Source organism: Acetobacteroides hydrogenigenes, assembly GCF_004340205.1.
GTDB classification, from domain to species: domain Bacteria; phylum Bacteroidota; class Bacteroidia; order Bacteroidales; family ZOR0009; genus Acetobacteroides; species Acetobacteroides hydrogenigenes.
The window spans coordinates 114646-207270 of record NZ_SLWB01000007.1; the positions used below are offsets into that span (position 1 = coordinate 114646).

Annotated in this window: 74 protein-coding genes; 50 read left to right on the plus strand and 24 right to left on the minus strand. The window is 45.8% G+C overall.

Going from position 1 to position 92625, the window contains the following annotated elements; genetic code table 11:
• The first annotated feature begins 33 nt into the window (after nucleotides 1–33).
• The 3 genes from CLV25_RS08855 to CLV25_RS08865 all read left to right on the plus strand — a co-directional run bounded on the left by CLV25_RS08855 (nucleotide 34) and on the right by CLV25_RS08865 (nucleotide 2106).
• Nucleotides 34–384, plus strand: a complete 351-nt coding sequence (locus CLV25_RS08855) for a DUF2200 domain-containing protein (RefSeq protein WP_131839287.1) — start codon at nucleotides 34–36, stop codon at nucleotides 382–384.
• Between the two features lie 57 nt (nucleotides 385–441).
• Nucleotides 442–1197 (plus strand): subclass B1 metallo-beta-lactamase, encoded by a 756-nt coding sequence (bla, locus tag CLV25_RS08860; RefSeq protein WP_131839288.1) that lies wholly within the window; start codon nucleotides 442–444, stop codon nucleotides 1195–1197.
• Between the two features lie 477 nt (nucleotides 1198–1674).
• On the plus strand, nucleotides 1675–2106 hold the full coding sequence (locus CLV25_RS08865) for an acyl-CoA thioesterase (RefSeq protein ID WP_165877041.1): 432 nt from the start codon (nucleotides 1675–1677) through the stop codon (nucleotides 2104–2106).
• Between the two features lie 54 nt (nucleotides 2107–2160).
• Here CLV25_RS08865 and CLV25_RS08870 read toward each other — a convergent pair whose 3' ends face one another.
• From CLV25_RS08870 to CLV25_RS08895, 6 genes are all read right to left on the minus strand, one after another.
• Entirely contained in the window at nucleotides 2161–3642 is a 1482-nt protein-coding gene (locus CLV25_RS08870; protein ID WP_131839290.1) for a B12-binding domain-containing radical SAM protein, read from the minus strand.
• Nucleotides 3643–3792: 150 nt separating this feature from the next.
• Entirely contained in the window at nucleotides 3793–4407 is a 615-nt protein-coding gene (locus CLV25_RS08875; RefSeq protein WP_165877042.1) for a DUF2459 domain-containing protein, read from the minus strand.
• Nucleotides 4408–4419: 12 nt separating this feature from the next.
• Nucleotides 4420–6069, minus strand: coding sequence for an MFS transporter (locus tag CLV25_RS08880; RefSeq protein ID WP_131839292.1), 1650 nt, complete (start codon nucleotides 6067–6069; stop codon nucleotides 4420–4422).
• A 48-nt stretch (nucleotides 6070–6117) separates the two neighbouring features.
• The gene (locus CLV25_RS08885) at nucleotides 6118–6804 is read right to left on the minus strand and encodes a hypothetical protein (RefSeq protein WP_165877043.1); all 687 of its coding nucleotides are present in this window, start codon (nucleotides 6802–6804) and stop codon (nucleotides 6118–6120) included.
• Nucleotides 6805–6835: 31 nt separating this feature from the next.
• On the minus strand, nucleotides 6836–7645 hold the full coding sequence (locus CLV25_RS08890; RefSeq protein WP_207895612.1) for a protein-L-isoaspartate(D-aspartate) O-methyltransferase: 810 nt from the start codon (nucleotides 7643–7645) through the stop codon (nucleotides 6836–6838).
• 148 nt (nucleotides 7646–7793) lie between these two features.
• Nucleotides 7794–9287 carry an IMP dehydrogenase gene (locus CLV25_RS08895; protein ID WP_131839294.1) on the minus strand — a complete coding sequence of 498 codons (1494 nt, stop codon included), beginning with the start codon at nucleotides 9285–9287 and terminating at the stop codon, nucleotides 7794–7796.
• Between the two features lie 302 nt (nucleotides 9288–9589).
• On the opposite strand from CLV25_RS08895, the gene CLV25_RS08900 reads away from it, so the two are divergent.
• The 8 genes from CLV25_RS08900 to CLV25_RS08935 all read left to right on the plus strand — a co-directional run bounded on the left by CLV25_RS08900 (nucleotide 9590) and on the right by CLV25_RS08935 (nucleotide 23995).
• Nucleotides 9590–10996, plus strand: a complete 1407-nt coding sequence (locus CLV25_RS08900) for a calcineurin-like phosphoesterase C-terminal domain-containing protein (RefSeq protein ID WP_165877044.1) — start codon at nucleotides 9590–9592, stop codon at nucleotides 10994–10996.
• A 220-nt stretch (nucleotides 10997–11216) separates the two neighbouring features.
• A complete protein-coding gene (locus CLV25_RS08905; RefSeq protein WP_243649613.1) occupies nucleotides 11217–11789 on the plus strand; it encodes an RNA polymerase sigma factor in 573 nt (190 codons plus the stop codon).
• Nucleotides 11790–11891: 102 nt separating this feature from the next.
• On the plus strand, nucleotides 11892–12881 hold the full coding sequence (locus CLV25_RS08910) for a FecR family protein (RefSeq protein WP_131839296.1): 990 nt from the start codon (nucleotides 11892–11894) through the stop codon (nucleotides 12879–12881).
• Between the two features lie 116 nt (nucleotides 12882–12997).
• The gene (locus CLV25_RS08915) at nucleotides 12998–16273 is read left to right on the plus strand and encodes a TonB-dependent receptor (RefSeq protein WP_165877045.1); all 3276 of its coding nucleotides are present in this window, start codon (nucleotides 12998–13000) and stop codon (nucleotides 16271–16273) included.
• Between the two features lie 20 nt (nucleotides 16274–16293).
• Nucleotides 16294–17850, plus strand: a complete 1557-nt coding sequence (locus tag CLV25_RS08920; RefSeq protein WP_131839298.1) for a RagB/SusD family nutrient uptake outer membrane protein — start codon at nucleotides 16294–16296, stop codon at nucleotides 17848–17850.
• A 72-nt stretch (nucleotides 17851–17922) separates the two neighbouring features.
• The gene (locus CLV25_RS08925) at nucleotides 17923–19608 is read left to right on the plus strand and encodes an alpha-amylase family glycosyl hydrolase (RefSeq protein ID WP_131839299.1); all 1686 of its coding nucleotides are present in this window, start codon (nucleotides 17923–17925) and stop codon (nucleotides 19606–19608) included.
• Between the two features lie 265 nt (nucleotides 19609–19873).
• Nucleotides 19874–21931, plus strand: a complete 2058-nt coding sequence (locus CLV25_RS08930) for a glycosyl hydrolase family 95 catalytic domain-containing protein (protein WP_243649614.1) — start codon at nucleotides 19874–19876, stop codon at nucleotides 21929–21931.
• Between the two features lie 429 nt (nucleotides 21932–22360).
• Complete coding sequence (locus tag CLV25_RS08935; protein ID WP_131839300.1) at nucleotides 22361–23995, plus strand: sodium/sugar symporter; 1635 nt, start codon at nucleotides 22361–22363, stop codon at nucleotides 23993–23995.
• Between the two features lie 108 nt (nucleotides 23996–24103).
• Here CLV25_RS08935 and CLV25_RS08940 read toward each other — a convergent pair whose 3' ends face one another.
• The gene (locus CLV25_RS08940; RefSeq protein ID WP_131839301.1) at nucleotides 24104–25984 is read right to left on the minus strand and encodes a DUF4139 domain-containing protein; all 1881 of its coding nucleotides are present in this window, start codon (nucleotides 25982–25984) and stop codon (nucleotides 24104–24106) included.
• A 253-nt stretch (nucleotides 25985–26237) separates the two neighbouring features.
• Between CLV25_RS08940 and CLV25_RS08945 the strand changes: the two genes are divergently transcribed.
• Both CLV25_RS08945 and CLV25_RS08950 read left to right on the plus strand, forming a co-directional pair.
• The gene (locus tag CLV25_RS08945) at nucleotides 26238–26609 is read left to right on the plus strand and encodes a BlaI/MecI/CopY family transcriptional regulator (RefSeq protein ID WP_131839302.1); all 372 of its coding nucleotides are present in this window, start codon (nucleotides 26238–26240) and stop codon (nucleotides 26607–26609) included.
• A complete protein-coding gene (locus CLV25_RS08950; RefSeq protein WP_131839303.1) occupies nucleotides 26606–28078 on the plus strand; it encodes a M56 family metallopeptidase in 1473 nt (490 codons plus the stop codon). The genes CLV25_RS08945 and CLV25_RS08950 overlap by 4 nt, the downstream gene beginning before the upstream one ends.
• A 222-nt stretch (nucleotides 28079–28300) precedes the next feature.
• Here the strand turns inward: CLV25_RS08950 and CLV25_RS08955 are convergent, their stop codons facing one another.
• Nucleotides 28301–29008, minus strand: coding sequence for a hypothetical protein (locus CLV25_RS08955; RefSeq protein ID WP_131839304.1), 708 nt, complete (start codon nucleotides 29006–29008; stop codon nucleotides 28301–28303).
• Nucleotides 29009–29929: 921 nt separating this feature from the next.
• Here CLV25_RS08955 and hsdR point away from each other — a divergent pair.
• The 7 genes from hsdR to CLV25_RS08990 all read left to right on the plus strand — a co-directional run bounded on the left by hsdR (nucleotide 29930) and on the right by CLV25_RS08990 (nucleotide 39879).
• A complete protein-coding gene (hsdR, locus tag CLV25_RS08960; RefSeq protein WP_207895616.1) occupies nucleotides 29930–32326 on the plus strand; it encodes an EcoAI/FtnUII family type I restriction enzme subunit R in 2397 nt (798 codons plus the stop codon).
• Nucleotides 32326–33762, plus strand: a complete 1437-nt coding sequence (locus tag CLV25_RS08965) for a class I SAM-dependent DNA methyltransferase (protein WP_131839306.1) — start codon at nucleotides 32326–32328, stop codon at nucleotides 33760–33762. The genes hsdR and CLV25_RS08965 overlap by 1 nt, the downstream gene beginning before the upstream one ends.
• Nucleotides 33759–35039 carry a restriction endonuclease subunit S gene (locus CLV25_RS08970; protein WP_131839307.1) on the plus strand — a complete coding sequence of 427 codons (1281 nt, stop codon included), beginning with the start codon at nucleotides 33759–33761 and terminating at the stop codon, nucleotides 35037–35039. The genes CLV25_RS08965 and CLV25_RS08970 overlap by 4 nt, the downstream gene beginning before the upstream one ends.
• Before the next feature lie 65 nt (nucleotides 35040–35104).
• The gene (locus tag CLV25_RS08975; protein WP_243649615.1) at nucleotides 35105–37129 is read left to right on the plus strand and encodes an McrB family protein; all 2025 of its coding nucleotides are present in this window, start codon (nucleotides 35105–35107) and stop codon (nucleotides 37127–37129) included.
• Nucleotides 37129–38358, plus strand: a complete 1230-nt coding sequence (locus CLV25_RS08980) for an McrC family protein (RefSeq protein ID WP_131839309.1) — start codon at nucleotides 37129–37131, stop codon at nucleotides 38356–38358. Before CLV25_RS08975 ends, CLV25_RS08980 begins: the two co-directional genes overlap by 1 nt.
• A gap of 66 nt (nucleotides 38359–38424) precedes the next feature.
• Nucleotides 38425–39297, plus strand: coding sequence for an ImmA/IrrE family metallo-endopeptidase (locus CLV25_RS08985; protein WP_131839310.1), 873 nt, complete (start codon nucleotides 38425–38427; stop codon nucleotides 39295–39297).
• A gap of 42 nt (nucleotides 39298–39339) precedes the next feature.
• Entirely contained in the window at nucleotides 39340–39879 is a 540-nt protein-coding gene (locus tag CLV25_RS08990; RefSeq protein ID WP_131839311.1) for a hypothetical protein, read from the plus strand.
• A gap of 59 nt (nucleotides 39880–39938) precedes the next feature.
• Here CLV25_RS08990 and CLV25_RS08995 read toward each other — a convergent pair whose 3' ends face one another.
• Nucleotides 39939–41558 carry an RluA family pseudouridine synthase gene (locus tag CLV25_RS08995; RefSeq protein WP_131839312.1) on the minus strand — a complete coding sequence of 540 codons (1620 nt, stop codon included), beginning with the start codon at nucleotides 41556–41558 and terminating at the stop codon, nucleotides 39939–39941.
• Between the two features lie 1158 nt (nucleotides 41559–42716).
• Here CLV25_RS08995 and CLV25_RS09000 point away from each other — a divergent pair.
• The gene (locus CLV25_RS09000; protein WP_131839313.1) at nucleotides 42717–42992 is read left to right on the plus strand and encodes a helix-hairpin-helix domain-containing protein; all 276 of its coding nucleotides are present in this window, start codon (nucleotides 42717–42719) and stop codon (nucleotides 42990–42992) included.
• A 59-nt stretch (nucleotides 42993–43051) separates the two neighbouring features.
• On the opposite strand, the gene CLV25_RS09005 is transcribed toward CLV25_RS09000, so the two are convergent.
• From CLV25_RS09005 to CLV25_RS09015, 3 genes are all read right to left on the minus strand, one after another.
• Nucleotides 43052–44119, minus strand: a complete 1068-nt coding sequence (locus tag CLV25_RS09005) for a permease (protein WP_131839314.1) — start codon at nucleotides 44117–44119, stop codon at nucleotides 43052–43054.
• 83 nt (nucleotides 44120–44202) lie between these two features.
• The gene (gene sigZ, locus CLV25_RS09010; RefSeq protein ID WP_131839315.1) at nucleotides 44203–44799 is read right to left on the minus strand and encodes an RNA polymerase sigma factor SigZ; all 597 of its coding nucleotides are present in this window, start codon (nucleotides 44797–44799) and stop codon (nucleotides 44203–44205) included.
• Between the two features lie 105 nt (nucleotides 44800–44904).
• On the minus strand, nucleotides 44905–45390 hold the full coding sequence (locus tag CLV25_RS09015) for a hydrolase (RefSeq protein ID WP_131839316.1): 486 nt from the start codon (nucleotides 45388–45390) through the stop codon (nucleotides 44905–44907).
• 243 nt (nucleotides 45391–45633) lie between these two features.
• Here CLV25_RS09015 and CLV25_RS09020 point away from each other — a divergent pair, with 243 nt between their 5' ends.
• Nucleotides 45634–46704 (plus strand): sialidase family protein, encoded by a 1071-nt coding sequence (locus CLV25_RS09020; RefSeq protein WP_207895614.1) that lies wholly within the window; start codon nucleotides 45634–45636, stop codon nucleotides 46702–46704.
• Between the two features lie 214 nt (nucleotides 46705–46918).
• On the opposite strand, the gene CLV25_RS09025 is transcribed toward CLV25_RS09020, so the two are convergent.
• Nucleotides 46919–48754 (minus strand): sodium-dependent transporter, encoded by a 1836-nt coding sequence (locus tag CLV25_RS09025; protein WP_131839318.1) that lies wholly within the window; start codon nucleotides 48752–48754, stop codon nucleotides 46919–46921.
• A 459-nt stretch (nucleotides 48755–49213) separates the two neighbouring features.
• Here CLV25_RS09025 and CLV25_RS09030 point away from each other — a divergent pair, with 459 nt between their 5' ends.
• The 13 genes from CLV25_RS09030 (at nucleotide 49214) to CLV25_RS09090 (ending at nucleotide 66316) form a co-directional block, all read left to right on the plus strand.
• Nucleotides 49214–49927, plus strand: coding sequence for an FKBP-type peptidyl-prolyl cis-trans isomerase (locus CLV25_RS09030; RefSeq protein ID WP_165877046.1), 714 nt, complete (start codon nucleotides 49214–49216; stop codon nucleotides 49925–49927).
• Nucleotides 49928–50115: 188 nt separating this feature from the next.
• Nucleotides 50116–50943, plus strand: a complete 828-nt coding sequence (locus tag CLV25_RS09035) for an FKBP-type peptidyl-prolyl cis-trans isomerase (RefSeq protein WP_243649616.1) — start codon at nucleotides 50116–50118, stop codon at nucleotides 50941–50943.
• A gap of 120 nt (nucleotides 50944–51063) precedes the next feature.
• Complete coding sequence (locus CLV25_RS09040) at nucleotides 51064–51501, plus strand: peptidylprolyl isomerase (protein ID WP_131839320.1); 438 nt, start codon at nucleotides 51064–51066, stop codon at nucleotides 51499–51501.
• Between the two features lie 6 nt (nucleotides 51502–51507).
• On the plus strand, nucleotides 51508–51870 hold the full coding sequence (locus tag CLV25_RS09045; RefSeq protein WP_131839321.1) for a DUF3127 domain-containing protein: 363 nt from the start codon (nucleotides 51508–51510) through the stop codon (nucleotides 51868–51870).
• Between the two features lie 430 nt (nucleotides 51871–52300).
• A complete protein-coding gene (locus tag CLV25_RS09050) occupies nucleotides 52301–53239 on the plus strand; it encodes a TIGR01777 family oxidoreductase (protein ID WP_131839322.1) in 939 nt (312 codons plus the stop codon).
• A 142-nt stretch (nucleotides 53240–53381) separates the two neighbouring features.
• Nucleotides 53382–55439, plus strand: a complete 2058-nt coding sequence (locus tag CLV25_RS09055; protein WP_131839323.1) for an acetate--CoA ligase family protein — start codon at nucleotides 53382–53384, stop codon at nucleotides 55437–55439.
• Between the two features lie 130 nt (nucleotides 55440–55569).
• Nucleotides 55570–57879, plus strand: a complete 2310-nt coding sequence (locus tag CLV25_RS09060) for a GAF domain-containing protein (RefSeq protein WP_131839324.1) — start codon at nucleotides 55570–55572, stop codon at nucleotides 57877–57879.
• A 366-nt stretch (nucleotides 57880–58245) separates the two neighbouring features.
• Nucleotides 58246–59193: an NAD(P)H-dependent flavin oxidoreductase gene (locus CLV25_RS09065; protein WP_131839325.1), complete on the plus strand. Its 948-nt coding sequence runs from the start codon at nucleotides 58246–58248 to the stop codon at nucleotides 59191–59193.
• A gap of 4 nt (nucleotides 59194–59197) precedes the next feature.
• Nucleotides 59198–60436: a M16 family metallopeptidase gene (locus tag CLV25_RS09070; RefSeq protein ID WP_131839326.1), complete on the plus strand. Its 1239-nt coding sequence runs from the start codon at nucleotides 59198–59200 to the stop codon at nucleotides 60434–60436.
• Between the two features lie 6 nt (nucleotides 60437–60442).
• A complete protein-coding gene (locus CLV25_RS09075) occupies nucleotides 60443–61720 on the plus strand; it encodes a M16 family metallopeptidase (RefSeq protein WP_131839327.1) in 1278 nt (425 codons plus the stop codon).
• A gap of 165 nt (nucleotides 61721–61885) precedes the next feature.
• On the plus strand, nucleotides 61886–64174 hold the full coding sequence (locus CLV25_RS09080; RefSeq protein WP_243649617.1) for a RelA/SpoT family protein: 2289 nt from the start codon (nucleotides 61886–61888) through the stop codon (nucleotides 64172–64174).
• Between the two features lie 139 nt (nucleotides 64175–64313).
• Entirely contained in the window at nucleotides 64314–64778 is a 465-nt protein-coding gene (locus CLV25_RS09085) for a Fur family transcriptional regulator (protein WP_131839328.1), read from the plus strand.
• 272 nt (nucleotides 64779–65050) lie between these two features.
• Nucleotides 65051–66316: an adenylosuccinate synthase gene (locus CLV25_RS09090; protein ID WP_131839329.1), complete on the plus strand. Its 1266-nt coding sequence runs from the start codon at nucleotides 65051–65053 to the stop codon at nucleotides 66314–66316.
• Nucleotides 66317–66471: 155 nt separating this feature from the next.
• Here the strand turns inward: CLV25_RS09090 and CLV25_RS09095 are convergent, their stop codons facing one another.
• Both CLV25_RS09095 and CLV25_RS09100 read right to left on the minus strand, forming a co-directional pair.
• Nucleotides 66472–67872 (minus strand): MFS transporter, encoded by a 1401-nt coding sequence (locus CLV25_RS09095; RefSeq protein ID WP_131839330.1) that lies wholly within the window; start codon nucleotides 67870–67872, stop codon nucleotides 66472–66474.
• 95 nt (nucleotides 67873–67967) lie between these two features.
• The gene (locus CLV25_RS09100) at nucleotides 67968–69869 is read right to left on the minus strand and encodes a RecQ family ATP-dependent DNA helicase (RefSeq protein WP_131839331.1); all 1902 of its coding nucleotides are present in this window, start codon (nucleotides 69867–69869) and stop codon (nucleotides 67968–67970) included.
• 469 nt (nucleotides 69870–70338) lie between these two features.
• On the opposite strand from CLV25_RS09100, the gene guaB reads away from it, so the two are divergent.
• The 4 genes from guaB (at nucleotide 70339) to CLV25_RS09120 (ending at nucleotide 76103) form a co-directional block, all read left to right on the plus strand.
• Nucleotides 70339–71805 carry an IMP dehydrogenase gene (gene guaB / locus CLV25_RS09105; protein ID WP_131839332.1) on the plus strand — a complete coding sequence of 489 codons (1467 nt, stop codon included), beginning with the start codon at nucleotides 70339–70341 and terminating at the stop codon, nucleotides 71803–71805.
• 442 nt (nucleotides 71806–72247) lie between these two features.
• Nucleotides 72248–73105 (plus strand): hypothetical protein, encoded by an 858-nt coding sequence (locus CLV25_RS09110; RefSeq protein ID WP_131839333.1) that lies wholly within the window; start codon nucleotides 72248–72250, stop codon nucleotides 73103–73105.
• Nucleotides 73106–73112: 7 nt separating this feature from the next.
• Entirely contained in the window at nucleotides 73113–74486 is a 1374-nt protein-coding gene (locus CLV25_RS09115) for a peptidylprolyl isomerase (protein ID WP_131839334.1), read from the plus strand.
• Between the two features lie 6 nt (nucleotides 74487–74492).
• The gene (locus CLV25_RS09120; RefSeq protein WP_131839335.1) at nucleotides 74493–76103 is read left to right on the plus strand and encodes an OstA-like protein; all 1611 of its coding nucleotides are present in this window, start codon (nucleotides 74493–74495) and stop codon (nucleotides 76101–76103) included.
• Between the two features lie 25 nt (nucleotides 76104–76128).
• On the opposite strand, the gene CLV25_RS09125 is transcribed toward CLV25_RS09120, so the two are convergent.
• The 4 genes from CLV25_RS09125 to CLV25_RS09140 all read right to left on the minus strand — a co-directional run bounded on the left by CLV25_RS09125 (nucleotide 76129) and on the right by CLV25_RS09140 (nucleotide 78525).
• Nucleotides 76129–76350 carry a DUF2795 domain-containing protein gene (locus CLV25_RS09125; RefSeq protein WP_131839336.1) on the minus strand — a complete coding sequence of 74 codons (222 nt, stop codon included), beginning with the start codon at nucleotides 76348–76350 and terminating at the stop codon, nucleotides 76129–76131.
• 80 nt (nucleotides 76351–76430) lie between these two features.
• Entirely contained in the window at nucleotides 76431–76982 is a 552-nt protein-coding gene (locus tag CLV25_RS09130) for a cob(I)yrinic acid a,c-diamide adenosyltransferase (protein ID WP_131839337.1), read from the minus strand.
• A gap of 1 nt (nucleotide 76983) precedes the next feature.
• Nucleotides 76984–77712 (minus strand): ABC transporter ATP-binding protein, encoded by a 729-nt coding sequence (locus tag CLV25_RS09135; protein WP_131839338.1) that lies wholly within the window; start codon nucleotides 77710–77712, stop codon nucleotides 76984–76986.
• A gap of 39 nt (nucleotides 77713–77751) precedes the next feature.
• Entirely contained in the window at nucleotides 77752–78525 is a 774-nt protein-coding gene (locus CLV25_RS09140; protein WP_165877047.1) for an O-methyltransferase, read from the minus strand.
• Between the two features lie 74 nt (nucleotides 78526–78599).
• Here CLV25_RS09140 and recG point away from each other — a divergent pair, with 74 nt between their 5' ends.
• The 9 genes from recG to rsxA all read left to right on the plus strand — a co-directional run bounded on the left by recG (nucleotide 78600) and on the right by rsxA (nucleotide 87624).
• Entirely contained in the window at nucleotides 78600–80711 is a 2112-nt protein-coding gene (gene recG, locus CLV25_RS09145; protein ID WP_131839340.1) for an ATP-dependent DNA helicase RecG, read from the plus strand.
• A 502-nt stretch (nucleotides 80712–81213) separates the two neighbouring features.
• Complete coding sequence (locus CLV25_RS09155) at nucleotides 81214–82074, plus strand: DUF3108 domain-containing protein (RefSeq protein WP_131839342.1); 861 nt, start codon at nucleotides 81214–81216, stop codon at nucleotides 82072–82074.
• A gap of 136 nt (nucleotides 82075–82210) precedes the next feature.
• The gene (locus CLV25_RS09160; protein WP_131839343.1) at nucleotides 82211–82633 is read left to right on the plus strand and encodes a SoxR reducing system RseC family protein; all 423 of its coding nucleotides are present in this window, start codon (nucleotides 82211–82213) and stop codon (nucleotides 82631–82633) included.
• A gap of 21 nt (nucleotides 82634–82654) precedes the next feature.
• Nucleotides 82655–83515 (plus strand): Fe-S cluster domain-containing protein, encoded by an 861-nt coding sequence (locus CLV25_RS09165; RefSeq protein WP_131839344.1) that lies wholly within the window; start codon nucleotides 82655–82657, stop codon nucleotides 83513–83515.
• A 31-nt stretch (nucleotides 83516–83546) separates the two neighbouring features.
• The gene (gene rsxC, locus CLV25_RS09170; RefSeq protein WP_131839345.1) at nucleotides 83547–84878 is read left to right on the plus strand and encodes an electron transport complex subunit RsxC; all 1332 of its coding nucleotides are present in this window, start codon (nucleotides 83547–83549) and stop codon (nucleotides 84876–84878) included.
• Nucleotides 84879–84901: 23 nt separating this feature from the next.
• A complete protein-coding gene (locus CLV25_RS09175) occupies nucleotides 84902–85900 on the plus strand; it encodes an RnfABCDGE type electron transport complex subunit D (protein ID WP_131839346.1) in 999 nt (332 codons plus the stop codon).
• The gene (locus CLV25_RS09180) at nucleotides 85893–86468 is read left to right on the plus strand and encodes an RnfABCDGE type electron transport complex subunit G (RefSeq protein WP_131839347.1); all 576 of its coding nucleotides are present in this window, start codon (nucleotides 85893–85895) and stop codon (nucleotides 86466–86468) included. The genes CLV25_RS09175 and CLV25_RS09180 overlap by 8 nt, the downstream gene beginning before the upstream one ends.
• Nucleotides 86465–87049: an electron transport complex subunit RsxE gene (rsxE, locus tag CLV25_RS09185; protein WP_131839348.1), complete on the plus strand. Its 585-nt coding sequence runs from the start codon at nucleotides 86465–86467 to the stop codon at nucleotides 87047–87049. The genes CLV25_RS09180 and rsxE overlap by 4 nt, the downstream gene beginning before the upstream one ends.
• Before the next feature lie 2 nt (nucleotides 87050–87051).
• The gene (gene rsxA / locus CLV25_RS09190) at nucleotides 87052–87624 is read left to right on the plus strand and encodes an electron transport complex subunit RsxA (protein WP_131839349.1); all 573 of its coding nucleotides are present in this window, start codon (nucleotides 87052–87054) and stop codon (nucleotides 87622–87624) included.
• A gap of 134 nt (nucleotides 87625–87758) precedes the next feature.
• On the opposite strand, the gene CLV25_RS09195 is transcribed toward rsxA, so the two are convergent.
• From CLV25_RS09195 to CLV25_RS09215, 5 genes are all read right to left on the minus strand, one after another.
• On the minus strand, nucleotides 87759–88337 hold the full coding sequence (locus tag CLV25_RS09195) for an indolepyruvate oxidoreductase subunit beta (protein WP_131839350.1): 579 nt from the start codon (nucleotides 88335–88337) through the stop codon (nucleotides 87759–87761).
• Between the two features lie 47 nt (nucleotides 88338–88384).
• The gene (locus CLV25_RS09200; protein WP_131839351.1) at nucleotides 88385–89992 is read right to left on the minus strand and encodes a thiamine pyrophosphate-dependent enzyme; all 1608 of its coding nucleotides are present in this window, start codon (nucleotides 89990–89992) and stop codon (nucleotides 88385–88387) included.
• Between the two features lie 113 nt (nucleotides 89993–90105).
• Nucleotides 90106–90519, minus strand: a complete 414-nt coding sequence (locus CLV25_RS09205) for a secondary thiamine-phosphate synthase enzyme YjbQ (protein ID WP_131839352.1) — start codon at nucleotides 90517–90519, stop codon at nucleotides 90106–90108.
• A gap of 2 nt (nucleotides 90520–90521) precedes the next feature.
• Nucleotides 90522–90944: an arsenate reductase/protein-tyrosine-phosphatase family protein gene (locus tag CLV25_RS09210; protein ID WP_131839353.1), complete on the minus strand. Its 423-nt coding sequence runs from the start codon at nucleotides 90942–90944 to the stop codon at nucleotides 90522–90524.
• 218 nt (nucleotides 90945–91162) lie between these two features.
• Complete coding sequence (locus tag CLV25_RS09215) at nucleotides 91163–91390, minus strand: hypothetical protein (RefSeq protein WP_131839354.1); 228 nt, start codon at nucleotides 91388–91390, stop codon at nucleotides 91163–91165.
• A gap of 242 nt (nucleotides 91391–91632) precedes the next feature.
• Between CLV25_RS09215 and CLV25_RS09220 the strand changes: the two genes are divergently transcribed.
• Together CLV25_RS09220 and CLV25_RS09225 are read left to right on the plus strand one after the other, a co-directional pair.
• The gene (locus CLV25_RS09220; RefSeq protein ID WP_131839355.1) at nucleotides 91633–92184 is read left to right on the plus strand and encodes a hemerythrin domain-containing protein; all 552 of its coding nucleotides are present in this window, start codon (nucleotides 91633–91635) and stop codon (nucleotides 92182–92184) included.
• A 33-nt stretch (nucleotides 92185–92217) separates the two neighbouring features.
• Nucleotides 92218–92409: a ferredoxin gene (locus tag CLV25_RS09225; RefSeq protein ID WP_131839356.1), complete on the plus strand. Its 192-nt coding sequence runs from the start codon at nucleotides 92218–92220 to the stop codon at nucleotides 92407–92409.
• Nucleotides 92410–92625 lie beyond the last annotated feature (216 nt).

Here is a 92625-nt window from a genome sequence, read left to right on the forward strand (position 1 = left end):
CGAACTAGTTAATAATAAATAGTCCCAGCAAAAATGGAAAAAGTAAGAATATTTGCAACTCCTTTTTCGAGTATCTATCCATTGTATATACAAAAAGCAGAGAAAAAGGGGCGCACCAAAGAAGAAGTAGATACCGTTATCTTTTGGTTAACCGGATATACTGCGCAAGCGTTGCAAGAGCAAGTGGACAAGAACGTTGATTTTGAGACTTTTTTTGCCGAAGCACCTCAAATTAATCTCAATGTTTCGAAAATTACAGGAGTAATCTGTGGGTATCGTGTGGAGGAGATCGACGACAAACTGATGCAAAAGATTCGCTATTTAGACAAGCTGGTTGATGAGCTGGCAAAAGGAAAGGCAATGGAGAAGATATTAAGGGAGTAGGGGAGAAATCCGATCTGGATAAAGATTGTTGCTGATAAACCTATATAAGCTTTGCAGATGAAAAGCATACTATTTTTTCTTATGGCTTGCCTAATTCATCTTAGTGGATTATCGCAGACTGTCATTAAGAGAGTTCATGTTTCGAAGGATATCGAGCTGGTTAAGCTTTCGGATAATGCCTATGTGCATATATCTTATGCCGATATGGGGCGCTTTGGGCGTGTTGCCTCTAACGGTATGGTGCTTGCAAGCGGGAGAGAGGCCTTTCTCTTTGACACGCCTACAACCGATGCGGCTACAAAAGAGTTGGTGTCGTACTTAAAGGATTCGTTGAAACTACGTGTGGTTGGATTTGTGCCTAACCATTGGCATTCCGACTGTATGGGAGGTTTGAACTGTATAAAGACTAGTGGTATAGAGTCGTATGCATGCCAAATGACTATCGATATCGCAAAGGCTCAGGATTTGCCTGTTCCTGCACATGGCTTTAGGGATTCTCTATTGCTAAATTTTGGAGGAAAGCCTATTTGTTGCTACTACCTTGGGGCTGCTCACTCGTTAGACAATATTGTTGTTTGGATGCCAACGGAGCAAATTCTTTTTGCCGGCTGTATGGTAAAAGGCATAAGCAATATCAATTTGGGGAATACCGAGGATGGCGATGTAACGTCTTACCCTATAACGATTAGGAGGGTGATGGATAAATTCCCGAATGCAAAGCTTGTTGTTCCAGGTCATGGAGCATGGGGAGGTATTGAACTACTAAAGCATACCTACGAACTTGCCAATAGTGGTCGTGCCTCAAAACGTTGATGCAGCATGACGAATTTGGGTTGGAGCTTCTTGTTCGATCTCTGTTCATTAGAGTCTCCATCCTATAGCAGTCAAGCAAAGCTGCAATATGTTACGAAATCGCTAATTGAAAGAAAGAGATAGCTATTAAGCATTAGCCTTGATTGAAGTTGCTTATACCTTGCCAAAAAAGGGATAGGCTGCTACTATTATACATTTCTACTATTGAAATTAGCCTTAATTTGACGGCTATGAGCAGGAGCCTTTGCCAAACAAGAATAACCATAATAATTTCTACTTTAGGTAATATTGGGCTAGAATAGTGTTCTCTCGGCGTAGAATTATTATTTCTATCGTAGTTTAAGGTGAAACTATCCAGGTTTCTGCATATTTGACATCAATGTTTATGCCGTGGAATGGTAATTGGCATAACGAACTTTAAATTGAAAAGCGATAAATGTAACTAGTGCTATATTAGCTGTTCAAATGAGCAACTTAATGGAAAGTAACGCATCTTTTAGAAGTATAATACCAATTCAGGTAAGGTTTAGCGATGTTGATATGCTGGGGCATGTCTCGAATACCGTTTACCAAAATTACTACGATGCCGGAAAGGTGCACTACTTCGACGAGGTACTGCCCGAGATCGACTTCGTTACAATAGGACTAGTTGGGGCATCAATCAAAATAGACTACTTAAAGCCTATTTACATGCGAACAAAAATTCTTGTTGAAACGCATGTTACACACGTAGGGAATAAGAGTCTTACCATGGGGCATCAACTGGTAGAGGAGGAAACCGGCGAGGTGCTATCGACCTGTTCGGTTGTTTTGGTGTGCTACAACATTAAAGATAAGATTAGCATGCCAATACCCGAAAGCTGGAAGCTGAAAATTGCCGCCTACGACAAGGATGCTACTATTAAGTAGAGGTTGACATCCTGAAGGTCTCTGTAGCACCAAGTCGCAGCTATTCCATGTCCATCAGTTTATGCCGTATACCTTACGGTAGTGGTAGCCATAAACGACAAAGGTCATGGCATCGGTAAACAGTTTAGGACGTCGGGCAAGGGTCCAGAATAAGAATTTCCAGAACTCAGTTCGACCCTTTGTCATAATCCCGATGATGAATATCGACTTTGCAAAAGCCGCTAGGTTTGCCAGCTTAAGTTTCTCCTTTCGAAGATTTGTATGTTTGAAGCCCAGCAGGTACTGCCGAACTCTTTTGTAGTAGGGCTTTGCCGAGTAGATGCTTGTTACAATTGTTCGGTATCCCTCGATAAGTTCGTTGTAGCTCATCTTGGGGATAAAGTTGGTGGTAAAGTCGGTGTTGTTACCCGGGCGCTCGTTGATGAGCCTGTTTTCAGATAGAAGCCTATTGTACAGCTTCGTGTTCTTGGGGGCTGTCAGTAGCCCCACCATTGCAGATACTATTCCGCTCTTCTGAATAAAGTCGATCTGTCGTTGAAATATGGATGGGGTATCGCTATCGAATCCAACGATAAATCCTGCAGAGACTTCGATTCCTGCCTTTTGTATTTTCGCTACGCATTGAAGCAGGTCCCTGTTATTATTCTGGATTTTGTTGCAATCCTTCAACGCTTTCTCTTCGGGTGTTTCAATGCCGATGAAGGTATAGGTGAATCCTGTCTCGCGCATAAGCGACAGCAGTTCATCGTCGTCGGCAAGGTTAATTGATACTTGAATGCTAAAGGTAAACGGATAGCCATGCTGCTGCATCCACGCTTTCATTGCAGGAAGCAGGTTATGCTTGACCTCGTGCTTGTTTCCGATGAAGTTATCATCTACAATAAGCACAAAGCCACGCCAGTCTAGCCGGTACAGCTGATCGAGTTCGGCGATAACCTGGTAGGTAGGCTTCATCCTAACCTTATGGCCCAGTAGCGAAGTTATCTCGCAGAAGTCGCAGGCAAACGGGCATCCTCGCGATACCTGAATGCTCATGGTTATATAGTCCTTCATCGATAGCAGCTGGTAGTCGGGGATCGGCGTTTCGGCCATGTTGGCATATTCGCTGGTGCTGTAAACCTTCTTTGGTGATAATCCTTCCTGAATGTCTTTTAGGAAAAGAGGGAGCGTTAACTCTGCCTCATTAAGGATGAAATGATCTACTTGAGGATAGCTCGTGTAATCCTGAGTAAATAACGGTCCACCTGCAATAATCTTCGTTTGGTGCTTTATACACTCGTTAATCACCTTCGCTACGGAATCTTTTTGTGTAATCATGGCACTGACGAAAACGTAGTTGGCCCAGCGGATATCCTCTGAATCGAGCGGCGTAACGTTCATGTCCACCAGCTTCCTATTCCATTCGGCGGGGAGCATTGCCGATACGGTAAGCAATCCCAGTGGAGGAAATGCAGCCTTCTTGGAGATAAAGCGGAGCGCATGCTTTAGGCTCCAGTAGGTGTCTGGATATTTTGGGTAAATCATTAAAATGTTCATAATCCTTAATATGAGTGTTGTAGCAGTGTAAATGTACAACCCGATTGATTTTCGGGTAAAGGGGGTGTCAACTAATATGTGGTAATTATTGGTAATTAGTGGAGGTCGGCATGGTTGCATTACAGATATTATCTTACACAGCCTATTCTTCTAAACGGCCTCGGGCTTTTCACTATATGGTTCAAGTGCTTTAAACAGCTGCTTTGCCACAACTATTCCGAACACGGGTACGTCTAATCCTGCTTTTTTGAATGCCCTTGCCACCCACGTATTGCAGGTGTTCATTAGGTGGTAGCTTCCTTTGGCATTATAGAACTTGTAACCATAGCTGCTGTTAACTTCCTTTGGTGTACCATCGGAACTGCAAACGTACGTTTTGTGGAATACGGTACAAAGCCTATCCATTTGTTTACGGCTTAGACGTATCTTTAAGGTAGGGCAGCCTTTTAGATAGATGCTCGGATGTTGCGTATAACCCTCGATCCGCATCACCGAGGGATTAGGTATGGCAATTGCCTTTAGCGCAAGTAGCGGGTTGTAGTCGGGCGATTGGTAAAACCTTCTATCTCCCCACCCAACATCCACCCAGGCATGCTTCTTAAACTCGGCACACTCGGGCCAAGCACCGAGGTTAACGTCAGCCGTCCTAAGAGATATTCCCGTATGGTACTCCTGCTGAATAACGAATACATCAACCGAATCCGACAGACCGCTTACTTTTTGGCTGCTTATAAGGTAGAGTAGCAATCCTATGGTAAGGTTCATTACGATCATGGCTTATTTCCTCCAAAGCGCTACGGCAACCAGCGAAAGCGTATACGCTCCGGCAGCAACCATCATGACTACTTGAAATCCGGCATGGAGGGCAACTCCCGTAGCCATTACGGTACTTACCACCGAGGCGCAGCTGTTGACACCCCAAGCCCATGGCACCAGCTGCCGGTTGTGCTCTGATAGTAGTTTAATGCCTAGTGGAAAAGCCATCCCCATTGCCAGTGCCGGCATCCCTATCAGCGCAATGGTTAGGGCAAGTTTTCCTGCCATCGGAAGCGATATTGTGCTCCTTAGTAGAAGTTCTACTCCAATTGAATAGGCAAGAATCGATAGAATAATAATGGTAAATACCTTTAGCATTGTGCTCCTGTCTGCTGTAAAGCGTTCGGTGGTAATGCTCCCGATGCCCGAGAAGAGCAGCAAAAGGCTTATTACCGCTGCTGCTGCATAAATAGGCTGACCTAGGTACAGAGTTAACTGCTGGATAAGCACGATTTCCATGAACATAAATCCAATGCCTAGCCCGCTAAAGTAGAGTAGTGTAAGCCAAATGCCTTTTGTTTTTACCTTCAAAAAGAGTAGGGGAACAATGGTTAGGATAAGCGCTGCTGCAAAAATTTGTGCTAATGTTATAAAGACAAAGAAGTATCCGGGCTCTATTCGTATAAGTGCCTCAAGGCTCATTTGCTCTCTTAGTTCGTTATAGCGTGTTGGCTTGAAGAAGCGGTAGAAGTAGGGCTGGTTGTCGGTTGATGGGCTTACGTTGAGCAGATATCTATTTTGAAATTGTTGGGGATCGCCGTAAATAATCGAATCGCAAAAGGATTCGAGCATGTTATCCTTTAGCACATTGAATGAATCCCCTTCTTTTGGGCGAATGCTCTTTGGCAGAATTGGATCGAAGCAGCGTTCCTTGCAAAACAGCTGTATGCTATCAATTTCAGCAGCCAATAGTGGCGATCTCTTTACCAGTAGCACCGCGTTGCTCCACGATCGTGCTACTGCAACATGCTGCTCCGGCATTGAAATTCCTTCTTGAACCAGGATCGTTTTAATGGTTGTAAGCAGTTTTAGCATTACGCGAGGAGGGTAGTCGAGCCAAGCCGCAGACATCAGATAACCGTCTTTGCTCAAGCGGTTCCATCCATCTTTTACGCCCTCAATCGTCAAAAGCGGCTGCTCGTTGGCGGCTAACATTCCGGACATCCCGTCGATGCTACCCACGTTGGGAAATACGATAAGGTTGTATGTTGTAGTATCCGATAGCAGATAGCTGCGCGAGCTGTTCTGCTTTATGGTTATCCGTGGGTCGTACAGCAGCGAGTCGTGCACACTAGCCAGTTCTCCTTTTAGCACTTCTGTTGCTAAAGCATTCGGTTCCACCAGCGTTAGGTCTTTTGCTCCTTTGGTTAAGCAGTATGGGGCAAAAGGTGCACTTCCGGCATCTAGCAGTAGAACTTTATCAGGGGTGCCAATTGAAAATGGAAGCGAGTAGAGGGTATAGTCGTAAAGCAGGGTTCTTTCGCTTGCATTATCCAGCGGAATAGCGCCAAACCAGTTCCCGTTGTTAAAGAGCATCATTGCCTTAGGAGGCTGCTGGGTTGCGCAAAGGCTCAGCCCGGGCGCATGGCGAATCACTTCCGACGATACCACATGCAGCTGCCCGTATGGGCTATTTCTTGTAAGAATAATCGTCGACCCTTACATGGACATCGCCTTGCTAAGGCTCTTATACTCCGATATAGCAGGGCTCTGTTTGTTAACGATGAGGTATCCCGACAGTACGGTGCAGGCCATAAGAAGTACAACGGTTTTTCTTCTATTATGATAGTCGATTACGAGAAATGCTCCAGCTAACGGTAGCAGCGATAGCAGGGGACTTAGCTGCCAAGGTGGGAGCATCCATAGGAGAATGGATAAGAGGATGCCACCTATGGCGGCACCGCTCAAATCGGCAAAGTAAAGACCTCCTATGTGCGAAGAATGCTTGGTGTACACCAACCCGATTGCGGCTCCTCCAAAGAAGAATGGAAGGATGTAGAGAAGGTACATCAGCATTAGTGCACCAATCTCACGAGTGCCGCTAATAACCATAAAAGGGTTGAACCTCGGTGTTATGCTTTGGGTGAGCATTAACTCCGTAGTCATAAATACTGAGCAAAGGGCAAAGAGAATGGGAAGGAGGGTTGTGTAGCGCCTTACGAATAGGGTTCGGAATAGTGATAGCATGGTTCCGCTCGCTCCGAACCCCAGCAGTGCTACCGATATTACCATGTAGGCAAAGTGGCCCCACTGCACAAACGATAGGTACTGCATTAGCGTAAGCTGAAATGCTATTATGGCAGCTGATAGCATGCCTATTGCTACATATAACCTTTTACTTAGCATGCCTATTATGTGAGAATAACAGAGTTTCGGGTTATGGCTGTTTCCCACTCCGTGTAAAGGGGACAAAGGTTACCGGAAGCACGTTTTGCGTGGTAACCTTGTTTCCCTTCTTCTTTACCAGAACAAGATACTGAAGAGTAAATGGTGATCCTATGGGAATGATCATTCTACCGCCATCCTTAAGCTGCTCTATCAGCGGAGGTGGGATAAATTCTGCCGCTGCGGTAACAATGATGGCGTCAAAAGGAGCACGCTCTTTCCACCCGTTAAAGCCATCGGCTATACGTACCGTTACGTTGGAATATCCTAAATTTACCAGCCGCTTTTTTGCAGCGTTTCCTAGCTCTGCCACAATTTCTATGGTATAAACCTCCTTTACTATTTTAGAAAGAACTGCAGCCTGATAGCCTGATCCTGTTCCTATTTCGAGAACCTTATCCGTTGCTTTAGGCTTTATAATTTCCGTCATAAAGGCAACAATGTAGGGCTGCGATATGGTTTGTCCGTAGCCAATAGGTAAAGGCCCATCATCGTAGGCCGTAGCAGTGTAGTCGTCAGGTACAAAGAGGTGACGAGGAATCTCTCTCATTGCCTCAAGTGTAGGTTGGTGGGTGATTCCTCTTGCCTGTATTTGGAATTGAACCATATTTTCTCGCATGCGAATGTAGTTCTGTCCCCTTGCAGGAGAGGATAGTAGTAAAAGTAGTATAACGGATAGTAGTGATGCCTTAGAGCACGTAAAGATGATTCTCGTTCGGTAGCTGGCAACGTGATGTAAGCCGCAAGCAGCCCCTATTCCGAACGCGTGAATAGTACTTGTCCATGTGTAAGTTTGCTTCATCGTCATGTCTTTTAATGAAACACCCCAACACTCACAAGTTACGACGAATCAAAGGTAAAGGCAATTGGATTGCTGATATGAGGAATAAAAATGGGTGCCAAACGATATTTGGCACCCATGCTAGATTCGTATAACGGTATAAATGCTGCTACTTGGTTTCTTTTAGGATAACATCATGCGCACCACCCTCAATGATGCTGGTTGATGATACTAGCGTTATCTTGGCATTTTCCTTGAGGTCGGGAATCGTTGTGGTGCCACAGCTGCACATTGTCGATTTAATCTTGCCCAAGGTTATATCTAGGTTATCCTTTAGCTTGCCAGCGTAGGGCACATAACTGTCTACGCCCTCTTCGAACTTTAGCAGGCTACTTCCTCCCATGTCGTATCGTTGCCAGTTGCGGGCGCGGTTTGATCCTTCGCCCCAGTACTCTTTTACGTAGTTACCGTTGATGATAATCTTCTTGGTAGGGCTTTCGTCGAAGCGGGCAAAGTATCTACCCATCATTATAAAGTCAGCCCCCATAGCTAGTGCAAGAACCATGTGGTAGTCTTGTACAATTCCGCCATCGGAGCATATAGGAACGTAAACACCAGTCTTCTTAAAGTACTCATCTCGTGCTTCGGCTACCTCAATTACGGCAGTTGCCTGTCCGCGTCCGATACCTTTTTGCTCGCGGGTTATGCATATCGAGCCTCCTCCGATACCTATCTTTACAAAATCGGCACCTGCCTCCGCAAGGTAAAGGAACCCATCCTTGTCTACAACGTTTCCGGCTCCAATCTTTACCTTTTCGCCATACTTCTCGCGAACAAACTTTATCGTTTCCTTCTGCCACTCCGAAAAACCATCCGACGAATCGATGCACAGAACATCAACGCCAGCCTCAACAAGAGCAGGTATTCGTTCCTTGTAGTCTCTGGTATTGATTCCGGCCCCTACAATTAGCCTCTTGTGCGAGTCGAGCAGTTCGTTGGGGTTTTCATTGTGGTTATCGTAGTCTTTCCTGAACACGAAGAAGCGAAGCTTTTGGTTCTCGTCAATAATTGGAAGAGTGTTAAGCTTATGATCCCAGATTATGTCGTTGGCCTCGTTGAGCGATACTCCAAGTTTTCCGGTAACCAGCTTTGAGAATGGTGTCATAAACTCCTTTATCTTCTTATCCATAGGGTCCTTGTTTGGACGGTAGTCTCTACTGGTAACAAGCCCTAGCAGCACGCCATTTGATGTTCCATCGTTGGTTATCCCAACGGTCGAAAATCCAGTCTTTCCCTTTAACTCAATAACATCCCTAAGGGTATGCTCGGGCGTAAGGTTGGCATCGCTTACCACAAAGCCGGCCTTAAACTTCTTAACTTTTCGTACCATCTCGCTCTGATCCTCTATTGATTGAGATCCAAAGATAAAGGAGAGCCCTCCGTTTTGCGCCAGCGCAATGGCCATTTTACTGTCGGACACTGATTGCATAATGGCAGATACAAAGGGGATGTTTAGTTCTATATCGGGACTCTGACCTTTATTGAACTTAACCAGCGGAGTTTTTAGGCTTACCTGGTCGGGGTTGCACGTCTTCTTTGTTAGTCCTGGTATTAACAGGTACTCGTTAAACGTTCTCGAGATGTCGTTGATGATGTGTGCCATGTGGTTTTTCTTAATAGATCATCCGGATAAATGAATGCAGCAAGGCGCATCCGCTACTTTTTGCATTGACGGTAAATATAGTAAAAGTTTGCCGTCTGTGCAGCATGTTTATGACGTCGCCTAAGCAATGCAGATGCTTGTTAATCAATAATAAATTCTACGATTCGTCTCTTTACTCGGCTTTTGGATGATGTTTTTGTCGTTCATTTGCTGTTGAGGATTGCTGCCGAATAGTAAAAGTCGCTACATTTACCCGCTAAATTAATAGCCGTGCCTGTATGGTTAAAACGCTCTTTGCTATAATGCTTTCTGCATTTACAGTAGCTTCTTCTTTACAATCGTATTGTCAGAGTTCTGTTTGTGGTAGAGTTTCTTCTCATGGAAAAGGAATTCGTAATGTTGTTGTTACAGATGGCTTTTCTACAACTTTAACAGATAAAAAAGGGGATTACTCCTTGTCTGTTCATCCTTTATCTAAATTTGTGTACATCAGCACCCCATCAGGGTATAGTGCTCCTTTGAATGGAGAAAACCTTCCTCAATTTTTTCAGAAGATAGAAGGGCGTAATGCTAACCGAGTAAACTTTTTGCTCGATAGGGATAGTAGAGGCGATAGCGTACATCGGATCGTTTTTTGGGCCGATCCGCAAGTGCGTAAGCCTTCGGATATGGAGCAACTTCGTGATGCTGTTAGCGATCTCAAGGATGTTGTAGATGAAAACTTAAAGTATGCTTACTTCGGGATAGGTTGTGGCGATATCGTTTTTGATAACCTTACCCTTTTCGGGGAATATAATGCAATAGCAGCAAAGGCAGGAATTCCGTTTTACCATGCGTTGGGAAATCACGACATGGATTACAACAAGCGCTCTGACGAGGGGAGCAGCGCCTCTTTCGAGAAAGCTTATGGGCCTACATACTACTCTTTTAATAAGGGAAGCATTCACTACGTTGTTCTGGACAACGTGTTTTACATAGGTCGAGATCACCTTTACATAGGTTACTTGACTGCTCAACAGCAAGACTGGTTGAAGAAGGATCTTTCGTACCTGCAAAAAGGTAGTACGGTTATTATTGTTCTGCATATTCCATCGGCGTTGGATGCTAACGATTTGGCTAAGTTCGACAGTAAGAATATTAATGCTTCGTTATCAAATAAGGAGGCGTTGTATAGCCTTTTGGAACCTTTTAATGCGCATATTGTTTCGGGGCATACGCATACCATGCGCAATGTTAGCATTAGTGGCAATATATACGAGCATAACGTTTCTTCTGTTTGCGGATCGTGGTGGAATGGTCCGGTTGCACAGGATGGTTCACCTAAAGGGTATTTGGTGCTTGAGGCAAATGGGGACAATCTGAAGTGGTACTATAAAAGCATTGGTTTTCCTTTATCTCACCAAATGAGATTCTATCCAATTGGTGCCAACTCGGAGCAGCCCGAATACATAACCGTTAATGTTTGGGGATGGGATTGGGACTGGAAGGTGTATTGGTACGAAGACGATGTGCGTATGGGCGAGATGGAGCGCTATTCGGGATTAGATCCTTTTACCCTAGAGGCGTACCGTCAGTTAGGAGACAAAAAACCTAAGTGGTTTGGTCCCTTAGAAACCGATCACCTCTTTAAGGCTAAGCCTCGATCGTCAACTGCAAAAGTAAAGGTTGAGGTTGTAGATCGTTTTGGCAATAGCTATTGGGCCGAGTAGGAACTTCCTTCACCCAATTAATGTAAACGTACCGCGTTCCTCAGTAGAATTAGTGATTCTGAGTAGAACGATAAGCCCTATTTATCGCTAATACCCCTTTCGTAGTTAGGGTAATGTTTGGTATTGTACTCCTTAAGCCAACTTTCGGTAAAGAAAATGGTTGTTGGTTTAGTGAATAATAGTTTATTTTGAAAACCAAGAAGCTACAGCAGTTATAATTGTGAAAGAGAGGGCGGAGAAAGAGTATATTGAAGGCCTTAGGCAAGGCTCGCAGCAGGATTTCGGCATGCTTTACAATATGTATGCCGATCACCTGTACGGCTTTGCGCTTAAGCTTTCGCGCTCCTCGGTAGTTGCCGAAGAAATTGTTCAGGATACCTTTCTTACCGTTTGGCAAAAGCGCGAGCTGGTTGAACCTACCTACTCTTTTAAGGCCTTTTTGTTTACGGTTGCAAAAAACCGAATTTTGAATCTATTCCGTAGCAGCATTCGCCAGCTTGAATTCGAAGATTTTGTTGTACATGCCAACAGCATCAATCTTTCATCGAATAGCACCGACGAAAAGATTAGCTACGACGAGTTTATTGAAATTGTAAGGGTGGCCAAAGAGGTGCTACCATCGCGTCAGCTCGAAATATTTGAGCTGAGCAAAGAGCATGACCTTTCGAATAAGGAGATTGCCGAGCATCTTAATATTAGCGAGCAAACCGTAAAGAATCAGCTCTCATCGGCTCTTAAAACGCTGCGTGATAAGCTTTCATCGTCTCAGTTCCTCTTTGTCCTATTCCTGTAGTACAGTCTATTAACATTTTTAGGTGGGAATATTGAAAAAAATATGCCCTCCCACTAGTACGTTTTTGAATAATCCGTGTATTAGTAGTAATAGAATTCCATTATGAAGCACATTCGCATTAAAACGCTGCTCGAGAAATTTTTCTCGTCAACCATTACCAAAACCCAGTTCGACGAAATGAAGGGGTTTTCGGAGGAGGTTTCGGATGAAGATTTATCCGAGAGCTTGCAGCATGTGTGGAATAGCCATGACTTTGGAAAGGTAATGCCGTACTCGAGCAAGTCTCGTATTAAGCGTGAACTTGAACGTACAATTGCTCGAGAACGGTTTATTGGAGCTTCTATTAGAGCAATGAAGGTTGCGGCGGCGATTGCCATTCCAGTTTTGCTGGCATCTACCATATATCTGCTAACCGAGCGCAATGCTAATCAGCACCAGCAAGCCGAACTGATGAATGTGTCGGTTGCTAAAGGCGAGAAAGCCACGGTTAACCTCCCAGATGGATCGACCGTTACGCTAAACTCGGAGAGTAAGCTCTACTACCCATCGAACTTTAACACGAAGGAGCGATGGATAAAGCTCGAAGGCGAGGCATACTTTCATGTCCAGAAAAGTCAAGGACGCACGTTTACGGTTAAAACGAGCAGTCTGAATGTAAAGGTTCTCGGAACAACCTTTAACGTATCGGCCTACGGCGATGAGCCAGTTCATTCGGTTGTGCTCGTACATGGATCGGTTGAGGTGAACGCGTTTGGGAAACAAGTTCAAGTTATTAAGCCAAACGAGATGTATGCCTTTGCCACACATACAGGAAAAGCAAGCATTTCCGAGGTGGATACCTATAGCTACACGGGCTGGCGAGATGGAATACTATCGTTTGATAGCGAACCTGTAGCCAACGTGCTTGACAAGGTGTCGCGTCAGTTTAGCGTAGAGTTTAAGTACGATCCGAAACAGTTTAGAAACGACAGGCTAACCGGGAAACTCGACCTGAATGATGGAGTGGACAACGTCTTAAAGGTGATATCGTTGACTTCGCCAATGACCTACGTAAAGCATAAAAACAAGATTGTAATCACGGCAAGGCCATAAAACACCAATGGCTACGACGTGTTAAGATAAACTAGCTGATCAACTAGACTTGACTTTTTTGTATTACCTAAATCTAATTAAGAATGAAAAACTGTACTAATCGCAGTTTTAAATCTTTGTTCAAAATAAAGCTGCTTGGGGTAAGCCTAGCATTGAGCTTGCTCGTTGCTAGTGCGCCTGCAACTTTTGCATCAGGAACACTTCAGGATGCAAAGATCACGCTAACTGCAAAGAATAAGACGCTGAAGGATGTTTTTGGCGAAATTGAGAAGAAGTCGAACTATGTGGTTGTCTTCAACAACAATGCCATCAACCCTAATCAAAAGGTGTCGGTCGATTTCCAGAACGAGAGCATAAATGATGTGCTTAAAAAGCTGCTTTCGGGAACTTCTGCTTCATATGAAATAAAAGGAAGACAGATTGTTATTTTTTCGACAAACGAAGCTGGCAGTACCTCCGAAAGGGCTAGCCAGCAAGGCCAAATTACCGGTAAGGTAGTCGATGAGAATAAAATGCCGCTTATTGGTGTGAGCATTCAGGTAAAGGGTACAACTATTGGTACAGCTACTGATGCCGATGGAAACTTTACGCTAAACACCTCTGCGGCGCAACCGGTACTTGTGTTCTCGTATGTAGGTTTCGAGAAAAAGGAGGTTTCTGTAACCTCTAAGAAAAGCCTAAGTGTAACGCTTAATAGCGAGTCGAAGAGCATTAACGAAGTTGTTGTAGTTGGTTATGGTGCTGTTAGGAAGCGAGATGTAACCGGTGCTGTATCTGCGGTTAAGGAGAAGGACTTCAACGTAGGAGTAATTGCTGCTCCAACCCAAATGATCCAGGGTCGTGTTGCAGGTGTTAACGTAACCAGCAACGGTGGCGAACCTGGTGCAGGAACAACCGTTCGTGTTCGTGGTTCGAACTCAATTCGTTCGGGTCAAGATCCTCTTTACGTTGTTGATGGGGTGCCTTTGGATATCACCGATAGCCAACCTCAAGGTGCAAGTGTTACCGGTGTAGGCGAATCGGCTAAGAAGAACCCTCTTAACTTCCTAAATCCAGATGATATCGAGTCGATAGATGTGCTTAAGGATGCTTCGGCAACTGCTATTTATGGTTCGCGTGGGGCAAACGGTGTAATCATCGTTACCACTAAAAAGGGAAAGGAAGGAAAGGGTAAAGTTTCCTATTCTGGCTACTATGGTGTATCATACCTTCCAAGCAAATATCCAGTCCTTTCTGCAGATGAGTATCGTAAGTTTATTACTGATAATAGCATGACTCTTAATGACGGTAAGGCAAATACCGATTGGCAAGATGAAATCTTTAGAACAGCACAGGTTCAAAGCCATAGCCTGTCGTATGGAGGCGGAAATGGAGGAACAAGCTATAGAGCATCGCTCAGCTACTTGGATCAGGACGGTATTATAAAGAAAACCGGAATAGAGAAGTACACCGGACGTTTCAATATCTCGCAAAGAACATTTAACGATAAACTGCTTATCGAGGGAAGCTTAACGGCATCTCGCAATAACGATCAACGTGCTCCTATTGGCGAAAGCGGTGGTGTAGAGGGCGATATGTTGCTATCGGCTCTTAAAATGAATCCAACTTTCCCTGTGTACAATGCGGATGGTACCTATAATCAGCCAAGCAAGGATGTGCGTAACCCTTTGGCAATGATTAACCTTACCAACGATAGAACACAGACTGATAGGATTTTGGCAAACATTGCGGGTACCTATACCATACTGAATGGTCTGACCTATAAGATGAATGTTGCGCTTGATAATGCTAAGGCAACACGTAAGGTTACCCAGCAAAAGGAGCTAACCTACCTTATTAATAAGGGTACTGCTGATATTAATAACGTAGAAAAGAGTAACTATCTTATTGAGAACTATTTTAACTACAACTTTAACTTTACCGAAAAGCATAGCTTTAACGTGATGGCTGGTCATTCGTACCAACGCTTTAAGTACTATGGCTACGGAATTTCGGTTGATGGCTTTAGCGTTGACGGTATCGACTATCTTAATGAGCTTACTTTTGGTAACTATACGCAGGCTAAAACCTACTCCGATATAACTATCAACGAGCTGCAGTCGTTCTTTGGACGTGTTAACTACAATCTTGATAATAAGTATCTGTTTACCGTTAACTTCCGTACTGATGGTTCTACTAAATTTGGAGAGAACAACAAGTACGGCTATTTTCCTTCTGCTGCTTTTGCTTGGAAGATGTCGGAAGAGGGATTTATTAAGGATATTAAGCAGATTACCAATCTTAAGATGCGCCTAAGTTGGGGTATCACCGGTAATCAGGAGATTCCAAATAAGATTTCACAGATACTGTTGGGAACCTCTAGCGGTTCGAGCGCAATTTTGAATGGAGGAAGTACCATAACTCCAGGCGTTACGCTAACTCGTACTCCAAATCCTGATATTAAGTGGGAAAAGACCGAACAGCTTGACTGGGGATTGGACTTTGCTCTATTCAACGGACGTATCTCGGGTAGTGTAGACCTTTTCAATAAGACAACAAAGGATGTGCTACTTGAAGTTTACTCTATTGCACCAGCACCTACCACAAAGGTTTGGACCAATGTTGAGGATATGAAGATCGTAAATAAGGGTATTGAAGTTGCTCTTAACGGTGTGATTATCGACAAGAACGGTTTAAACTGGTCGGCTGGCGTAAACTTCTCGAAGATTGACAATGAGGTTAAGAATCTTCCTATGTCGTTTATTACAACTGGTAGTCCTAGTGGACCTGGTATCACAGGATTTTCGTCGCAGATTATCAAGAGCGGATATCCAATCGGTACATTCTGGGGATACAAGTTTCTTGGTTTCGATGCAGCTGGTAAGAGCCTATACGAAACCGATGCTAATGGAAAGCCAACTGAACAATGCATAGGAAATGCACAGCCTGATTTTAGCATGAACTTCAATACTTCTGTTTCTTGGAAAGGTTTTGATGCTAGCATCTTCTTTACTGGGGTATTTGGTAACGATATCTACAATAATCTAGCTAACATAATGGATCAGCGCTCGCTGGTGACTAGCGGATGGAATACAACGGTGGACGCAACTAAGTCGGCAGAGGCCTTTAATAATAAGCTCGACTACTCTAGTCGTTTTATCGAAAACGGTTCGTACCTGCGCCTTTCGAGTGCAACCTTGGGCTATTCCTTTAACCTGAAAAACAATAAGTACTTCAGCAAGCTAAGGGTGTATGCAACAGGGAACAACTTATTTGTGATTACAAACTATTCGGGTTACGACCCCGAGGTTAACTCGGCTCGAGTTTCGAATGGAGTACCTGCATTGGGTATTGGTTGGACAAATTATCCAATGGCTAGAACCATTAGCCTAGGTTTAACAGCAGAATTCTAACCTATTAAATGAGAGTTAAAATGAAAAAGCTATATATTCTTCTTTTATCTGCAGCAACCATTTTTGCTTCGTGTACCGACCTTAAGGAGGAGATTCTCGATGAGCAGGATGGCCTTAAGGTTATATCGACCCCTGAAGGAATGGCTTCGATTGTTGCACCATCGTACGCCTATCTGAGAGACCTACAGAGTAGGAGTGGGGTGTGGCTGGCAATAGAAAGTTGTACCGACGAGGTGGCTTTCCCAACTAGAGGTGCAAACTGGAATAATGCCGATTACCGTACGCTGTTTACGCATGACTATGACCCTCTTAATGGTTACGTTAAGAATGCATGGAATAGCTTTAATATAGGATTGTCTAAATGTAATACTTCGTTGTACTACTTGTCGTTGCTGGAACAAACCGAGGCTGTAAAAACGTATGCTGCCGAAGTTCGCTTTATACGCGCGCTTTGCATGTACCAGCTAAACGATCTATTTGGGCAATTCCCATTCCGCGAATCGTCGGAATACGATTACTCTGCAACTCCTACAATACTTAGTCGTAAGGAGGCTGTTACTAGAATAGAAACGGAACTTAAAGACATCATTCCTCAACTAAAGCTTAAAGGTGAAGTTCCTTACGGTAGAATTACCCGTGCAGCAGCACAAATGCTGCTCGCAAAGCTCTACCTAAACAATCAGGTTTACACAGGAACTGCACCTGAATTTAAGGATGGTACTGCTAGATGGAGCGATGTGATTAAGATTTGTGATGAGATTATTGATTCTAAGAAGTACACCCTTGCCGATGATTTCTGGAAGCTATACCTAGCTGATAATGCTGCTTACTCAAATCAAACGGAAACAATTCTTCCAATTATCTACAACTGTGCTGCAGGTATTGGAGGTACTGCTTGGACTAACCAAACCTTAGGATACAACCAAACCTTTGGAACCTATACCAGCCTTTGGAATGGTTGCTGTACAACACCTACCTTTTTTGATACCTGGGATCAAACAGACCCACGATTCAGAGACGATCGCTTGATCAGCAAGACCGGATTTAACCTCGGATTCCTTGTTGGACAGCAGTACAATACCAAGGGTGAAATGGTTAAGACGAAGACTGGAATTCCGTTGGCATTTACAAAGGAGTTCAGCATTCAGAATTCTGCCGAAGAAGCGGGCATTAGGGTAATAAAGTATGCTCCTGATGCAGCAACGGCCTATCCTGGTTCGAGCGAGAACGATTTTCAGTACTATCGTCTAACCGATGTTTACCTTATGCGTGCGGAGGCAAAGATGCGTAGTGGTGATGCTTCTGGAGCCCTAGCGGATGTTAATGAGGTACGACTTGCTCGTAAGTTTAAAACGATAGATGCTAACGATTTTTCTCTTTTAAGCATCTATAACGAGCGTGGTTATGAGTTCTACTGGGAAGGATCGCGCCGTAACGACATGGTTCGCTTTAACAAGTACTGCGAGGCTCGCTACGAGAAGAATGCGGTAACCCCTTCTTACAAAATTCTATTCCCAATTCCTGCTTCGGCACTTGAGGCTAATCCTCAGCTAAAGCAGAATCCACAGTACAATTAGCAACTTTTTTAGTCTTGATTATAAGGGTAGGTAGAGAACTTCTTTACCTACCCTTCATAAAAACTTTTCGCTATGAGATGCATTCTTAAGGTAGCGTTAGCATCGCTTTGCCTATTGATTACCTCTAGTGCTATGTCGCAGCAGCCATTTAAACCAGTACCAGAGTGGTTAAGCAAAGCCGTCTTTTACCAAGTTTATCCCCAAAGCTTTAAAGATACCGATGGTGATGGTATTGGCGACATCAATGGTATAGTTCAGCAGTTAGACTACATCAAGTGGCTTGGTTGCAACACTATCTGGCTTAATCCTTGCTTTGAATCTGCATTTCAGGATGCCGGATACGACGTAATTGATTTCTACAAGGTTGCCAAGCGCTATGGTACTAATGACGATCTAGTTCGTCTATTCAGGGAGGCGCATAAGCGAAAAATGAGGGTTTGCATCGACTTGGTTGCCGGGCATACCTCAATTGAGTCTCCTTGGTTTAAGGAGTCGCAGAAGAGGGAGCGTAATGAATACTCCGATCGCTACATTTGGACACCAGACTCCACCATCAAACCCGAAAAGCATGTGTCGGGAAAGTTTGAGAGAAATGGGACTTATCGTAAGAACTTCTTCGACTGCCAGCCGGCGCTAAACTATGGATTTGGAGAACCCGATCCTGCTTGTCCGTGGGAGCAGCCGACATCAGCTGAAGGGCCAACCAAAACCCGCCAGGAGCTGATGCGAATAATGGACTACTGGATGGATAAGGGCTGCGATGGCTTTAGGGTCGATCTGGCATCATCGTTAGTAAAGAAAGATCCGAACTTGGTTGAGACGAATAAGCTTTGGGCCGAGGTACGAACCCATTTCCAAAACAGATATCCAGAGGGTATACTGCTTGCCGAGTGGGGAAATCCGATGAAGGCTATCAAAGCAGGTTTTATGATGGACTTTATAATCCAGTTTGGAGGTAGTGGCTATAACGAATTGTTCTTTAACAAGGAGGGCGTATTTCGTCGCGACACTTGCTACTTCAGCTTAGAGGGCAATGGGTCTCCTAAGAAGTTTATCGATAATATAAGAAAGCAGCTGGATAGCGTTGGCGCTAATGGGTACGTATGCATACCTACGGCCAATCACGATTTTCAGCGTCCACGTTCGGGTAGCCGTAATACCGATGAGCAGCTGAAATGCGTCATGGCATTTCTTTTTACTATGCCGGGAGTGCCATTGGTTTACTATGGCGACGAGATTGGTATGCGCTACATTTCGGGCTTGCCCAACAAGGAAGGGAGCGTGGTTACAAGAGGTAATCGTGCAGGATCGCGTACTCCTATGCAGTGGAGTAGGGCTACCAATGCCGGTTTTTCGACAGCACCACCCGAAATGCTTTACCTACCCATCGATACGTTGGCTAATTTCCCAACGGTTGAAGCTCAACGCAACGATCAAAACTCCTTGCTAAGCTTTACTCGTTCGATGCTTAAGCTACGGGCTAAATATCCAGCCTTGGCAAGTAGGGGAAATTTAGAATTCTTAACGACACAAGAAAAGGCTTACCCGTTGGTTTACACTAGGGGAAAGGATGGACATCGGTTTTTGGTAATAGTAAACCCGACGGGTAAGCCTCAATCCATAACCATTTCGAATACCATTAAGGTAAAAAAGTTTGAGGCTGTACTTAACCAGAATACCTCTCTTAAAATCGAAAACGGTAATTTTGAAATAAAGGCGGATGCAACCTCGTATGGGGTTTATAGGTTGATGAAGTAGGGATTTCGTTTTTAAGAATTCATCTTTCATAAAAATGATAGAAGTTAAGTAATCAGCATTTCGTAGCACAAAGCGTATCCCCCGCTGGCGGGGGCAGGGGGGGGGAAAGTACACGTTAGTGGTAATAATGTGATGCTTTTATTGACAATACGCTTCAGAAGATCCACCGCCTAACCCCCGCCAGCGGGGGATAACCTTCGAAATGGAGTTGTACCATTATTTAAAGGTGAAATCACTCGGAAGTAGTGTGTTTAATAGCATTAATATGAACGGAAGGATAATATACCGAATAGAAATGAATAGGCATAAGCTTTTAGTTCTGATATTCCTCCTTTTTGCAATGGGGGTAAGAGCGCAGGATGCATGGAAGATTAAGGCTACCAACATCGATCCAAAGAGCTACTACGGTGTGACTGTTGCCAATGGGATGCTGGGGATTGTATCGTCGCCGGAACCTCTTAAGGTGCAGAATATACTACTTGGTGGTACCTACGATATTTACGGAAGGGGACGGGTTGACAACTTCCTTAATGGCTTTAATATGCTTAACCTAAAGCTGATAATTAATGGATCGACGGTAACTCGGGCAAACATAAGCAATTTCGAGCAGGAGCTGGATATGAAGGAGGCCGTGCTCAAGTCGTCGTTTACGTTTAAGGATATTGCAAAGGTAACCTACTCGTATCTAGCGCTTCGTCAGCTGCCGTTTTCGGTGATGCTCGATGTTACCGTAGAGCCGCTTAAGGATGCTACCATTACGGCTGTGAATATTCTAGAAACGCCCGATGCGTTTAGGGATAGCAGGTACTACTACAACGAGATCAATAGGAAGCATGTGGGGTTGGGCCTACTTACGTCTATGGCAAAAAGTCCTACCGGAAAGCTATCAATTGGGGCTTCATCCAGCTTTCTGTTTTCCGAGAAGAGGGGAGAGGAGCCGCGTATCATTCACGAAACGCCCAACGCCAATTCGCACCAGATGAAATTTAGCAAGGATATTGCTGCCGGAAAAGCGTACACCTTTTCGCTGGTGGGCTCTACGATATCTTCGGCCTACCATGCTGACCCTTACAATGAGGTTGAGCGCTTAACCATTTTTGCGTGCCTAGAGGGTCGTCAGCGGCTGATGGGGAAGCATATTGCTGCATGGGAAAAACTTTGGCAGAGCGATATAACCATTGAAGGTGATGCTCAAGCGCAGCAGGATATTCATAGCATGCTGTACCATCTCTACTCTTTTGTTCGAGAAGGCTCGGGGCTCTCTATTTCGCCTATGGGGCTATCGGGGCTTGGGTACAACGGTCATGTCTTTTGGGATGCCGATACCTGGATGTTTCCTTCGCTGCTTGTGCTTCATCCTGAGATTGCCCGATCGATGATAGATTACCGATTCAACCTTCTTGAGGCGGCTAAGAAAAATGCCTTTGAGCATGGTTACCGTGGTGCCATGTTTCCTTGGGAAAGCTCCGATTCAGGATTCGAGCAGACTCCCGTATGGGCGTTGTCTGGAACCTTTGAGCATCATATTACCGCTTGTGTTGCACTTGCTGCATGGAACTACTACTGCGTAACCCAGGATATGGAATGGCTTAAGGCTAAGGGTTGGCCAATACTTCAGGCTACCGCCGAGTTTTGGGCTAGTAGGGTAGAGAAGAATAGTGCCGGGAAGTACGATATTAAGAATGTGGTTGCTGCCGATGAGTGGGCCGAAAATGTGGATAACAACGCCTTTACCAATGCTGCGGCCAAGGCAAACCTGAAGAATGCCATTGCGGCGGCTAAGCTGGTTGGCGCTAAACCCGGTAACGATTGGGAGCACATTGCAAACGGTATTGTGATCGAGAAGTTTGCCGATGGCGTTACCCGTGAGCATAGCACCTACAACGGCGAAAAGATTAAGCAGGCCGATGTAAACTTGTTGGCCTATCCGCTAAAGGAGGTTACGGATATCGCACAAATACGAAGGGATTTGGAATACTACGAGATTCGTGTTCCCGAGAAAAACACGCCAGCCATGACCCAAGCCATCTTCTCGCTGCTTTATAGCAGAATTGGCGATAGGGATAAGACTCGTCACTTCTTTGATGATGCCTATAAGCCAAATATCCTTCCTCCATTCAACGTAATTGCCGAAACAAAGGGGGGAGATAATCCCTACTTTGTTACAGGTGCAGGAGGAGTTCTTCAAACCGTAATGATGGGGTTTGGAGGAATAGAGATAACGCCTAAGGGAATTGTGCAAGTTCCAAGTGTGCTTCCTACTGGATGGAGATCGGTAACCATTAAGGGCGTGGGAATGGATAAAAGAACGTTTAAACGGTAGTTCTAGAAACGAAGGATTACTTACCAGATATTTTGTGTCAGAATGTGCTCCGCTTAAGGATTGATTCTCTTTTAATGGGCTTGTTCAATTAATGTCTCGTTTTGTAACTGAATAGGAGCCTTTTTAAGTGGGAATTACTCCTTAATGGAGCCATTTGCTTATGAAACTCGTGGGGTATAATAAATGGAAGTTATACGGAAATAAACGGGAGTTATACGGTAGCTAGTCGGAAGAAGAGTTGATAAGTTTAACGGAAGTTAGGCTTAAGTTAAACAGTAAAAAACAAAGAAGTCAAAGGATTGGTATTACGCAGAATAGTGCTATTCCCAACTAGAAGGGGAAAGGTGTAGCGAGCGTGTTATCTTTTTTATTGTAAGCCGTTATCAAGCGGTTGATGCCTATCTCAATTTGTAATCTAAAACTTCATTTATGTCATTTCAAACCATCGACTACGTCATTCTGGTGGCGTATATTGTGATTATTGTGGGCGTTGGGCTGTGGGTTACGCGCCGCAAGAAGGGTGAGGGCGAGCGCGATGCGGCCGACTACTTTATAGCCAGCAAGAGCCTTAGCTGGTGGGTTATCGGAACCTCGCTTATTGCCAGCAACATCTCGGCCGAGCAGTTTATTGCCATGTCGGGCTCGGGCTTTGCGCTGGGTATGGGCATCGCCTCGTACGAGTTTATGGCGGCGGCTACGCTCATCATTGTGGCGGTGTTCTTTCTGCCCATCTTTTTGAAGTCGGGCATCTACACCATGCCGCAGTTCTTAGAGCAGCGCTACGATGGCCGAGTAAAGAGTGTGATGGCCATCTTTTGGCTGGTGGTGTTCGTATTCGTCAACCTATCCTCCATTCTTTACTTGGGTGCGCTCACCGTTAAGAACGTTCTTTTTGCCGGGCAAAATGTATTGATCGGCGGTATGGTGGTCGATCCGCTCTGGATTGGTATCATCGGGTTGGGATTGCTGGCGGCCTCGTTTGCCATTGGCGGCGGGCTAAAGGCGGTTGCGGTTACCGATGTGGTGCAGGTAATCTTCCTTATCGGCGGAGGTCTTGTAACCAGCTACGTTGCGCTAAAGACGCTGGGGGGCACAAGCGCCATAGATGGCTTTATTAAGCTTACCAAGGTGGCTCCCGAGCATTTCGATATGATCCTTACCGAGGGGAAAACGATGATCTCCGATGGCAACGGTGGGGTAAAGGATGCCTACATGGATCTTCCTGGTATCAGCGTGCTTCTGGGGGGTATGTGGGTGGCCAACCTCTACTACTGGGGATGCAACCAGTTTATCATTCAGCGTGCGCTGGCGGCTAAGAGCGTGGGCGAGGCGCAAAAGGGGCTGGTGTTTGCCGGATTCCTTAAGCTACTGCTGCCGCTTATCGTGGTGATTCCCGGAATTGTTGCCTTTGCGCTGAATGCTGACATCGCTAAGTCGGATGAGGCGTACCCTTGGCTGCTCTACAACATCGTGCCTACGGGTATTAAGGGCTTGGCCTTTGCTGCGCTGGTTGCGGCTATCGTTGGGGCGGTGGCCGGGATGCTCAACAGCATCTCCACCATCTTTACGATGGATATCTACCAGTCGTACGTAAACAAGCAGGCATCGCAGCGCAAGCTGGTGCTGGTGGGCAGGCTATCGGCAGCGGTTGCTCTTCTGGTGGCATTTCCTATTGCCATTATGCTGCAGAACCTTGATCAGGCGTTCCAGTTCATCCAAGAGTTTACGGGCTTTGTTAGCCCCGGTGCGCTGGCCATCTTCCTGCTGGGATTCTTCTGGAAGAAGGCGACAGCTAACGGTGCGCTGCTGGCAGCCATTGGCACCTTTGTGTTCTCGTTGATGCTGAAATGGAGTGTGCCTGAGCTGCCCTTTATGGATCGTATGGGAATCGTATTCCTGCTATGCTGTGCGGTAATGGTGGTTAGCGCCTTTCTGGAGCGATCGAAGGACAGTCGAAAATCTATTGAGCTATCGAGCGACCTGTTTGGTACGTCGCGAGGGTTTAAGGTGGCCTCGGCCATTATTGTGGTAGCGCTGGTGGCTATTTATACGGTTTGGTGGTAAATTGTTCTATTGATTATTATAATGAAAAAGGCCATCCTATTTGAAAGGGATGGCCTTTTTATTGTTGGGTTATATGAGAGCCGGGTTTTAAACCCGGCTCTACATTGCCTATTCGATGTTAAGGGTTCGTTCTTTGGGGTATTTGACGGTGTACTTTAGGTCGATCTCCTTTTTTGCTGATGGATCGAGCTTAAAGGTCCACTTAACCTCGCCCTTCTCCTTATTGAGGTTGCCTCCTGAGAGGGTTTCGGTGGTTACCTCAATCTCATCGTTTGTTGATACAGGTACTTGGTCGTAAAGGATCATGCTAATGGGGGATTTCTTTCCGTTGCGTACCGAGATGTGCCATGTACGGCTATCCTCCTTCTTGCTTGCGAATAGCTTTTTGGTGGTTAACTCCTTTGCCTTTTCCCTTTTTACCTGTACGCTCTTATCCCTTCCTAGCGATAGGCTAAGGGTGTCGGAGATGTGGCGTACGTCGAGCACCGATTTGCCTACAAAGGTGTTCTCGAAGAAGATGTTGGCTTCGCCTTCGAGGAGGTTGTACTGCTCCCAATTGGTGATGTTGGCAATCAGGAAGGCATCCTTATCGACCTTTGGAACGCAGTAGTACTCGAAGCCGGCATCCATTGCGTAGCTCTCTATTTCGACAGTTGTGCTTTTATTGTCGGAGCTGATGGTGTAGGGCGTTTTAATCTCGAACTCGACGGATGTTTGATTCTCGACCTGTGCTACGGGTATGGCTAGGCTACTTGTACCCCTGATGCGTAGTGGCTTAGACGCGCCACCTGTTCCTCTTCTATTCCCCTCTTCCGAAGTCGATTCCCTTTTTATACCATAGGCGGTAACCACAAACTCGTCTAACTTTTGCATGTCGGGTCTGAGGTAAACGTTCATACTTGGACTGTTGACACGAAGTACCTGTGGCAGATAGCCTATGAACGATACCTGCAGCTCGCAGCTGCTGTTGGGGAGCGATAGCGAGTAGGCTCCGTTTACGTCGGATGAGGTTCCTATGGTTGATCCTTTAATGATGATGGATGCCCCGGGGATTGCCTCGTTGGTTTCGGCATCGATAATACGGCCCGATACCTGATTGCTGGTAACGTTGTAGCGGGGTGGGGTGGTGGAGTAGTTTAGGAAGTAGGTTTGCAGCTGTGGCGCTACGTTGCCCTGGTTCGGATTGGTGGACGATAGCTTAAGCCTAACGTTCTTCCAATCTTCGAGGGTGTTTTGGTGGATATTGGCCTTGTAGGTTAGTTCGATGGGATCTTCGATGCTTTTGGCTCGGATATCGTATGAAGGGAACCATCCGGCATTGTTTACATAGTAGCTTAGCTCCATCTCGCAGCGTATGGGGCTTTTGGCATCGACCTTAACCAGCACTTCGCTTGTTGGCTGCTTTGGGGTGGTGCTTATTTGACGTATCTGGTTTTCTAGCTTTGCCTTTTCGGCCTGAAGGTTGTCGATGCTCTTGTTGATCTCCAGTTCCTTCATCTTTAGGGTTGCTATTCTTTCCCTGTAGAAGTTGGAGGTCTCCTTGAGGTTGTTTAGGCTTACCTCCTGGTTCTTTCCTCCAATGGCACGGTTATCCTTCAGAAACGAGAACTCCTCGTTGACGATATCGAGGCTGGTCTTCTCTACCGTTAGCTTATCCTCAATGGTCTTCTTCTTTTCCAGAAGCTGATCGACGCTCTTGCTTTGGGCAGCGCTGTCGATATAGTTTAGCTGGTGGTTTACTGATAGCACGGTAATCTGCCCGTTTACCTTTACCTGTACGCTCTTGGCATCGAGGTAGGGCGATAGCCCAACGAATTTAAGCGTCGATTTTCCGGGGGTGATGTCAACCGCCTTCTTACGGATTACCTGTGCGCCATTGATGAATACGGTGGCGTCGGTGATATCCGATTTTACGACAATATCCTTCTTTTCTTGGGCAAATGCTCCGGCGCATAGCACCATAAGGACGAGGGTTAGGATCTTCTTCATTGTCTGAGGAGATTATGTTTGTCTATATTTTAATTTTATAAATATAATTATTGGGATGGGAAATGGGAGCATGAAAAGATGAAAGATGAAAAATGAAAAATGGGAGATCTAGGATGTTGAGACGGGGGGCGAAGGAGGTGATACCCTTTTATAAGACGGGTTTGAACCTGTCTCGATAAAAAAATCGACAAAATAATTTGGTAATTACGAAATATTCGTAGATTTGCGAATAGATCGTAATATATTAATCATCATGGAAAAATTAACGCCACAGGAAGAGGAAGCAATGCTCCTTATTTGGGAGATCGGCAGCTGTACGGTAAAAGATATTCTAGAGAGGTATAACCCACCTAAGCCTCCATACACGACATTGGCTTCGGTAATTAAGAATCTCGAGCGAAAAGAGTTCGTGACCGCTCGTAAGGTTGGCAACACATTCGAGTACACGCCTTGCCTAACGCACGAGGAGTATACCAAAACCTTTATGTCGGGGGTGGTGAAGAGCTACTTCAGCAATTCGTACCAAGATCTGGTGATGTTCTTTGCCCGCGACCAGAAGATATCATCCAGCGAGCTAAAGGAGATTATCGATATGATAGAAAAGGGTGAGGAGGGTAAGGAATGATGGAGTTTCTTACTAAATCGGCAGCGTGGATTACCATCTTCTACCTATTTTACCGCCTGTTTCTTGTCAGGGAAACCTTCTATCGGCTTAATCGAATCCTCCTGTTACTGGGAATAGTTCTTTCGCTTGTGCTGCCTGCTGTAAGCTTTACCGGATGGTTCTCGCGGCAGAGCGTTGTTAAGGATGTCGTAAAGGTCTACTTTAAGCCGGAGGTTTCCCAAAACGTAGCTACTCCTGCTGTTATTAATAATAAACCCGTTGCTGTTGTTGCTATGCAACAACCTTCGTTAGGTAGCAATGTAGGCTGGTTGCTGGTGGCTTACTTTTTGGGATTTACCATTATGCTTCTGCTGTTGTTGTACAACCTTGTTCGGATACTGCTGGTTAGGCAACGGGCATCTTACTTGCAAATAAATGGAACAAGGATATACGAGGTGGAGGCTGATTCGGCTGCTTTTACCTTCTTTAGATGGATCTTCCTGAATCCTTCGATGGTAAACAAGGAGGATGTAGTCCAGATTATTGAGCACGAGCGTATACATGCCCGTAAGCTGCATTCGGTAGATCTGATGCTTGCCGAGCTAATACGGGCTGTTCTTTGGTTTAATCCGCTGGCTTGGCTCTACAAGCGTCTTGTTGCCCAAAATCTCGAATTTGAAACGGATAACGTAATTCTACAAAAGGGGTACAACCGTAAGCTGTACCAGTATAGCCTACTAAATGCAAGCGTATCGAAAGGTGGCTTTGCGTTGGTGAGCAGCTTCAACATTAATCATTTAAAAACGCGTATTGCTATGATGAACAAGAAAAGATCTTCGAAAGTAAGCATGGTAAAAATGCTGCTGATGCTTCCTGTTGCGCTAATGGTTGCGCTGGTTCTCTGCTTTAGCGATGTAAGGGCTCGAATTGCATCGTCGTACCAAAAAGAAAAAATAAAGAAGGAGGCTGTGGTTTTCGATAAAAAGAAGGGTAAAGATTCTAAATTTCAACTAGAGTGTACAAATGTAATTGCTAATAAGAATAGTACGGTAATGTATGATAAGGTAAAATTCACTGCTATTGTTTGTAAGAATTCGAAAGCAGCAAGTGTCGACAATGGCTTTATAGTTGTTGATGGACAAAGAGCACAGGATAGAGTATTGAGTAGGATTAGTGGTCGCACCTTTGAAATATTAACTATCTATAAAAAAGATTTGATTGGTATAAATCTTAGCGATAATGCGGAACATACTGCCTGTTTCCTTTTTACAGAGTCATACTGCAACCACAATAGGCTTAAGAATGAAAATGATTTTTTTCTTGATGGCGATGTTCGTTACATTCTTAATGGTGTGGTTACCTCGAAAGAAAATCTCTCTTCGGTGATGTCGAAGAGCGTTGTTTCCTATGATTTTGTAAAACCAAATGCCGATACGCTAGGGGTGAAGGTTACCCCTAAGACTTTGCTGCTGATTATTACGACCAAATAATTACAATAGATATGGGGGAATTTTAAAATGAAAATATGAAAAATGAAAAAGGGGAATGCTCTAGGTTTATTGATACGGGCTTGAAAAAATTGAGACGGTTTGAAACCCGTCTCTACGATAAATCAATAAAATCGTAATTGCGATATCCATATCCATAATAAAAAAGGGCGAAAATTTTTTCGCCCTTACAAATGCCCTTACAAATGCCTTTGCGGATTGCCGTTAAATGATGATGGTGCTTTGAAGCGTGCTCCATGGGCCGGCTAGCTCGGGATGTTTGATGTTGTACCAGCGGAAGTAAACGTAAAGGAACATGCCTATTTTTTCGGCTCCGGTGGGCAGAACAAACGATGCCTTGGTAGAGATCTCTTTATCTAGCTCCGGATCCTCGGCCGATGATGGTGCTGTAGCACCAACCACAAAGCGGTACTGTACGCTATCGGCAGCATCGAGGATGGATGCGCGTGCCCCCTTGCTGTAGCACTTCACCATTACCGAACCACCGCCAATGGGCTTAAGCGTTACCTCTACCAGGCTGGTAATGGGGCTTTGTGGAATGGAACGGGGCTGCTTTTGTCCGGTTCCGTTGCGGATGCCAAAGGTTTCGAGATCGGTAACGGTGGCATTCTCGGATATGGCGATCCGTGCCAAGAAGTGATTCTCGGCGTTAAACGTATGTGCTTCGTCTATAACAGCACGTAGTTCGTCGTTTACGGCTTGGGTGCGCAGGTTGTACCTATCGGAATACTTATCGTATGCCGTTATCCATTTCTTCTCTATTCCCTTCCAGCTCGTTGCTATCTCTATAGGTATACCTAACCGTTCGCTGTTCTTTGGTGTTCCCTCTTCCATGTAGCTGTTGGTGTTACGAATAAAGAAGTTGAAGTTTCCGAATGTACGTGGAATACTGGTGGTGATTGATGTTGCCATCTTGTAAAGTTTTTAATTTAACATTAGAGTGCATTTCGGCGATGTAGGATGCTAAATGTTTTTACTCCCAAACGCGTTAACCCAAATTTACGAAGGCATAATGGGGCGAAACGTTGTCCATTTGGCTCGTTTTTGGAGGGAGTAGGGAGTAGTGAGTAGAAAAAGCACTGTGTTCCTCTGTGATCTCCGTGACTCTGTGTTTGGGAAAGAAGTGGAGCAACGCGACATCCCGCCTTAGCGGGATTAAACGGAGTTAAACGGAAGAATTCTGAAGTTAGAGAAGTCAAAGAAGTTAGAGAAAAATGCTCTAGCTGTAATCAGGGCTGTTTAACCTCCCGTTTTTGACGGGAGGTAAGGGGTGGGTTGATTGTTCTTTATTTTCTTCCTTCACCCCAAACCCCTAAAGGGGCTTTTAGGTTGTGGGGTGCTTGGGAGGTTGTGACTTTGGGTGTGGTATTGCCAATGCATCATTATTAAGGTGAACCTTTGTTTGTTCTGCCGCAATTCCGAAGGAATTGAATTTTAGTAGCCCCGAGTGTAAACTCGGGGTTTTATGGTAGTCGTGTTTTTGGCCGCAACTGCTGGTTTATAGTAGCGGTAGTTGGTGGTATGCGGCCTATGGGGTGATGTTGATAGGGGATAGAATTTTTGGATATATCTAGGTTTGACATTAATGAAATCCAATACCTATGCAGTTGGTTTGTTGGGGGGCATTAAATTGAGACGCGATGAATCGCGTCTCTACCATTGCGGGGTGGTGTTTGGGCGTAGAGGTGCATTGTGTGAGATTTGATGATACATATTTAAAAGGAGGGCTAATGGCATTACTAATACTTCGTAATGCTTAATTTTAACTCACAATTATAGCTAGACTGATAAGATGTTTTTTATAACTTTGAAACATTAGTTAATTATGGCATGATAGACAAGAAAAAATTATCAGAAAGAGATATTTGTACCAAATTCATTACACCTGCTATAGAGAAGGCTGGCTGGAATAAGCTGACGCAGCTGATGGAGGAGGTTACTTTTACCGATGGCAGAATATATGTCAGAGGGAAGCTTACGGCTAGAGGTGCGCGTAAGCGAGCCGACTACATTCTTTACTACAAGCCCAACATTCCCATTGCAATTGTCGAAGCAAAGGACAATAACCATACGGTTAGCGCTGGCATACAGCAGGCGTTGGAGTATGCTCGTATTCTTGATATCCCTTGTGTGTTTAGTAGCAACGGCGATGGATTCCTTTTTCACGATAGAACGGCTACCGATGGTGGAATAGAAACTGAGGTTGATTTAGATAGCTTCCCCTCGCCACAGGTGCTTTGGGAGAAGTATAAGAAGTATAAGGGTATAACTACACCAGAGGTTGAAAAGATAGCCTCTCAGGATTACTTCTTTGATGGCAGCGGTCGCCGTCCACGCTACTACCAGCAAATTGCGGTGAATAGGGCTGTGGAGGCCATTGCAAAGGGGCAAAACAGAATCCTGCTGGTTATGGCTACCGGAACGGGTAAGACCTACACAGCGTTCCAGATCATACACCGACTATGGAAGAGCGGTGCCAAAAAGCGCATTCTCTTTTTGGCCGATAGAAATGCACTAATCGATCAGACCCGTAGGGGCGACTTTAAGAACTTTAAGGATAAGATGACGGTGGTAAAGCACCGCATGATTGATAAAAGCTATGAGGTTTACCTAGCCCTATACCAAGGGCTTTCGGGTAGCGACGAGGAGGCGAACGCCTACAAGCAGTTCTCGCGCGAATTCTTCGATCTAATTGTTGTTGACGAGTGCCACCGTGGTAGCGCAAAGGAGGATAGCGCCTGGCGTGAGATTCTTACCTACTTTGGCAAGGCTACACAAATAGGCCTTACGGCTACTCCCAAGGAGACCGAGGAAGTATCGAATAGCGAGTACTTTGGCGACCCCATTTACACCTACTCGCTTAAGCAGGGAATAGCAGATGGCTTTCTTGCACCGTATAGGGTGGTAAGGGTAAATCTAAATATCGATGCCGAAGGGTATCGTCCCGAGTTTGGCAAAAAGGATAAGAATGGGGTAGAGATAGAAGATCGCATATATAACCGCAAGGACTTTGATCGTACGCTGGTTATCGACGAGCGTACCGAAACGGTAGCCCGCAAGCTAACCGAATTCCTTGGAGGGTACGATCGTTTTGCAAAGACTATCGTATTCTGTACTGATATCGACCATGCCGACCGTATGCGAAGGACCATATCGAACTTAAATGCCGATTTGGTGGCCAAGAACTCCAAGTACGTAATGCAGATAACGGGCGATAACGATGAGGGGAAGCGCGAGCTTGATAACTTTATCAATCCCGAGGAGGTGTACCCGGTTATAGCTACCACCTCGGAGCTGATGACAACTGGTGTGGATGCCCAAACCTGTAAGGTGATTGTGCTGGATGCCGAGATAAAGTCGATGACCAAGTTTAAGCAGATAGTTGGTAGGGGTACCCGTATAAACGAAGAGTTTGGCAAGCTATACTTTACCATCCTCGACTTTAGAAATGTAACCGACTTATTTGCCGATAAGGAGTTTGATGGCGACCCAATACGCGTTAAGCCTGTATCGCCAGATATCGACTTAGGAGATATTATTGAAGAAGAGGAACTGGATGATAGTCCAATTATTGATGAGGAATCGGGCGAGGAGATAGTGGTTGAAAAGCCAAGTGCTCCATATCCTTTGCCTCCTGTTAGTGTTGAAAATACTAGTGAGCCACGAAGGAAAATATACATAAACGGGGTAGATGTATCGGTGCTTATTAGCCGCGAGCTCTACTTCGACAACAGCGGTAAGCCGATAACAACCAGCCTTAAGGATCACTCCAAGGAGATTATCAGGGGACAGTACGCCTCGCTGAACGATTTCTTGGGCCGTTGGAAAAGCACCGCCAAGAAGGAGGCCATCATTAAAGAGATGGAGGAGCAGGGCGTGCTGGTTGATGCGCTGCTGGATGCCGTAAACCGCGAGGTGGATCTATTCGATCTTATTTGCCATGTGGCATTCGATCAACCACCATTAACACGAAAGGAGAGGGCAAACAACGTTAAGAAGCGGAGCTACTTTGCCAAGTATGGCGAGCAGTCGCGTAGGGTGCTGGAGGCGCTGCTCGATAAGTATGCCGATGAGGGAATTACCAACATCGAGAGCATGGAGGTGCTTAAGGTAAAGCCGCTTACCAGCTACGGTTCGCCCATCGAGATAATTAAAGGATTTGGCAGCAAGGCTAAGTACCTTGAGGCCGTTAAAGAGTTAGAATCAGAACTATATAGCACAGGAGCATAATGTCGAATTTAAAGGGAGTAATAGACAGCATCCGCAAGATAATGTGGCAGGATACTGGATTGAATGGTGATGCGCAACGCATTGAACAGCTGGGGTGGATGCTATTCCTAAAGATATTTTCGGATAAGGATAAGGAGCTGGAGCTGCTCGACGAGAGCTATACCAGCCCCATACCCGCTGAACTACACTGGGATGCCTGGGCAGGCAACGATGAAGGGATAACCGGCGACGAGCTGCAGGAATTTGTGGATAGAACGCTATTTCCAACTCTACGTAATCTGCAGGTTGTACCATCGGAAAAGGTGGAGTACAAGCGTGCGCTTATTGTACGCGAGGTATTCGAGGGTAACAACAACTACATGAAGAGCGGCATCAACATCCGCAAGGTGCTGAATAAGCTCAACGAAATAGACTTCAACATAGCTAAGGACCGCCACGCCTTTGGCGAGCTCTACGAGACCATACTTAAGGAGCTGCAAAGCGCAGGTAAGAGCGGTGAGTTCTACACGCCACGTGCCATTACCGAATTTATCTGCAAAATGGTAGACCCTCAGCTGGGCGAAAAGGTGCTAGACCCGAGCTGTGGAACAGGGGGGTATCTTACTGCTGCCATCGAGCATCTTAAGAAGAAGGCTAACAGCGTAGAGGAGAGGCAGAGCCTAGCAAAAAACATTGTAGGGTGGGAGTATAAGCCGCTACCCTACCTGCTGGCAACCACCAACCTGATACTGCACGATATAGAGGTGCCCAACATCACCTACCGCGACTCGCTCGACCAGCCGCTAAGCAGCTACACCGAAAAGAGTAGGGTAAACGTAATACTGGCCAACCCACCGTTTGGCGGCATTGTGGCCAACAACAACGAGGCTAACTTTCCGCAAACCTACCGAACCAAGGAGAGCGCCGACCTCTTTTTGATACTGATGATACACCTGCTAAAGAAGGACGGACGTGCCGGTATTGTGCTACCCGACGGCTCGCTAACGGGCGATGGCATTAAGCAGCGCGTACGCCAAAAGCTGCTGGAGGAGTGCAATCTACATACCATTGTAAGGCTACCCAACTCGGTGTTCCAGCCCTACGCCACCGTGGCCACCAACCTGCTGTTCTTTACCAAGGGCGAGCCCACCAAGGAGATTTGGTACTACGAGCACCGCCTACCCGAAGGACAAAAGTCGTACAGCAAAACCAAGCCTATACGTGTAAAGGAGTTCGACCCCATTAAGGCATGGTGGAGTAACAGAGAGGAGTCGGAGGTGTCGTGGAAGGTGGACATACAAACCATCGTAGATCGTGGCTACGACCTCGACATAAAGAACCCCAACAAGCAGGAGGAGACCATAGAGCATAGCAGCGCAGAACTAATGCAGCTGCTGGAGGCCTCGTTTGCCAAAAGCACCAACCTCTTGAATATGTTGAAGGAGGCGGTGAAATGAGTATGATGCAAATAAAGAAATTGTTTCATTATGAGAAGGGAAGTCTGCAAAGTTCAAAATGTATACCCGGCGAATATGTATTCATAACTGCTTCTTCAGATTGGAAATCACATAAAGAATATACTCATAATTGTGAGGCTTTAATATTTGCAGCTGCAGCATCAGGTTCACTTGGACGTACTCATTACGTAAATGGGAAATTCATATCGAGTGATTTATGTTTTATTATTACGCCAAAAGATTCTGAAAGATATCCTGTTGATTTAAAATTTTATCATTTGCTTTTTCAAGCGTTTAAAGATGATATTGTAAAAAATACAAAAGCAGGAACATCTAAAGAAGCAATCGGGTTGTCTGCTTTTGGAAAATATGAAATTCCATATTTTGATATTGAAAAGCAGAAAGAAACGAAAGATAAATTCGTTAATGTTCAGGGATCTACAAATCTATTTACTTCTGAACTTAACCAGCAACTAGACCTAGTAAAGCAGCTACGCCAAGCCTTCTTGCGCGAGGCGATGCAGGGTAAGCTGGTACCCCAAGACCCCAACGACGAGCCTGCAAGCGTGCTACTCGAAAAGATTAAGGTGGAGAAGGAGAGGCTAATTAAGGAGAAGAAGATTAAGAAGGATAAGCCGCTACCGCCAATTACCGAAGATGAGATTCCTTACGAGCTGCCTGAGGGGTGGATTTGGTGTAGAGGGGATTTTCTGGCAAAATATATTGATCCACATCCAAGTCATAGGACACCTTCGGAGAGCAAGGATGGAGTGCCTTATGTTGCAATGAAAGATATACAGAGTGATGGAACAATTAATTTTTCGACCGCAAGAAAAGTTAGTTTAAACGTCTTAATTGAGCATAAGAATCGATATGAACTTGTTGAAGGTGATTTCATTTTTGGTAAAATAGGAACAATAGGGAAGCCTGTAAAACTTATCCCTCCATTCAATTACACTTTATCGGCAAATGTAATTTTGATAAAGACAGAACGAGAGGTTCTAAGCGCTGATTTTTTGTTTTATTACTTGTCAAGTCCATTGGCAGAAAAATTTTTATTTGAGAACAAGAGTACTACTTCTTATCCTGTTTTTGGGATGGGTAAAGCACGGTTAATGATAGTTCCATTACCTCCAATATCCGAACAACACCGCATAGTTTCCAAACTCGACCAGCTTATGCAGTACTGCGACCAGCTGGAAGCGGGCATAAGACAGAGCCAGCAGCACAACGAGCAGCTGCTACAGCAGGTGTTAAGAGAGGCGTTGGAGGGGTAGTGAAATAAAGTGGTATTGTGAGAATGAAAATAATGGGAAAATCGAACTTAAATAAAACTGGTAGAATGGATTTTGAGAAAGTTCTAAACGCTATACGGGATGCTATTAATAGGGATGATCGGTTTCAAGTTACGCATAATGGAAAGAATTGTTTTTGGATTGGAGATAAGGTTAATGGAGGTTTAATTGGTTCAAAGTTGTGTCATTATGAATTTAGACGTAATAATAATCCTGATACATGTTCAATAGAGGTGCATTTTGAAGAGGCAGATCAATACTATAGATTTTGGAATCTTATTAATGATTTAGATGAAAATAGAATAGATGGTTTGTCTTTATATGAGGTACGAAATAAGTATGTGCATATAGATGAAGGTCAATTAACAAATAAAATTAAAAAGAAGCATATTTTAGTTCGTGAAAAATTTCCATTAGATGACAATCTATATAATGTTCAGGAACTTGTTGTAAAATTAATGGACAACCTTTACTATGTTGATAAAGAAATAGGAGATAGATTAAGGCAAATAATAGATTCCAATTTTCAACCTAACCATAATGTAGCTATACCTAATAAAATTGAAACAAAACAAATGAACCATCCATTAAACCAAATACTTTTTGGCCCTCCTGGAACAGGGAAAACCTACAATACCATAAACAAGGCAATTAGTATTATCAACCCTCAGTTTAACTTGAATCAGGAGAGAGATGAGGTAAAGAAAGAGTACGATAGGCTAGTAAAGGCTGGGCAAATTGTTTTCTCCACCTTCCACCAAAATATGAGCTACGAGGATTTTATTGAGGGGATAAAGCCAATTACACAAAATGGTAAGGTTGAGTATGAGGTGCAAGACGGTATATTTAAACAAATATGCGTTACAGCAAATACTCCCAACCAAGGAGATTTTAATATCTCATACGATAAATTGCAAAAGAAACTGAGTGAGGTTGATAGGCTTACCTTAAGTACTCCAACAGGGAAACAGTTTGAAATTTCGCTTAATTCGAACGGTAACTTAACACTGTATACAGGATCAGAAAAAAAGCAGCAGGGTACCCTTACAAAACAAAATATTCAACGACAGATAAATGGTGAGGATATGTTTGTTGGATGGGAAGGTTACTTTAAGGGGGTTATTGCTGCATTGGAAGCGGATTTTGGTTACGTTAAACAGAAGGTCGAAGTATCTGAAGAGCGTAGAAAAAAACAAAAAGTGAAGGACAAATTTGTACTTATCATAGACGAAATTAACAGAGGTAACGTCTCTTCTATCTTTGGCGAGTTAATAACACTTATTGAGGATGATAAGCGTATTGGACGCGACGAGGCGCTTGAGGTTACCCTTCCATATAGCAAGAAGAAATTTGGAGTTCCTGATAACCTATACATAATAGGTACAATGAATACAGCAGACCGTAGCGTTGAGGCGCTGGATACTGCTTTGCGTCGCAGATTTCACTTTGAGGAAATGGCTCCAAAACCAGAGATGCTTGCTCCAAACTATATGTTTTGGTCATTACTTTGGAAATATAAAAAGATTGAATGGGAAAATCCGGATTATGTAAAAGAAGAAAAACGACTGCTTGATTTTATAGGTGCAAGTCAAACCATTTGGAATACAAGAAAGTCGATTTGGAAAGATTTTAAAAATGAAGGTAAAGATGTAAAGCAAATAGATAAATTTCCGTTGGATGAATTTGGCGGGGTTAATCTCCATTTAATGCTTACGAAGATTAACCAACGAATAGAGAAGTTGATAGATAAGGATCATAGAATAGGACATTCCTATTTTATAAATGTTCAGTCCGAAGATGATTTAAAAGAAGCCTTCCGTAATAAGGTAATTCCATTGCTGGAGGAGTACTTTTTTGGCGACATTGGTAAGATTGGGCTGGTGCTAGGCGATTCGTTTGTCGAGAAGGTGAATGGAGGATTTGAGTTTGCTGCATTTAGTGGTTATGATTCTCAGATTGCACAGGATTTGAAGGAGAGATGCGTGTATGCCATAAAGTATCCAAAGGATTCAAAGGATTCAATGGTTTGGGATTTTAAGAGCATATATACATCTAATACGGCAGCTAAGTAATGGAGCCTATTAGGGTATTTGAGTATGAAACCTTAAGCACGACCGATGCTTCGAAGGAGAGGCGGTTAGACACCAAGGTGCTGGATGCGCTATATAAGCTAAACGATGATAGTGGGGGGAAGTATTTTACCCCCACCCGTAATGGGGTAAAGTTTGGAAGCTATGTAGGCGTATTGCAGGTTGGCGGTACTACCATAGAGATACTGCCTAAGATAGATAGGAAAACAGATAACGACTACGATTGCTGGCAGAAGGTGCTGCTTAAGATGTTGGCCGTATGCAACCATATAAAGGTGGAGTCGGTGTCGGATGCTAGCCTTAAACGGAGGTATAACTCGTTACTTGACCTCTACTTTAATAACTACCTCGATGAGGTGGCTAAGCTGCTGCATCAAGGCTTGGTGAAGAGGTATCGGAAGGAGGCATCGAACGTAAGCGCGCTAAAGGGGCGTATATGCTTTGGTAGGCATATACAGCAGAACCTAATACATAAGGAGCGATTCTATACTGAGCATCAGGTGTACGATCAGGAACACCTACTTAACCAAATTCTACTCTGTGGCATTAGGGTGCTATCGAGGGTTTCGTGCAATCCGTTTATAAAGGATAAGATAAATCGTCTGCTGCTCGATTTCCCTGAAATAGTAGAAAAAGTAATTAACGAAAAGCATTTTGAGCAGGTAAGGCTTAACCGCAAGACTAAGCCCTACGAGGAGGCCCTGAAAATTGCTAAGATGATTATACTAAACTACTCGCCCGATATAAAGAACGGTAGCGAAGGTATGATTGCCCTGCTTTTTGATATGAATAAGCTCTGGGAGGAGTACGTGTACCGAATGCTTAAAAGGGAGGAGAAGGATGGTGTTGAGATACTCCCTCAACAGCAGCAAAAGTTCTGGAATAGTAAGGCTATCCGACCAGATATAGTTATAAAGAAGGACGGGAAGGTATTTATAGTTGATACCAAGTGGAAAATAGTAGATCCAGGTAATCCTTCGGATGCCGATTTAAAGCAGATGTACGCCTACAATATGTATTGGGATGCCCCCATGAGTATGTTGCTTTATCCTTCGATTAAAGACGAAATAGAGATGTCGGGTGCTTTTCATAAAGGTAGAGATGGAGTAAATAGGTGTAAGATGGGATTTGTAAATATTTTAAATGAAGATAAAACTCTAAACTTAAGCATTGGGGACGTGATATTGAGAAAGTGTGAATTGAGTAATTAAGCATATAGCAATTTTTTTATCCGATATAAATGGATGATCAATATTTGATTAACTGGGTGTTTGAATATGGGAAAGAAAAAAACGAACAGAAGCTATCGTCAAACCGCAAATGAGAGTTTGGATAATTTACTAAGGCGGTGTGAGCATTTAAAGAACAATGCTTCGTTCATAGAAATGCTGGATTTTATTGCAAAATTTAGGGTGTATAAGCCTTTTAATAATATGCTCGTATTCACTCAGAAGCCTACTTGTGAATTTTATGCCACTCAAAAACATTGGGAAAAAGTATTCAATCGACAAATTAAACCAGATTCAAGACCAATGGTCATTTTGGCTCCAATGCATCCGGTGCTCTTTGTTTATGATGCTGAAGACACTGAAGGAGGCGAAATGCCTAAATGGGATAGATTTTTCGTAAGAGTTTCTGGTACCTTTAAAGAAGAATGGTATAGAAAACTTGTAAAGGAGTGCGAGAAGATAAGAATAGATGTAAAAAACGATTATCTAGGATTGGGAGAGTCTGGATACATTACACCAAAAGAAAAACTAAAGTATGATATTGTTGTCAATCGTAAAGATAATCAAGTAGTACAGTTCTCGACATTAATACACGAATTAGGTCACTTATTTCTAGGGCATTTAGAGGAGAGAGAAAACGAAAAATACCCTTTACGATTCAACCTTGATAAGCGGTTAAAAGAGTTAGAAGCAGAATCAGTAGCTTACCTTTTTTTAAAAAGATTAGGATTGGATGTAAATTCGGAGGATTACTTAGCCATATATAATGTAGAACCAAAGCATCTACAAGAAATTAGTGTAGACTTAATTGTAAAAGCAGTTGGTAGAATTGAGGGTATGATAGAACCTTTTAGAATGCTGAGCATAGAATTTGAAGAGGAAAATGTACCCATTGGTAGCTATCAAATGTCTTTGTTTTAGTATTAAGGATTTTATGACATAAAAATGCTTTAAGAATAACTTATGGCTAAACTTAAAAGTGGTAGTACAGAAGTATCGATTGATTTTTACGGGAGAGATAATTGCGATGATATTGTTTACTCGTTTCAGCTTAAGTGGAAGGGGAGTAATGTTGTTAATCCGGAAATTTTAAGGGATAAGTATAGGTCGGGAATTTTTACCAGCACCGAATGCATTTCCGAATATTCGCATCTTCTTAATTTTTTCGAGCAGGTATGTACAACAGGAGAAAGCAGCAGCTACGAAACGCTTGAACCCCCAATTGTCTACATTGATTGTAAAACCTGGAGCGAGCGTAAAGATTACACCTTAGCCAAGTGGAGGAGTGATTCTAATCGCAACAATGAAGCTTATATTAATGCCTTAGCAGAGTTTTGGTCTCAACATGTTGAGATTACGTTTGGCCTTGGAAGCGATTTCTTTGAAGACGAAGAAAGTGGAGGTTGCTTAAAGATTACCGTAAGCAGCAACCTTGCAGCGTTGAAAAAGTTTACCAGTGAGCTGCGCGAAGAGTATAGTGAGTTTCTTAGGCCGTGTACATAAGAGCTGTATGAGGTGTAAACATAATGGTTAGCACGCTATTATGTTTTTGGTTTCTCAACCTAAAACCCCGCCAACTTTTCCAACCTAATAACACTTTGTTTTACAGGATGGATAAACTCCAGATATTCGGCATGGAGATAAAGGCGGTTCGACTTGGAGCCGTAGAGCTCGTCGCCAACAATTGGGCAGCTTAACCCATGGGGATGGGCGGAGTGTACCCTTAGCTGGTGGGTGCGGCCCGTTAGCGGGTAAAAGGCTACGCGCGTTTGTCCGTTGCGGCGCTCTAGCACCTGATATTGGGTTGTTGAGGGCTTGCCGTACTGGTGGCAAACCATTTGTCGAGGTCTGTCGAGCGGATTGAGACGTAAGGGGAGTTCGACGGTGCCTGTTTCGTTGTGCAGCACGCCATCGAGGATGGCTATGTAGCGTTTCCGTACCCTGCGCTGCTGGAACTGCGACTGAAGCTGCTTGTACACCTCCTTGTCTTTTGCAATAAGCAGCAAGCCGGAGGTGGCCATGTCGAGGCGATGTACCAAAAAGGCTTCGCGACCATTTAGCAGCAGCTCGCTTGCCAGCTCCACTGCCGATTTATCGCCAGTCTTTCCTGGGGCAGAGAGCATCCCCGCGGGCTTGTTGATTACCAGCAGCCAGTCGTCCTCGTAGATAACTTCGAGGGATGGGGGATAGGGGCTTTCGGCTTTTCTCCCGGGATATTTTACGTCCATCCCATGCAGCATGTGTCCTAAGATGGGCTCGCACTTACCCTTACAGGGAGGATAGTAGTGCCCGTGGTGGCGGATCTCCGTTTTGGGCGAGCTACCCCACCAGAACTCTGCCATGGCAATGGGGGTAAGGCTGTTCGCAAATGCGTACTGGAGTAGCTTAGGTCCGGCGCACTCTCCGGCACCTCCTGGTGGAACGCGCTGGGCGGTGTTCTCGAAGATCTCTACCAGTCCCTTTGCCTCGCCGCGTATGTTGAGCAGCTGAAACTCGTCGAAGAGCCTTTGCTGAAGATCGGCAGAGAGCATCTTTCGCTTTGCTTTTAGTTCCTCTATGGGTAGGGCGTAGTGGTCGTACTCGACTTGCAGCTCGTTGATAGTGGCTGTCCATCTTTTCTCTAGTCTCTTTAGCTCGGCCTTCTCGTGCTGGCTTTGGCGAACTAGGGCTGCCAGCTCCTCTTCGGATGGGTGCATGGTGCGGCGCTCTTCTCGCGCAGCCTTCGAGGTTTTTAGCGCGGCTTTTGCGGCGGCAATCTCTTCGATAGACTTTTGCTTCGCCTGTTCTAGTTCGCTCTTTCGGTTGGTAAACTCGGTGCTCTGCTCCATCTGGGCTATTTGCCGATTTATGGAGGAGATAACCTGCTCGCCCTGCTTAAAGAAGCTGTTGGGGTTTAGCAGATCGGCAACCGGGGGAACAAAGAAGGAATGGTGGTTCTTCCCTGCCAGATTCCCGGAGAAGGCGGCAAGGTAGCCTAGCTGTCCGTTGCTCTCCTTTACCACCAGAACGCCAAACATCTTTCCTTGCTGGATTTCTTCGTGCCACTGCGCTTGCTGTTCGAGGTACGTTTTCACCTCGTTGGCTGCCAATACGCATATCGGGTGCGGTTCGCCGGTAAAGGGCGAAAGGAATTGTTTGGGGAGTTCGATATGGCTGGTTGTGGTGGTAAAATGGTTGAGCATGGGGCAAAGGTAGGTTTTTTGTAGGGGATTTAAACACAGAGATACGGAGGCACCGGGTTTATTGTATCTGGTATCACGACACACGACGCACGTATCACGACGCACGTATCAAGACACACGTATCAAGACGCACTTATCAAGACGTTAAGTCTTCAGTTGTGGCTTAACTTGCAGACTTCGGCGTGGGATGTTTGTCTCCTCTTTTCATTTCTTTTCAGGGATGAAAAGAAACGAAACAAAGAAAAATCCTGCACGAATTAACTCGCTCGGTCGCGGTACAACGTTGTCTAACTTTGCTGCGTATCTTGCCAGTCTAGGTCTACTCTTTGAAAGTAATATGTAGATGCTCCGCTCGCTCAAACAGGATTCGTGCCAGTCTGGTATGGCTTCGCCATGGTGTTTACGGAGGGTGGTTGCTGCTTTATGGTTGGGTTGCATGCCGTTGGTTGCTTTGCGGTTGTAGAGTGTTTCTTTATGAAGTATGCTAGTGCTAAGTTTAATAGTAGCACGTTATCCTCCCGTTTGGACGGGAGGCAAGGGGAGGGTAATTTCTCCTTTTCATTTCATGTGAAAATAATTGATTCTTAATGGTCGCTTCTTTTCATTTCTTTTGTGGCCAAAAGAAACGAAACAAAGAAAGGCTGTCGTGGCTTAACTTGCAGACTTCGGCGTGGGATGTTCTTTTTCTGTAAAGATTTGCTCGCGCTTTAGGACTTGGCGCTTTACGAAAAGTTGTGGTTGCTTCGTCCGCTTCGAACAGAACCCACGACGGAGATGGTGTGGCAATGCCACGGTGTTTACGGAGGGTGGTTACTGCTTTATGGTTGGGTTGCATGCCGTTGGTTGGGTTGCATGCCGTTGGTTGCTTTGCGGTTGTAGAGTGTTTCTAACTTAGCACTTGTCTAGCATGTTATTGTATATCTCCTACAGAGAAAAATATAGGTGAAGAACTGGTGTGCTACAAGACGACAACCGCTACGCGGTATCTTTGCAGTTCAAATTTTGTCCGTAGGACATCAGGAACTGTAGAAGACCTCCATAAACTAGCTATTTACCTCGTAGAGGTTAATCTTGCTATTGTTTTATAATGGTCTTTGCCAAGCGGTTTGGAACTTACATTGAATAAAAACAGAACGATAACCTTAGCTTGATACGAAAATGGACGAAAAGCATTCAGCAAAGACGCTTACCGTAATCCCGGGGGTAGGCAAGTCGATTGCCAACGATTTGTGGGGTATTGGAATTCGCAATGTTTCAGATTTGGTGGGTAAAGACCCCGAGGTGCTCTATGAGCTATCGAATAGGCTTGCTGGTACAGTACAGGATCGGTGCCTGCTGTACGTTTTCCGCTGTGCGGTGTACTATGCCGAAACGCCAAAGGATAAGCAGGATGGTGAACTGCTTAAGTGGTGGAATTGGAAGGATAGGAGATAGTATCAAATGAAGAATGTAGTAGGGGCAGAAGAAATTCTGCCCCTACTACATTTATGGATTTATACCACATTGTATAGCAATCCAAATAGCATAGCGCCCAATAGCACGAATGATAGGTAGAGGATAAATACCCTTCGTTTGGCAATTCCCCACACAGCCACCATTGCAGGTAGCGTAGTTGTTGGACCTGCAATAAGAAAAGCCAGTGCAGCACCTTTACTCATGCCTAAAGCTAGCAGTCCACCAACAAGCGGCATTGCCGTAATGCTGCTCGTGTAGGCAGGGATTCCTACAAGCGTGGCGATAATAACCGAGCTTGTTCCATGTCCCACCAGCAGCTTCGACAGCGCATCTTGAGGAATGTAAAATGTTATTAGCGCATTTATAAGGAAGGCTAACGACATAAACTTAACAACCATCCAAACCGACTTCTTTGTTTCGGAGAGAATCTTTTCCCAGAGCGATAGCGTTTGGGTGGTAGTTTTCTTCGAGCATCCGCATTCTGTTTTTGGTGAGGCTGGAGCCGTTGATGGTGCCGATGTAGAGCAGCATTTTATTACCGGAGCAATGTTTTTTGAATCGGCAGGTTGAAGGACGACTTCAACTCTTCTCGAACCGATGAGGTATTGCTTAATTTTATGGATAAAAGCATCTAATAGATTGGGGATTCTGGTATTTCTATCAACCCTAAGCACTTCTTCGCCAATATATCCTTTGCGAGTGGCGTAGTAGGTGATGTATCCCGCCAACAAACTTATTGCAAACGTTGATGCCAATCGCCAAATAGCCAGCTGCCATCCTAAAACCGATGTACTCAGGAAGAATATTTCGGGATCCATTGATGGTGATGCAATCCAAAACGACATAACCGGAGCAAGCGGAACTCCCCCAATGAGCAGTGAGGTGATCACCGGGATAACTCCGCACGAGCAGAAGGGGCTAAATGCTCCAACAATAGTTGCCAAAAAGATAGCAACCAGCGGATTTTTGCTAAATGCTTTGGTAATGAATCGTGATGCTCCCGATACGTTTACCGCTACCGAGATAGGAATGGTGATGAGCAGATAGGGCCAGATGTGAAGGAATGAGCTAAGAATGAACTCTGCAATTCTAAGAACTTGATCCATAAAATAGGGTTTTAAGGTTCTACATTAAATTTTGTTTGCACCATAGACGTAGAGCCTTAAAAAAGGACGCAAGTTTTGAGATGCTACTTTGCCGTATTTTTTCTTTTGCGTTTAGTAGGATGACAGCAGCAACAGCATTTGGGGTGTATGCTTAAAACCGTTCCATACTTGTCGAACTGGTAGTGGCAGCAATCCATAAGCATATCCTTTAGGATTGTTCGTGCCCGTTGTACGCGCGACTTTGCCCCCGAGTATGATATGCCAATCTTTTCGGCATATTCCTTCTGGCTCAAGCCTTCGAGTTCGGTGAGGCATAGCGCTTCGCAGTATTCGGGAGGCATTCGGTTCATCATGCTAACCATATCTCTTACGGCCTCATCGAAAATGGAGTAATCTTTACTCTCCTCTTCCTGGTCGAAGGTCTCGTTAGATTGAGACGATTTGGATGCCTTTCTGAAATAGTCGGTAACAGCATTTCGTGCAATCTGGAATATCCATGATTGTACCTTGCTCTGATCCTCGAGCTTATCTATGTTTTGGTGAATTCGAAGAAATACCTCCTGCAGGATATCGTTGGCTACAGACTCATCTTTTACTTTGCTAATGATAAATGCCCTTAGCCTATCGTTAAATAGGGTCCAAAGCTCTTCTGTATTCCGAAAGGTGTATATTGTGTCCATAGCAATAAAATACTTGGGGTGAGGTTAGGCTTGTATACCGAAAGACATTTGTGGTTTGGGTCCAGCATTATCCCCCCTTAAAATATAATGCTGGATGGAATAACGCTACTCTATCTGACCAAGGATGGCTACGTAGTTTTTTCCATACTTCTTTGCGCACTTTGGACAGGTGGTGTACCACATGTACCATTTTTTAATGGCGTATCCTTTCGATTTAGCAACACTCTCGAAATCCTTACACCATTTGCCGGTATCCTTAAATGGACCTTCGTACACCTTGCTGTAGAACTTGCCGCTTATGGTGGTATTCTCTGCACCGGAAATCTCCCTATCAGTTGCAAGGTAGATGTCCATATTCCATCGTGAGGTATGATCGGAGAGGCAGAGATAATCTGGGACATCGGCGCTCGCCTTAGAGAATACATCAAAGATCCGCTTCATCACTTTGCCGAAGTTGAGGGGCATGTAGAATAGGGTGCATACCTTATCTTTTATAAACTTCTTATTCTCCCACTCAACAACCTTGTCGTCCCAAGGTGTTGGGTCGAATGGTGGGCAGCATATTGATTCTGATGCATTGGTAGTAGTCATGGTTGATCCTCCTTAGATTTGTAATGTAGTGCTAATTTAGGTATTGCTGATGAAGGATTCAAATTTGGAGATTGAAGTAAAGTAACGGGAATTGCTTAGCGTATATCTTTCATCTATTTTGGCAACTTCGGCTCCTTTTTTAGTACTTTACATTGCGAATTGTGGCTGCTTAAATGTACCCAATATAAAGGATTAGCAGCTACTAGTACTGGTAAAATGATTTTTGACTTAAAGTATAACCCTATGAGAGCGATGTTTCTCCTTCTGGTATTGGCCTGCTGGTGCGGTGCTGCTGCTCAACAACCTATCGTAAATCGGTATAGCGAAAGATTGCTTTTAGATTCGATGCCGACTAAGGCATGCCATGCTGCCACATTGGCCGAAGTTAAGCCCGGGAAGATTATCGCTGCTTGGTTTGGTGGTAGCTACGAGGGAGCTAAAGATGTCTCAATATACTGTTGTACAATTTATCCGGTACAAGGAAAGCCCAAGCGTGTTGCTTTACCTGTTGTTAAGGGGAAAGATACGCTGCCTTGTTGGAATCCTGTTCTGTATAAGAGCAAAAGTGGAATGCTATACCTATTCTATAAGGTAGGAAAGAATCCTCGCGAGTGGAAAGGGTATATGATTACCTCAAAAAATGAAGGAGACAGCTGGAGCAAACCTCATGCCCTTCCTGAAGGTTTCTTGGGGCCAATAAAGAATAAGCCCATCGAGGTACGCAAGGGTATTCTGTTGTGCCCATCGAGCGTAGAAACCATAATGGACAACCGTTGGATGTCGCATGTCGAGCTGTATAATGAAGCAACCCTGCAATGGCGGAAGATCCCAATAGATTCGGCGTCGAAGTTTGGGGTTATACAACCAACGCTGCTTTCTCATAATGCTGATACCGTTCAGGCATTGATGCGAAGTCGACAAAACCGTATTGTCGAAAGCTGGTCGTACGATGGGGGCAATACTTGGCAAAAGATGGATACGCTGTCGGTGCTTAATCCCAACTCAGGCATCGATGCGGTGAGGCTTAATCGTTCCTGCTTTCTTTTGGTTAATAGCCCGTTATTAAGCGGTAAAGATTGGTTTAACGGGCGTAACGTTCTAGAGCTGGCCTACTCGAAAGATGGACGACATTGGAGTCATCTGCAGACGCTAGAGAACGAGCCAGAAGGTGAATTCAGCTACCCGGCAATCATTAATGATAGTAGAGGAGTTGTGCATATTATTTATACCTATAATCGACAAAATTTCAAGTATGCACAGGTTGTGGTTAGGTGTGCCAACGATGCTAAGCTCGTTAAGCAGGAATATTTGTAGGGGTAGAGCTGCTTAATATGTAAAAAGCCCCCCGAAAGCAGATTCGGAGGGCGTATGGTAGCCTGTTTTATAGTTAGACGTAAGCTTTGGATGGAGCATTACTCCTTTACGGGGTCTTTCTTTTTGCCCGATCGAACCACCTTATACATAAAGTAAACGGTGTAGAATATAACAATACACCATACTATGCTCATTAAAATCAGTGCCGAGTTATTCATAATAATCTGTTTTCTTTTATTCTACGACGATAGGCCACAAATACTATGGCGGTAGACCCTACAAATATGAGCAAAAGCAGCACTCTTGACATATCGATGTAGAATACCGAATTAATAATTTTTCCATGGAATATTGGAGAGCCAACCTCTACCTTATCGCCAACCTTTGCGGCTGGTGTATAACCTTGCTTCATCTCGTAGTTTACGGTTCCATTCTCGCCCTTTACTGTAAGCGCCTTTACTCCATTGTTGGGGGTTATGCCAACTACCACTCCCGGACTTTCAGCGTAGTAGGTGTCGCTGAAGTAGCGGTTGTTGGGGCCAATCCCCTTATGGGCTATCTTACCAATGATGCTTTCGTTGTGAAAGTTCCAGTTTCCAATATTTTTTAATGACCAATCGTCGTTTACAGGACGTATGGTTGCCGCTACAAAAATTACGATTAGCATTAATGGGGTAACGTACTTGATTATGGGTATAAAGATTCTGGGAAGGTTAACGTCTGCACCTTCGGTAATCTCTGCCCAGCCTCTTTTTAGCCCAAATCCCCAAGCAAATAGTATTGATTCGAACATTGCAAAGACAACCAGAGCAATGGTTCCTCCCCAGTAGTCGTATTCGCCAAATACTCCTTCTTTGAAGTAGAAAATGGATGGGAGGCCTAGCACTAAAATTAGGATACCTAAAATTATAGCAGCCTTATGCTGGTTGTACTTGAACTCGTCGCGTAAGAAGTTGATAATGGAGGTTCCCATTGCCAATGTAGAGGTGATGCCTGCAAAGAAAAGTAACCCAAAGAAAAGGGTACCGCCTAAAACGGATAAAACGGGACCCCACTTCGAGAACAGGAATGGGAGGGTTTGGAACGCAAGGCCTAAGCTCCCTGATCGGGTAATTTCCAGAATCTTATCCACACCAAAGTAGCCGATAGCAATTGGAATTAGGATTGATCCTCCAAGAACAACCTCTACAAATTCGTTCATAAATCCTGCAGCCATTGCGCCGCCTGCTATATCCTCTTTGGGCTTGACAAACGAGGCATAGGCCATAATTGCCCCCATGCCAACCGAAAGGGTGAAGAAGATTTGTCCGGCAGCCGCTAGCCAAACTTTCGGGTTCCATATAGTATCGTATTGGGGAGTCCATAGAAAGTTTAGCCCTTCTATTCCATCGTATACCGCTCCGGCTACACCCGCTTTAAGTGAGATAGCTTTATAGGCAAGTATGATTCCAAAAAGAACAAGAATAGGCATGCCAATCTTTGCTGCAAGTTCTACCCCTTTTTGAATTCCCCTACTCAGAATCCAGATGTTTAGTCCTAAGCAGAGAAGAAAGAAAACGATAGACTCGAAGGGGATTCCGGTTGATGTGGTGGATACTTCCAGGTAGCTCATAAAGAAGTTGGCAACCCCTTCCTGGTTCATTGAGCTAAATGACCCATTTAGCGAATGGTAGATGTACGCCAAGGTCCAGCTCTCCATATAGGTGTAAAAGGATAGAATTACCAGGTTGCTGAATATCCCAAAAACACCAACGTAGGCCCAAATAGGCTTTTGCCCTACCTTAAACATTATGAATGGCGATGAGTGGTAGCTGAATTTGCCGCCAAATCGGCCGGTAGACCACTCGATGAGCAGAAGCGGAAGCCCTAGTAAAACAAGACAAACAAGGTAGGGGATGATGAATGCTCCCCCGCCATTCTCGATGGCCTGTACTGGAAATCGAAGGAAATTTCCAAAACCGACAGCATTACCGGCCATTGCCAATACCAGCCCGATTCTAGATCCCCAGCTTTGCTCCGATGCAATAGATTGTGTAGTAGTTTCGCTCATTATGGCGCATTTTAATAAAGCAACTAGCGGGTAAGTAATGCAAAGCAATAGCTTATTGGTTTAATGCATTTGACATTGCCGTTTGCTAGTCTGCTATTTGCAGGATGATTACTTATTACTCAAAATCAAATGTAGCAAATTTTAGAGGCGATGTGGGTGTTCTGTCTCTTGACGTTTAAGGAAATGTTATAATTATGTTGAAGATAAACGGCTGTTTTTAGCTCTAGAATACCGTGAACAATCGCAGATGCGTTGCCTCATAATGCGGTTTATTCTGAAAAAATGATGCTTGTAAATGTTCACTTTTTATATGTAGCATTGACAAATGGTGGATCGAATGCAGCTTTAGGGTTATAAGCACATTCAAAAATTAACACGATTGTGCTATAATTTACCTGTTTTTTGAACAGGGTAATGAATAATAGAGTATTTTCGCTGAAAAATTTAATGTTCACAATTATGAAGTTTAAAGTTGTTATTCTTTCAACTGTTGTTGCAGCTTTCCTTCTTTCTTCTTGCGGAAAGGGAGGGCATAAGTTCGCTAACCTAGCAGACTCAGCCAGCTATGCTTTTGGTGTAAGCATCGGACGTAACCTAGAAGGTTATCGTGCACAAAACATCAACGAAAAAGTCCTTGCTCAGGCTATTGAAGATGTATTGAGCGGTGATACCACCAAGGTGAAGATGAACGATCAATTGGCTATGACCGTTATCCAAACATACTTTACCAAGCTACAAAAGGAAATTGCTGACAAGAATGTTAAGGACGGAGAAGAATTCTTGGCAAAGAACAAGAAAGAATCGGGCGTAGTTGCTCTTCCTAATGGTCTTCAGTATAAGATTAACGCTCCTGGTGATCAAAATATTAAGCCAACAGCTACCGATACCGTAGTTGTTAACTATACCGGTACTTTTATCGATGGTAAAGAGTTCGACTCTTCGAAGAAGCAAGGAATGCCAGCTCGTTTTGTGCTAGGTGGCGTTATTCCTGGATGGACTCAAGGTCTTCAGCTTATCGGTAAGGGTGGTAAGATTAAGCTTTTCATTCCTGCTAACCTTGCCTATGGCGAAAGAGGTGCTGGTAATGTAATTCCTGCTAACTCTACCCTTATTTTCGAAGTAGAGCTTCTTGACGTAATCAAGGGTGCTGCTCCTGCTGCTGCTAAGAAATAGCTAACGCTTTTATAGGATATAAAAGGCTGTCGATATCAAGTATAGGCAGCCTTTTTTATGTGTAATCAGGTGATAATACAATAAGAAGAAGGATCGATTGTTTGAGATCTTTCCTGGCGGTTGAAGCATATATGGTATATTTGTTATACATTTCAACCCGTAAACATGTTTGATAAAATCAAATCCAAATGAAGAAAGTACTCTTGGCTGCAATTGCCCTAGTTGGCATCAGCACAATTTCTTACTCTGCGTCGTTCCCGTCAAATCAGCAGGGCGACTCGCTGAAGACGATGAAGCTTAAAAATGCGTCCGATTCGGTTTGCTATGCCATAGGGCTTACTGTTGGTCAGAGCCTTCGTAACTTTCAGGTAAAGACAGTTGACGAAAGAATTGTTGCAAAGGCTATAAAGGATATGCTGAGCAATAATCCAGAAAACCTACAGATTAACGAAAGGGAGGCCATGGGCGTTGTTCAGGCCTATTTTGGAAAGATCCAAAAGGAAGCTATGGATAATGCGCTAAAGCAAGGCGAAGACTTTTTGGCTAAGAATAAGCAGGAGGCCGGAGTTGTTGAACTTCCTAGCGGCTTACAGTATAAGATTGTCAATCCAGGCGATGCTAAGCTAATGCCTAAGGCTACCGATACGGTAGTTGTGCACTATACCGGTTCGCTAATTGATGGAAAGGTGTTCGACTCGTCGAAGAACTATGGTAAACCAATTACCTTCCCTCTAAATCAGGTTATCCCAGGTTGGACCGAAGGCGTTCAGCTAATCGGTAAGGGGGGTACAATTATGCTTTACATCCCTTCGAAGCTAGCTTATGGCGAGCGTGGTGCTGGTAATGCAATCCCCGGAAACTCTGCCCTTATCTTTGAGATAGAGTTGGTAGATGTAAAGGTTAGCGATGCTCCTGCAGATAAGAGCAAGGTGGTGCCCGCCAAAGCGCTTACCCCCGCAAAATCGGCAGCCCCAGCAAAGAAGAAGGCTACGGCCTCTAATCCTAAGAAGAAGTAGCTGTAGATAGCATATGCAAGGGCTGCTTTCTAAATGATATAGGAAGCAGCCCTTTTTTTACTATCCATTTTCCATCAGAATATTTACCTTTGTGGTCAAACAAAAAATACATTTAAAGCGATGAGAACAGCAGCAATTCATACCGAAAAAGGGGTGATGAAGGTTAACTTCTTCGAAGAAGATGCGCCCAACACCGTTGAAAACTTTTGCAAGCTAGCCAAGTCGGGCTTCTACGATGGGCTTACCTTTCACCGTGTAATCCCTAACTTCGTAATTCAGGGTGGATGCCCCGATGGTACAGGAGCAGGCGGCCCCGGCTACTCTATTAAGTGCGAAACCAGCGGAAACAACCAGTACCACGATAGAGGCGTTCTTTCGATGGCACATGCCGGAAAAGATACCGGTGGCTCGCAGTTCTTTATCTGCCATAACCGTCAGAACACTCAACACCTTGACCGTCGCCATACCGTTTTCGGAAAGGTTTACGAGGGCTTAGAGGTGATCGACCTTATCCGTCAAGGCGACAAAATTCTTAAGATTGAAATTTTTGAAGAATAAGATATAATGAGCTTAGAAGTAACAGGTAGGCTACTAAAGGTATTGCCTCAGCAGCGCGGTGCCGGAAAGAACGGCGAATGGGTAAAGCAAGATTTTGTTGTCGAAACCACCGAGCAGTATCCAAAAAAGGTATGCTTTTCGGCTTGGGGCGATAAGGTTAACGACCTAAGTCGTGTTAACGTTGGCGATAGCATCACGGTTAGCTTTAACGTGGAGTCGCGCGAGTACAACGAGCGCTGGTACACCGATCTTAGATCCTGGAGAATAACCCCACAATCGCAGGGTGGTTCTGCCGGTATGCCTCCATTCCCCGGAGAAATACCTCCTCCTGTAGATTCGATGGAGGGTAACGAAGATTTACCATTTTAGCATAATGAAACCTCTGCCTTGGCAGGGGTTTTTTTATCCATGCGCCGTACGCATTGTCGTGGACAATTCTCCCCAATTTTTCTAGCGTATTTGTACCCTCGCCTACTAGGGAGATCGCTATTCACGCGGTAACGGCGCTCTTCTCTGCTCCGGAAAAAAAATATTCACGCGGTAACAGGGCTCTTCTGACATTGGGGGACTCGCATTCACGCGGTAATGGCGCTCTTCTCTGCTCCGGAGAAGAATATTCACGCGGTAACGGCGCTCTTCTAAGTACGGGAGAAGAGTATTCACGCGGTAACAATGCTCATCTATACCTCTACTGCTGGTTAGCGCTAAGCCGAGCAGGTATCCCGTTTGCAAAAAGACCTCGAAAATAGAACAACCCTACAGGCATTAGCTGTACATTAGCCGTTAAAAAAAGAAGGCTATGCGAGTGGCAATTCTTGGCGGCACAGGTTTTATTGGTTCGCATCTTACCCGCTTGTTAGTACAGGATGGGGTTGATGTAACCGTTGTCTCGCGGCATCCAAAGGTTGGTGCAGTAGGTAAAGGGCGAGGCATGGTTGAGTACGCTCGGTGGAATGGCTCTTCGGTGCAGGAGCTTATCCCGATTGTAGAAAAGGCAGATGGCGTAGTTAACCTGGTTGGAGAGGGTATCGCCGATAAGCGTTGGACTCCCGAACGTAAGCAGGCAATCCTAAAGTCGAGGGTTGATGCGGCCAGCGCTCTTTGTAGTGCTATCCAGCAGGCCGATTCTAAGCCGGATGTTGTGGTTCAAGCATCAGCTATTGGGTACTATGGGTATAAGTACGAACGTAAGGATCGGATAGAGGCTGATGAGTTCTCGGAAGTAGGAACCGGATTCCTTGCCGAGGTCTGTAAGCAGTGGGAGGATGCCATTCTTCCTTTAGAGGATGTAGTAGCTAGGTTGGTTATTGTTCGTACAGGTATTGTTTTAGGCTTCGGAGGCGGATTTCTTGGCAAGCAGCTGCCGTTATTTAAGCTCGGTTTGGGGGGCTCTATAGGTAAAGGGGTGCAGCCCTTCTCGTGGATTCATATTGACGATGAGGTTGGTGCTATTCTTCATCTGTTAAGGAGTAGGGAATCCTCGGGCGTTTACAACCTTGTAGCACCGAATCCATGTTCGTACTCCTCGTTTGTAAAAACACTTGGAGGCGTACTGCACCGCCCAGCTCTTCTTGCAATCCCTATTTGGGCCGTTAAGCTTCTATTTGGCGAAGAGATGGCAAATGAGGTGATTGTTGGAGGTAAAATCGTTGTCCCTCGTCGGCTTTTAGAGTCGGGTTACTCATTTAAATATCCCTTACTTCAGGATGCCTTAACGATGATTGTTAAGAAGGATTGATTGATCTTTTGTTTTGTCGTGAAAATGGATTGTTAACTTTTATATTGTAATTATAATTAGGGTAAATTGTACAAATATGACGTAAAATAGCTGTATTGGATGAAAAATTAGTACTTTTACCGTCAAATGTAAAAGTGCTAAAATGATAAATGAACAGCTGATAAACCCCAAAAGCATAGTTGTTGTTGGCGGTAGCGACGATATCCAGAAACCCGGAGGTAAAGTTCTTAAAAACCTACTAGATGGCTGCTTTGCAGGCGATCTTTTTGTGGTTAACCCTAAAGCGGAAAATGTTCAGGGTGCCAAAACGTTTAAATCGGTAGAGGATCTTCCTCAGGTAGATTTGGCAATTTTGGCTATTGCCGCCAAGTTTTGTCCTGCATCTGTGCGCGAGCTGGCCGAGAATAAGGGTACAAAAGCCTTTATAATTCTTTCTGCAGGATTCCATGAGGAAAGCGAGGAAGGGGCACGTCTAGAGCAGGAGATCGTGGATATCATCAACGCAAACAATGGCTGCCTAATTGGGCCAAACTGTGTAGGGGTTATGAACTCCAACCATCAGGGCGTTTTCACTACACCAATCCCTAAGTTCGACCCTATGGGTGTCGACTTTATCTCGGGATCTGGAGCAACAGCTGTTTTCATTATGGAATCGGGGATTCCTAATGGGCTAACCTTCTCGAGCGTGTACTCCGTAGGGAATAGCGCGCAAATGGGGGTCGAAGATGTATTAAAGTATCTCGACGAGACCTATGTAGAAGGGAAAAGTTCCAAGGTTAAGCTTATATACGTAGAGAGCATCAATAAGCCCGAAATGCTGCTCAAGCACGCCTCTTCGCTAATTTCTAAGGGATGTAGGATTGCTGCCGTTAAGTCGGGATCGTCGGAGGCCGGAAGCCGTGCCGCATCGTCGCATACCGGAGCCCTTGCCAGTCCAGATGTGGCTGTCGAGGCGCTATTCCGTAAGGCGGGTATAGTTAGATGTGGAGGAAGGCAGGAGCTATCTACCATTGCCTCCATCTTTATGCATCCCGAGCTAAAGGGCAAAAATATTGCGGTGATTACCCATGCCGGTGGTCCAGCCGTAATGCTTACCGATGTGCTGTCGAATAACGGCCTTAACGTTCCTCCGATTACCAGCCCAAAAGCAAAGAATCTTCTCGAAAAGCTATTTGCCGGTTCGTCGGTGGCCAACCCTATTGACTTTTTGGCTACAGGTACTGCCCAACAGCTTGGCGATATAATTGATGCCTGCGAGAACGACTTCGACGAGATTGATGCTATGGCGGTGATCTTTGGTAGTCCTGGTCTTTTCCCCGTGTACGACGTGTACGAAGTGCTCGACCGGAAGATGAAGGAGTGCAAGAAGCCTATTTATCCTATCCTGCCAAGCGTTATCAACGTAAAGGACGAAATAGAGGCATTCCTAGCTAAGGGACGCATTAACTTCCCCGATGAGGTGGTGTTTGGTGCGGCGCTTGCCAAGGTTTACAATACCCCAAAGCCAGCTGTTCTGGATGCCGATTCGTATTCGCTAGATGTTGCAAAAATACGTAAGGTGGTAGACGAGGCCGAGAATGGCTATCTGCTACCCGAAAAGGTGCAGGAGTTGCTCGATGCAGCCGGCGTACCACGCGCAAAGGAAATGGTGGTTGATACCCCTGCAGCCTGTGTTGCAGCTCTTAACGAGATAGGCTACCCTGTGGTAATGAAGGTGGTTGGGCCGGTACATAAGTCGGACGTTGGCGGTGTGGTGCTTAACGTAACCGATCAGGAAACAGCTCTTAAGGAGTTCGAGCGTATGATGAAGATTAAGGATACGACGGCTATCCTTCTTCAGCCAATGCTAAGCGGAACCCAGCTTTTTGTGGGCGCAAAGCAGGAGGGCGACTTCGGACATTTAATATTCTGCGGTCTTGGCGGTATCTTTATAGAGGTGCTAAAGGATGTTACCGCTGGTCTTGCTCCTATAGGTATTAACGAGGCGCATGACATGATCCATAGGCTTAAATCGTACAAGATTATAGCTGGCGCAAGAGGTCAGGAGCCGGTTAACGAGGATCAGTACGCCGAGATTATTGCGAGAGTTTCGGCTCTATGCAAGGTTGCTCCCGAGATATTCGAGATGGATATAAACCCACTCTTGGGGACACGCGATAAGGTGGTCGCTGTTGATGCTCGCATTAGAATAGAAAAATAACGTGCAGTTTTGCGCAAGGAAAAGCAGCTACGGCTGCTTTTATTTATTGTATTTTTAAAATAGTGTGGATAAAAATTAGGAGTTAATCTCTAATAAATTATATTTGGGCCTATTAAAACTACCTACGATAATGAACTTAAATCTGTCCATTCGAAAAAAGATTCAGCTCTACATCCTAGGCTCTACGATACTCATATACATTGTTGTTTTTGGGTATATAAGCTTGGCAAACCGTAAGTCATCTTTTAGGCAAACAACTAAGATGATAGACGCCTATTCGGAAAGATACGCCCGTGAGGTGGGTGGGATCATGAATAGCGACATGTCTATGCTACGCACCATATCCGAAGGCTTGAAAGCGGCTAAGGGCTACTCCCCAGTGCAGCTTATAGCGCTGAAGGATGAGATGATTCGGAATATCTTTAAGGTTAATCCGAATGTCTACTCCATTTGGGATAGCTGGGAGTACACCTTCCTTGATCCGTCGTGGAGCAAACCGTACGGGCGAAAATCGTTCACCATTACAAATGATGGCGGCAAAATTATTGAGTCTACCGCCGAAAGAAGCTTAGACGGTGATCCTCCGCTGTACGCCATTCAGAAGAATAATCCGCGCGAAAACGCGTGGGAGCCGTATCTCGACGTATACGCTCAAGGGAAGTCGGAGGCTAAAATGATGTCGACCCTGTCGGTTCCAATGATGCGTGACGGAAAGTTTATCGGCATCATGGCCGAGGATATTACCCTGGACCAGTACCAAGCAATGCTCGAAAAGATTAAGCCCTTCGAGGGGGCAAATGCCATGTTGGTTGCTCAGTCGGGGAGCATTGCGGGGCATCCCAACAAAACGATTCTGGCAAAGAATATCTCGAACCTGAAGGGTATTGGAGATTACGCCGCGACCATTCTGGATAGCGTTAAAGCGGGCCATCTGTGCTCGTTTGTGGCCGAAGATAGCCTAGGGGTTGAAACCTACTTCTCGTTTGCTCCAATTAAGGTTGGTCGCGACGATGCCTCGACCTGGGCATTTGGAATATCGGTTCCTACCGGCGAAATATACGCCCAAAACAGAGGCGCATTCCTTATAACCCTGCTTGTTGGCGTGCTCGGGTTGGCCTTCATGTCTATCGTAATTTCAGTTCTTTCCAAGAGCATTACCGATCCGGTAAAGCGTATTACGGGAATGCTGAACAGGATGTCGCGAGGCGAGCTGTCGGCCGAGATGCGGGTGCAGCACATTACCAACGACGAGCTGGGCGAAATGGGGGATGCCATCAATAAAACCCTAGATGGGCTTATCCATAAGGAGCGATTCGCCGAGGAGATCGGTAAGGGGCAGCTGGATACCAATCTCGAGCTGATGAGTGAGGACGACCTGCTCGGAAAATCGTTGGTAAACATGCGAGACAGCCTTAAAAAGGCCGACGAGGAAGAGGCGGTTCGCAAGCAGAACGACGAGCGTCGTCGCTGGTTTGCCGATAGCCTTGCAAAAATCAACGAGGTCATCAGAAAAAACAACCACGATATCGACCTGCTTTGCAAGACGCTGGTTAAGGAAGTGGTGGTGGCTATTGATGCCAACCAAGGCGGCATCTTCCTGCTAAACGACGAGAATGAGCAGGAGCCTATCTTCGAGCTACGATCGGCCTTTGCCTACGATCGCTATAAGCTGATGCAGCGATCGTTTATGGTTGGCGAGGGGCTTCTAGGGGCGTGTGTGGCTGAGAAGGAGCAGGTTTACCTGAAGGAAATCCCTAACGATTACATCAAGATCACCTCTGGTTTAGGTGGCGCCAACCCCAATAACCTTCTTATCGTTCCGTTTATTCACGATGGCAAGGTGCTCGGCGTTATCGAGGTGGCATCGTTTAAGCTGATAGAGGACTACCAGCAGGAGCTGATCCTGAAGATGGCCGAAAGCGTTGCTTCTGCCATATCGTTCGCACAAACCAACTCTATTACCCAGGAGCTGCTCGAGCAGTCGAAGCTACAGGCCGAGATGATGGCCGCCCAGGAGGAGGAGATGCGCCAGAACCTCGAGGAGCTGCGCTCCACCCAAGAGGAGGCACAGCGCCAGCACGACCAGGTTAGCGGCATGATCGAAGCTTTTGGCAAGCTGGTGATGTGGACCGACTACGACTCCAAGGGCAACGCCATTGGTGCCAGCGACAGCTTGCTCGCCCACCTAAGCCTTACTCACGAAAAGTTGATTGGCGTATCGCTGGCAAAAGAGTTTGCCGATAACGGATACAGCATCGAAGAGTTTAACCAGCTATGGACAAGCGTTAAGGCGGGTAGCTCTAGGACAGTTGTAATGAAGCGAAAAGTGGGCAACGAAACCCGTACCTTCGAAGAGGTGTTTACGCCGGTTTACGAAGGCTCGAACCTGCTAAAAGTGCTTAAGGTATCGCACGATATTACCGCATACTGCATGGCCTAGCTAATCTTTGTTCAATAATATTGTTGAAACCCCTTCGGAAAAGCTTTCTGAAGGGGTTTTTTGTATTATCCCGTTTGGAAGCCATTTCTTCACATCAGGAAATCGTTTCCTAAAGCGAGGAAACCATTTCCCCACGTCAGGAAATCATTTCCTAATGCAGGTAAACCATTTATTCACGTTCGAAAGCCATTTCCTCACGTTCGGAAACGGCTTCCTGAAGCGGGTAAGCCATTTCCTTTGTGAGGTCCTTAGTGTTCTTCGTGGTCAAACGATCAGCGTAAATCTGTCGCATCAGTAAAATCGGTGTTCCGACAGCGTTGTGGCATTCTTTTGCTACTTTTGCAGGTCAAATTAAAATCAGAAGCAATGAGTAACAGAGTTACCTCCCTTTTCAACATAAAGTATCCGATTATCCAAGGTGGAATGGTATGGTGCAGCGGCTGGAGGCTTGCTGTAGCCGTATCGGAGGCGGGTGGATTGGGCCTTATTGGGGCCGGATCGCTGCATCCCGAGATGCTGCGCGAGCACATCCAGAAGGCAAAAGCCGCTACCAGCAAACCCTTTGGCGTTAATGTACCGCTGCTTTACCCCGAGATCGAGCGCATCATGCAAATCATCGTAGAGGAGGGTGTAAAGATCGTTTTCACCTCGGCCGGAAATCCAAAAACATGGACAAAGCACCTAAAGGATAACGGCATTACCGTGGTTCACGTGGTGTCGAGCTCTAAGTTTGCCAAGAAGTGCGAGGATGCGGGCGTTGATGCCGTAGTTGCCGAGGGATTCGAGGCCGGCGGCCACAACGGGCGCGAGGAGACCACCACCTTTGCCTTAATTCCACAGGTGCGCAAGGCCACATCGCTTCCGCTTATTGCCGCAGGAGGCGTAGGATCGGGTAGCGGCATGCTTGGCGCCATGGCGCTAGGTGCCGATGGCGTGCAGATCGGAACCTTGTTTGCGCTTTCGGAGGAGTCGTCGGCGCATGAGGCCTTCAAGAAGCGCTGCACCGAGCTCGAGGAGGGCGATACCATGCTTAGCCTTAAAAAGATTGGCGCAACCCGCCTTATTAAGAACGAATTCTACCAAAAGGTAACCGAGCTCGAGGATCGCGGAGCCGCTGCCGAGGAGCTAAAAGCGCTACTAGGCCGTGGACGCGCCAAGAAGGGCATCTTCGAGGGCGATTTGGTTGAAGGCGAGCTCGAGATCGGGCAGATCGCCTCGATGGTAAAGGCCATCAAGCCCGTTAAACAAATCGTCGACGAGCTTGTTGCTGAGTTTAGCCAAAGGCAAGAAACCCTATCTACGATAAAATTCTAGGTTGATGATCGATTTTAAGAAGCATACGCTGGCTAACGGACTGACGGTTATCGCGCATCGCGATAGCTCGTCGCCCATGGCCGCCTTTAACCTGCTCTACAAGGTGGGTTCGCGCAACGAGTCGCCCGATAAGACGGGATTCGCCCACCTCTTCGAGCACCTAATGTTTAGCGGCTCGGTAAACGTACCCTCGTTCGACGATCCGCTGCAGATGGCCGGTGGCGAGAACAACGCCTTTACCAACAACGACTATACGAACTACTACGAGACGCTCCCCAAGGAGAACATCGAGACGGCCTTTTGGCTCGAATCGGACCGTATGTTCGGGCTCAACATCAACGAGCAGAGCCTTGCGGTGCAAAAGAACGTGGTAGTGGAGGAGTTCAATCAGCGCTACCTCAACCAGCCCTATGGCGACCTGTGGCTGCTGCTGCGCAAGCTGGCGTACAACGTACACCCCTACCAGTGGCCCACCATCGGCAAGGAGACCTCGCACATTACCAACGCTACGCTCGACGACGTGCGCGACTTCTACCAGCGCTTCTACAGCCCCAACAATGCCATCCTAAGCGTAACGGGCGACTTCGATTACCAGTATATCTTCGACTTAGCGCAAAACTGGTTTGGCGATCTTCCTGCTCAGAGGCTCGATGGGAGCATCATCCCACAAGAACCTAAGCAAACCGATGCTCGCTACCTAGAGGTGGAGCGCGAGGTGCCCACATCGGCGCTCTACAAGGTTTACCACATGACCGATAGGCTGGGCCGCGAGTACCACGCCACCGATATGCTGTCGGATATCCTATCGAACGGCCGTTCGTCGCGCCTCTACCGCAACTTGGTACAGGAGCGCCGCCTCTTTACCGAGGTAAACGCCTACCTATCGGGCGATGTCGATCCGGGGCTGTTCGTATTCTCGGGGAAGCTCAGCGAGGGCGTTTCGTTTGATGCTGCCGAGGCGGCCATTGCCGAAGAAATCGATAGGGTTATCAACGAAAAAATATCGGACTACGAGCTCGAAAAGGTGAAGAATAAGTATGAGGCCTCCATCGTGTTCGGCGAAACCAGCATTCTCAATAAGGCAATGAACCTTGGCTACTACGAAATGCTTGGCGATGCCGGTATGATTAATACCGAGGTGGACAGCTACCGCGCCGTTACAGCCGACGATATTGCGCAAGCTGCCGCATCGTTGCTGGTTGATAGCAACTCGTCGACCCTACATTACATTGCAAAAAAATAGGTGGATATGGTAAACAGAGCAATCCAACCCGAATTTTCGTTACCCAGCACGATAGAGATTCCATCTCCTCAGAAGCATTTAACCGCCGACAAGCGCGAGGTGCTTTGGCTGAAGATCGGAACACAAGATATTGTACGCATAACCCTGCAGTTTCCTGCAGGTACCAAGTACCAGCAGAAGATGCTTCAGGCCTCTTCTACCATTGGATTGCTATCCGATGGTACCAAGAGCTACAGCGCGCAGGAACTGGCCGAAAAGCTAGATTTCTACGGTTCGCACATCGACTACAGCATCGACCGCGACCATGCGGTGATCTCGGCTTTTTGTTTGGAGAAGTACCTCTACCAAACCCTCGAGCTGCTGAAGGAGATTGTAATTTATCCAGCCTTCGATGCCGATGAGTTCGAAACCTACCGTCAAAAGCGCAAGACCACGATGGCTATCGAGAAGGCGAAGGTGATGTACCAGGCGCGCGAGCAGTTTGCCGCGACTCTTTACGGTAAAGATCACCCTTACGGATCGTTTGCCGAACCTGAGGATTACGACGCACTATCTGCTGACGATCTTAAAGCGTTCCACCGCGAGCGTTACCTTGAGCAAGGAGCCTTGATTTTTGTTTCAGGGATGGTAAACGAGGATGTTGTTGCGAATGTAGCTCGCGAATTCGATGCTGTAATTCGTCGTAATGCTACCGATACGCCAATCGTAAACCTATCCGATCTTCCAGTACCTCACAAAATTTATTTTCAAAAGGACGATGCGGTACAGTCGGCCGTTCGCATGGGACGGGTGCTATTTGCACGTAACCATCCCGACTACTCGGGGATGCAAGTGCTGGCTACCATCTTTGGTGGGTACTTTGGCTCACGACTGATGTCCAATATTCGCGAGGAGAAGGGGTACACCTATGGCATCTTCTCCTCGTTGGTGTCCATGCAAGAGAGCGGTTATCTCACCATCTCTACCGAGGTTGGGAGTGAGGTAACCAGTGCAACCATCGAAGAGGTGGTAAAGGAGATGGAACGTCTTCGTACGGAGAAGGTAGGAGAGGAGGAACTGTCATTGGTGGTAAACTACATGGTAGGCGAGATGCTTCGCATGCTTGATGGCCCCTTCAGCATTGTCGATGCCATTCTCGAACTATACCAATCGGGGCTACCTGTAAACTTTATCTCTCGTCATTTCGAAAGAGTTAAGAGCATCACCTCCGAAGAACTGTTAGAATTGGCTCAAAAATATCTCGATCCAAAAGATTACTCGGAGATAGTTGTTGGGAATCGATAGCCTATCATCGTCTGAAGTTCTTGTAGCAGACATATTGTTGTAAACCGTTAACGGTTACAATACAGCCTGTTTTTTAGTTATATTAGTCCACTTGTTTTGAATTAGACGGATTAGACATAAGCTACGTAGTAAAATACGGTTGTTGAAATTTTAGGTTAACGGACAATGGCAAAAGCGAAGCAGCCCCAAGTATCAATGGAGGAAGAGCAGAATATGGTTAATGAGCATTTCGAGGAGATGCTTAGCAGCTGTATACGCGATATTGATGAGAATGGTGTGTCCATGATTCGTCGGGCATTCGAGTTTGCCAATGAAGCACATATGGGCGTGCGGCGTAAGTCTGGTGAACCGTATATACTGCATCCCATTGCGGTTGCGCGTATTGTAGCTCACGAAATTGGGTTAGGGGCAAAGTCAATTTCTTCCGCATTGCTGCATGATGTTGTTGAAGATACCGAATTTACGATAGAGGATATTGAGCATCGGTTTGGCCCAAAAATTGCCTATTTAGTTGATGGATTAACCAAGATGTCTGGGGTGTTCGATCAGAATGCCTCCTTACAAGCGGAGAATTTTCGAAAAATGCTGTTAACGATTACCGATGATATTCGGGTAATCATAATTAAGCTTGCAGATAGGCTGCACAATATGCGTACGCTCGACTCGATGCCACCGCATAAGCAGATGAAAATTGCCAGCGAAACCATCTACCTTTTTGCACCGCTTGCCCACCGCTTGGGGCTTTATGCCATTAAAACAGAACTCGAAGATTTAAGCCTAAAGTATCGCTTCCCCGAAGCCTATAATTCCATTCAAAAAAGAATTGAAGAGACCGAGACTACCCGTTATGAACTGATACAGCAGTTTACCCATCCGATACTGGAGAAACTTCAGGAAAGCAATATCATATTTGATATGAATAGCCGGATGAAGTCGGTATACTCCATATGGAGAAAGATGCAGGTGAAAAAGGTATCCTTCGAAGAGATCTACGATCTTTTTGCCATTAGAATCGTTTTTACCCCATCTCCCGGAATCCCCGAAAGAGCTCAATGCTGGCACATCTACTCCATAATTACCGAGATATACAAGCCAAAACCCGATCGGCTTCGCGACTGGGTGAGTACGCCCAAAGCAAATGGCTACGAGGCTCTGCACTGTACCGTAATGGGGCCTTTGGGAACTTGGGTCGAGGTGCAAATTCGTTCTGAAAGGATGAACGATATTGCCGAAAGAGGCTTTGCCGCTCACTGGAAGTATAAGTCTGGTGATCAGACAGCCGCAGAGCGGGAGTCTGAACTCGACAAATGGATTCGTCGCATCCGCGAGCTACTCGAAGATCCGAAAAGTGATGCAATAGAATTCTTGGAGGACTTTAAGCTTAACCTTTTTGGTGCCGAAATAGTGCTGTTTACGCCTAAGGGTATGGAAAAGGTAATGCCACAGGGTACAACTGCACTTGATTTCGCCTACGAAATTCACTCGGAGATTGGCAACCATGCAATTGGTGCAAAGGTTAATCATAAGCTGGTGCCGCTAAACCATACGCTTAACAGTGGTGATCAGGTAGAAATTCTTACGGCAAATAACCAAAAACCCCAGAGCGAGTGGCTAAACTTTGCAACCACTGCAAAAGCTAAGTCGTACATTAAAAGTGCGATAAAGTCGGAGGTTAAAAATCGAATAGCAAAAGGTAAAGAGATCTTAGCTACCCGCTTGCAGGAGTTGGGACTTACTCCTAACTCTCGTGTGCTTAATAAGCTGTTGCCTGCCTATAATGTACAGTCTAAAGAAGAATTTTACAGTAAAATAGGTGCTGGCATCATCAATATCGATGATTTTAAGAAGGTCTTAAAGCAGAACAAGCCAAATCGTTTTGTTCGTTACTGGAATATCACCTTTGGAGGGCTAGTTCATATAAGTTCCGAGTCTGACCGTGATACGTTTTTGGAAGACGAGGTGAAATCAGGGGTAGATTTGAAAAAGCCGTTTATGCTCGAAGAAAACGTGGTTGATAATACGGCAACGCTTTCGTACGTCCGTTCGGAGTGCTGTAGGCCTATTCCTGGCGACGATGTGATAGGCTATCTCGATGAAGATGATAATGTAGTGGTTCATAAAAAGGGCTGCCCCGAAGCGATCCGTCTTTCGACGCAGCATGGCGATCGAATAGTGAACGCAAAGTGGTCGGTTCATAAGCTAATGTCATTTCTTAGCCGAATAGAGGTTAGGGGAATAGACCGAATAGGAGTTATAAGTGATATTGCCGGACTTATTTCCAATCAGCTTAACGTTAATATGAGGCGATTAACTATCGAGAGCCACGATGGCATATTTGAAGGTTTTATCGATCTCTACGTTCATAGCAGAACAGACCTGAATAACCTTATTCTAGGGTTGATGAAGATTAAGGGTATCGACTCGATCAATAGAGTGGAAAAGGTGGAGGAGTAGCCACAAGCCATTTGATAGGTGATTGCTCATTTATTGTTCTGCCAGCTAGTTTTCAAACGTTATAATTTTTAGTTTTCATTTTGATTTATAATAAATCTAAATAACTTTGCAATAGCGTTTTGTAATAAATTATTTGGCTATGGTTTGTGTTGATTCTCGCGATACCGTTAAGAAGATTTTTACCGATTACCTCGAAAAGCGAGGTCATCGTAAAACACCTGAACGATTTGCTATTCTAGACGAGATTTATTCGCGTGAAGGCCACTTTGATGTGGAGACTCTATACATCTACATGAAGAATAAGAACTATAGAGTGAGCCGTGCCACGCTGTACAATACAATTGAGCTGCTTTTGGAATGCGGATTGGTAACCAAGCATCAGTTTGGTAAAAATTTGGCGCAGTTCGAAAAAGCATTTGAGTGTAGCCAGCACGACCATCTTATTTGTTTGGAGTGTGGCGATGTTATAGAGTTTTGTGATCCACGAATACAGGAGATAAAGGATACGGCTGGTCGGCTAATGGATTTTAAGATTGCCTACCACTCGCTTTACTTCTACGGTATCTGCAAAAAATGCAAGAGCAAGAAAACCGACGAGCAGTAGTATACGTGGCGATATATTGCTTTTAATAGAGCGTTTAGCCTCGATTCTTTCATTCAAACAGTACAAAAAGGGGAAACAGCATTGCGCGTTTCCCCTTTATTATATTCCTCTAATTGCGTAGAATTTATACTGATTAACATAGGTTGATAGTATAATTTTATACCTTTACAAACTGTAAAAAAATGAGATACTGCAACCCGCACTACTCTGCACATCTTTGGTGCTTGGTATTGCGGGTTACATATGAACAAAATAAAATAATGCTTCTTCCGATGAAAGTAGATGTAGTTTTAGGTCTTCAGTGGGGAGACGAAGGAAAAGGTAAGGTTGTAGATGTGCTAACACCAAAATATGAGGTTATTGCGCGTTTTCAAGGAGGTCCGAATGCAGGTCACTCGCTAGAGTTTAATGATTCAAAATTTGTTCTTCATACCATTCCTTCCGGTATATTCCACGATACCATCAACCTCATTGGAAATGGAGTTGTTATTGATCCTGTGATTCTTTCGGAAGAAATTAAGCAACTCGAGGATCAAGGTGCCGATCTTACCAAAAAACTTATTGTCTCGAAAAGAGCGCACTTAATTCTTCCTACTCACCGCATACTTGATGCCGCTTCGGAGGCATCGAAAGGTAAGACTAAAATTGGCTCTACCCTTAAAGGGATTGGACCAACTTACATGGATAAAACTGGTCGTAATGGTCTTCGTGTTGGCGATACTATTTCGCCAGCCTTTATGCAGAAGTACCAAGCGCTTAAGCAAAAGCATACCGATATGCTTAAGCACTACGATTACCAGTACGACATTACCGAGTACGAGCAAAAGTGGTTTGAAGGTATTGAGAATCTTAAGCGATTCAAGTTTATTGAAAGCGAGCATGAGATTAACATGTACCTAAAGGAAGGAAAAACAATTCTTGCCGAAGGTGCTCAGGGATCGCTTCTCGATATCGAGTTTGGTTCATATCCTTTTGTAACCTCTTCAAATACCATCTGTGCAGGTGCTTGTACCGGATTGGGACTTGCTCCTTCTCGCATTGGTAACGTTTACGGAATTTTTAAGGCATACTGTACCCGCGTAGGTAGCGGTCCATTCCCAACCGAACTCGACGATGAGGTAGGCGAGGAGATTCGCCGTATTGGTCGCGAGTTTGGCGCAACGACTGGTCGCCCTCGCCGTACCGGTTGGCTCGACTTAGTTGCCCTAAAGTACGCTGTTATGCTAAACGGGGTTACCGGGTTTATTATGACTAAGGCTGATATTCTTGATAGCTTCGATACCATTAAGGTGGCCGTTGGTTACAAGGTAAACGGTGAGGTTATTGATTATCTACCTTACGATATTGAGGCAAAAATTGAGCCTGTTTACAAGGAATTCAAGGGCTGGAAGACTGACATCTCGAAGTGCAAAACATACGAAGAACTTCCTGCTGAGTTGAAGGACTACATCAAGTATATCGAAACCGAAACAGGAGTGCCTATTCAGGTGGTTTCGGTTGGCCCAGATCGTGAGGCAACCATCGTTCGTTCGTTGTAGAAAAGTCTATATCCTATAATGACAACCGCCATTCAGAGATGAATGGCGGTTATTTTTTAGTATGATAGCATTGATTGTATGGTGTATATTTCTTTTGGAAAGGGACTAAAAAAGGCACCCCGGTGGAGTGCCTTTAAAGTATCAAGTGTCTTTTATTACTTCTTGTTTGGAAGCTCAAGACCATAACCCTTCTTGCGATCTACAACTCGTAGTACAATCGAAAGGCCGATGGCTAATACCCCGAAGCCTGCAAAGATGAGTTCAGGAACCATGTAGTTGTACTTGGCACCTTCAACACCTGCTGCAATTTGCTCGGAAACGCCAGGGTTAGATGCGCTAAGCGACCAACCAATTAGCATAGGAACAAGCATAAGTCCGATGTTTTGAATCCAGAAGATGCAACCATATGCAGAACCAAGGTAACGAGCTTCTACAATTTTAGGAACAGAAGGCCACATAGATGCTGGTACTAATGAGAAGGCAACGCCAAGAATAACAATGGTTATTAAAGCAATTGCTGTATTGAAAGACTCTGCAGGAACCAAAGCGAAGATTAGGTGAGAAACTACCAAAAGCATTGCTCCATATAGCATAACGGATGCACCTTTACCCTTTTTATCAAGGAACCAACCAATGAATGGTGTTAGAAGTCCAGCTCCGATAGGGAAGTACGAGAAGTAAGCACTTGCTTCCTTAAGGCTGATGTCTAGCTTAGAAGAAAGCATATTGGTCGCAAACTTCTGGAATGGGAAGATTGCCGAGTAGAATAGCACGCAGAGACCTGCAATGGTTAAGAAGCCTGGGTTGGTGAAAATCTTACCTAGATCGCTTAGGTGGAATTCATCTTCTGGCTCAAGTTGTGCAGCTTCGCCAAGTTGCTTGTCGAGCTTGCGGTCCATAAAGGTGTAGATGAAGAAGGTCATAAAGCCGATGCAAAGGAAGATCAATCCCATTAATACCGATTTAGATGGACCTCCCATTTCTGCAAAAACAGGAGATAGTTGGAATACTGCGAATACTCCAAGACGAGCTACTGCCATCTCTAGTCCCATTGCCATTGCCATTTCCTTGCCCTTAAACCACTTTACGATGGTTTTAGAAACGGTGATACCTGCCATCTCAACACCTACGCCGAAAATAGCAAAACCTGCCATTGCAAGCTTGGCTGATGCTGGGATTCCAGAAATAAACGAACCCAAGAAAGAGGCAAGGGCTGTTTGAGTAAAACCTTCGGTAAGGGCATAGTACTTTAAGGATGCACCCAAAACCATGGTTAGTCCAGCGGTAATCAGGGTGAAACGAATTCCCATCTTATCGAGGATGATACCCGAGATGATGAGCATACCGGCGACTACGTTAAGCACGAATTCACCGCCTCCGATCATTCCGAATACCTCAGGTTTCCAGAAGGTAGGGCTTTTTTCGAGTAGCTCTTGTAGTGGAGCCAATACGTCTACAAAGAAGTAGGCGAAGAACATTGTTGACGAAATCAGTATAAGCGCAATCCATCGCGCTGTCTTAGATTCCGAAAGTGCATGTTGTATTTTTTCTGTCATGTAGCAGTAAAATTTTTGTTTGTCGCAAAACTAAACAAAATGAGCTAACGTGATTCGAAAAGTGAAAGAATTTTAAAAAAAAGAGCGAAGCGATGTTAAGAGATTCTTGAAACCACCTTTTCTCCGACCACTTCCACCATGCCCGAGTCGATCATCCAGCTTAGAACGGTAGCCACCTTTTCGGGTGGAAACTTTACTGTTTCGGTAATTATATTGGGTAGAGCACCGTTTTCGCCAATGGCTTTGAGGATATCTCTTTTAATGGAAGCCTGCTCGTGGTGGGTGAGATCAAGCTCGGTTTTCTCGAGGCAAACATCGCACACGCCGCAAGGCTTGTCGCTCTTCTCGCCGAAGTAGGCTAGCAGCTGCTGGTTGCGGCACTGGCGGGCGTTGCAGTAGTCGAGCATGGCGTTGAGCCGCTGCTGGTAGCGCTCCTTGCGTAGGCGGTAGTTCTCGGGCGAGAATCGGATGTTCCTGTCGTCGAGGCGCTCTTCTGTGAAGATGATGAGCGGCGTTTTCTTTCGGGGGATGTAGCTGATGACGCCCGCCTTGGTGAGCTGCTTGAGCAGCTCGTACACCACCTGAACGTTCACCCCCGATATCTTGGCGAGGTATCCTTCATCAATATTCGCGTAGCTGCCGAAGAGCCCCGTGTAGGTGCGCAGCAGCAGCTTGGTGATGGCATCGAGCTCCTTGCGCGATACCTGCACCTTATATAAGTCCTCGCGCGACACGGTAAACATGGCCCTAGATGGGTTGTCGAGCTCGTCGGTAACCTCGAGGTATCCTTCGCTCTTCAGCAGCTGGGTGGCGTTGTACACCGCCAGCGTGCTCATGCGGTAGTGGGTGCAGAACTCCATCAGGTTGAAGTCGTACACCTGCCCCTTGCCGCCGCCGTAGGGGATGTTGTAGAACGAGTAGAGCGCCTGGTACACCCGCCGCAGCTCGTCGATGGGCGGAAACGACTTCTCTAGTCGGTCACGAGCCTGCTGCTCGTCGGCTTGGCTGAAGAGCATTACGGCGTACGCCTTCTTGAGGTCGCGTCCGCCACGGCCAGCCTCCTGGAAGTAGGCCTCTACGCAGTCGGGCACATCCATATGCACCACAAAGCGCACTTCGGGCTTGTCGATACCCATGCCAAAGGCGTTGGTGGCCACAATCACGCGTGTCTGGTTCTTAATCCAACGGTCCTGCTTCAAGTTGCGCATTTCGGTGGATAGCCCTGCATGGTAGAAATCGGCTGAGATGCCCGCCTTGGCCAGTATGGTGGCAATCTCCTTGGTCTTATTCCGGTTTCGGACGTACACCACGCCCGATCCCTTAACGCTATTGGCAATTTTGATGAGCTGCTGCTCCTTGTCGTCGCAAATACGCACCACGTAGGCCAGGTTGGGGCGCTCGAAGCTCGACTGGAAACGCTTTTCATCTTTAAAGTTCAGCTTTAGGCAGATGTCATCGGCCACCTCGGGCGTGGCGGTTGCCGTAACGGCCAGGATGGGCACGTCGGGCAGGTGCTCGCGCAGCTTGGAGATCTCGAGGTAGGAGGGGCGAAAATCGTAGCCCCACTGCGAGATGCAGTGCGACTCGTCGACGGCAATCATGCTAATGGTCATCTTCTGAATGCGCTCCAGGAAGAGTTCGGTGCCCAGCCGCTCGGGCGAGAGGTAGAGGAACTTCACCGATCCGTAGGCCACGTTGTCCAGCGCAATGTCAATCTCGCGCCTCGTAAGCCCCGAGTGGATGGCCATGGCGTTAATCCCCTTCTTCCTGAGGTTCTCCACCTGATCCTTCATTAGCGCAATGAGCGGCGACACCACCAGACAGGTGCCCCCCTTGGCCAGCGCCGGCACCTGAAAGGTAATGGACTTCCCTCCGCCGGTGGGCATCAGCGCAAGCGTGTCGTGCCCCTCGTACACCGATTGGATGATGTCGAGCTGCAGCGGCCTGAAGCTGCTGTACCCGTAGTACTTCTTAAGTATTTGGTGGAAGATGTCCATATATCCCGTTTGCGGTTGCCATCAGCAAAGATAACCGAAATGTTGGGATTGAGAATTCTTCGGAAGGCGATCATGGCTTCGTCCTGCATCCAGTACGGCTTCCTGAAGTCTGCATAGAGTCCATCTGGTACTAGACAGGCTTCCTGAGGTCTGCATGGAGCCGATCTAATTCTAGACAGGCTTCCTGAAGTCTGCATAGAGCCGTCCTAGTTCTAGACAGGCTTCCTGAAGTCTGCATAGAGCCATCCTAGTTCTAGACAGGCTTCCTGAGGTTTGCATAGAGTTGTCCTGAGCTCAAGATTCTTTCCTGCAAGTTGCATGGGGGCATTCTGCAAGCAGGGTTCCTTTCTGCAATGCTCGTGGCGCATTGTAGCGTTGGTTATCATTAAAGAATGTCAATCTTGCGTGCTGAGGGCGGCTCGTGAGCAGAAAAATACTACTTTTGCTCAATTTTAAAAAATACCCCCAGATGTCGTTCATTAAAGATAAGCTCGTAAACGAAGGGTTAACCTTCGATGATGTTCTCTTAGTACCAGCCTATTCTGAAGTTCTGCCCCGCAACGTCGACATTTCAACCCGATTTACCCGTAACATTAAGCTGAATGCGCCTATCGTATCGGCTGCCATGGATACCGTAACCGAGGCTGAGCTGGCCATTGCCATCGCTCGCGAGGGAGGTATCGGGGTAATCCACAAGAACATGTCCATCGAAAAGCAGGCCGCAGAGGTTCGTAAGGTAAAGCGTGCCGAAAATGGCATGATCTACGATCCAATCACCCTACACTTCTCGGGATCAGTTGGCGATGCGCTTGGCTTGATGAAGGAGAATAAGATCGGTGGAATTCCGGTTGTTGACGACAGCAACACTCTTGTAGGGATTGTAACTAACCGCGACCTTCGCTTTCAGGAGGACCTGAAGCGCCCGGTACACGAGGTAATGACCTCGGACAACATCATCACCACGATGTCTACCGAGATCGAAACCGCTACCGAACTGTTAAAGAAGAATAAGATCGAGAAGCTGCCCGTTGTCGACAAGGACAACAAGCTCGTTGGCCTTCTCACCTTTAAGGATATCACTAAGATTAAGGATAACCCAAATGCATGTAAGGACTCGAAGGGTCGCCTAAGGGTTGCTGCAGGCGTAGGCGTAACCGGCGATTCGTTGGTGCGCATTAAGGCTTTGGTTGATGCTGGCGTAGATGCCATCGTTATCGATACTGCACACGGTCACTCTAAAGGGGTAATTGACCTGCTTAAGTTGGTGAAGAAATCGTACCCAAGCCTTGACGTGGTTATCGGAAATATCGCTACCGGTGATGCTGCCCGCATGCTGGTAGATGCCGGAGCCGATGCCGTTAAGGTTGGTATTGGACCAGGCTCAATTTGCACCACCCGCGTTATTGCCGGAGTAGGCGTACCTCAGCTCGAAGCCGTTTGGGACGTGTACAATGCCATTAAGGGTACAGGTGTTCCGATTATTGCTGATGGCGGTATCCGCTACTCGGGCGATATCGTTAAGGCGTTGGCCGCAGGTGCCGATACCATTATGGCCGGATCGCTATTTGCAGGGGTGGAGGAATCTCCAGGCGAAACCATCATCTTCAACGGGCGTAAGTTTAAGTCGTACCGAGGTATGGGATCGTTGGATGCTATGCAGCAAGGCTCTAAGGATCGCTACTTCCAAGATGTGGAAGACGATATCAAGAAGCTGGTTCCCGAAGGTATCGTTGCCCGCGTTCCCTTTAAGGGAAACCTTGCCGAGGTGCTCTACCAAATGATCGGAGGCCTACGAGCCGGAATGGGCTACTGTGGTGCACCAACCATCGTAGCGCTTAAGAATGCCAAGTTTATCCGCATCACCAGCTCGGGTATGAACGAAAGCCACCCTCACGACGTACAGATTACCAGCGAAGCTCCAAACTACAGCCGATAAGCCGTAGGTTTTACCATACTTCCGAGCCACGTTACCAGCTAGCGTGGCTCTTTTTTTTGATTATATGATGTGCGATGTGAGATATGCGATTCCCAGACACAGGCAGTATGAAATATCGGCCTAGTTACAATCAAGGCTGTTTTCCCCTCCTTGGGAGGGGCAGGGGTGGGTTTTGCAGATAAAGTCAAAGAAGCAAAAAAAACGTGCACCTCTGTGTTTAAAACGAAAGTTAGGCAGAAGAGGCAATAACCTAGTTAAGATAAATACTCTGTGACCTCTGAGTCTCTGTGTCGAAGTTGTCTTAAATTTTACATCGCACATCTCCAATAAAGTTCAAGTTTTTTACATTTCCTCTAATAAAATGCCGCTACTATGCGTTATCATAGTAATTAAATCGGCTATTTGCCTATTTTTGTAGGCTGTCAGCTATACTGGCCAAAAGATGATGAAGAAAGGACTGTACATACTTGTGCTAATGGTTGGGGTAACGTCCTGTTCCTTTTTTAGGGATGTCCAAGAAGAACCTATTGCTGAAGCGTTTGGAAAGAAGCTTTACATCTCGGATATCAAGGATATTTTCCCCGAAGGGGTAAAGCCTTCCGATAGCCTCGAAATACTAAAGGGGTATATCGATAGCTGGACTCGTAAGCAGATTCTTCTGAGCATTGCCGAAGAAAACCTTTCGAGCTCCGACATGGATGTTACGCAGGAGTTGGATGACTACAGGAGTACGCTCCTGATTAATCGCTACGAGCAGCAATACCTAAACCAAAAACTCGACACCAACGTCTCGAAGGAGGAAATACAGAAGGTATATAGCGCCAACGCGCAGAGCTTTATTCTTCCTGCTTCCATCGTAAAGGCGCTATATATAAAGGTAAAAACGACTTCCCCTTATCTTGATAAGATACGATCGCTGTACAAGGTAGGTGGAGAGTCGTCGATGAAAGAGTTGGAAAACATAGGGCGTCAGGCAGCCGAAAACTTCGACTACTTCAACGATAAGTGGGTCTTCTTTAACGAAATATTGAGCGAACTGCCAACAAAACCTGAAAATGCGGATGAATTTCTAGCAAAAAATCCCAACTTTGAGCAGAACGATAACGACTATACCTACTTTGTGTCGGTTAGGCAGTATAGGCTTAAAGGATCGGTATCGCCTTTCGACTACGAAATGGAGAACATTAAAAGTGTGATTCTTAATAAGCGCCGTCAGGAGCTTATCGAGAGTTTAGAAAAGGGTGTATTTGAGAACGCAAAGCGCCAAAATAAGGTGAAAGTTTACGTTGATAATAAATAAATTCTATATGCGAAAGCTTTTAAAAGTGGTACTAACGCTATTTCTTCTAGCCACCAGTTTTATGTCATTTGCCCAGCAAAAGGGCTTGGTGGATTATATTGTAGCAGTTGTAGGTAAGGATATTATCCTTTCATCGGATATTGATCAGCGCTTGCTGATGATGAAGCAAAGCGGCGAATTACCAACTAATGGAGATGTAAAGTGCCAAATATTGGAGCAAATGCTTACCGAAAAGCTGCTTCTTAACCAGGCTCGTATCGATAGTCTCAAGATCAACCAGATGGGGGTAGAAGGTGCTCTACAAGATAGGATGGATAGGCTTGTTGCTACAATGGGTTCTATGAAAGCTGTCGAAGAGATGTACAAGAAAACGGCCTATCAGATTAGACAGGAACTTCGCGAAACCATCAAGGACCAGTACCTAGCTCAACAGGAACGTTCATCAATTATGGAGAAGGTTACCGTAACCCCAACCGATGTACAAAAGTTCTTCGGCAAGCTTCCAAAGGATAGCCTTCCTCTTCTTCCCGATCAGTATATATTCCGCCAAATAGTTCTTTACCCACCAGCAGGCAGTAATGCAAAGTTAGAGGCTAAGGATAAGCTACTTTCGATTCGTGAGCGTATCCTAAAGGGGGAAAAGTTTTCGAACTTAGCAATTCTATATTCGCAGGATATCGAGTCGGCTAAGCGAGGCGGCGAATTAGGCTTCGCTCCGGCAAAGAATTATGTTAAGCCATTTGCTGATGCTTGTGCTAACCTTAAGGAAGGACAGGTGTCAAATATCGTAGAGTCAGAGTATGGTTTCCACATTATTCAGATGATCGAGCGCAAGGGCGACCTCTTTAATGCTCGCCATATTCTAATTAAACCAGATTTTTCTGCAGAGCATAAGATGCAGGTTATAAATAAGCTCGACAGCATTGCCAACCTTATACGTAAGGACTCCATTTCTTTCGAGAATGCAGCACTCAGATTTTCGGAAGACAAGAATAGCCGTTTGAATGGAGGGTTGGTGGTTAATATGGTTCCTTATGGCTCTAACATGAACTATAACACGACCAAGTTTGATAAGGACTATATCAATCCTAAGGACTATTACTCGATTAGCAGCTTAAAGGAGGGACAAATCTCCCAACCATACGAATCGGTAGACGATGCTCAACAGTCTGTTGTAAAAATTACCAAGATCGAGAAGTTCATCCCTTCTCATGTGGCAAACCTAAAAGATGACTTTAAGCTTATTCAGGATATTGCCCTACAGAAAAAACAGGAGGAGTACTTCGAAAAATGGCTGGATGAAGCAATCCTGAGGATGTACATCCGAATCGACACCTCGTATGTAAAGTGCGATTTCCGTAAAAAAGGTTGGATTAAATAGGTGTAGATGAAGATTCTTAAACTTCTAGTACTATTTGTATTTATACAATCTGTTGCCAGTGGGCAATCGCGATGGATTTCGGGCGCCGATAACCTTTCGGGATCTGAGGGAAATCAAGTAATGACAGGTAATGTTTATTTCCAAAAGGAAGGAGTTCGTATTACGTGCGATAGAGCCGTTCAGATGCCTAATAATAGAATATTGGCAACTGGGAATTTAGTAATTACCCGCGAAGGAAGTAAACTGTATGGTTCTGAAATGGATTTTGACAGATCAGAAGACCTTGCTCGTATTACAAGTTATACCGGAATTGTTCGTATAGTTAGTAAGGATGGTGCTGTTCTTAAAGCCCCCTTTGTAAATTACAGGTTAAATAAGGGCGAAATGTCCTTTTCTGGTGGCGGAGTTATAGAATCGGAAGGTTCAATCATCGAAGGAGAGTTTGGCTTTTACGATGACAACTCGGGACAAGCAAGCCTAACGAAGAGTGTTCAGGTTCATCATCCCGACTATCTTGCCATTGCTGACTCTGTGGTTTACGATAAGAAAGCACAAAAGGTAACGGTGTTAGGTAAGTCAGTTTTTTGGCATAAGGATGGGATGCTAACCTGTAAAAAGGGAACCTACCACGAACCATCTAAGGTATTCACCCTTTTCGAAAATTCGTATGCTCTTTCGGAGGAGAACCAGGCCTGGGCCGATTCCATCGTTTACAATAAGAAAAAGGAGTTCCTTTATTTAGGTCGAAATATATGTTTACTAGATACGGCTAACCACGGTGCTCTTCTAGGCGATTACGGTTTTGTTGATAGGAATCGCGAGTATGCATTTATGACTAAGAAGGCCGCTGCTGTTACTTTTCAACCAAAGGAGGATACGCTATTTCTTCGCGCCGATACGCTAATGGTGTACAACTTGCGTAACAAGAAAGCTGTAGACAAGGATTCTTTAATCCGCTTTGCAAAGGCGCTTCATAAGGTTCGTTTTTTCCGTAAAGATATTCAGGGGGCTTGCGATTCGTTGGTGTACACCACTAAGGATTCGGTAATGTATATGTACGGTGTTCCTTTGATTTGGAATGAGCAGAATCAGATATCGGCAGATTCTATCTCCATTTTCACCAAGAATAGGAAAGTTGACAGAGCCGAGATGGTGCTAAACTCTTTTATAGCACAGAAGGAAACGGATGATTACTTTAACCAAATAAAGGGGCGTAGCATGGTTGCCTACTTTAAGGATAATAAAATATCTAAGGTTGATGTAAAAGGGAATGGACAAACGGTGTACTTTGTTAAGGATAGCACTGTGATAAAAGGGGTAAACCTAGCTACTAGTAGCGGTATTGGTATTACACTTTCCGATGGAAAGGTCGAAAACATGGTATTCCGGGTAAAGCCAGAGTCTAACATGTTTCCTCTCGAAAAGGTAGAGGAGTCGCAGCTTAAGCTTAAAGGTTTTAAGTGGAGGCCCGATGGCAGACCTTTAACCAGATTCGATGTCACCCAAAAGCAAGTGCGCAAGAGCATGGCAAAGGAGGTTCTTGAGACGCCACGGCCTACGTTTCCAATTTATCAGCGCATAAACGGAAAGAAGCTTTCGAATGAGATAAAAAAATAAGGAGATCGTTAGATCTCCTTATTTTTTAGTATTCATCTTCATTAAAGAAGAAATCGTCTTTGCTTGGATAATCAGGCCAGATATCTTCAATGCTCTCGTAAATTTCGCCCTCATCTTCAATTTCCTGAAGGTTCTCAATAACCTCTAAAGGGGCTCCTGAGCGGGTGGCGTAGTCAATAAGTTCTTCTTTTGAAGCTGGCCAAGGTGCATCTTCTAGCTTAGATGCAAGTTCTAGAGTCCAATACATAGTGATATTTTTTTTGAGTAATTCGCTAATTGGGTTGATCTAGCATTTCTGCGTTTTCTGCAAAATAAAAAAAAATTCTTCTATTCTACTCGTGGTTTCCATACAATTTCGCTAGCATTGGCGTCTTTAATCGCTTTTCGTGCTAAAACGAAAAGAAAATCGGAAAGACGGTTGAGATAACGAATGCAACTTTCGGGCACATCGCTTTGTTCTGCAAGCCTTAAGGTATAGCGCTCGGCTCTTCGGCAGATGCTTCGGGCAACGTGGCAGTGCGATGATAAGGCCGTCCCTCCTGGTATCACAAACGCGCGGAGAGGGGGTATTTCTGCGGTGTATGCGTCAATTTTACCTTCTATATAGGTGAAATCTTCGTCTTTTAGGTGCGGAATTTTGTAGGTAGGATCGATAACATCGAACGAGAGAATGCCTCCAATGGTCATTAGCCGATCCAAAATTTCAAGTAAAGTGTCCTTTACCTCCTCTTTGTCGTAAAGATCCCTAACTAGCGCAACGTACGAGGTTAGCTCGTCTACCGTTCCGTATGCTTCGATCCTGGGATTGGTTTTGGGCACACGCGTGCCTGTTGCCAACGATGTTGTTCCTTTATCTCCTGTCTTTGTGTAAATTTTCATTTTACCCTTCTATTGTTACTTCTTGGTAAAGAGTTGGATTCTCGTTAATTTGATCCGACTCAATTAGTCCGTCGCGGAGGCGGACTATTCTACGTGCATGCTTTGCAATGTCCTCTTCGTGGGTTACGACAATTATGGTATTGCCTTGCTTGTATATATCCTCGAATAGGTTCATGATATCTACCGAGGTTTTTGAGTCAAGGTTGCCTGTTGGTTCGTCGGCTAGAATGATTGATGGATTGTTGATAAGCGCACGAGCAACAGCTACGCGTTGGCGCTGTCCTCCCGATAGCTCGTTGGGCTTATGCGTAATTCTATCACTCAATCCTACGTTTTCTAGTGCACTAATAGCCTTTTTTTCACGTTCCTGTCGGCTGTCGCCGGCATAAATAAGGGGCAGCATTACATTATCTAATGCGGAATAACGTGGAAGTAGGTTGAATGTTTGAAAGACGAATCCGATTTCCTTATTTCTAACTTCGGCAAGCTCATCATCGTTCATCTTGCTGACATCGGTTCCATTGAGCACGTAAATGCCGCCTGTTGGAGAGTCTAGGCAGCCAAGTATGTTCATGAGGGTTGTTTTTCCCGAACCCGATGGCCCCATTATGGCAACATACTCGTTGCTTCCGATCTGCAAGTCTACGCCCCGGAGAGCCTTCACGGTTTGTGTTCCTACCTTGTAGAATTTTGTGATTCCTTCTATTTTGATAATTGCTTTTCCTTCCATATGCTTGACGCTATATTTTCCATGAAAATAGAAAATTTTTTAATAGCGTACCTGATATTCCTGTTTTTGTAGTACTGGATTCAGAAATATTATGCCAATTCGTCCAAAATCGGCACTAACGCGCACTTTTGGATGCTGTTTTACATCGTTCCATGCGCGTAGCATATCCTCCGACCAGCGAATATCATCAAGTATGATAAACGCTTCTGGTGCTGCAACGATTAATGAACGCTCGAAGTTGCTGATGGTAGCCTCGTAGGTGTGGGCGCCATCAATGAAAATGAGATCGAACTTTTGGGTAGGGGTAAGGTTTTCAAAGAATACGTTGAAGGTGCTGTTGTTTACTGAAACGTTGGTGACACCAAGGTTCTTAAAGGTTGCTTGCGCAATATCAGCATACGCCTTCATTCCTTCTACGGTTACTATATGGCTATTGGGGTTGCTGTTTGCAAGATAGTACGACGATACGCCTAATCCTGAGCCCAGCTCGAGCACCTCCTTGGGACCGTAGTTACAAACGATGGTGTTAAGCAGCTTACCATACTTTGGACTGATGCTGATCTTCTGAAGCAGTCGGGTTGTCGAATCTGTTTCGTTGCTGGGCGATGCACCAAAGTTGCTCTTGGCAATGGTTCTAGGAGCGATACGCTTTAGCTCCTTAGCGTACTGGCTGGCGTTGGGCTTTTTTGACGCTTTCATAAGCGTTTCCCGAATAAACTTGTACATGAAAGGGGAGTGTACGCCATGGCCACGCCAGTGCTCTGACTTTAGGAGGTAACGTGCGTATTCTACTATCTGAAATGCCTTATTCATCATTTTTGCTAATTGTGTGCGAAATTAAAAATAAAATTCGCCTATTTTTGGTTGATAATACCATTAGTTGGCATATGCGACCATCGGTTTTAGATAGCGAAATTAAGTTTATTCCTGGTGTTGGGCCAAAACGAGCGCAGCTTTTAGAGAAGGAACTAGGTATAAGAACCTTTAAAGACCTGCTCTATACGTTTCCGTTTAGGTATGTCGATCGCTCGAAGTTTTACCTGATCTCGGAGCTGCACCCCGACATGCCCTACATCCAGCTAAAGGGTAAGTTTGTTCGCTTCGAGACTGTGGGTAATGGTCGATCTGCACGCTATTTGGGCTACTTTAGTGATGGCCGCTCATCCATCGAGGTGGTCTGGTTTCAGGGCGTAAAGTGGGTTAAGGATAAGTATAAGATAGGCGTGGAGTACGTTCTTTTTGGTAAGCCAACGGCTTTTAACGGTAAGCTTAACATTGCCCATCCCGAGATAGAGCAGCCCAAAACGGAGGAGGGTATCATCAATACCGCCATACACGGGGTGTACAGCAGCACCGAAAAGCTGAAGGATGGATTCCTATCAACAAAAGCTTTCTCGCGCATTATTGCCACGCTGCTGCAAATGACCCTTCATCAGATAGACGAGACGCTGCCTGAGCATATCGTTAAGCAGCTAAAGCTGCTGCCGCTGCGCGAGGCGCTTCTGAATATCCACTTCCCCAAAAACTCGCAGCTGCTGGCTCACGCCGTTCAGCGGTTGAAGTTCGAGGAGCTCTTCTACATTCAGCTAAACCTGCTCAAGCAAAAGGTGATTCGCGAGCGCACCACCAACGGGCTCGTGTGCAAGGTGGTTGGCGATAAGTTCAACACCTTTTACAGCAGTTACCTTCCCTTTCCGCTTACCGGCGCCCAAAAGAGGGTGATTAAGGAGATGCGGGCCGATATGGGCAGCGGACGGCAGATGAACCGCCTGCTACAGGGCGATGTGGGCAGCGGCAAGACGCTGGTGGCGCTGATGATGTCGCTTATCGCCAGCGACAACGGCTATCAGGTGAGCCTGATGGCGCCCACCGAGATTCTGGCCAACCAGCACTACGAGTCGATTACGGGGATGCTGAAGGATATGCCCGTAAAGGTGGCGCTGCTTACCGGATCGACCCGGAAGAAGGCGCGAACCGCCATCCACGAGGGGCTGCTCTCGGGCGAAATCAACATACTGATAGGAACCCATGCGCTCATCGAGGATGTCGTTCAGTTTAGCAACCTCGGCTTGGTGATCATCGACGAGCAGCACCGCTTTGGGGTGATGCAGCGCGCCAAGCTCTGGACCAAGAACCATCTGCCCCCACATATTCTGGTGATGTCGGCAACGCCCATCCCCCGAACGCTGGCGATGACCATCTACGGTGATCTGGAGGTGTCGGTGATCGACGAGTTGCCCCCTGGTCGAAAGCCCATCACCACCATGCACTTTACCGACAGCCAGCGCCGCCGCCTCTTCGGCTTCATGAAGGAGCAGATTGACCTTGGGCGGCAGGTGTACGTCGTCTATCCGCTGATTAAGGAGAGCGAGAAGATGGACTACAAGGACCTGGAGGATGGCTATGAGAGCATCACCCGTGCATTCCCGCTGCCCGAGTACCAGACGGTGGTGCTGCACGGCAAGATGAAGGCCGAGGATAAGGACATCTCGATGAACCAGTTTGCCAGCGGTAAGGCGCACATCATGGTGGCCACCACGGTGATTGAGGTGGGGGTGAACGTGCCCAACGCCTCGGTGATGGTGATTGAGAGCTCCGAGCGCTTTGGCCTATCGCAGCTGCACCAGCTACGAGGGCGCGTGGGGCGCGGCGCCGAGCAGTCGTACTGCATCCTAATGTCGGGCTACAAGCTATCCAAGGAGTCGAAGAAGCGCTTGGATACGATGGTGGCCACCAACGACGGCTTCGAGATTGCCGAGGCCGACCTGAAGCTGCGCGGTCCCGGCGACTTGGAGGGTACCCAGCAGAGCGGCATCCCCTTCGACCTAAAGATTGCCAACCTGGCCAAGGACGGCCAGCTGCTACAGTACGCCCGTAGAGTTGCCGAGGAGATCCTCGAAGAAGATCCAACGCTCGCCCAGCCTCAGCACGCCGTACTCCGCTACCAGCTGCAGCAGCTCTCGGCCGATAAGGCGGTAAACCTGAAGGAGATTTCGTAGGACAAGGAACCTTATCGGTAAGGCACCTTGGCGTAGAGGCCGGAAGAGTATCCTACCCGGTAAGGCATCTCGGCGTAGAGGGCGGAAGGGTATCCTACCCGGTAAGGCATCTCGGCGTAGAGGGCGGAAGGGTATCCTACCCGGTAAGGTACCTTGGCGTAGAGGGCGGAAGGGTATCCTACCCGGTAAGGCACCTTGGCGTAGAGGCCGGAAGGGTATCCTACCCGGTAAGGCATCTCGGCGTAGAGGCCGTAAGAGTATCCTACCCGATAAGGCAACTCGGCGTAGAGGCCGGAAGGATATACTACCCGGTAAGGCATCTTGGCGTAGAGGGCGGAAGGGTATCTTTCCCCTTTAGGAAGTTTTCGGAGGCTGATGCGGCTTCTTATTTTACCATCAATACTAGGCTTCAATACTCGTATACGGCATCTGCTGCAAACTCATACTTTGGGTGCGGGTGTTTGAATTCTTTCCTATATTGGTAGCCTAAACGAACAGCGCCATGAGACTAAAAAAACGTAGTGGTAGGTTACTCTCCTATGGCATTTTGTCTGCTATAATGCTTGTTGCAATGCTGGTTAGCGCACAGCGTAACAGCTGCAAGCTCGATACGAGCCTCGATACGCGCGCATTTAGAACCGACGAGGAGATAAAGATCGTGGTTAGCTACAGCTGGTTCTTGGTATGGACCGATGTTGTAGACGTTTGGCTGAAGCTGAGCGCCGAAAAGAAGGATGGTAAGGATGCCATTCGTATAAATGGTTATGGTAAGTCGCGGCCTTTCTACGACTGGTTCTACCAGGTGCGCGACATCTACGAAACCTGGCTCGACCCAAGCTCGTTACGCCCCTTATTCTTTAATCGCGATGTAAACGAGGATGGGTATCTGCTTAAGAATTTTTACACCTACGACTGGGATAACAAGCGAATTTTGGCGCGCATACAGAAGCGCAACAAGCCCGCTTACCTAGATACCATCGCCATTACGCCCTGTACCAACGATGTCATATCGCTCATATACAGCATTCGGAACGTCGACTTTAGTAAGCTTCAGCTTGGCGATCGGTTCTCTATTGATCTTGCCGTTGACGATAAGGTGCATTCAATAGCCATCAAGTACGATAAGGTTGAAACCATTAAGGTAAAAGGGATGGGGTTCTTTCGATGTATAAAGCTATCGGCAAAGATGGTTAAGAGCCGAGCATTTACCGGGAAAGAAAACATGTTTATCTGGATTACCGCCGATCAGAATAGGCTACCTATATATATGGAGTCGCCCATTAAGGTGGGTACCATTAAGGCCCGCATAACCGAGATGAAGAATGTGAGGTATCCGCTGGCCTCCAAGGTCGCGTCCAAGTAGGTTGGGGCTATTTAGAATTGTTATTAATTAGTTGCCCGATTGTTATTTTTGTGGAGATGATTGGTAAAAAAAGGGTCAATAGCTCTAAATTCGGGGCGTTTAAAAACGACCCTTTTATTTATTGTCGGATTAAAAAATGTCGAAGCAGAATTCAAGAATTCAGCATGTAGGTATTGTCGAAGATGTTACTGAAACCTCAATTTGCGTTAGCATCGTAAGCACATCTGCATGTAGTTCGTGCCATGCCAAAGGAGGCTGCTCGATGTCTGAGCAAGTTGAGAAAAAGGTAAGGATTCCCAACACAGGCATACCTGTAACAAAGGGCGAAACGGTTAATGTTGTTATGTCTACATCAACAGGTTTTAAATCCGTATTCTTGGCCTACATTCTTCCAATCGTTCTACTAATTCTAGGCGTTGCGGTATTTACCAGCCTTTCTCTTTCCGAAGGTGTTTCGGCATTGCTAACCTTGGTGGTTATAGCCATCTACTACGGCGTCCTTTTCCTGCTGCGAAAGGTCCTAGAGTCGAAGTTTGAAATGCGAATCGAAAAGTTTTAGCCTAAATCACACCATTAAATAATGAACACAACAATTTTACTAACTGTAATCACGCTGAGCCTTTTAGGTGTGGCCTTAGCGGTGGTGCTTTACTTCGTTGCCGAGAAGTTCAAGGTATACGAAGATCCTCGAATTGACGAGGTGGAAGCGTTGCTGCCCGGGGCTAACTGTGGAGGCTGCGGCTATCCTGGCTGTCGAGGATTATCGGATGCAATCGTAAAGGCCGAAACCATGGACGGACTTTTCTGTCCGGTGGGCGGCAACGAAACAATGCTTACGATAGCCAAGCACTTAGGGCGCGAGGCTGCCGCAAAAGACCCGATGGTTGCGGTTCTTCGATGTAACGGTACTAAGCAGGTGCGCAAGGACGTTAACACGTACGACGGAGCGCCAACATGTGCCATTGCTTCGGCTACCTATGCAGGGCAAACCGGGTGTCAGTATGGCTGCCTTGGTTTTGGCGACTGCGTAAACGTGTGCAACTTCGGTGCAATGAGGATGGACGAACAAACGGGCCTACCTGTTATCGACGAAGAGAAGTGTACCGCTTGCGGAGCATGCGTAAAGGCTTGTCCAAAGGTGATAATTGAGCTGCGCAAGAAGGGACCTAAAGGTCGACGCATCTTTGTATCGTGTATCAATAAGGACAAGGGCGCGGTTGCTAAAAAGGCTTGCGGTGCTGCATGTATCGGTTGCGGCAAGTGCGTTAAGACATGTCCATTCGAGGCCATAACCCTCGAGAATAATGTTGCCTACATAGACTTCAACAAGTGTAAGCTTTGTAGAAAATGTGTGGCTGTTTGTCCTACTGCGGCAATTCATGAGGTAAACTTCCCTCCAAAGCCAAAAGAGGAAGCCCCCGAAGCACAAGCAGAGGCTTAATCACACAAAACCATTAAAAAGGAGGATAGTCGTGTTACGAACATTCAAGATAGGTGGCATTCATCCACCAGAAAATAAGGTATCGGCGAGCAGCAAGATAGAGGCTCTTCCTCTTCCCGAAATCGCCTACATTCCGCTAGGTCAGCACATCGGTGCGCCAGCAACCGCTATTGTTGCCAAAGGCGATAAGGTAAAGGTTGGTCAGCTAATAGCTAAGGCTAGCGGTTTTGTTTCTGCCAACATTCACGCATCCGTTTCGGGAACCGTTACGGGGATCGAAAGCATTGTGGATGGTAGCGGATACCCTCGTCCAACTGTTGTAATTGCCGTAGAGGGCGACGAGTGGGATGAGTCTATCGATAGATCGAGCACTCTAGTTGAAGAAACTACGCTATCGGCGCAGGAGATTACCAAGCGGGTTGCCGATATGGGTATCGTAGGTATGGGTGGTGCAACCTTCCCTTCGCATATTAAGCTGATGGTGCCCGACGGCAAAAAGGCCGAGGTGCTTATCATCAACGGTGTAGAGTGCGAGCCTTACCTTACTGCCGACGACAGGCTTATGGTTGAGCGCGGCGATGAGGTGCTTATTGGCGTTAAGCTTTTGATGAAGGCTATCAACGTTAGCCGTGCCATTATCGGTATCGAGAATAACAAGCCAGAAGCTATTGCCAACCTTACCAAGCTAGCCCCAAAGTATAGCGGGATTAGCGTACAACCGCTTAAGGTGAAGTATCCACAAGGAGGCGAAAAGCAGCTGGTTAAGGCAACCATTAACCGCGAGATTCCTTCGGGTGGCCTACCAATAGATGTTGGAGCCGTTGTTCAGAATGTGGCAACAGCATTTGCCACCTACGAGGCGGTACAAAAGAATAAGCCTTTAATCGATAGGGTTGTTACCGTTACAGGTAAGTCTATTGCAAAACCATCCAACTTTTTTGTTCGTGTAGGAACTCCAATTAGCCAGCTTCTTGAGGCTGCAGGAGGGCTTGCTGAAGGAAACGTTAAGCTTATTAGCGGTGGTCCAATGATGGGTAAGGCGCTATCAACCGAAAAATCGCCGGTTACCAAGGGGACAAGTGGCGTTCTGGTAATGGTAGAAAACATGGCGGTGCGTCCGGTTGCTTCGGAGTGTATTCGTTGTGCTAAGTGCGTAAGCGCATGTCCAATGGGGCTCGAACCATTCCTTCTAAATAAGCTCAGCGCGCGTAAGATGTATCCAGAGCTTGAGGCTGGCAAGGTTACGGACTGTATAGAGTGCGGTTCGTGTGCCTATACCTGCCCTGCAGGTATTCCGTTGCTCGATTACATCCGCAATGGAAAGAGTGCTGTAATGCAAATTATGCGTTCGCGAAAAAAGTAGAACAGAAAAAACAATCCAAATAAATGGAAAGACAATTTATAGTAGCGTCCTCGCCCCATGTTCATGGCAGCTATAGCACCCAACGCCTGATGTTGGATGTGATTATTGCCTTGATTCCGGCTTGGGCCGTTTCGATATTTTTCTTTGGGTGGGGAGCCATTATTACAACCTTAGTTGCTGTTGGCGCTTGCATCCTCTTCGAATTCCTTATACAGAAGTATCTTATTAAGGGGCCTTACACTATAGGTAACCTTTCGGCTGTTGTTACCGGTATGCTTTTGGCCTTCAACCTTCCTACCAATATCTCTCCACTTTTGGTGGTGCTTGGCTCGTTAGTAGCCATAGGCGTTGCCAAGATGAGCTTCGGAGGTCTTGGTTCTAACTTATTTAACCCAGCACTTGTAGGGCGTGTATTCCTGCTTATCTCGTTTCCGGTGCAAATGACCTCTTGGCCTGCTCCAATTGCTTCGCGTGCATCGTACATTGATGCGGTAACAGGAGCAACCCCTCTTGGCATCGTAAAGGAGGCCGTAAAGGCCGGTAAGCCCGTATCGGAGGTTATAGGCTCAATCCCATCGTACATGGATCTTTTCCTCGGCAACATGGGTGGATCGTTGGGAGAAGTTTCTGCTGCTGCGCTTCTTCTTGGGCTGGTTTACCTTCTTATTCGTAAGGTAATTACCTGGCATATCCCTATTACCATTATGGGTACCATAACCGTATTTGCCGGAATTCTTTGGATGATTAACCCAGATAAGTTTGTAGATCCTATTTTCCACCTAGTTACAGGAGGTGTAATGCTTGGAGCCATCTTTATGGCAACCGACTATGTAACTTCTCCAATGACATCGCGAGGAATGATATACTATGCAATAGGTATCGGAGTGCTAACCATTCTAATTCGCGATTTTGGTGCATATCCCGAGGGTGTTTCGTTTGCCATTCTTTTGATGAATGCTGCAACGCCGCTCATCAACAAGTACGTTAAACCTAAAGCATTTGGGGAGGTGCGTCATGGCTAAAGAATCATCTTTTAAGAATATGGTGCTAACGCTTTTGGTTATCTCGTTCTTTGCCGCTGCGGCACTGGCCGGGGTGTACTTGGTTACGCTTGCACCAATTGGAGCCGCAAAGGCTGCCAAAATTAACGAGGCCATCCAAAAGGTTGTTCCAACTTTTGATAATAATCCCGGAGAGGAGGTTTACAAAATGGCGGTGGATGGCGATACCCTTCGTCTTTACCCTGCACGTAAGGGGGGTAAACTTGTAGGAACTGCTATCGAAACATTTACCAACAAGGGATTTGCTGGACACTTTACGCTAATGGTTGGCCTTATGCCAGATGGAACCATTAAAAGCGTAGAGGTGCTAGCCCATAAGGAAACTCCAGGCTTGGGCGATAAGATGGAGAAATCGAAGTCCAACTTTAGCGTTCAGTTTGAGGGAAAGAACCCAAAGACGTTCAAAATGATGGTAAAAAAGGATGGGGGAGATGTTGATGCTATTACTGCATCTACCATTACCTCGCGCGCCTTTACCGATGCCGTAAACCGTGCCTACGAGGCCTACATGAAAGGAGGTAAGCAATGAGCCAGCTAAGTAACCTCACCAGAGGTATTATAAAAGAAAACCCAACCTTTGTGCTGCTTCTGGGTATGTGCCCTACTTTGGCAACTACCTCATCAGCATTAAATGGGATGGGAATGGGAGCTGCAACCCTTTTCGTACTTGCGCTTTCGAATGTAGCCATTTCGTTGGTGGCCAGCCAAATTCCGAGCAAGGTTCGTATTCCTGCCTACATCGTTATTATTGCAACGTTCGTAACAATGGTCGACCTGCTTATGCAGGCTTACGTTCCTGCTCTTTACGCAACGCTTGGTATCTTTATTCCGCTTATTGTGGTTAACTGTATTGTGCTAGGTCGTGCTGAAGCGTTTGCCTCAAAAAGCGGGGTGCTTGCATCGTTGCTCGATGGTATTGGAATGGGACTTGGTTTTACCCTTTCGCTCACCGTTTTAGGCGCCGTTCGCGAGTTCTTAGGTAGCTGGTCGATATTTGGTCATAAGCTGGTAGGAACAGACGGTATGCTGGTGTTTATTCTTGCTCCAGGGGCATTTATTGTACTTGGCTATCTGATGGTGCTCTTTAACCGAATCAATAAAAAGAAGTAGTAATGGATTTTTTTATCATAGCTATATCTGCGATATTCGTTAACAACATCGTTCTATCGCAATTCTTGGGTATTTGTCCTTTCTTGGGGGTATCCAATAAGGTTGAAACGTCCATTGGTATGTCGGGTGCCGTAACCTTCGTTATTGCTCTTTCTACGCTTATAACCTGGTTGCTGCAAAAGTATGTGCTTGTTCCGCTTAACATCACCTTTATGCAGACCATCTCCTTTATTTTGGTGATTGCGGCGCTGGTACAAATGGTGGAGATTATCCTTAAAAAGATAAGCCCTGCGCTTTATCAGGCTTTGGGCGTTTTCCTTCCGCTGATTACAACAAACTGTGCGGTGCTAGGTGTTGCCATATTGGTTCAACAGAAAAACTACGACCTAATGCATAGCATGGTGTTTAGCGTTGCTATCGGTTTAGGTTATGGTTTGGCTATTGTTCTTTTTGCGAGCTTACGCGAAGAGATGGAGTTGGCCAATGTTCCTAAGGAAATGAAGGGAATTCCAATTGCATTGGTTACTGCCGGTATCTTGGCAATGGCCTTTATGGGGTTCTCTGGTATGGTTTAACGTATGGCTCTGCCGCTACTATAAAAAAAGCCTCCGAAATTTCGGAGGCTTTTTTTATAAGGGATATAGTTTAGTAGCTAAAAAAGGCTCCTTTCGCAAAAGCAAAAGGAGCCTTATGTTTTTTGCAAGGAAGCCTACTTTACTTTAGCGGCTTCTCTTCCGGCGTTGAAAGCTTTTAGGTTGGCATCTACGATGTCCTGCCCTTTACGCTCGAAAAGCGTTACGATAGCCTTCTCTATAACCTCGATAGGCATGTTAAGGTATGCCGAGGCTGCACCAAGAATCACCATGTTAGCCGAACGAGCCGAACCTGCATCCTTAGCAATGGCATCAGCATCGATGGCGATAACGTTCTTTTGTCCCTTGAGCGTATCCATCAGCTTTTCCTGCTCGGGATAGTTAGGAATGTTGATGAATGGAGTAGTGTTGGTTACAATCCAGCCATCTTTCGATAGGTATGGAAGGTAGCGTAGCGCCTCCATTGGTTCAACGGAAATGATGATGTCGCCTTTGCCAAGCGGAATTAGGTCCGATGCAATAGGCTTATCCGAGATGCGGAGGTGCGACTGTACATCGCCACCGCGTTGGCTCATCCCGTGAACCTCCGACTGCTTAAGGTATAGGTTGCTTTGCACGGCGGCTGTTCCAATAGCAGCAGCAATCGATAGGATGCCTTGTCCGCCAACGCCTGCAAGTATGATATCTGTTTTCATCCTTTTAGTTTTTTATTGAACGCTTGCTTATCTAGCGTTGCGTTACATTACTCTTTTGATTTTGCTTCAGCCTTTTTTCTACGTGCTGCTGTTTGGATACACTCGCGCTGTGGAATGATAACCGATACACCATTGTAGGCAAGCTCTTCTTTAATGATGCGGATGTTTTCCTCGTGGTTCTTCTTAAGAGGAATGATTACGCGAATGTGATCAGGGTGAACGCCAAGGCCGGTAACGATGTCAACCAATCGGCCATACGCATTCGACGATTGTCCACCTGTCATACCTGTTGTCGAGTTGTCGGAAATAACAACGGTAATAGGCGTGTTTTCGATAACGGCATCAAGTAGACCGGTCATACCCGAGTGGGTAAAGGTAGAGTCGCCAATTACGGCAACAGCAGGTACCAATCCGGCATCCGAAGCACCCTTAGCCATGGTGATTGATGCGCCCATATCTACACAGGTGTTGATGGCGTTGAATGGAGGCAATGCACCAAGCGTATAGCAGCCTATATCGGCAAATACGCGGCCTTCTCCGTACTCGAGGATAGCCTCAAGAAGATCGGCGTAAACGTCGCGGTGTCCGCAGCCGTTGCAAAGTGCAGGAGGACGTGGCATTACCACCTCTTCAGGAATTGGTTGGCCTTCTTCAACTGGCATTCCTAATCCTTTAGCAACAATGGCAGGGGTAAGCTCGCCATCGCGTGGAAGAGTGCCATCTAGGCGGCCATGGATTGGCTTGCCAACTGCTAGGAAGCCCTTAATCATCTCCTCGATGATTGGATAGCCTTCTTCCATAATAAGCAGCTCGTCGCATTGGTTGTATAGCGCTTCTACTTGTTTGTAGGGTAGTGGGTATTGGCAAACCTTAAGCACAGGGTATGGCGATACTCCATCGAAGTTTTCCATTAGGTAGTTATAGGCGATACCCGAAGCAATTATACCAAGCTTTTTATTAGGTCCATCAACTAGCTGGTTGAATGCCGAATTTTCGGAATCCTTTACCATAGGCTCTTGTGTGGCAAGAAGCGTTTTGTAGTTCTTGCGGGCAATAGCGGGTAGTAGCACAAACTGACGGGGATTTGCTGGTAGCTTAAGCCCGTTTTGCTCCTTTTTTGCCTTGGTAGCAACGCCTGCACGCGAGTGCGCCATGCGGGTTGTAATACGGATCATTACAGGCACCCTAAACTTTTCGCTTAGCTCGAATGCCGAGTAGGCCATATCGTAGGCTTCCTGCTGGTTCGATGGCTCAAGAATAGGAATCATTGCGAACTTAGCGTAGTAGCGCGAATCCTGCTCGTTTTGCGACGAGTGCATTGAAGGGTCATCGGCCGAAACTACAACCAAGCCACCGTTTACTCCGGTGATCGATGCGTTCATAAAGCAGTCGGCAGCAACGTTAAGGCCAACGTGCTTAAAGCACACCATTGCTCGTTTCCCAGCATACGACATCCCCAAGGCGGCTTCCATTGCAGTTTTCTCGTTGGTCGACCATACGTTGTGGATGTTCTTTTCGCGAGCTTCTTTCGAACTTTGGATGTACTCCATAATCTCGGTTGATGGAGTGCCAGGATAGGCGTAGAGGCCTGATAGGCCGCCATCTATCGCTCCTTGGGCTATGGCTTCATCACCTAGGAAGAGCTTTCTTTCCATATGACTTTTGATGTTTTTTGTAAGCTAAGTAATTTTAGCAAATGTAGTATTATTTGAACTATTTCATAGTCCAAAAACAAATATTCTTAGGAAGTGTAAGTTATTTGATGTGTTTAATAGAGAATCGTAGCTGTAACTCTTCGGCTTCCACCGTGCCGACGAAACTCGCATAGGTAGATGCCCTGCCAGGTACCCAGCTTAAGCTTGTGATTGCTAATAGGAATGTTGATGGATACCCCAAACGTGGAGGCTTTTATGTGTGCGGGCATATCGTCGGCGCCCTCGTCGACGTGGGTGTAGTGTGGGTAGCTTTCGGGTATCCAGCTATCGACAAATGTTTCGAAGTCGGTGCGGACCGATGGATCGGCATTCTCGTTGATGGATAGCGCTGCCGATGTGTGATGTATAAATAGGTTGAGCAGGCCGCTTTCGGGCAGCAATGGGGCTACCTTATCCTGGATAGTCCGGGTGATTAGGTGAAACCCTTTGGGGTAGGGCGGAAGCGCTATCTCTACCTGTGCTACCATTGCTAGTAAAGCTTACGTATGTACTGGTGGGCAAAATCGAAACAGTAGTTCTCTATCTCATCCCTTATACGGGCGTAGTTAGCGTCGGTTTCCTTTGCGTTGGCACCCTGCTGGGGCTTGTCGAAGGGTTGTACTATAACCTTAGGCGTACCCTTAAGCTCTATACCGTCTAAAGAAGCCGGCTCGAAAACGTAAAGTACGAAGTCGTACTCCTCGCCGTTAACCTCTTCTATAGACTTGCTAACGTGCCTCGATATATCGATAATGGCATTCGACATGGAGTTGGCGGCATGTAAGTCTACGGGCTGCTTGGTAAGCCCTGCGCTCACCACCTCGGCATGGTTTCGGGTGTAGTAACGCATCCAACCCTCGGCCATCTGCGAGCGGCAGGCGTTATCTTCTCCTATAATAAGTATCTTTTTCATATCAAGTTTCAATCGGAAGTTAAACGAATGAGATGGAGTTAGATGAAGTTAAAAGAATTAAAACGAGAGAAGGTAACATTCGTTCCCTTTTGATGAGAGGGTAAAGGGATGGAAGCTGTTTCGCACTTCCCACATCTAATGTCTAAAATCTAATATCTCACATCTCGACTATAAAAAAATACCCTCGGTATAGGAGGGTACGTTATATCGATACGTGCTTAGAATAGGCGTGGATGATCTTGCTCCAGCTTCTGTAGAACAGCCGTAATGATCGTTTCGCGGAAGAACTTACCACGATTCTGAATCTTGTACTTGTTGCAAAAGAACTCAACGGTGCTCATCTCCGAGCTGTTGAATACTACAGTTTGACGGTAAATCCTCTTGCTGCGCATAGCAATCGGTGTTCCGAGCGAGTTTCTTCTCTGTAGGTTACTAACAAGGGCCATTTCTATACAGGTTATATTAGCAATTCGTTGACTTATCGGCAAAGTAAGCCTTTTTGCGGCATTTAAAAAAGAGTTTTCAACAAAGTTATTAACAGGTTATAAACAATTTTTAAACAGGGTGTGATGACTTTTCTGCCGTTTCGCTGTTAGATGGCTATACAATACCGGATTGCTGCCATCATCGGCAAGCATTGTCGAACGCAAGGATGGCGGTAAAAAACAACGATTTAGGAGGGTTGATAATGAAAGCCACACAACAGCTGAAAGACGAGCACGAAGGCATTAAGCTAATGCTTCGAATTATGGAAAAGATTGCCATGGACGTGGAGCAAGGCAAAGTGCCCAATACGGCCCATTGCGAAAGGATAATCGATTTCCTAAAGGGCTTTGCCGATAGGTGCCATCACGGCAAAGAAGAGGATATTCTATTTCCAGAGCTGGTAAAGCATGGTATACCCAACGAGGGTGGCCCTGTTGGGGTGATGCTTAACGAGCATGTAATGGGAAGGGAGTATATCAAGGCGCTAGCTGATGCCGTTGAAGAGCTTAAGGCTGGAAACATGCATGCTGCTACGAGCTTTGTTGATGCGGCAAGGGGATACGTTCAGCTTCTTAGGGCCCATATCGAGAAGGAAAACAACGTGCTATTTATGATGGCCGACAAGGTGCTGGACGAGAAGGAGCAATCGGCGCTCTTCGACGCTTTCGAAAGGTTAGAAGCCGAAAAAATTGGTGTGGGTAAGCACGAAGAGTACCATAAGCTGCTTAAAGAGCTTAAAGATGCTTACCTTTAGAATTAGCTAGTACTTACAAAAAAAAACAAAGCTATGGCAATATCAAAAGTTTGGGTAGAAGAGGACTGCATTGCATGTGGGCTATGCGTTGAAATTTGTCCGGAAGTATTTGTGCTGAAGGACATCTCGACAGTAATAGAAGGCGTAAGCTATTCCGACCACGAAGCGAAAATCAAGGAGGCTGCAGAAAGCTGCCCGGTTAGCGTAATTAAGTACACGGAGTAGGTTTATTGGTCTTCGGCCAAGGCCACCATGTTTACGGAGTAAGGCTGATACTTCGAGGTTGGGTTGCTTGCCGTTGGTTGGTTTGCTGAGATAAACGCGACTATTGCACCATAGCAACACGTTATCCCCTTTTACCTTTAAGAAATGACAAAAGAAGGTGTTTGATTGTTCTTGAGGAAAAGAAGACCAAGAGGGAAATGAGTTTAATCCCCTAGG

What these genes read in the sequence shown, in the direction of transcription:
- CLV25_RS09200 (WP_131839351.1), bottom strand. Translation starts at nt 89,992, where the DNA reads ATGGAAAGAAAGCTCTTCCTAGGTGATGAAGCCATAGCCCAAGGAGCG.
- CLV25_RS08865 (WP_165877041.1), top strand. Translation starts at nt 1,675, where the DNA reads ATGGAAAGTAACGCATCTTTTAGAAGTATAATACCAATTCAGGTAAGG.
- CLV25_RS09030 (WP_165877046.1), top strand. Translation starts at nt 49,214, where the DNA reads ATGAAGTTTAAAGTTGTTATTCTTTCAACTGTTGTTGCAGCTTTCCTT.
- CLV25_RS09115 (WP_131839334.1), top strand. Translation starts at nt 73,113, where the DNA reads ATGCGAAAGCTTTTAAAAGTGGTACTAACGCTATTTCTTCTAGCCACC.
- rsxA (WP_131839349.1), top strand. Translation starts at nt 87,052, where the DNA reads ATGGATTTTTTTATCATAGCTATATCTGCGATATTCGTTAACAACATC.
- CLV25_RS09225 (WP_131839356.1), top strand. Translation starts at nt 92,218, where the DNA reads ATGGCAATATCAAAAGTTTGGGTAGAAGAGGACTGCATTGCATGTGGG.
- CLV25_RS08935 (WP_131839300.1), top strand. Translation starts at nt 22,361, where the DNA reads ATGTCATTTCAAACCATCGACTACGTCATTCTGGTGGCGTATATTGTG.
- CLV25_RS09210 (WP_131839353.1), bottom strand. Translation starts at nt 90,944, where the DNA reads ATGAAAAAGATACTTATTATAGGAGAAGATAACGCCTGCCGCTCGCAG.
- CLV25_RS09080 (WP_243649617.1), top strand. Translation starts at nt 61,886, where the DNA reads ATGGCAAAAGCGAAGCAGCCCCAAGTATCAATGGAGGAAGAGCAGAAT.
- CLV25_RS09070 (WP_131839326.1), top strand. Translation starts at nt 59,198, where the DNA reads ATGATCGATTTTAAGAAGCATACGCTGGCTAACGGACTGACGGTTATC.
- CLV25_RS08855 (WP_131839287.1), top strand. Translation starts at nt 34, where the DNA reads ATGGAAAAAGTAAGAATATTTGCAACTCCTTTTTCGAGTATCTATCCA.
- CLV25_RS09015 (WP_131839316.1), bottom strand. Translation starts at nt 45,390, where the DNA reads ATGACTACTACCAATGCATCAGAATCAATATGCTGCCCACCATTCGAC.
- CLV25_RS09155 (WP_131839342.1), top strand. Translation starts at nt 81,214, where the DNA reads ATGAGACTAAAAAAACGTAGTGGTAGGTTACTCTCCTATGGCATTTTG.
- CLV25_RS08925 (WP_131839299.1), top strand. Translation starts at nt 17,923, where the DNA reads ATGAGATGCATTCTTAAGGTAGCGTTAGCATCGCTTTGCCTATTGATT.
- CLV25_RS08940 (WP_131839301.1), bottom strand. Translation starts at nt 25,984, where the DNA reads ATGAAGAAGATCCTAACCCTCGTCCTTATGGTGCTATGCGCCGGAGCA.
- CLV25_RS09040 (WP_131839320.1), top strand. Translation starts at nt 51,064, where the DNA reads ATGAGAACAGCAGCAATTCATACCGAAAAAGGGGTGATGAAGGTTAAC.
- CLV25_RS09055 (WP_131839323.1), top strand. Translation starts at nt 53,382, where the DNA reads ATGATAAATGAACAGCTGATAAACCCCAAAAGCATAGTTGTTGTTGGC.
- CLV25_RS09205 (WP_131839352.1), bottom strand. Translation starts at nt 90,519, where the DNA reads ATGGTAGCACAGGTAGAGATAGCGCTTCCGCCCTACCCCAAAGGGTTT.
- CLV25_RS09180 (WP_131839347.1), top strand. Translation starts at nt 85,893, where the DNA reads ATGGCTAAAGAATCATCTTTTAAGAATATGGTGCTAACGCTTTTGGTT.
- CLV25_RS09125 (WP_131839336.1), bottom strand. Translation starts at nt 76,350, where the DNA reads ATGTATTGGACTCTAGAACTTGCATCTAAGCTAGAAGATGCACCTTGG.
- recG (WP_131839340.1), top strand. Translation starts at nt 78,600, where the DNA reads ATGCGACCATCGGTTTTAGATAGCGAAATTAAGTTTATTCCTGGTGTT.
- CLV25_RS08930 (WP_243649614.1), top strand. Translation starts at nt 19,874, where the DNA reads ATGAACGGAAGGATAATATACCGAATAGAAATGAATAGGCATAAGCTT.
- CLV25_RS08900 (WP_165877044.1), top strand. Translation starts at nt 9,590, where the DNA reads ATGCTTTCTGCATTTACAGTAGCTTCTTCTTTACAATCGTATTGTCAG.
- CLV25_RS09085 (WP_131839328.1), top strand. Translation starts at nt 64,314, where the DNA reads ATGGTTTGTGTTGATTCTCGCGATACCGTTAAGAAGATTTTTACCGAT.
- CLV25_RS09005 (WP_131839314.1), bottom strand. Translation starts at nt 44,119, where the DNA reads ATGGATCAAGTTCTTAGAATTGCAGAGTTCATTCTTAGCTCATTCCTT.
- CLV25_RS09100 (WP_131839331.1), bottom strand. Translation starts at nt 69,869, where the DNA reads ATGGACATCTTCCACCAAATACTTAAGAAGTACTACGGGTACAGCAGC.
- CLV25_RS08890 (WP_207895612.1), bottom strand. Translation starts at nt 7,645, where the DNA reads ATGAAGCAAACTTACACATGGACAAGTACTATTCACGCGTTCGGAATA.
- CLV25_RS09035 (WP_243649616.1), top strand. Translation starts at nt 50,116, where the DNA reads ATGAAGAAAGTACTCTTGGCTGCAATTGCCCTAGTTGGCATCAGCACA.
- CLV25_RS09090 (WP_131839329.1), top strand. Translation starts at nt 65,051, where the DNA reads ATGAAAGTAGATGTAGTTTTAGGTCTTCAGTGGGGAGACGAAGGAAAA.
- CLV25_RS09120 (WP_131839335.1), top strand. Translation starts at nt 74,493, where the DNA reads ATGAAGATTCTTAAACTTCTAGTACTATTTGTATTTATACAATCTGTT.
- CLV25_RS09025 (WP_131839318.1), bottom strand. Translation starts at nt 48,754, where the DNA reads ATGAGCGAAACTACTACACAATCTATTGCATCGGAGCAAAGCTGGGGA.
- rsxE (WP_131839348.1), top strand. Translation starts at nt 86,465, where the DNA reads ATGAGCCAGCTAAGTAACCTCACCAGAGGTATTATAAAAGAAAACCCA.
- CLV25_RS08910 (WP_131839296.1), top strand. Translation starts at nt 11,892, where the DNA reads ATGAAGCACATTCGCATTAAAACGCTGCTCGAGAAATTTTTCTCGTCA.
- CLV25_RS08870 (WP_131839290.1), bottom strand. Translation starts at nt 3,642, where the DNA reads ATGAACATTTTAATGATTTACCCAAAATATCCAGACACCTACTGGAGC.
- CLV25_RS08950 (WP_131839303.1), top strand. Translation starts at nt 26,606, where the DNA reads ATGATGGAGTTTCTTACTAAATCGGCAGCGTGGATTACCATCTTCTAC.
- CLV25_RS09165 (WP_131839344.1), top strand. Translation starts at nt 82,655, where the DNA reads ATGAACACAACAATTTTACTAACTGTAATCACGCTGAGCCTTTTAGGT.
- CLV25_RS08980 (WP_131839309.1), top strand. Translation starts at nt 37,129, where the DNA reads ATGGAGCCTATTAGGGTATTTGAGTATGAAACCTTAAGCACGACCGAT.
- CLV25_RS09195 (WP_131839350.1), bottom strand. Translation starts at nt 88,337, where the DNA reads ATGAAAACAGATATCATACTTGCAGGCGTTGGCGGACAAGGCATCCTA.
- CLV25_RS09095 (WP_131839330.1), bottom strand. Translation starts at nt 67,872, where the DNA reads ATGACAGAAAAAATACAACATGCACTTTCGGAATCTAAGACAGCGCGA.
- CLV25_RS09075 (WP_131839327.1), top strand. Translation starts at nt 60,443, where the DNA reads ATGGTAAACAGAGCAATCCAACCCGAATTTTCGTTACCCAGCACGATA.
- guaB (WP_131839332.1), top strand. Translation starts at nt 70,339, where the DNA reads ATGTCGTTCATTAAAGATAAGCTCGTAAACGAAGGGTTAACCTTCGAT.
- CLV25_RS08945 (WP_131839302.1), top strand. Translation starts at nt 26,238, where the DNA reads ATGGAAAAATTAACGCCACAGGAAGAGGAAGCAATGCTCCTTATTTGG.
- CLV25_RS08920 (WP_131839298.1), top strand. Translation starts at nt 16,294, where the DNA reads ATGAAAAAGCTATATATTCTTCTTTTATCTGCAGCAACCATTTTTGCT.
- CLV25_RS08995 (WP_131839312.1), bottom strand. Translation starts at nt 41,558, where the DNA reads ATGCTCAACCATTTTACCACCACAACCAGCCATATCGAACTCCCCAAA.
- CLV25_RS09060 (WP_131839324.1), top strand. Translation starts at nt 55,570, where the DNA reads ATGAACTTAAATCTGTCCATTCGAAAAAAGATTCAGCTCTACATCCTA.
- CLV25_RS09065 (WP_131839325.1), top strand. Translation starts at nt 58,246, where the DNA reads ATGAGTAACAGAGTTACCTCCCTTTTCAACATAAAGTATCCGATTATC.
- CLV25_RS09140 (WP_165877047.1), bottom strand. Translation starts at nt 78,525, where the DNA reads ATGAATAAGGCATTTCAGATAGTAGAATACGCACGTTACCTCCTAAAG.
- CLV25_RS09135 (WP_131839338.1), bottom strand. Translation starts at nt 77,712, where the DNA reads ATGGAAGGAAAAGCAATTATCAAAATAGAAGGAATCACAAAATTCTAC.
- CLV25_RS09110 (WP_131839333.1), top strand. Translation starts at nt 72,248, where the DNA reads ATGATGAAGAAAGGACTGTACATACTTGTGCTAATGGTTGGGGTAACG.
- CLV25_RS08985 (WP_131839310.1), top strand. Translation starts at nt 38,425, where the DNA reads ATGGGAAAGAAAAAAACGAACAGAAGCTATCGTCAAACCGCAAATGAG.
- bla (WP_131839288.1), top strand. Translation starts at nt 442, where the DNA reads ATGAAAAGCATACTATTTTTTCTTATGGCTTGCCTAATTCATCTTAGT.
- CLV25_RS09050 (WP_131839322.1), top strand. Translation starts at nt 52,301, where the DNA reads ATGCGAGTGGCAATTCTTGGCGGCACAGGTTTTATTGGTTCGCATCTT.
- CLV25_RS09130 (WP_131839337.1), bottom strand. Translation starts at nt 76,982, where the DNA reads ATGAAAATTTACACAAAGACAGGAGATAAAGGAACAACATCGTTGGCA.
- CLV25_RS08885 (WP_165877043.1), bottom strand. Translation starts at nt 6,804, where the DNA reads ATGCTAAGTAAAAGGTTATATGTAGCAATAGGCATGCTATCAGCTGCC.
- CLV25_RS08970 (WP_131839307.1), top strand. Translation starts at nt 33,759, where the DNA reads ATGAGTATGATGCAAATAAAGAAATTGTTTCATTATGAGAAGGGAAGT.
- CLV25_RS09215 (WP_131839354.1), bottom strand. Translation starts at nt 91,390, where the DNA reads ATGGCCCTTGTTAGTAACCTACAGAGAAGAAACTCGCTCGGAACACCG.
- CLV25_RS09020 (WP_207895614.1), top strand. Translation starts at nt 45,634, where the DNA reads ATGAGAGCGATGTTTCTCCTTCTGGTATTGGCCTGCTGGTGCGGTGCT.
- CLV25_RS08875 (WP_165877042.1), bottom strand. Translation starts at nt 4,407, where the DNA reads ATGAACCTTACCATAGGATTGCTACTCTACCTTATAAGCAGCCAAAAA.
- CLV25_RS08955 (WP_131839304.1), bottom strand. Translation starts at nt 29,008, where the DNA reads ATGGCAACATCAATCACCACCAGTATTCCACGTACATTCGGAAACTTC.
- CLV25_RS08895 (WP_131839294.1), bottom strand. Translation starts at nt 9,287, where the DNA reads ATGGCACACATCATCAACGACATCTCGAGAACGTTTAACGAGTACCTG.
- CLV25_RS08965 (WP_131839306.1), top strand. Translation starts at nt 32,326, where the DNA reads ATGTCGAATTTAAAGGGAGTAATAGACAGCATCCGCAAGATAATGTGG.
- CLV25_RS09160 (WP_131839343.1), top strand. Translation starts at nt 82,211, where the DNA reads ATGTCGAAGCAGAATTCAAGAATTCAGCATGTAGGTATTGTCGAAGAT.
- CLV25_RS08975 (WP_243649615.1), top strand. Translation starts at nt 35,105, where the DNA reads ATGGATTTTGAGAAAGTTCTAAACGCTATACGGGATGCTATTAATAGG.
- CLV25_RS09220 (WP_131839355.1), top strand. Translation starts at nt 91,633, where the DNA reads ATGAAAGCCACACAACAGCTGAAAGACGAGCACGAAGGCATTAAGCTA.
- CLV25_RS08990 (WP_131839311.1), top strand. Translation starts at nt 39,340, where the DNA reads ATGGCTAAACTTAAAAGTGGTAGTACAGAAGTATCGATTGATTTTTAC.
- CLV25_RS09000 (WP_131839313.1), top strand. Translation starts at nt 42,717, where the DNA reads ATGGACGAAAAGCATTCAGCAAAGACGCTTACCGTAATCCCGGGGGTA.
- sigZ (WP_131839315.1), bottom strand. Translation starts at nt 44,799, where the DNA reads ATGGACACAATATACACCTTTCGGAATACAGAAGAGCTTTGGACCCTA.
- CLV25_RS09045 (WP_131839321.1), top strand. Translation starts at nt 51,508, where the DNA reads ATGAGCTTAGAAGTAACAGGTAGGCTACTAAAGGTATTGCCTCAGCAG.
- CLV25_RS09175 (WP_131839346.1), top strand. Translation starts at nt 84,902, where the DNA reads ATGGAAAGACAATTTATAGTAGCGTCCTCGCCCCATGTTCATGGCAGC.